The organism is Amycolatopsis echigonensis (assembly GCF_002846615.1).
In the GTDB taxonomy this organism is placed as follows: domain Bacteria; phylum Actinomycetota; class Actinomycetes; order Mycobacteriales; family Pseudonocardiaceae; genus Amycolatopsis; species Amycolatopsis echigonensis.
The window spans coordinates 3949846-4062278 of record NZ_PJMY01000003.1; the positions used below are offsets into that span (position 1 = coordinate 3949846).

At 67.3% G+C, this 112433-nt stretch carries 114 protein-coding genes, 1 tRNA gene and 2 pseudogenes; 65 read left to right on the plus strand and 52 right to left on the minus strand.

Translation table 11 applies throughout. The annotated features are described in order from the left end of the window. Positions 1–219: 219 nt before the first annotated feature. Genes ATK30_RS23780 through ATK30_RS23790 form a run of 3 tightly spaced genes read right to left on the minus strand, consistent with a single transcriptional unit; the run spans position 220 to position 3603 of the window. A complete protein-coding gene (locus tag ATK30_RS23780; RefSeq protein WP_158242491.1) occupies positions 220–687 on the minus strand; it encodes an anthrone oxygenase family protein in 468 nt (155 codons plus the stop codon). Between the two features lie 25 nt (positions 688–712). After that, positions 713–2557, minus strand: a complete 1845-nt coding sequence (gene asnB, locus ATK30_RS23785) for an asparagine synthase (glutamine-hydrolyzing) (RefSeq protein WP_101437500.1) — start codon at positions 2555–2557, stop codon at positions 713–715. Positions 2558–2574: 17 nt separating this feature from the next. Then, a complete protein-coding gene (locus ATK30_RS23790) occupies positions 2575–3603 on the minus strand; it encodes a methyltransferase (protein WP_101437501.1) in 1029 nt (342 codons plus the stop codon). A 240-nt stretch (positions 3604–3843) separates the two neighbouring features. Here ATK30_RS23790 and ATK30_RS23795 point away from each other — a divergent pair, with 240 nt between their 5' ends. From ATK30_RS23795 to ATK30_RS23840, 10 genes are read left to right on the plus strand one after another with little or no spacing between them, the layout of a single operon-like run. Then, complete coding sequence (locus ATK30_RS23795; protein ID WP_101437502.1) at positions 3844–4182, plus strand: TcmI family type II polyketide cyclase; 339 nt, start codon at positions 3844–3846, stop codon at positions 4180–4182. Then, positions 4175–4597, plus strand: a complete 423-nt coding sequence (locus ATK30_RS23800) for a cupin domain-containing protein (protein ID WP_341867356.1) — start codon at positions 4175–4177, stop codon at positions 4595–4597. Before ATK30_RS23795 ends, ATK30_RS23800 begins: the two co-directional genes overlap by 8 nt. 2 nt (positions 4598–4599) lie before the next feature. Next, positions 4600–5859, plus strand: coding sequence for a beta-ketoacyl-[acyl-carrier-protein] synthase family protein (locus ATK30_RS23805; RefSeq protein WP_101437503.1), 1260 nt, complete (start codon positions 4600–4602; stop codon positions 5857–5859). Further along, positions 5856–7133: a ketosynthase chain-length factor gene (locus tag ATK30_RS23810; RefSeq protein WP_208637408.1), complete on the plus strand. Its 1278-nt coding sequence runs from the start codon at positions 5856–5858 to the stop codon at positions 7131–7133. Before ATK30_RS23805 ends, ATK30_RS23810 begins: the two co-directional genes overlap by 4 nt. Next, positions 7114–7368 (plus strand): acyl carrier protein, encoded by a 255-nt coding sequence (locus ATK30_RS23815; protein WP_101437504.1) that lies wholly within the window; start codon positions 7114–7116, stop codon positions 7366–7368. The genes ATK30_RS23810 and ATK30_RS23815 overlap by 20 nt, the downstream gene beginning before the upstream one ends. Before the next feature lie 15 nt (positions 7369–7383). Next, complete coding sequence (locus ATK30_RS23820; RefSeq protein WP_101437505.1) at positions 7384–7851, plus strand: SRPBCC family protein; 468 nt, start codon at positions 7384–7386, stop codon at positions 7849–7851. A gap of 17 nt (positions 7852–7868) precedes the next feature. Continuing rightward, on the plus strand, positions 7869–8600 hold the full coding sequence (locus ATK30_RS23825; RefSeq protein ID WP_101437506.1) for an SDR family NAD(P)-dependent oxidoreductase: 732 nt from the start codon (positions 7869–7871) through the stop codon (positions 8598–8600). After that, on the plus strand, positions 8600–8929 hold the full coding sequence (locus ATK30_RS23830; RefSeq protein WP_101437507.1) for an antibiotic biosynthesis monooxygenase family protein: 330 nt from the start codon (positions 8600–8602) through the stop codon (positions 8927–8929). Before ATK30_RS23825 ends, ATK30_RS23830 begins: the two co-directional genes overlap by 1 nt. Then, positions 8926–9249, plus strand: coding sequence for an antibiotic biosynthesis monooxygenase family protein (locus ATK30_RS23835; protein ID WP_101437508.1), 324 nt, complete (start codon positions 8926–8928; stop codon positions 9247–9249). Before ATK30_RS23830 ends, ATK30_RS23835 begins: the two co-directional genes overlap by 4 nt. A gap of 8 nt (positions 9250–9257) precedes the next feature. Continuing rightward, positions 9258–9983 carry an SDR family NAD(P)-dependent oxidoreductase gene (locus ATK30_RS23840; protein ID WP_158242492.1) on the plus strand — a complete coding sequence of 242 codons (726 nt, stop codon included), beginning with the start codon at positions 9258–9260 and terminating at the stop codon, positions 9981–9983. Between the two features lie 67 nt (positions 9984–10050). Here the strand turns inward: ATK30_RS23840 and ATK30_RS23845 are convergent, their stop codons facing one another. Further along, on the minus strand, positions 10051–11097 hold the full coding sequence (locus tag ATK30_RS23845) for a methyltransferase (protein ID WP_101437510.1): 1047 nt from the start codon (positions 11095–11097) through the stop codon (positions 10051–10053). 179 nt (positions 11098–11276) lie between these two features. Here ATK30_RS23845 and ATK30_RS23850 point away from each other — a divergent pair, with 179 nt between their 5' ends. Continuing rightward, positions 11277–12683 (plus strand): NAD(P)/FAD-dependent oxidoreductase, encoded by a 1407-nt coding sequence (locus tag ATK30_RS23850; RefSeq protein WP_101437511.1) that lies wholly within the window; start codon positions 11277–11279, stop codon positions 12681–12683. A 41-nt stretch (positions 12684–12724) separates the two neighbouring features. Here the strand turns inward: ATK30_RS23850 and ATK30_RS23855 are convergent, their stop codons facing one another. Continuing rightward, the gene (locus ATK30_RS23855; RefSeq protein ID WP_101437512.1) at positions 12725–14596 is read right to left on the minus strand and encodes an AfsR/SARP family transcriptional regulator; all 1872 of its coding nucleotides are present in this window, start codon (positions 14594–14596) and stop codon (positions 12725–12727) included. Positions 14597–14869: 273 nt separating this feature from the next. Between ATK30_RS23855 and ATK30_RS23860 the strand changes: the two genes are divergently transcribed. Both ATK30_RS23860 and ATK30_RS23865 read left to right on the plus strand, forming a co-directional pair. After that, positions 14870–15718: a PEP/pyruvate-binding domain-containing protein gene (locus ATK30_RS23860; protein WP_158242493.1), complete on the plus strand. Its 849-nt coding sequence runs from the start codon at positions 14870–14872 to the stop codon at positions 15716–15718. A gap of 472 nt (positions 15719–16190) precedes the next feature. Beyond that, positions 16191–16862: a hypothetical protein gene (locus tag ATK30_RS23865; protein ID WP_101437514.1), complete on the plus strand. Its 672-nt coding sequence runs from the start codon at positions 16191–16193 to the stop codon at positions 16860–16862. 141 nt (positions 16863–17003) lie between these two features. Here ATK30_RS23865 and ATK30_RS23870 read toward each other — a convergent pair whose 3' ends face one another. The 3 genes from ATK30_RS23870 to ATK30_RS23880 form a co-directional block, all read right to left on the minus strand. Beyond that, positions 17004–17894, minus strand: coding sequence for a hypothetical protein (locus tag ATK30_RS23870; RefSeq protein WP_101437515.1), 891 nt, complete (start codon positions 17892–17894; stop codon positions 17004–17006). A gap of 48 nt (positions 17895–17942) precedes the next feature. After that, positions 17943–18539: a hypothetical protein gene (locus tag ATK30_RS23875; protein WP_101437516.1), complete on the minus strand. Its 597-nt coding sequence runs from the start codon at positions 18537–18539 to the stop codon at positions 17943–17945. Positions 18540–18960: 421 nt separating this feature from the next. Continuing rightward, positions 18961–20052 carry an MFS transporter gene (locus ATK30_RS23880; RefSeq protein ID WP_208637409.1) on the minus strand — a complete coding sequence of 364 codons (1092 nt, stop codon included), beginning with the start codon at positions 20050–20052 and terminating at the stop codon, positions 18961–18963. A gap of 635 nt (positions 20053–20687) precedes the next feature. Between ATK30_RS23880 and ATK30_RS23890 the strand changes: the two genes are divergently transcribed. The 7 genes from ATK30_RS23890 (at position 20688) to ATK30_RS23920 (ending at position 28297) form a co-directional block, all read left to right on the plus strand. Then, entirely contained in the window at positions 20688–21341 is a 654-nt protein-coding gene (locus ATK30_RS23890; protein ID WP_101437519.1) for a response regulator, read from the plus strand. A gap of 9 nt (positions 21342–21350) precedes the next feature. Then, the gene (locus tag ATK30_RS23895) at positions 21351–21971 is read left to right on the plus strand and encodes a trimeric intracellular cation channel family protein (protein ID WP_101437520.1); all 621 of its coding nucleotides are present in this window, start codon (positions 21351–21353) and stop codon (positions 21969–21971) included. A 514-nt stretch (positions 21972–22485) separates the two neighbouring features. Continuing rightward, positions 22486–23178, plus strand: a complete 693-nt coding sequence (locus ATK30_RS23900) for a response regulator transcription factor (RefSeq protein ID WP_009083592.1) — start codon at positions 22486–22488, stop codon at positions 23176–23178. Next, a complete protein-coding gene (locus ATK30_RS23905) occupies positions 23175–24614 on the plus strand; it encodes a sensor histidine kinase (protein ID WP_416332787.1) in 1440 nt (479 codons plus the stop codon). The genes ATK30_RS23900 and ATK30_RS23905 overlap by 4 nt, the downstream gene beginning before the upstream one ends. Before the next feature lie 119 nt (positions 24615–24733). Then, a complete protein-coding gene (locus ATK30_RS23910; protein ID WP_101441028.1) occupies positions 24734–25534 on the plus strand; it encodes a DeoR/GlpR family DNA-binding transcription regulator in 801 nt (266 codons plus the stop codon). Continuing rightward, on the plus strand, positions 25531–26601 hold the full coding sequence (gene galT, locus ATK30_RS23915; RefSeq protein ID WP_101437521.1) for a galactose-1-phosphate uridylyltransferase: 1071 nt from the start codon (positions 25531–25533) through the stop codon (positions 26599–26601). Before ATK30_RS23910 ends, galT begins: the two co-directional genes overlap by 4 nt. A gap of 79 nt (positions 26602–26680) precedes the next feature. After that, positions 26681–28297 (plus strand): trypsin-like peptidase domain-containing protein, encoded by a 1617-nt coding sequence (locus ATK30_RS23920; RefSeq protein WP_101437522.1) that lies wholly within the window; start codon positions 26681–26683, stop codon positions 28295–28297. Positions 28298–28589: 292 nt separating this feature from the next. Here the strand turns inward: ATK30_RS23920 and ATK30_RS23925 are convergent, their stop codons facing one another. From ATK30_RS23925 to ATK30_RS23945, 5 genes are read right to left on the minus strand one after another with little or no spacing between them, the layout of a single operon-like run. After that, a complete protein-coding gene (locus ATK30_RS23925; protein WP_101437523.1) occupies positions 28590–29042 on the minus strand; it encodes a hypothetical protein in 453 nt (150 codons plus the stop codon). Continuing rightward, positions 29039–30256: a molybdopterin-dependent oxidoreductase gene (locus ATK30_RS23930; RefSeq protein WP_244194707.1), complete on the minus strand. Its 1218-nt coding sequence runs from the start codon at positions 30254–30256 to the stop codon at positions 29039–29041. Before ATK30_RS23930 ends, ATK30_RS23925 begins: the two co-directional genes overlap by 4 nt. Further along, a complete protein-coding gene (locus ATK30_RS23935) occupies positions 30253–30882 on the minus strand; it encodes a methyltransferase domain-containing protein (protein ID WP_101437524.1) in 630 nt (209 codons plus the stop codon). The genes ATK30_RS23930 and ATK30_RS23935 overlap by 4 nt, the downstream gene beginning before the upstream one ends. After that, a complete protein-coding gene (locus ATK30_RS23940) occupies positions 30879–31550 on the minus strand; it encodes a TIGR04282 family arsenosugar biosynthesis glycosyltransferase (protein ID WP_101437525.1) in 672 nt (223 codons plus the stop codon). Before ATK30_RS23940 ends, ATK30_RS23935 begins: the two co-directional genes overlap by 4 nt. Beyond that, entirely contained in the window at positions 31547–32191 is a 645-nt protein-coding gene (locus tag ATK30_RS23945; RefSeq protein WP_101441030.1) for a glycosyltransferase family 2 protein, read from the minus strand. The genes ATK30_RS23940 and ATK30_RS23945 overlap by 4 nt, the downstream gene beginning before the upstream one ends. 159 nt (positions 32192–32350) lie before the next feature. Here ATK30_RS23945 and ATK30_RS23950 point away from each other — a divergent pair, with 159 nt between their 5' ends. From ATK30_RS23950 to ATK30_RS23960, 3 genes are read left to right on the plus strand one after another with little or no spacing between them, the layout of a single operon-like run. After that, on the plus strand, positions 32351–33754 hold the full coding sequence (locus tag ATK30_RS23950) for a hypothetical protein (RefSeq protein ID WP_101437526.1): 1404 nt from the start codon (positions 32351–32353) through the stop codon (positions 33752–33754). 8 nt (positions 33755–33762) lie between these two features. Then, entirely contained in the window at positions 33763–34464 is a 702-nt protein-coding gene (locus ATK30_RS23955; protein ID WP_101437527.1) for a response regulator transcription factor, read from the plus strand. Then, the gene (locus ATK30_RS23960) at positions 34461–35510 is read left to right on the plus strand and encodes a sensor histidine kinase (protein ID WP_101437528.1); all 1050 of its coding nucleotides are present in this window, start codon (positions 34461–34463) and stop codon (positions 35508–35510) included. The genes ATK30_RS23955 and ATK30_RS23960 overlap by 4 nt, the downstream gene beginning before the upstream one ends. Before the next feature lie 18 nt (positions 35511–35528). Here ATK30_RS23960 and ATK30_RS23965 read toward each other — a convergent pair whose 3' ends face one another. Both ATK30_RS23965 and ATK30_RS23970 read right to left on the minus strand, forming a co-directional pair. Continuing rightward, positions 35529–36410 carry an MBL fold metallo-hydrolase gene (locus ATK30_RS23965; protein ID WP_101437529.1) on the minus strand — a complete coding sequence of 294 codons (882 nt, stop codon included), beginning with the start codon at positions 36408–36410 and terminating at the stop codon, positions 35529–35531. 23 nt (positions 36411–36433) lie between these two features. Further along, complete coding sequence (locus ATK30_RS23970; protein WP_101437530.1) at positions 36434–37492, minus strand: NAD-dependent epimerase/dehydratase family protein; 1059 nt, start codon at positions 37490–37492, stop codon at positions 36434–36436. 123 nt (positions 37493–37615) lie between these two features. Between ATK30_RS23970 and ATK30_RS23975 the strand changes: the two genes are divergently transcribed. Beyond that, positions 37616–38116, plus strand: coding sequence for a MogA/MoaB family molybdenum cofactor biosynthesis protein (locus tag ATK30_RS23975; RefSeq protein ID WP_037369357.1), 501 nt, complete (start codon positions 37616–37618; stop codon positions 38114–38116). A 65-nt stretch (positions 38117–38181) separates the two neighbouring features. Next, the gene (locus tag ATK30_RS45385; protein ID WP_167441989.1) at positions 38182–38355 is read left to right on the plus strand and encodes a hypothetical protein; all 174 of its coding nucleotides are present in this window, start codon (positions 38182–38184) and stop codon (positions 38353–38355) included. A 6-nt stretch (positions 38356–38361) separates the two neighbouring features. Here the strand turns inward: ATK30_RS45385 and mscL are convergent, their stop codons facing one another. The 4 genes from mscL to ATK30_RS23995 form a co-directional block, all read right to left on the minus strand. Next, on the minus strand, positions 38362–38787 hold the full coding sequence (mscL, locus tag ATK30_RS23980; protein WP_101437531.1) for a large-conductance mechanosensitive channel protein MscL: 426 nt from the start codon (positions 38785–38787) through the stop codon (positions 38362–38364). Between the two features lie 74 nt (positions 38788–38861). Beyond that, a complete protein-coding gene (locus ATK30_RS23985; protein WP_244194708.1) occupies positions 38862–39521 on the minus strand; it encodes an SAF domain-containing protein in 660 nt (219 codons plus the stop codon). Positions 39522–39650: 129 nt separating this feature from the next. Then, positions 39651–39980 carry an FmdB family zinc ribbon protein gene (locus ATK30_RS23990; RefSeq protein ID WP_101437532.1) on the minus strand — a complete coding sequence of 110 codons (330 nt, stop codon included), beginning with the start codon at positions 39978–39980 and terminating at the stop codon, positions 39651–39653. Between the two features lie 736 nt (positions 39981–40716). Beyond that, positions 40717–41316: a 5-formyltetrahydrofolate cyclo-ligase gene (locus ATK30_RS23995; RefSeq protein WP_101437533.1), complete on the minus strand. Its 600-nt coding sequence runs from the start codon at positions 41314–41316 to the stop codon at positions 40717–40719. Positions 41317–41340: 24 nt separating this feature from the next. Here ATK30_RS23995 and ATK30_RS24000 point away from each other — a divergent pair, with 24 nt between their 5' ends. The 6 genes from ATK30_RS24000 (at position 41341) to ATK30_RS46320 (ending at position 45781) form a co-directional block, all read left to right on the plus strand. Continuing rightward, positions 41341–42246, plus strand: a complete 906-nt coding sequence (locus ATK30_RS24000; protein ID WP_101437534.1) for a UTP--glucose-1-phosphate uridylyltransferase — start codon at positions 41341–41343, stop codon at positions 42244–42246. 98 nt (positions 42247–42344) lie between these two features. Beyond that, positions 42345–43604, plus strand: coding sequence for a molybdotransferase-like divisome protein Glp (glp, locus tag ATK30_RS24005; RefSeq protein ID WP_101441032.1), 1260 nt, complete (start codon positions 42345–42347; stop codon positions 43602–43604). A gap of 3 nt (positions 43605–43607) precedes the next feature. Further along, positions 43608–44267 (plus strand): GNAT family N-acetyltransferase, encoded by a 660-nt coding sequence (locus ATK30_RS24010; protein WP_101437535.1) that lies wholly within the window; start codon positions 43608–43610, stop codon positions 44265–44267. A gap of 161 nt (positions 44268–44428) precedes the next feature. Then, positions 44429–45238, plus strand: a complete 810-nt coding sequence (gene sepX, locus ATK30_RS24015) for a divisome protein SepX/GlpR (RefSeq protein WP_101437536.1) — start codon at positions 44429–44431, stop codon at positions 45236–45238. Positions 45239–45311: 73 nt separating this feature from the next. Then, a tRNA-Ala gene (locus tag ATK30_RS24020) sits at positions 45312–45384 on the plus strand. 250 nt (positions 45385–45634) lie between these two features. Then, on the plus strand, positions 45635–45781 hold the full coding sequence (locus ATK30_RS46320; protein ID WP_244194709.1) for a hypothetical protein: 147 nt from the start codon (positions 45635–45637) through the stop codon (positions 45779–45781). Positions 45782–46267: 486 nt separating this feature from the next. Here the strand turns inward: ATK30_RS46320 and ATK30_RS46325 are convergent. From ATK30_RS46325 to ATK30_RS45650, 3 genes and pseudogenes are all read right to left on the minus strand, one after another. After that, positions 46268–47128, minus strand: a pseudogene (locus ATK30_RS46325) (recombinase family protein); the annotation flags it as partial. Between the two features lie 479 nt (positions 47129–47607). Continuing rightward, a complete protein-coding gene (locus ATK30_RS24035) occupies positions 47608–48000 on the minus strand; it encodes a recombinase family protein (protein WP_158242494.1) in 393 nt (130 codons plus the stop codon). A 192-nt stretch (positions 48001–48192) separates the two neighbouring features. Next, positions 48193–48591, minus strand: coding sequence for a hypothetical protein (locus ATK30_RS45650; RefSeq protein WP_208637410.1), 399 nt, complete (start codon positions 48589–48591; stop codon positions 48193–48195). A 562-nt stretch (positions 48592–49153) separates the two neighbouring features. On the opposite strand from ATK30_RS45650, the gene ATK30_RS24045 reads away from it, so the two are divergent. Then, positions 49154–49432, plus strand: coding sequence for a helix-turn-helix domain-containing protein (locus ATK30_RS24045; RefSeq protein WP_013673388.1), 279 nt, complete (start codon positions 49154–49156; stop codon positions 49430–49432). A 29-nt stretch (positions 49433–49461) separates the two neighbouring features. On the opposite strand, the gene ATK30_RS24050 is transcribed toward ATK30_RS24045, so the two are convergent. After that, a complete protein-coding gene (locus tag ATK30_RS24050) occupies positions 49462–50250 on the minus strand; it encodes a deazapurine DNA modification protein DpdA family protein (RefSeq protein ID WP_101437539.1) in 789 nt (262 codons plus the stop codon). Then, positions 50247–50768, minus strand: a complete 522-nt coding sequence (locus tag ATK30_RS24055; protein ID WP_101437540.1) for a VUT family protein — start codon at positions 50766–50768, stop codon at positions 50247–50249. Before ATK30_RS24055 ends, ATK30_RS24050 begins: the two co-directional genes overlap by 4 nt. A 352-nt stretch (positions 50769–51120) precedes the next feature. Here ATK30_RS24055 and ATK30_RS24060 point away from each other — a divergent pair, with 352 nt between their 5' ends. Together ATK30_RS24060 and ATK30_RS24065 are read left to right on the plus strand one after the other, a co-directional pair. Continuing rightward, positions 51121–52329, plus strand: a complete 1209-nt coding sequence (locus tag ATK30_RS24060) for an IS110 family RNA-guided transposase (protein ID WP_101433892.1) — start codon at positions 51121–51123, stop codon at positions 52327–52329. A 112-nt stretch (positions 52330–52441) separates the two neighbouring features. Further along, positions 52442–54145: a phosphotransferase gene (locus tag ATK30_RS24065; protein WP_101437541.1), complete on the plus strand. Its 1704-nt coding sequence runs from the start codon at positions 52442–52444 to the stop codon at positions 54143–54145. Here the strand turns inward: ATK30_RS24065 and ATK30_RS24070 are convergent, their stop codons facing one another. Continuing rightward, positions 54146–54679 carry an NUDIX hydrolase gene (locus ATK30_RS24070; protein ID WP_101437542.1) on the minus strand — a complete coding sequence of 178 codons (534 nt, stop codon included), beginning with the start codon at positions 54677–54679 and terminating at the stop codon, positions 54146–54148. It abuts the gene before it with no gap. A 183-nt stretch (positions 54680–54862) separates the two neighbouring features. Here ATK30_RS24070 and ATK30_RS44735 point away from each other — a divergent pair, with 183 nt between their 5' ends. Then, positions 54863–55696, plus strand: coding sequence for a hypothetical protein (locus ATK30_RS44735; protein WP_143271414.1), 834 nt, complete (start codon positions 54863–54865; stop codon positions 55694–55696). Then, complete coding sequence (locus tag ATK30_RS44740) at positions 55696–56235, plus strand: hypothetical protein (RefSeq protein WP_143271415.1); 540 nt, start codon at positions 55696–55698, stop codon at positions 56233–56235. Before ATK30_RS44735 ends, ATK30_RS44740 begins: the two co-directional genes overlap by 1 nt. Positions 56236–56377: 142 nt before the next feature. On the opposite strand, the gene ATK30_RS24080 is transcribed toward ATK30_RS44740, so the two are convergent. Together ATK30_RS24080 and ATK30_RS24085 are read right to left on the minus strand one after the other, a co-directional pair. Then, complete coding sequence (locus ATK30_RS24080) at positions 56378–57586, minus strand: Shedu anti-phage system protein SduA domain-containing protein (protein ID WP_101437544.1); 1209 nt, start codon at positions 57584–57586, stop codon at positions 56378–56380. A 104-nt stretch (positions 57587–57690) separates the two neighbouring features. Then, on the minus strand, positions 57691–58572 hold the full coding sequence (locus ATK30_RS24085; protein WP_143271416.1) for a hypothetical protein: 882 nt from the start codon (positions 58570–58572) through the stop codon (positions 57691–57693). 347 nt (positions 58573–58919) lie between these two features. On the opposite strand from ATK30_RS24085, the gene ATK30_RS24090 reads away from it, so the two are divergent. From ATK30_RS24090 to ATK30_RS24100, 3 genes are read left to right on the plus strand one after another with little or no spacing between them, the layout of a single operon-like run. Then, complete coding sequence (locus ATK30_RS24090; protein WP_244194710.1) at positions 58920–59627, plus strand: hypothetical protein; 708 nt, start codon at positions 58920–58922, stop codon at positions 59625–59627. After that, complete coding sequence (locus tag ATK30_RS24095; RefSeq protein ID WP_101437546.1) at positions 59624–61621, plus strand: hypothetical protein; 1998 nt, start codon at positions 59624–59626, stop codon at positions 61619–61621. Before ATK30_RS24090 ends, ATK30_RS24095 begins: the two co-directional genes overlap by 4 nt. 46 nt (positions 61622–61667) lie before the next feature. Beyond that, the gene (locus tag ATK30_RS24100; RefSeq protein WP_143271417.1) at positions 61668–63725 is read left to right on the plus strand and encodes a serine/threonine-protein kinase; all 2058 of its coding nucleotides are present in this window, start codon (positions 61668–61670) and stop codon (positions 63723–63725) included. A 186-nt stretch (positions 63726–63911) separates the two neighbouring features. On the opposite strand, the gene ATK30_RS44515 is transcribed toward ATK30_RS24100, so the two are convergent. From ATK30_RS44515 to ATK30_RS24110, 3 genes are all read right to left on the minus strand, one after another. Continuing rightward, positions 63912–66152, minus strand: coding sequence for a tetratricopeptide repeat protein (locus ATK30_RS44515; protein ID WP_107503640.1), 2241 nt, complete (start codon positions 66150–66152; stop codon positions 63912–63914). Positions 66153–66207: 55 nt separating this feature from the next. After that, positions 66208–67926, minus strand: coding sequence for a tetratricopeptide repeat protein (locus ATK30_RS44745; protein WP_143271418.1), 1719 nt, complete (start codon positions 67924–67926; stop codon positions 66208–66210). Positions 67927–70624: 2698 nt separating this feature from the next. After that, positions 70625–71833 (minus strand): IS110 family RNA-guided transposase, encoded by a 1209-nt coding sequence (locus ATK30_RS24110; protein WP_101433892.1) that lies wholly within the window; start codon positions 71831–71833, stop codon positions 70625–70627. Positions 71834–72679: 846 nt separating this feature from the next. On the opposite strand from ATK30_RS24110, the gene ATK30_RS24115 reads away from it, so the two are divergent. Beyond that, complete coding sequence (locus tag ATK30_RS24115; RefSeq protein WP_143271419.1) at positions 72680–73987, plus strand: CHAT domain-containing protein; 1308 nt, start codon at positions 72680–72682, stop codon at positions 73985–73987. A 413-nt stretch (positions 73988–74400) separates the two neighbouring features. Then, complete coding sequence (locus ATK30_RS44750) at positions 74401–75030, plus strand: hypothetical protein (RefSeq protein WP_143271420.1); 630 nt, start codon at positions 74401–74403, stop codon at positions 75028–75030. Between the two features lie 75 nt (positions 75031–75105). Here ATK30_RS44750 and ATK30_RS24120 read toward each other — a convergent pair whose 3' ends face one another. Next, positions 75106–75828: a hypothetical protein gene (locus ATK30_RS24120; RefSeq protein WP_208637662.1), complete on the minus strand. Its 723-nt coding sequence runs from the start codon at positions 75826–75828 to the stop codon at positions 75106–75108. Between the two features lie 59 nt (positions 75829–75887). On the opposite strand from ATK30_RS24120, the gene ATK30_RS47755 reads away from it, so the two are divergent. Further along, the gene (locus tag ATK30_RS47755) at positions 75888–76784 is read left to right on the plus strand and encodes a hypothetical protein (protein ID WP_244194711.1); all 897 of its coding nucleotides are present in this window, start codon (positions 75888–75890) and stop codon (positions 76782–76784) included. A gap of 360 nt (positions 76785–77144) precedes the next feature. Here ATK30_RS47755 and ATK30_RS24140 read toward each other — a convergent pair whose 3' ends face one another. Continuing rightward, positions 77145–77408 carry an anti-sigma factor family protein gene (locus tag ATK30_RS24140; RefSeq protein WP_013673445.1) on the minus strand — a complete coding sequence of 88 codons (264 nt, stop codon included), beginning with the start codon at positions 77406–77408 and terminating at the stop codon, positions 77145–77147. Then, the gene (locus tag ATK30_RS24145; RefSeq protein WP_013673446.1) at positions 77405–77953 is read right to left on the minus strand and encodes an RNA polymerase sigma factor; all 549 of its coding nucleotides are present in this window, start codon (positions 77951–77953) and stop codon (positions 77405–77407) included. Before ATK30_RS24145 ends, ATK30_RS24140 begins: the two co-directional genes overlap by 4 nt. A gap of 245 nt (positions 77954–78198) precedes the next feature. Between ATK30_RS24145 and ATK30_RS24150 the strand changes: the two genes are divergently transcribed. The 3 genes from ATK30_RS24150 (at position 78199) to ATK30_RS24160 (ending at position 81182) form a co-directional block, all read left to right on the plus strand. Beyond that, the gene (locus ATK30_RS24150) at positions 78199–79827 is read left to right on the plus strand and encodes a radical SAM protein (protein WP_208637411.1); all 1629 of its coding nucleotides are present in this window, start codon (positions 78199–78201) and stop codon (positions 79825–79827) included. Beyond that, on the plus strand, positions 79824–80636 hold the full coding sequence (locus ATK30_RS24155) for a class I SAM-dependent methyltransferase (protein WP_013673448.1): 813 nt from the start codon (positions 79824–79826) through the stop codon (positions 80634–80636). Before ATK30_RS24150 ends, ATK30_RS24155 begins: the two co-directional genes overlap by 4 nt. Positions 80637–80708: 72 nt before the next feature. After that, positions 80709–81182 (plus strand): hypothetical protein, encoded by a 474-nt coding sequence (locus ATK30_RS24160; RefSeq protein WP_013673449.1) that lies wholly within the window; start codon positions 80709–80711, stop codon positions 81180–81182. 24 nt (positions 81183–81206) lie between these two features. Here ATK30_RS24160 and ATK30_RS24165 read toward each other — a convergent pair whose 3' ends face one another. The 6 genes and pseudogenes from ATK30_RS24165 to ATK30_RS24185 form a co-directional block, all read right to left on the minus strand. After that, on the minus strand, positions 81207–81500 hold the full coding sequence (locus ATK30_RS24165; RefSeq protein WP_013673450.1) for a DUF427 domain-containing protein: 294 nt from the start codon (positions 81498–81500) through the stop codon (positions 81207–81209). Between the two features lie 65 nt (positions 81501–81565). Continuing rightward, on the minus strand, positions 81566–82111 hold the full coding sequence (locus tag ATK30_RS24170; protein ID WP_101437553.1) for a hypothetical protein: 546 nt from the start codon (positions 82109–82111) through the stop codon (positions 81566–81568). Between the two features lie 2 nt (positions 82112–82113). Next, entirely contained in the window at positions 82114–82545 is a 432-nt protein-coding gene (locus ATK30_RS47315; RefSeq protein WP_369333444.1) for a multicopper oxidase domain-containing protein, read from the minus strand. 122 nt (positions 82546–82667) lie between these two features. After that, positions 82668–83744: pseudogene (locus tag ATK30_RS24175) on the minus strand (multicopper oxidase domain-containing protein); the annotation flags it as partial. 126 nt (positions 83745–83870) lie between these two features. Further along, positions 83871–84530 (minus strand): glutaredoxin domain-containing protein, encoded by a 660-nt coding sequence (locus ATK30_RS24180; RefSeq protein ID WP_013673453.1) that lies wholly within the window; start codon positions 84528–84530, stop codon positions 83871–83873. Further along, positions 84527–84874 (minus strand): DUF427 domain-containing protein, encoded by a 348-nt coding sequence (locus tag ATK30_RS24185; protein WP_013673454.1) that lies wholly within the window; start codon positions 84872–84874, stop codon positions 84527–84529. Before ATK30_RS24185 ends, ATK30_RS24180 begins: the two co-directional genes overlap by 4 nt. Before the next feature lie 138 nt (positions 84875–85012). On the opposite strand from ATK30_RS24185, the gene ATK30_RS24190 reads away from it, so the two are divergent. The 5 genes from ATK30_RS24190 (at position 85013) to ATK30_RS24210 (ending at position 89509) form a co-directional block, all read left to right on the plus strand. After that, positions 85013–85750 (plus strand): Crp/Fnr family transcriptional regulator, encoded by a 738-nt coding sequence (locus ATK30_RS24190; protein WP_013673455.1) that lies wholly within the window; start codon positions 85013–85015, stop codon positions 85748–85750. A gap of 14 nt (positions 85751–85764) precedes the next feature. Continuing rightward, positions 85765–87120 carry a dihydrolipoyl dehydrogenase family protein gene (locus tag ATK30_RS24195; RefSeq protein WP_013673456.1) on the plus strand — a complete coding sequence of 452 codons (1356 nt, stop codon included), beginning with the start codon at positions 85765–85767 and terminating at the stop codon, positions 87118–87120. Positions 87121–87212: 92 nt separating this feature from the next. Next, positions 87213–88274: a nitrate/nitrite transporter NrtS gene (gene nrtS, locus ATK30_RS24200; protein ID WP_013673457.1), complete on the plus strand. Its 1062-nt coding sequence runs from the start codon at positions 87213–87215 to the stop codon at positions 88272–88274. 12 nt (positions 88275–88286) lie between these two features. After that, positions 88287–88838: a carboxymuconolactone decarboxylase family protein gene (locus ATK30_RS24205; RefSeq protein WP_013673458.1), complete on the plus strand. Its 552-nt coding sequence runs from the start codon at positions 88287–88289 to the stop codon at positions 88836–88838. Then, entirely contained in the window at positions 88835–89509 is a 675-nt protein-coding gene (locus tag ATK30_RS24210; protein ID WP_041759350.1) for a CDP-alcohol phosphatidyltransferase family protein, read from the plus strand. Before ATK30_RS24205 ends, ATK30_RS24210 begins: the two co-directional genes overlap by 4 nt. Here ATK30_RS24210 and ATK30_RS24215 read toward each other — a convergent pair. Both ATK30_RS24215 and ATK30_RS47320 read right to left on the minus strand, forming a co-directional pair. Beyond that, the gene (locus ATK30_RS24215) at positions 89491–90501 is read right to left on the minus strand and encodes an inorganic phosphate transporter (RefSeq protein ID WP_013673460.1); all 1011 of its coding nucleotides are present in this window, start codon (positions 90499–90501) and stop codon (positions 89491–89493) included. The genes ATK30_RS24210 and ATK30_RS24215 overlap by 19 nt on opposite strands. 99 nt (positions 90502–90600) lie before the next feature. Beyond that, entirely contained in the window at positions 90601–90801 is a 201-nt protein-coding gene (locus ATK30_RS47320; RefSeq protein ID WP_101437554.1) for an anti-sigma factor family protein, read from the minus strand. A 163-nt stretch (positions 90802–90964) separates the two neighbouring features. On the opposite strand from ATK30_RS47320, the gene ATK30_RS24225 reads away from it, so the two are divergent. From ATK30_RS24225 to ATK30_RS45655, 5 genes are all read left to right on the plus strand, one after another. Further along, positions 90965–91543 (plus strand): hypothetical protein, encoded by a 579-nt coding sequence (locus ATK30_RS24225; RefSeq protein WP_143271421.1) that lies wholly within the window; start codon positions 90965–90967, stop codon positions 91541–91543. Between the two features lie 92 nt (positions 91544–91635). Further along, positions 91636–92166, plus strand: a complete 531-nt coding sequence (locus ATK30_RS24230; RefSeq protein ID WP_013673462.1) for a hypothetical protein — start codon at positions 91636–91638, stop codon at positions 92164–92166. Position 92167: 1 nt separating this feature from the next. Further along, on the plus strand, positions 92168–92893 hold the full coding sequence (locus tag ATK30_RS24235; RefSeq protein ID WP_013673463.1) for a Crp/Fnr family transcriptional regulator: 726 nt from the start codon (positions 92168–92170) through the stop codon (positions 92891–92893). Positions 92894–93039: 146 nt separating this feature from the next. Further along, a complete protein-coding gene (locus ATK30_RS24240) occupies positions 93040–93999 on the plus strand; it encodes a DUF302 domain-containing protein (protein WP_101437555.1) in 960 nt (319 codons plus the stop codon). Between the two features lie 21 nt (positions 94000–94020). Beyond that, positions 94021–94782, plus strand: coding sequence for a hypothetical protein (locus ATK30_RS45655; protein WP_013673465.1), 762 nt, complete (start codon positions 94021–94023; stop codon positions 94780–94782). A gap of 59 nt (positions 94783–94841) precedes the next feature. Here ATK30_RS45655 and ATK30_RS24255 read toward each other — a convergent pair whose 3' ends face one another. After that, on the minus strand, positions 94842–97292 hold the full coding sequence (locus ATK30_RS24255) for a heavy metal translocating P-type ATPase (RefSeq protein WP_101437556.1): 2451 nt from the start codon (positions 97290–97292) through the stop codon (positions 94842–94844). A gap of 191 nt (positions 97293–97483) precedes the next feature. Here ATK30_RS24255 and ATK30_RS24260 point away from each other — a divergent pair, with 191 nt between their 5' ends. Beyond that, a complete protein-coding gene (locus ATK30_RS24260) occupies positions 97484–98758 on the plus strand; it encodes an IS110 family transposase (protein WP_037367968.1) in 1275 nt (424 codons plus the stop codon). Positions 98759–98775: 17 nt separating this feature from the next. Here ATK30_RS24260 and ATK30_RS24265 read toward each other — a convergent pair whose 3' ends face one another. Beyond that, complete coding sequence (locus ATK30_RS24265; protein WP_013673468.1) at positions 98776–99000, minus strand: heavy-metal-associated domain-containing protein; 225 nt, start codon at positions 98998–99000, stop codon at positions 98776–98778. Between the two features lie 116 nt (positions 99001–99116). Here ATK30_RS24265 and ATK30_RS24270 point away from each other — a divergent pair, with 116 nt between their 5' ends. Together ATK30_RS24270 and ATK30_RS24275 are read left to right on the plus strand one after the other, a co-directional pair. Next, positions 99117–99521, plus strand: coding sequence for a MerR family transcriptional regulator (locus ATK30_RS24270; protein ID WP_233899430.1), 405 nt, complete (start codon positions 99117–99119; stop codon positions 99519–99521). A gap of 108 nt (positions 99522–99629) precedes the next feature. Then, positions 99630–100178, plus strand: coding sequence for a peroxiredoxin-like family protein (locus ATK30_RS24275; RefSeq protein ID WP_013673470.1), 549 nt, complete (start codon positions 99630–99632; stop codon positions 100176–100178). Here the strand turns inward: ATK30_RS24275 and ATK30_RS24280 are convergent. Both ATK30_RS24280 and ATK30_RS24285 read right to left on the minus strand, forming a co-directional pair. Next, on the minus strand, positions 100146–101396 hold the full coding sequence (locus ATK30_RS24280) for an MFS transporter (RefSeq protein WP_143271422.1): 1251 nt from the start codon (positions 101394–101396) through the stop codon (positions 100146–100148). The genes ATK30_RS24275 and ATK30_RS24280 overlap by 33 nt on opposite strands. Positions 101397–101466: 70 nt before the next feature. Further along, complete coding sequence (locus ATK30_RS24285) at positions 101467–102912, minus strand: dihydrolipoyl dehydrogenase family protein (RefSeq protein ID WP_101437557.1); 1446 nt, start codon at positions 102910–102912, stop codon at positions 101467–101469. 155 nt (positions 102913–103067) lie between these two features. Between ATK30_RS24285 and ATK30_RS24290 the strand changes: the two genes are divergently transcribed. The 3 genes from ATK30_RS24290 to ATK30_RS24300 are packed head-to-tail and all read left to right on the plus strand — an operon-like array spanning position 103068 to position 104949. Then, complete coding sequence (locus ATK30_RS24290) at positions 103068–103685, plus strand: TetR/AcrR family transcriptional regulator (RefSeq protein WP_013673473.1); 618 nt, start codon at positions 103068–103070, stop codon at positions 103683–103685. Between the two features lie 38 nt (positions 103686–103723). Next, positions 103724–104272, plus strand: coding sequence for a carboxymuconolactone decarboxylase family protein (locus ATK30_RS24295; RefSeq protein ID WP_013673474.1), 549 nt, complete (start codon positions 103724–103726; stop codon positions 104270–104272). Next, a complete protein-coding gene (locus tag ATK30_RS24300) occupies positions 104272–104949 on the plus strand; it encodes a haloacid dehalogenase type II (protein WP_013673475.1) in 678 nt (225 codons plus the stop codon). The genes ATK30_RS24295 and ATK30_RS24300 overlap by 1 nt, the downstream gene beginning before the upstream one ends. Here ATK30_RS24300 and ATK30_RS24305 read toward each other — a convergent pair. Beyond that, positions 104946–105290: a glutaredoxin domain-containing protein gene (locus tag ATK30_RS24305; RefSeq protein WP_013673476.1), complete on the minus strand. Its 345-nt coding sequence runs from the start codon at positions 105288–105290 to the stop codon at positions 104946–104948. The two genes, ATK30_RS24300 and ATK30_RS24305, sit on opposite strands and share 4 nt — an antisense overlap. A gap of 200 nt (positions 105291–105490) precedes the next feature. Between ATK30_RS24305 and ATK30_RS24310 the strand changes: the two genes are divergently transcribed. Further along, on the plus strand, positions 105491–105727 hold the full coding sequence (locus tag ATK30_RS24310) for a hypothetical protein (RefSeq protein ID WP_013673477.1): 237 nt from the start codon (positions 105491–105493) through the stop codon (positions 105725–105727). A 1-nt stretch (position 105728) separates the two neighbouring features. Here the strand turns inward: ATK30_RS24310 and ATK30_RS24315 are convergent, their stop codons facing one another. Both ATK30_RS24315 and ATK30_RS24320 read right to left on the minus strand, forming a co-directional pair. Beyond that, complete coding sequence (locus ATK30_RS24315) at positions 105729–106595, minus strand: cytochrome c biogenesis CcdA family protein (RefSeq protein WP_013673478.1); 867 nt, start codon at positions 106593–106595, stop codon at positions 105729–105731. Between the two features lie 5 nt (positions 106596–106600). Further along, complete coding sequence (locus ATK30_RS24320; protein ID WP_013673479.1) at positions 106601–107131, minus strand: protein disulfide oxidoreductase; 531 nt, start codon at positions 107129–107131, stop codon at positions 106601–106603. Between the two features lie 233 nt (positions 107132–107364). On the opposite strand from ATK30_RS24320, the gene ATK30_RS24325 reads away from it, so the two are divergent. Genes ATK30_RS24325 through ATK30_RS24335 form a run of 3 tightly spaced genes read left to right on the plus strand, consistent with a single transcriptional unit; the run spans position 107365 to position 110163 of the window. Beyond that, entirely contained in the window at positions 107365–107715 is a 351-nt protein-coding gene (locus ATK30_RS24325; protein WP_013673480.1) for a metal-sensitive transcriptional regulator, read from the plus strand. After that, the gene (locus ATK30_RS24330; RefSeq protein ID WP_013673481.1) at positions 107712–107924 is read left to right on the plus strand and encodes a cation transporter; all 213 of its coding nucleotides are present in this window, start codon (positions 107712–107714) and stop codon (positions 107922–107924) included. The genes ATK30_RS24325 and ATK30_RS24330 overlap by 4 nt, the downstream gene beginning before the upstream one ends. Before the next feature lie 25 nt (positions 107925–107949). After that, positions 107950–110163 carry a heavy metal translocating P-type ATPase gene (locus ATK30_RS24335; protein ID WP_013673482.1) on the plus strand — a complete coding sequence of 738 codons (2214 nt, stop codon included), beginning with the start codon at positions 107950–107952 and terminating at the stop codon, positions 110161–110163. Here the strand turns inward: ATK30_RS24335 and ATK30_RS24340 are convergent, their stop codons facing one another. From ATK30_RS24340 to ATK30_RS24355, 4 genes are all read right to left on the minus strand, one after another. Next, positions 110164–110541: a hypothetical protein gene (locus ATK30_RS24340; RefSeq protein WP_101437558.1), complete on the minus strand. Its 378-nt coding sequence runs from the start codon at positions 110539–110541 to the stop codon at positions 110164–110166. It lies immediately after the preceding gene. An 86-nt stretch (positions 110542–110627) separates the two neighbouring features. Continuing rightward, positions 110628–111086, minus strand: coding sequence for a hypothetical protein (locus tag ATK30_RS24345; RefSeq protein ID WP_013673484.1), 459 nt, complete (start codon positions 111084–111086; stop codon positions 110628–110630). A gap of 69 nt (positions 111087–111155) precedes the next feature. Continuing rightward, on the minus strand, positions 111156–111836 hold the full coding sequence (locus ATK30_RS24350) for a zf-HC2 domain-containing protein (protein WP_013673485.1): 681 nt from the start codon (positions 111834–111836) through the stop codon (positions 111156–111158). Continuing rightward, positions 111823–112368 (minus strand): RNA polymerase sigma factor, encoded by a 546-nt coding sequence (locus ATK30_RS24355; RefSeq protein WP_013673486.1) that lies wholly within the window; start codon positions 112366–112368, stop codon positions 111823–111825. The genes ATK30_RS24350 and ATK30_RS24355 overlap by 14 nt, the downstream gene beginning before the upstream one ends. Positions 112369–112433: the final 65 nt, after the last annotated feature.

Below are 112433 nucleotides of genomic sequence, written 5' to 3' on the forward strand. Positions count from 1 at the left end.
TCCGCCTGGGCCACAAGGAATGGCCGCCGTCGCATCGATTTTCCGCGCCCGCGACTCCGAGCAGCTTGGACGAGCACAGGCCATGCTCGCAGCCTCCCGCTGCCGCGCGGGGCAACGAACGGCGCGAATACGAACGACTCCCTGATAGCCGGAACCGGATTACCAGTCCCACTGCCAGGGAGCAGTTCACCCGTCAGTTCCCGTTCCCGCGCTTGGTGATCAGGCCACCATCACCGCAGTCACGATGTTCAGGCCGGCTACCACGAACGCGAGCACAGAACGGAGCAGATGCCAGCCACGCCAGGCGGGCCGCGGATCCTGCCATCCTTCAGCAGGGACACCGTTGACGTCGGCCGCCTCGATAGCCTTGTTCAACGGCAGATTGCCGAACTGCGAGATGGCGGGTACGCCGGCGAACAGAACAGCGGCGATGGCGAAACAGACCTTCGGCGCGATGCCGTCCGCCAGTAGCGAGAGCAGCACGTCGCCGAGCAGCACCGCGCTCACCAAGATCGGCATGATCGGGTGGTATCCCTTGCCAAGCAGGCGCTGCGTGCGCACATACTGTTGGGGCGGCAATTGCTGCAGGGTAGGGAAGACGCTCACGGCGACGGCGAAGAAGGTGCCAGCGACGGTTGTGCTCAGCAAAAGCACGGCCACACTGATGATTTGGGCCAACAGGGACATCACTGCACTCCCGCGAATCGTTGGGTCAGTCCTCGAGCCGGACCTGATACTCGCGCAGCCACGAATCCAGTTGCAGCACCATCTCCATCCGTGCCCGATCGACCCAAGCGGCTGCCTGCTCATCAGGACTTTCGCCACGCAGCAGTTCCTTCGAAGCCACGAGATCGAGGAGGGGTGTCACCGGCGCAAGCGGATCCGCGACCAGATCGCGGAAATGCGCTCGCACGATCCGGCCGTAATCCGGATCCTGGGTGGTCGGATACGCGCTCTTCTTGCGGGTCAGCACCGACTCCGGCAGCAAGTCGGCGACCGCGCGGCGGAGCAGGTACTTCTCCTGCCCGTCTGGGCCGCGTTTCATCTCGGGCGGAGCGTCGAACAGGTACTGTGCGAGCCGGTGGTCGCAGTACGGCACCCGCAACTCGACACCATTCGCCATGCTCAGCCGGTCCTCTCGGTCCAGCAGCGTCGGGAGCCACCGGGTGAGCACCAGGTAGTTGACCTGACGTGCCCTCCTGGCCGCATCGCGTTCACCGTCCAGAACCGGCACCTCCTGGAGCGCGTCCCGGTAGTGCTGGTCGGCGTAGCCGTAGAGGTCCAATTCCTTGCGCACGCCCTCGTCGAGGAGTCCTAGGCCGAGACCGCCGGTTGCGGCCTTGCCGCGTTCGAAAGCCACCCAGGGGAACGTTCCCGCACGGGTGAGTTTTTCATCGTAAGACCAGAAGTAGCCGCCGAAGACCTCGTCGGCACCCTCTCCGGACAAGGTCACGAGTTTGCCTCGTTCGCGCAGCGAACGGAAACAGGTGTAGAGCGAGGTGTCCATGTCACCGTGGTGCGTGGGGATATCCTGGCTGAGCAGTACGGCGCGACGCAGCACAGGATCGGCCAGTTCCTGCGACGTCGCAACGAAGTCGGTGTGGTTGGTGCCGACGAATCGCACCACGTCGGCGACAAACGGCGGGTCCGGGGTCTCTCGCAGCTTCTGCGGCGTGAACTTCTCCTCGTAGTCGTGGAAGCTCATCGAATACGTGTGAATCGGCTCTCGGAGAGCCGCTGCGGCAAGTCCGGTCAAGGCGCTGGAGTCGATTCCGCCCGACAGCAACACGCTGGTCGGCACATCCGCGATCAACTGGCGACGCACGATGTCGTCGAGCAGTTCCCGGATCTCCGCAATGGTGGTGTCCAGCGGTGTGGAATGCTCTTGCGCGGTCAGCGACCAGTACTGCCGTTCGGCCAGCCCTTGCCGGGACACCACGACGGTGTGCCCTGGCTTGACCTCCGGCATGCCGCGGAAGATCGGCGCTCCCGGTTTGCGGCCGTGCGCCAGCAGCTCACGGAGCCCGTCCATGCCCACCACCGGTTCGACCATCCGGTGTGTCAGCAACGCCTTGGGCTCGGAGGCGAACAGGACACCGGTAGGAGTCGGAAAGTAGAACAGAGGCTTGACGCCGATCGGATCACGTGCCAGCACCAGCTCGTGCGTACGCCGGTCCCAGATGGCGAAGGCGAACATGCCATTGAACCTGGTGACGCAATCGGCTCCCCATTCGAGGTAGCTCCGCAGCAAGACTTCCGTATCGGTGCTGGTCTCGAATCGATGCCCTTTTCCGGCGAGTTCGGCACGGAGTTCGCGGTGGTTGTAGATCTCGCCGCCGAACGTGACGACCGCGTCCGTGCCCGCAATCATCGGTTGATTGCCGTGTTCCGGATCTAGCACGGACAGCCGCTTGTGTCCCAGCGCGACTTCCCGATCGACCCATTCCCCCGTTTCATCCGGGCCGCGGGCGTGCAGGGTTTCGTTCATCGCCCGCAGTACGCGTACCTCGGTGGAAAGATCCCGTTCGAAATCGACCCAGCCAGTGATTCCGCACATGGTGCAAGGCCCTTCGCTCAGCGCAGACCGATGGCCAGCGTGTGGTTGTCCAGTACCGGCTCGAACCGGACGTCGCGGAAACCCGCTTCGGACAACCATTCTCGGCAGTCGGCAACGTGGTATTCACCGCCGGCCGGCGAGGTCAGCATGAAGGTGAGGCTGAGCAACAGCACCTGCGCGTCGGGGACCTCGCCAACCATCCGGTCGTAGATCACCAGCACACCACCCGGGTTGAGCGCGTCGTAAGCGCGGCGGATGAGCATGGCCCTGGTCTCGTTGCTCCACTCGTGCAGCACATGCCCCAGCACCAGGACATCACTCCGCGGCAGCGGATCGCTGAAGAAGTCGCCGCCGACGAATTCGACCCGGCCCGCCACGTCGGTCTGGCTGACGAACTCGTCGAAGAAGATCTGGGCCGGCTTGCGGTCGAAACACGTCCCCCGCAGGTGCGGTACGAGCTCGGCCAGCCGTACCGCGAAAGCGCCGCGCGCACCGCCGAGATCGGTAAAGGTCTGGTACGAGGAGAAGTCGAGCCGCTCCGCTACCGCCGTCGCGGCCCGCACTGCGTGCGAGTCCATTGCGGACATGAACCGCCGCACGTATTCCGGATTCTCGTCGACATGCGTGCGGAACAGCTCACCGCCGTCGTCCACCGGTGAATCTTCCTGGTGCTCGCCCGTACGAAGTGCCCTGGTGAACCTGGTCCAGGCGGTCCATTGCCGACTGCCGGCGATCTCCACGAACGCTCCGAGGCAGCCCGGTTCGCCTTTCACCAGGAATCGCCGGGACAGCTCGGTGTTGTCGTACTTGCCGTCCTCGACTCTCAGGAGTCCGTATGCGACGAGTACATCCAGGAAATGCCGGGAGAAACGCGAATGCAGGTTCAGTGCTCGGCGCAACTGCTGTTCGGTGCTCGGTCCCTCGGCGTGCACCAGGCTGAACAAGTCGATCTCCACCGCGCTCATGAGCACCCGCGAGGCGGCGAAGCCCAGGTTCACCCGATGAAGAGGGGCCGGGCTGATGGTCTCGTCGGTCGTCGCACTCATCTCGCTCCTCGCCTGCCGTCGCTGCTTGCCGATCGAGTCTTCGATGAGTGCTTCGCACCGGACTGGTTTCCGGCTGGACCAGCTGCGGGCGCGGTGCGATCCGGACCCGTCGCTCGGACGAGAGCCGACCAGGCTGGCACGAGGGCGATACGAGATGTGCCCAGCAGCGTGAAACCACGCATCGGATCACCATCTCATCGCTCCGCGCCTGCACGCCGAGCTCATCGTATTGGGGACGTCATGCAACGCACACTCATCGTCGCCCGGATGGCACCCGGCCACCGGGACTCGGTCGCCGACATCTTCGCCGAATCGGACGGCACCGAGCTGCCGCATCTCGTCGGAGTGCGCCGCCGCACCCTGTTCACCTTTCACGACCTCTACTTCCATCTGGTGGAAGCGGACGACGACATCGCGCCCGCGCTCTACGACGCCCGCAAGCACGAGCTGTACCAACGGATCAGCCGCGAACTCGCCGCGCACGTGAGTCCTTACGACCCGGGCTGGCAGGAGCCCAAGGACGCGATGGCGAGTCCCTTCTACACCTGGTCTCCGGAAGAGGGGGTTCGCCGTGGCTGAGCCGGGGACGAAGATCAACCGTGCCGACGTGGCCGTGAATCGACGCCGTGGCGGGGAAATGCGGGTGCTGCTCAGTCCGAAGACCGTCGGCAGCACCTCAGGTTTCCTTGGTGTCCTGGACCTCGCCGAAGGAGAATTCGTCACCGAGCATTACCACCCGTACTCGGAGGAATTCCTCTACCTGGTCTCGGGCTCGGTGACCGTGCGGCTTGACCGCGGCGAGGAGGTCCGGGTCGACGCGGGCGAGGCAATCCTGGTGCCGACCGGAGTACGCCATCGCGTGCGCAACGTCGGCGGCGGGCCCGCCGCGCTGGTGTTCCACTTGAGCCCGTTGGCACCGCGACCCGAACTGGGCCATGTGGACACCGAGGAGCTGCTCGCCTCGACTGAACCGGCGCCCCAGGTCGGAGGGTGACGATGACAGCGGTGGCCATCACCGGCATGGGCGTGGTTGCGCCCGGCGGAATCGGCGCGAAGCAGTTTTGGGACCTGATCGCCTCCGGAAGGACCGCGACAAGAGCGATCTCGCTGTTCGACGCGTCCGGGTTCCGCTCACGAGTTGCCGCCGAATGCGACTTCGACCCCCAGTTCCACGGACTGGGTGCGCAGGAGGTGCGCCGGATGGACCGGGCCGCCCAGTTCGCCGTGGTCTGCGCCCGCGAGGCGATGGCGGACAGCGGGCTGGAGTTCGATCGCGTGGCTCCAGCGCGCATCGGCGTCAGCTTGGGCAGCGCGGTCGGCTGCACGACGAGTCTCGAACAAGAGTATGTGGTGCTCAGCGACAGCGGCGCGAACTGGCTGATGGACCCGGCCTATGCCGTACCGCAGTTGTACGGCTACATGGTGCCCAGCACACTGGCTGTCGAGGTCGCCTGGGAGTGCGGCGCCGAGGGACCGGTCGCCTTGATCTCCACCGGCTGTACCGCCGGTCTCGACTCGGTCGGACACGGCGCGCGGTTGATCACCGAGGGTTCGGCGGACGTCGTTCTCGCTGGTGCGACCGAGGCACCGATCTCTCCGATCACCTCGGCCTGTTTCGACGCCATCCGCGCGACATCGCCGGACAACGACGATCCAGGCGGTGCCTCCCGGCCGTTCGATCGCAACCGGCACGGGTTCGTGCTTGGCGAGGGATCGGCTGTGTTCGTTTTGGAGGACGCCGCGAAAGCACAGGCCCGGGGAGCTCGGGTCTACGCGGAGATTCTTGGTTTCGCCAGGCACAGCAACGGCTTCCACATGACGGGGTTGAGACCGGACGGGCGCGAGCTCGCCGAGGCGATCGCGGCAACGCTGCGGCTGGCCCGGGTGGCCCCGGCGGACATCGACTACATCAACGCACACGGGTCGGGTACCAAGCAGAACGACCGGCACGAGACCGCGGCGTTCAAGCTGAGTCTCGGCGAGCGTGCGTACGAGGTACCGGTCAGTTCCATCAAGTCGATGGTCGGACACTCCCTCGGTGCGATCGGGTCGATCGAGATCGCCGCATCCGCCCTGGCACTGACAAACCAGGTCGTCCCTCCGACGGCGAACCTGCACGAGCCAGACCCGGAATGCGACCTCGACTACGTTCCGCTGATCTCCCGTGAGCACCGCACCAACGCGGTGCTCACGGTAGGCAGCGGCTTCGGCGGCTTTCAATCGGCGATGGTGCTCGGCAAGGGGTACCGGCTGTGACGGCGGTGATCACCGGGATCGGGATTGCCGCCCCCAACGGGATCGGCACTGAGACCTATTGGGAAGCCGTGCTGTCGGGTACCAGCGGGCTCGGCCCGATCACCCGCTTCGACGCGAGCGACTACCCGGTCAAGGTCGCGGGCGAGGTGGCCGAGTTCTGCGCTTCCGGATACGTGCCGGGCAGACTGGCTGTGCAGACCGACCGATGGACCCATCTCGCGTTGCACGCGGCAGACCTCGCGCTGGCCGACGCCCAGCTGCGTCCGGCCGAGCTGCCCGAATTCGAGATGGCCGTGATGACGGCGAGCTCGTCCGGTGGAACCGAATTCGGCCAGGAGGAAATCCAGCGCCTGTGGTCGAGAGGGCCTGAACACGTAACCGCATACCAGTCGATCGCCTGGTTCTACGCGGCGACCACCGGCCAGTTGTCGATCCGGCACGGAATGCGGGGCGCCTGCGGGGTGATCTGCACCGAGCAGGCCGGCGGTCTCGACGCGATCGGCCGGTCGCGCAGCATGCTCGACGGGCGGACCAGGCTCGTGCTGACCGGCGGCACGGACGCGTCGCTGTGCCCGTACGGCGTGCTCGCGCAGGCGACGAACGGATTGCTCAGTTCGAGCCCCGATCCGACGCTCGCGTATCTGCCGTTCGACGTACGCGCGAACGGTTACGTGCCGGGCGAAGGCGGCGCGATTCTCGTCGTCGAGGACGCGGTCAAGGCAGCGGCTCGCGGTGCGCCTCAGGGATACGCCAGCGTCAGTGGCTACGGGGCGACCTTCGACGCACGCCGGACGTCACGGTCGGTTGCCGAGGCCCGAGCGGCTTCCCGGCTGCGTCTTGCCGCGGAGCTGGCCATGGAGGACGCGGGCACGCAGCCGGCTGAAGTGGACGTCGTGTTCGCGGACGCATCCGGTGATCCGGTCGCCGATCTCGTCGAAGCGGACGCGATCACCGCGCTGTTCGGGCCGTACGGAGTACCCGTAACCGCACCGAAAATCATGACCGGCCGGCTCAATGCCGGCGGCGCGGCGTTGGACATCGCCACAGCCGCGCTCGCGATGCGCGATTCGACCATCCCGGCGGTGACGGGAATCAAGGACCTGGCTCCGGGCTGCCAGATCGACCTGGTCACCGGGACCAGCAGGCCCGGGGCCATTCGCACCGCACTGGTGCTGGCGCGCGGGCACGGCGGCTTCAACGCCGCGATGGTGCTGCACGCCGGTGTCGAACCGTTGGAAAGGAGAACAGACCAGCATGTCCAAGTTCACCATTGAGGAATTGACCGGGCTGATGCGCTCGTGCGCGGGCGAGGCCGACTCGACCACGCTGACCGGCGACATTCTCGACGTTTCCTTCGCCGATCTCGGGTACGACTCGCTGGCGTTACTGGAGATCTCCGCATATGTCCGGCGCGAGTTCGGCGTGACGATCCCGGAGGACGTGATCACCGAACTGGACACCCCTCGCCAATACGTCGACTACGTCAGTGCCGAACTGGCCACCGCTTGAGCAGAGGAGACACCCGTGGCAGGACACACCGACAACGAGATCGTGATCGACGCTCCGATGGATCTGGTCTGGGACATGACAAACGACATCGCCGCGTGGCCCGATCTGTACAGCGAATACTCGGCCGCCGAAGTGCTCTCGCACACCGATGACGGCGTGATCACCTTTCGGCTCACCATGCATCCGGACGAGAACGGCACAGCCTGGAGCTGGGTGTCCGAGCGCGTGCCGGACAAGGCCACCCGGACGGTGCGGTCCAAGCGGGTCGAAACCGGCCCATTCGAGTACATGCACATCTTCTGGGAGTACCGGCAGGTCGACGGTGGCGTGCTGATGCGCTGGTTGCAGGACTTCCACCTGCGTGCTGAGGCGCCGCTCGACGACGAGGCCATGACCGAGCGCCTCAACCGCAACACTCCGATCCAGATGCAACTGATCAAGTCCAAGGTCGAGGCGCGAGCACACGCCTTGAGCCGCGGCTGACCCGGCAGGAGGCCAGGATGAACATCGACGTGCACAAGAAGAAGGTGCTGCTCACCGGCGGTACCAGGGGAATCGGCCGGAGCATCGCGCTGTGTCTGGCACAGGCTGGCGCTGATGTCGTTGTCTGCTACCGCACCCCGGGCGACCAGGTGCAGGAGCTGGAGAAGGCACTTAAAGAGACCGGCGGCGACCACCACCTCGTGCAGGCTGACGTGAGCGATCCGGCACAGGTCGCGATGCTGGCCGAGGAATGCGCAACCAGATTCGGCCGGCTGGACGGCGTGGTGAACAACGCGGGCGCGATCAGCCACATCCCGTTCAGCGAACTGGAGCTCAGGGAATGGCAGCGGATCGTGGACACGAACCTCACCGGCCCGTTCCTGGTCACGCAGAAGACGCTGCCGCTGCTCTCCGCCGGCTCTTCAGTGGTGTTCGTCGGTTCGAAAGTCGCGACCGTCGGCGTGCCACTGCGCGCGCACTACACCGCGTCGAAGGCTGGTCTGATCGGCTTGACCAGGACGCTGGCAAAAGAACTGGGTCCACTGGGGATCCGGGTGAATATCGTGGCACCGGGCCCGACGCAGACCGAGGCAGAGGTGCCCGAAGCAGTGCTGACCCGGTATCGGCAGATGATTCCGTTGCAGCGCCTTGGCGCCAGCGACGAGGTGGCCGCCGCGGTGCTGTTCCTGCTGAGCCCGCTTTCGTCGTTCGTGCACGGGCAGAGCATCGACGTGGACGGAGGTATCTGATGCCAGGCGCGACCACCGGCTCGTTTCGGGTGCTGCTGCGGATGCAGATCAAGCCCGGCATGGAGAGAGACTTCGAGGAGGTCTGGGCGCAAGTCGGTGACGCCATCACCGAGCAACCGGCCAACCTCGGCCAGTGGCTGTCGCGCAGCGACGATGAACCTGGCGTGTACTACATCGTCAGCGATTGGGTGGACGAACCAGCGTTCCGTACTTTCGAGAAAAGCGACCGCCATCTCGGCCACCGCACCAAGCTGCACCCGTACCGCGAAGGCGGCTCGATGTGGACCATGCACGTCGTGCACCGGATGATCGGCGCGGGTGAACGATGACCGGCGAGGTAAAGGTGCTCGTCTACGCGAGCGACGGGGGTGCCGAGACAGGCGCGGTTTCGACGGCGTATCACGAGGTGAGCCTGTCGCTCGCGGCGACGCCTGGCTTGCTGCGCAATCAGTTGCTGCGCTCTGTGCACGACCGTGACCGGTTCGTGGTGATGAGCGAATGGGCTGACCTGACGGCGTTCACGTCTTGGGAGGAAGGCGCCGCTCATCGCGACGTGACCGCGCCGCTGCGGCCGTTGCAGGACGGCGCCGACCGCGGCGTCTTCGGAATATATGAAGTAGTTGCCGAATATCGGGCGGGAACGTCATGAAACTTGCGTTGAGTGGCAAACGTGCCCTGGTCACCGGCGGCACTCGCGGGATCGGGCGGACGACTTCGCTCGCGCTCGCACGGGCCGGTGCTCAGGTGGTGGCCTGCTATCGAGGTGACCACGATGCGGCGGCGACGCTGCGGACCTGCACGGGGTGGGACCCCCGGCAGCACCACACCCTGCAGGCCGATCTGACCACCGACGCTGGGCGGTCCGCCGCGATCGAGGAATGCCGATCCCGGCTCAGCGGAATAGACGTGCTTGTCAACAACCTCGGCAGCTACGAAACGGGTTCCTTCGCGTCGCTGTCCGAGTCCGTAGTGCAGGAGACCGTGCACGTCAACCTGCTCACGCACTATCTGGTCACCAAAGCAGCCTTGCCGCTGTTCAGTGCCGGGACATCGGTAGTGAACGTGGGCGCGGGGATGGCGATGCGCGGCCGGACCGCGCACGCGCATTTCACTGCGGCAAAGGCTGGCCTCCTCGGCTTCACCCGGTCGTTGGCCAAAGAACTCGGGCCGAAGAACGTCCGGGTCAACAACGTCGCCCCCGGCGTCGTACAGACCGAGCGGCAGCTCGACTTGCCAGATGGGACACGATCCGCCCTGCTGCAGGCCATCCCTCTGCGCCGATTCTGCCAGGCTGAGGAGGTGACCGGCGTCATCATGTTCCTCGCCAGCGATCTCAGCTCGTTCATCACCGGCAGCACGATCAACGTGGACGGTGGGATCTGACGTGTTTCTCCGGCGAGCTAACGGCGGTGCGACCACCTGGTCGCACCGCCGTTTCCGGTGGCGCCGGTCAGCTGGTCACTTGGGCCTCCACCAGGTGCAGCGTCGGGAAGGTTTCAGTGATGGCCGCGGTGCGTACCAGCGAGAACCCGGCCCTCTCGAACAGTTCCCGGAAGTCGCGACGGGTGTGCCGCTGCCCGCCGACGTTCAGCAGCATGAACAAGTCGATCACCGAGGTCACCTGCATCTCAAGCGGATCGCTGTCCATGATGCTGTCGACGACGACGACGCGGGCACCCGGCTTGGCCGCCGCGGCGATGTTGCGCAGGGTCGACAACGAGTTGTCGTCCGGCCAGTCCAGGATATTCTTGAGGATGTACATCTCCGCGGCGACGGTCATCTCCTTGATGCAATCGCCAGCGACGATGCGGCAGCGGTCCGCCAATTCGCCGTCGACCAATGCGCGATCCGCCTCCGAGACCGTGCCCGCGAGGTCGAACAGGACACCGTGCAGGTCCGGGTACCGCTCCAGCAGCGTCCGCAGCAGGTGGCCCTGGCCGCCGGCGACGTCCACAACGGTTCCGATCCCGGTCACGTCGAATGCCTCGACCACCCTGCCTGACGACAGGCTGCTTACCGCGGTCATCGCCTTGTCGAAGACCGCGGACGACTCCGGCGCGTCCTCGTTGAGATATTGGTAGAACGGCTTGCCGTACAACCGAGGCACCACCGCTTCGCCGGTGCGCACTGCCTGATCCAGCTGGGGCCACGCCTCCCACGTCCAGGCCGCGCCGAGCCAGGTCACCAGGTGGCGCAGTCCGAACGGGGCATCTTCGGTGAGCATCTGCGACAACTCGTTGTGCGCGAACAGGCCTTCGTCGACCTGAGTGAAGACTCCCTGGCTGCTCAACGTTCGGAGCAATCGTCCTACGGCGACCGGATGGGCGCGCACGGTCTTGGCGATCACCTCGCGGGTCGTCGGCTGGGTACTGATCGCGTCCGGGATGCCCAGCTTGATCGCGGCCTGCAGACAGGCCGCGACTCCAGCCCCGACGGCCAAGTGCTCCAGCCTGCGCACGAGATCGACGGGAACGGGAGCGTGACTGGTTCTGGTCATCTGTAGCCCTCTTCTCCGGCATGGGAATCGTTGATGGCGCTCATCTGTCGACGGTCCCAACCATGCCTCGCACTGCGGTCGCACCGGCCTCACCTCACCGGCCTATCGCGAGGTGACCGGCCGACCAGCGGCACCGATCACTGTGGAGCCGTCCGGAAGACCCGAGAAAGTGGGAGACAATGCGGCAAACCACTCAGGTTCTCGTGATCGGCGGTGGGCCAGCCGGTTCGACGACCGCGGGCCTGCTGGCCCGCCAAGGTTTCGAAGTGACCGTGGTGGAGCGTGAACACTTTCCCCGCTACCATATCGGCGAGTCCATTCTGCCGTCGTGCATTCCCATCCTGACCCTCCTGGGCGCACGCGAAAAGATCGAGAAGCACGGATTCCAGGTCAAACGCGGCGTGTATTTCCGCTGGGGCCCGGACGAATGGGAGATGACGTTCAACGAACTCGGCGACGACACCCCGTACGCCTGGCAGGTGGTCCGCTCGGAGTTTGACCGGATACTGCTCGATCACGCCGCCGAACTCGGCGCAGCGGTCCACCAGGGAGTCACGGTCCGCGAGATCGAGTTCGACGGCGTTCGCCCGGTCGCCGCCACCTGGGTGAACACCAAAGACGCGAGCGAGAAGGGCCGGATCGCCTTCGACTACGTGGTCGACTGCTCCGGTCGTGGCGGTGTGTTCGCCACCCGGTACCTGAAGAACCGCCGGCACCACGAGATGTTTCGGAACGTTGGCGTATGGCAGTACTGGAAGGGGGCCAAGACCTTGCCGGGCGGCCCGGAGGGGTCGACCGGGGTGTGCTCGGTGCCCGGTGGTTGGTTCTGGATCATCCCGCTGCACAATGACACGGTCAGCGTTGGGCTGGTCACCGGCAAGGAGGCCTTCGCCGGGCGGCGTGCCGAGCTGGGCGGTATCGGGCAGGTCTACGACGAGGCCGTCAAGCAGTGTCCGGCGGTCGAGCAGTTGCTGAAAGGTGCCGAGCCAGCCTCCGAAGTCAAGCTTGAACAGGACTACTCGTACGTTGCGAAGTCCTTCACCGGCCCGGGCTACCTGCTCAGCGGTGACGCCGCCTGCTTCCTCGACCCGTTGCTGTCCACTGGGGTACACCTGGCCACCTACAGCGGGATGCTCGCGGCTGCCGCGATCGGAAGCGTGCTGCGTGATGAAATGCCTGAAGAGGAGGCCTTCGGCTTCTACCAGCGGGTCTATCGGCGGGCGTACGAACGGATGTTGGTACTGGTCTCAGTGTTCTACCAGAGCTATCGCGGCAAGGATTATCACTTTTACCAGGCGCAGCAACTGTCTGCCGGGGAGAAAAACGAGTTGAACCTGCACGAGGCTTTCTTGCGCATCATCTCCGGTATCGAGGACATGGACGACGCGAAGGGAGCCGCCTACGACTTCGCTGTGCGCGAGCTGACCGGCGGTGAGTCCGGTGACCGTAATCCGTTCAACCATCTGGACAAGATGCGGGACGAACCACTCAGCGCAGAGCAGGCGGTCGGCGGCATCTACTTGAGTTTCGCACCGAAGCTCGGTCTCGCCCGAGTGCCCAAGACCTCCGCGAACCGCGAAGAGTGAACCGCTGGGGGGCGTCTGGTCGCCCCCCAGCGGTGCCCCGTTCACGCGCGCATTTGCAGATCCACCAGCCCGGCTGGAAACGGAGTCCGCTGTTCCTGCCGCAGATCCAGTGAGAGGTCCTGCTGGAGCCGTTCGCGGGCGTAGGCCAGTGCCAGCTCGTTGAAGCTGTAGCGGACCTCGCCGCTGTGCCGAAGGACCGTGAGCAGATGCAGGTCGGCGAGCCGACCGAGGATCTTGTCGACCACCCGCCAGTCGTGCCGTAGGAGCTTGGTCACTTCGGAGGAGTCGAATTCCTTGTCCGGCAACAAAGTCAGTACGCGCAGCACGGTCAGCTCCGCGGTGTTCAGGCTCCGATAGGCACGATCGTACAGCTGGCGCGGATCGATGTCCTCGCAGCACAGCAGCTCCAGTCGCCTGCCGGGGTCACGAAGCCGCTGGGTGAACCAGGCCAGCGACCGACCGTGCGTGGCCATCAGCCGGTGTGCCGCGGACCTCAGTGCGAGCGGAACACCGCCGCACAGTTCCACGAGATGGCAGGCGGCCCGCCGTTCATCGGGGGCCTCGATCCGGCCCAGAATGCCTTCGAGCATCAGTACCCCCTGCTCGGTGTTGAGCGGGCCCAGTTCGATGGTGCGGCTCGCGGGCAGTCCGGCCAGGCGGTTTCGGCTGGTGACCAATGTGATCGTGCGCGGTCCGCTGAGCACAAGCGGGCGAATCTGCGCGAAGCTGTCCGCGTCGTCCAGCACGACGAGTACCTGCCGCGGCGCGCCCCACGAACGGAACAGCTTGGCACGTTCGTCGAGCCCACCGGGGATCGGTCCAGGCACGTTCGCCGCACGCAGGAATTGGTCGAGCACGTCGTTCGGATCAGCCGGACATCCACCCTCGTTGAGAGTGGCGATCAGCTGACCGTCCGGGAATTCGTCGCGTACCGCGAGTGCGAAGTTGACGGTGAGTGCGGTCTTTCCGGTACCCGGCGGCCCCGTTACCGCTGCCACCGCGGCAAGCGACCGGGTATCCAAATCGGTCATCGTGCACTCGCGCAACCGGGAGAACTGGCGCTGCCGATGGACGAGGTCGGGTGTACTCGGCGGTAACTGAGCGGGAGCCGGCCACCCGGTCTTCGTATGCTCCGATGCGTCGGACGGGGCGAGCGAGAGATCGAGCGATGGGTCGCAGGACAACATCGCCTGGTGCAGCTCCTGCACCCGCGATGTCGGCTCCGTGCCCAGCTGCTCCACCAGGATGGTCCGCAATTGCTGGTAGGTCTGGAGCGCCTCGGACGACCTGCCGGAACGGTAGAGCGCCAGCATCAACTGCGCGTAGATGTTCTCCTGCAAGGGGTACTCCTTGGTCAGCCCACGCAGTTCGCTAACCAGTACCTTGTGCTTGCCCAGCCGGAGGTCCGCATCCACCCGCAGGTCCAGCGCGGCCAGCCGAAGCTCCTCTAGCCGAGCCACGTACGGTGCGAGTATGCCGCCGACCGGGACATCTGCCAGCGCGGGTCCTCGCCACAGCGCGAGCGCGTCGGCCAGGACCCGTGCCGCACGCTCGGGTTCGCCGGGCAGGAGGGCTCTGCCCTCGTTCAACAGCCGCTCGAACCGGCGGAAATCCACCGCATCCTCTTCGAGGGACAGCAGATAGCCCGAGTAGCTGGTATCGAGGGATACCTCAGGCAATCCGATCTGCGCCAGCAGAATCTTGCGCAGCTTGTAGATGTAGGTCTGTAGTGTCGGCTGGGCACTGATCGGAGGCGTGTCGCCCCACAGCTCGTCGATCAGCTCGCTGATCTGCACTGGTTGGTTGTTGCGGGCCACCAGCAAAGCGAGGACCTGCCGGAGCTTCGGCGCGGTCAGCCTCAGCTCACCACCGGCATTCCTTACCTCGAACGGACCAAGTATGTTGAATAACAAGACGCGTCCCCCAGCGTTTTCAAATATTTTATTTAGGGTTCAACAATCGACGATCATCGCCACCTTGACCGATCGGTACCTCGCGGGCAGAACGCCCTCCCCAGATATCACGTCTACTGTTCTGGGACAGTACCTACGGGTCGGTCGAGTGTCAAAGTCGATCATGAGACACGGATTTGCTGACGTGAACATGCATTGACAGAGTCGTCAATATATGTTGACATGACGTTGCGTGATGAATGTGGACGGTATGCAGCGTGCGGTAGGGGTGCCATGGTGGAGCAAGGTGCCGCGGCAGCGGCGCGGGTATCGGATATCGCAGGCGACGGCATCGTCTGGCTTCAGGAAGGGGGGCTGTCCCGCTCCGGTCTGGCCTGTCCGGACGTGGCGTTGCTGATGAGCTTGTCGCGCCAGTTCCGGGTGCCGCGTTCGTTCTGTGCGATCGCACCGCCTCCGCGGGTGCGACGGCGCGGTCGCCTCTTCGACCGCGGCAGCCTGCTGCAGCAGGTCGACGATCTCATCGACGAGCAGGCCGGTGCATGCGGCGGGGCCGTTGACGTGCGCGCTGCCTGGTCGAGCCTTGGCGACCGGCCTCGACACCAGCTGCGGGATCCACTGGTGTTCCGCAACGTCGTCGGCGCCGACGCGATCGTCGCCGCGGTGACCGAGTGTTTCGCGTCGACGGAGGTTCCGGATGCGCCATCCGTGGTGGTCATTCAGCCATTCGTAGCGGCTGATGCCTATGCGCTGGTGTCGTCGATTCCCCGATCCTTGTCTGTGAACGGCGGATTTCTTATCGAAGCGGCTTGGGGGACGGGAGAGCCGCTGCCGCATCCGCGCGTGGCGATGGACCGGTTTGTGGTACAGTGCGCGGATCTGTCGATCATCGGGCAGCAGATCGGCATCAAGGAGCGGACATTCGTGCCGGGGGCCGGAGGCGTTGTCGAGGTGGCAACTCCCCCGGCTCTGCGGCGTGCCCCGTGCGTCAGCATGCTGCAGGTTCGAACCCTGGCGTTGATCGCTTCGGAGGCGGAGCACAAGGCGGGCCAGGCCGCCCAGGTGGAGGTCGCGTTCGCCGGCGGCCGATGCACTGTGTTGTGGGCTGGGGCGCTCCGGCCGTGATCAGGTCGAATTTATCTTCCCTTTGCATGGAAAGAGGTAATTGTCCGTATTTGGTAGCTCAGTCGGACGGGATTCGCGACCCCAATGCGGGCGGGTGTCGCGAGCTGCCGTCCGGACGAATCCGGTTTGTTCGCAGCAGCCCTCCCGCTCTCGAAAGCGTTGCGTGACGGGAACTTTGCTTCGGTTTCGACCGCGGCGCGCTGGAAAACGGTGCCGATCGATGTGTGCCAGACGGCCCGGGTCAGGTGTTTCACCACGATCTGGCAGGTGCCGGCAGGGCTCGCGGATGGCCGGAGCCAACCGGCACCCGGCCACCCGACGCACCTACGTCCTGCGTCACTATGTCCACCACGTCTCGTGTGACAAGCGCGCATGTTCGGCAAGACCCGCCGGGAGTTGGCCTACTACACCTGCCAACCGCAACTGGACCGCGTCGGGAACCCCACAGGACTACGCCGACCACCCCCGCTCCGTGTACGTGCGAGAAGACCGGCTGCTCGACTGCGTGCAGACCTTCTTTGCCCAGCGGGTCCTCGGCCAAGACCGCGCCGTGCTCCTGCGGCACCAAATGGCCAAGCAAGGCATCCATGAGCGTCAGGACCACAAGAAGCGGATCGCGGCGGTCGAGAAGGCCATCGCCCAGCTAGGTCGCCGCCAGGACAACCTCATGGATGAGCGGGAAGCCAAGACCATCGACGACAACGACGAGGCCGGGCGTGCGTGGGCCGAACGGCTCCGCGCCCGCTTCGCCGACCTGGAGAACCAGCGACGGGCGAAGCTGGCCGAATTGGACGAGCTGCGAATCGTGGCCGAACGGGAACAGCCTCAACAGCCCGAGCTGCTCGACATGCTGCCGCAACTGTCGCTCGACCTGGCCGATGCACCCGACCCGCCGCAGCGGGGTCTGTACGAAGCCTGCGGCATGAAGATCTACTACGACCACGTCACCCGCAACGTCACGATCCGCGCCACCCTGCGCGCTGAAACGGTGCCAGCCGTGGAGCAGGAGGCCACCGTGATCGCTCTGACCAGCGCAAATGCCAACCGCGACATGCAGGCTCCGCCGCAACCGGCGTCGGATGATGATGTTGCCCATGTTTTGCGTGTCCTGCCGGGGGCACATAACCGCTGGTCAGCGCTGTGAGCTTTGAACCTGCGACGCCCGAGCTCACACTTAACCGTCACTTTTAGGCATCCCGGCCCGTGGCTGATTTCCTAGCGCGGGGTGTGCTCATGGCGCACCCGGTCAAGCCACTGATTCACCTATGCCAAGCGGGCGACGAAGTTATCGCGCCGTATCAGCGACGACGACTGCTCGTGTGCGGACGCGTTGCACGGCAGCCTCGGTTCCGAGTTCGGTGCGGGCCTGAGGATTCCGCTGGTAGAAGCGCAGGGTCTGGTAGACCAGGGCGGGATCGGCGGAGAGCAGGCGCGCTTGGATGCCGATATGCGGGTTGAACGCCAGCTCCGGTTGGCGACGTAGCCGGGTGCGCCGGCGGTACCAGCGCTCGCCGCTGTCCGTGGTGGCGAGCTCGATGATCGGGCCGTTGGCGTCGGCCGCGCCGACGTACATGATCGTGTCCCAGTCGGCATACGTCGAGAACGACCAGGAGCAGTGGTAGACGCCGCGGGGAGTCAGCGCGAGCACGCCGCGCCGGAGCTTGCCCCGCAGCACCAGCACCCCGCTGACGATCAGCGAGATCACGCACACCAGGCACACGATCGCGATCACGGCGGCACCGGCGTTGCCATGCGCCCCCTGGCTGGCGACGACCGCGGCGGCGGCGATGCCGAGCACTGCGAACAAGGCGAAACACACCACTGCCGCGGCGACGTGGATGGTGGTGAGCGTGGCCGAGTACGGCACGAGCAGCCCGGGTTCCCCGACCTCGGGGACCTGACCCGTCCGCACACCGCGTGCACCGCGCGCGGACGTCAGCAGGCGAGTGAGCAGGACATCGAGGGCGACACCGAGGAACAGGGGTGTCGCGAGGATGATGACACCGCTGCGAGGGTCTGAGGGCCCGCTGCCGAACGTCGAGACGGCGACCGCGATACCACCGACGGTCAACAGCGCGAACACGAACGCGATCAGCACGTACCGCGTCTTCCTGGCTCCGGCCCACTCGCTGGGCTGGGGCACGCGGCCCGTCACCGTGCCCGGCGTGTCCGTCATCTTGCTCCGTTCTCCGTTCGCCTATCCCGAGTCTGGCTGACCAGGACGCTAGAAGATCGAATTCCAGATCTTCGTGGCCGTGTGGCCCACCGCGCTCGCAGCATTGCCGACCGCATGCCCCACGGCCTCCGCGCCTTCGTTGATCGCGTGTTTGGCTCCCTCGGGAACCCAGTGGTCCCAGCCGTAATCAACCAGAGCGCCGGCACCGATACCCACGCCGACAGCGGCGAGGGCACCCCAGCCGACCGGACCGGCAACCAGCGCGGCCGCACCAGCGCCCGCGAGGCCGGAAATGATCGCCTTAGCGGGCGGCTTGCCCTCGTGGATGTCCCACCCGATCCCGGCTGCCGTGATGCCCAGTCCGACCACGGGGATCTTGCTGCCAACCCGTCGAGCCACCGAGGCCGCGTCCGTCTCCAGGTCCTCGGCCGCGGCGCGTTTCGCCATTTCCGTTTCAGTCTGGAACTTGGCCTCGTCGCTGCCGGGCGGTGCTTTCAGGTAGCGCTCCTTGGCGAGGTCGGCCTCTTCCTTGAGCCGAGACGCTTCGCCCTTTACGGCGCTGACGTGCTTCTCGACCAGGCGGCCCGCGTTCTCATTGAGGAACTCGGCTGCGTGCACATACTTCTTGCCCGTCAGGTCCGACAAGCCGCCATTGAGAACCTCTTTCGCGCCTGCCGTGTCGATTCAGCGTCGCGTCCGATCGGCCGTGGGTGATCGCCGAAACGCGGTCGATAGCATCCGGGCGGCCGAGCGATGGGCTGCCGTCGTAACAGATCGCTGCGTGAATCCGCCGAGGTCCATCGCTGCTGGGCGCGCACCTCAAGCTGACTACGAAGCTGTTGCTCGGCGGGTATCGGAACCGGGAACAGGGAGACGAATAGCGGAGACCATCTCTCAAGCCTTGCCGCTTCGCGCAACCCGGCGTCCAAGACTGATTCGCTATCCGGTGATGATCTGACGGCATGGTTGCGACCCGTTGCCCGCCGCGGTCGATCAAGTCCTGCGCCCGGTCCGAAGGCGCGCGGGATCTCGTCGTGGCGAAGGAACGCGGCTCGCGACTGACCGTTCACCGCACTGCGTGACGGTGCCGGGGCACACTGACGAGCAGGACGAACGCCGCGGCTGCCGTACAGATCGCGAGTGCGGTGCCGGGTGCCGTGGTTTCTGTCGCCGCGCCCAAGAGGCCGGAGCCAGCGGCGGCGCCGAGGTTGACCGCGGTGTTGATCCAACTGCTCGCTTCCGTCCGCGCGCTGGGATCGGTGCGGGCGTCTGCCGCGAGGTAGCCGACGATGAGCAGGGGTGCGATGAAGCCGCCAGCTGCGCCGATGCCGATGACGAGCACCGGTGTCGACCCAATGAGCCCGGCGGTCGCGCTGATGCCGACCAACGCGGCGCCGAGAATGAGCAGCTGCCGTTCAGCCGACCACCGCGGATTAAGCCGGCCGTACAGCAGACCGCCAAGTGCGCTGGTACCCGCGAACAGGGCCAAGACGACGCCCGGGAGAACCGCGGAGCCCTCGGCTGCCCCCATGGCTGGTGCCACGATCTCGACCGCGCCGAGGATGATTCCCGGCGCGAGGATCGCGATCAGCACAGGGAGAAAGCCGGGCGACCGCAAAGGTTTCGAAGTTTTCGCAAGGGTCTTGGCGCGGTGTCCCCGCTGCTGCCTGGACAGGGGACTGAGCACGAAAAGGCCGCTGCCTGCGGCGACAGACCCAGCTGAGACATAAAGCGCCAGCGTCGGATCCGCGAGTGCGGTGAGGATCGCGGAGGTCAAGGGGCCGACGGCGAAAATCAACTCTTCGGCGACGGCGTCCAGGCTCAAACCGCGAGTACGCAGCGGCCCGCTGGCGAGCGCCGCCGACCAGACGACGCGCATCGTCGAGCCGAACGGCGGGATTGACAGCCCCGCAACGGTGCCAAGGCACAGCAAGAAAAGCAACGGTGCGTCCGGATTCGCGGCGAACACGATGAGCGCGATCGTGTGGAGCGCACCCAGCACGGACAAGATGGCTGTCTGCCCGAACCGGTCGACCGCGCGCGCTCGCCAGGGCGTCGCAACGACATTGGCAGTTCCCAGCACGGCCGTGACGGCTCCTGCCGCGGCGAACGACCCCCTGCCGGACTCCAGAAGCAACACGAGCGCGAGCCCGGACATCGCCAGCGACGACCGGCCCAGGATGCTTGGCAGGAAAGAGCGCACTACGTGGGGTTGGCGCAGCGCAGCCCAGTAGGAAAATTGTTCAGTTGACACGTCGTTCTCCAGTGCACAGCGCGGATTGAGGCGCGCGCGGCCAACGGGTTCCTGCGCCGAAAAACGGCGCGCTGAGACCCGCCCGGGTCGGTGCTGGATCTGCGAGGGGCGGGCCGCAGGACCGTCAGCTGAAGAGGACGATGAACTGGAACATCGGCGCGACGGTATCAGGGGCGGCGCGTTCGGCGGTCGCCTTTTCGATCAGTGCGCCGGTGGCTGCGGTCAAGGTCTGGTAGCTCACCGAGGTACCGCGGACCGGTCGCTGAGCCGTCTCCGGACGCGCCGCCGGGAACTCTCGCGACGAACCAGCGATGAACATCCGCCCGTTCTTGATCGGTTACGCAACTCGGCGGTTCCCCACCGAAGAACTGACTCATGTGGGTGACCTGCACGAGGGTCGACTGCTGGTATCAGCCGCTCCGGTGGACCAGCCGAGTCACCTGGTCGTGTCTGGTTTCGAAACCATGAACAACAGTAGGTAATCTTCCGTAACGGGTGCGGGGAGCCGCCTCCAACCCACGGTCTGCCGGAGGGCTTCGTTGATCAAGCTCATGTTCGCCGACGACGAGGAACTAGTTCGGTCGGGGCTGCGCGCCATGATGTCCGGGGCGTCGGACATCGAGATCGTGGGCGAGGCAAGCGACGGCAGATCGGCGGTCGAGGTCGCCCGCCGCTATCACCCTGACGTCGCGCTGCTCGACATCAAGATGCGCGCCCCTGACGACGGCATTCGCGCGCTTCGGGCCATTCTCGCGCTGCCCGATCCGCCGACCGTCGCCATGCTCACCACCTTCGACATCGACGAGTACGTCAGCCTCGCGCTGCGGCTCGGCGCCAACGGCTTCCTGCTTAAGGACATCGACCCGTCGGCGTTGCTGCGGGCCGTGCGCGACCTGGCCAAGGGCGGTGCCGTCCTTGATCCGGGCGTGGCCGTGCGCATGGTGCAGAGCCATCGCGACGAGCAGCGGGCCGCGCAGCCGGCGCGCAAGCTGCTGGCGTCGCTGTCCGAACGCGAACGTGAGGTCGTCGCGCTGATCGGGCAGGGGCTGTCGAACGCCGAGATCGGCGGACGGCTGCACCTGTCGGAGGCGACGGTGAAGGGATACGTCTCGGCGGTGCTGTCGAAGATCGGCGCGGCCAACCGGGTGCAGGCCGCGCTCCTGGCCTACCGCGGCGGGCTCCTCGACCAGTAGAACCAGCAGATGCTGCTGACCGCGCTCGAGTTCGCCGGGCTGGTGGCGTTCGCGGCGTCCGGGGCGCTGGCCGCGGTCCGGGCGCGGCTCGACGTGTTCGGTGTCGTCGTGGTCGGCCTGACCACGGCGCTCGGCGGCGGCATCATCCGCGACGTGCTTCTCGGCATTCATCCGCCGACCTCCCTGCGGAACTGGCCGTACCTGGCCGTCTGCGCGGTGACGGCGCTGGTCGTGTTCGCCTTCCACCCACAGGTCGCCCGGCTGCGGCACGCGGTGCTGCTCGCGGACGCGGTCGGGCTCGGCGTGTTCGCCACCGCCGGGACGACACTGGCACTCAACGCGGGCGCGACCGGGTACGCCGCCTGCCTGATCGGCATGACCAGCGGCATCGGCGGCGGTGCGCTCCGCGACCTGCTCCTGCGGGAGATCCCGCTCGTGCTGCGCAAGGAGATCTACGCGATGGCCGCGCTGACCGGCGCGGTCTGCGTCTGGGTGGGGCACGCGCTGAGTCTCCCGGCGGGTGCGGTCACGACCGTCTCCGCGGCGGTCGTCGTCGCGATCCGCGTGCTCACGCTCTGGCGACACTGGAACGCTCCGGTCGCACGGCCGCCGGAAGAACGGTCGTTGTGACGTCAGCTGCAGATATGGATGTGCTTCCCGCCGACGCAGGTGTGCCCGTGCGGGTGCGGAATGTGCGGTACGTGCACGCTGCCGCCTGTATCGTCGGGCAGGGGAGTGACAGTGCCGCCAGACCCGGTCCCGGTGTCGGCGGGGTCGTCAGAAGGCAGCGAGAACGTTGGCGTCGAGGTGGGTGTCTCGCTGGTGGTTGGCGGTTCGTACGTCGGGACCGGACTGTAAGCAGGCGTCGTGAGCGGGACTGTCACGGAGGCGGGCGCAGAAGGCCCGGCGTCCTTGCTGCCGCACGCGTTGCCGATCAACCCGATGACGCCAAGTACACAAATACCAGCCAGCCACCCGGGACCGAGCCGTTTCCGATTGGCCATCAGCGCTCCTCCCTCTCAGGCCCAGCTGATGGTCGCGTCCGCCGCCCCGCCTGTTACGCGCCGGACTCCGGGGAGATGCTCTTTGTGTGTTCTGTGTGTGTTCTTAGGCGGGTCTCAGCACTCTGCGTAAGACTGGCGGCATGCGCATCCTCGTAGTGGACGACGACCGTGCCGTCCGTGAATCGCTCAGGCGGTCTTTGGAGTTCAACGGCTACACCGTGGAGCTCGCGAGCGATGGTGCGCAGGCGTTGGAGACGATCCTCGCCAACCGTCCGGACGCGATGGTGCTCGACGTGATGATGCCGCGCCTCGACGGGCTCGAAGTGGCCCGCCGGCTCCGCAGCACCGGCGACGACCTGCCCATTCTCGTGCTGACCGCCCGCGACACCGTCTCCGACCGGGTCTCCGGCCTCGACGCCGGCGCCGACGACTACCTGCCCAAGCCGTTCGCTCTGGAGGAACTGCTCGCCCGCCTGCGCGCCCTGCTGCGCCGCGCCGCGCCGGACGCTCAGCAGGGCGAGACGTCGGAGGTGCTGTCGTTCGCCGACCTCACGCTGGACCCGGGCACTCGCGAGGTCCGCCGCGGCGGTCGCGAGATCAGTCTCACCCGCACCGAGTTCGCGCTGCTCGAGCTGTTCCTCTCGTACCCCAAGCACGTGCTGACCCGCGGAAGGATCCTGGAGGAAGTATGGGGTTACGACTTCCCGACGTCGGGCAACGCGCTGGAGGTCTACGTCGGTTATTTGCGCCGCAAGACGGAGGCGGAGGGCGAACCGAGGCTGATCCACACGGTGCGTGGAGTGGGGTACGTCCTGCGCGAGACCCCGCCGTGACCGATCCCCCGGCGGGCGAGCAGGCCGCGCCGGCGGGGGAGGTGCCCGATCCGCGCGGCACCCGGTGGAGCACCCGCCGGTTCTCGCTGCGCGGCCGCGTCACGCTGCTGGCAGCCGCGTGCGTAGCGGGTGCCGTGGCGCTCGTTTCCCTGTGCGCGTATCTGGTGGTGCGCAACAACCTCCTCACCCAGCTCGACGACAACCTGCTCGCCCGGGCACAAGCCGCGGCGAACTCGCCGCAGGTGCCGACCGACCAGCTGCGCGAGGTCCCTGGTGCCCTGCTGGCCAGCGCTGACCTGCAGATCGGCCAGCTCAACGGCTTCACCGGCGACCTCATCTATCCGCAGCCAGGTACTCGGCCGCCGGTGGGCCCGGCCGAGGTGCGCGTCGCGACCGGCGTGCTGCCGCAGTCACTGCGCACCGACGCGGCCACCGGCATGCGCGTGGTCGCGGTGCCGCTCGGGCACGGGCAGGCGATCGTGCTGGCGCAGTCGATGGCTCCGACGATGCGGGCGCTGAACCAGTTGTCCGTGGTGCTGTTCCTGGTCGGCGGCGCCGGGATCGTAGTGGCCGCGGGTGCGGGCACGGCAGTCGCGCGGGCTGGGTTGCGCCCGGTCGACCGGCTGACGTCGGCCGCGGAACGGGTGGCCGCGACCGGCGACCTGCGTCCGATCCCGGTGAGTGGCGACGACGAACTCGCGCGGCTCACGCACAGCTTCAACATCATGCTCGGCACGGTCGCGGACTCGCAGGAACGGCAGCGGCAGCTCGTCGCCGACGCTGGGCACGAGCTGCGCACCCCGCTGACTTCCATGCGCACCAACCTGGAACTGCTGCTGTCGGCCAGTCGTCCGGGCGCACCGTCGCTGCCGGACGAGGACCGAGCTGACATCGAGGCCGACATCCGGGGCCAGCTCGACGAGCTCACCCAGCTCATCGGCGACCTGGTGGAGCTGGCGCGGCAAGACGAACCGCGCGAGCAGGCCGAGCGCGTCGACCTGATGGACGTGGTCGAGCGCGCGCTCGACCGGGCGCGCCGCCGGGCGGGCGAGATCGAGTTCGAGGTCGCGCTGCAGCCGTGGGTGCTCACCGGCGACAACAGCTCGCTCGAACGGGCGGTGCTGAACCTGCTGGACAACGCGGTGAAGTTCTCGCCGCAGGGTTCGCGGGTGCGGGTCACGCTCCGTCCGCTCGGCGACGGCACCGCGGTGGTCGAGGTCGCGGACTCCGGGCCCGGCATCGCCGAGGAGGACCTGCCCAAGGTGTTCGACCGGTTCTACCGCTCGTCGGAGGCGCGCACCCTGCCCGGATCCGGCCTTGGGCTGGCGATCGTGAAGCACGCCGCCGAACGGCACGGAGGCACGGTCTACGCCAACCGGGCACCGGAAGGCGGGGCTCTGCTCACCATCCGGCTGCCGGGGGCGCCTGTCGCCTGAGCCGGTCGCCAGGCTGGGCTGTCGTCCGACCGGGGGACGCTTCAACCGCACGTCGCGCGCACCTGATGTTGAATCGTGTAGGATTTTGTGCAGTTGATGGGTGTGCTTGGGGAGTGGCGGTGCTCGCGCGGCAGCGACAGGCGGTGATCCTCGAGGAGGCACGCCGGACCGGTGCGGTCCGGGTCAGTGACCTCGTCGCGAGGCTCGGCGTGTCCGACATGACGGTCCGCCGCGACCTCGACGTGCTCGCGGGCCGGGGCCTGGTCGAGAAGGTCTACGGCGGCGCGACGTCGCTGGTCGGGAAGAGCACCGACGAGCCAGGGTTCGAGGCGAAATCAGTGCGCCAGCGCGCGCAGAAGGAAGCGATCGCCGAACTGGCCGCCACGCTCGTCAAACCGGGCACCGCGATCGGCCTGTCCGCGGGAACCACCACTTGGACGCTCGCGCACGCGCTCGACGGCGTCGAGGGCCTCACCATCGTCACCAACTCGATCCAGGTCGCCGACGTGCTGCGCAACGCGGGCCAGCCGGACCGCACGGTGGTCCTCACCGGTGGCGTGCGCACCCCGTCGGACGCGCTCGTCGGTCCGGTCGCCGTGCAAAGCCTGCGGACGCTGCATCTCGACCTGGTCTTCCTCGGCGTGCACGGGATGGCGGTGGGGCCCGGGTTCACCACCCCGAATCTCACCGAAAGCGAGACCGACCGCGCGCTGGTGGAGGCCGGGCGGCGGCTGGTGGTGCTCGCCGACCACACGAAGTGGGGCACCGTCGGCATTTCCACGATCGCGGATCTGGAAGAAGCGCAGGTCGTGGTGACTGACGACGGCCTGGACCACCGTGCGCGAGAAGAGCTCGCGGAGCGGGTCGGAGAACTCATGATCGCCGAAACGGCGGAGAACCTCGAGGCAGAAGAAGCGTGAAACGCACTGTGCGGCACCTGGCGGACGGCCGGGAGATCATCTATTTCGACCACACCGACGCCCATGACCGGCTCGCCGCCGACACCCGGGACCTCCCGCCGGTCGCGGCGGCCTCGGAGATCCGCCGTGACCCGCTGACCGGCGAGTGGGTCGCGATGGCGGCGCACCGCCAGACGCGCACGTACAAGCCCCCGGCCGACCTCTGCCCACTCTGCCCGACGCGGCCGGGCAAACCGAGCGAGATCCCCGAAGCCGACTACGACGTGGTCGTGTTCGAGAACCGGTTCCCGTCGTTCTCGCAGCAGGCGACCGGTGATCCGTCCACTGTGGACGGATTGGGTCTGGTGCCGACCGCGCCGGGTCTCGGCCGCTGCGAGGTCGTGTGCTTCACCAGCGACCACGACGGCGCGTTCTCCCGGCTGGCCCCGGAACAGGTGCGCCTCGTGGTGGACGCCTGGGCCGACCGCACCGCGGCGCTCGCCCAGACGCCTGGTGTCGAACAGGTCTTCCCGTTCGAGAACCGCGGCGAGGAAATCGGCGTCACGCTCTCGCATCCGCACGGCCAGATCTACGGCTATCCGTTCGTCACGCCGAAGACCGAAAGGATGCTGGCGGTCGCGCGCGAACACGGCGGGTCGGTGCTCGGCGACGTGCTGGCCGCGGAACAGAAATCGGGCGAGCGCGTGATCGCCGCCGGCGAGCACTGGACGGCTTTCGTGCCGCCGGCCGCGCGCTGGCCGGTGCACATCCAGATCGTGCCGCACCGGCAGGTGCCGGACCTCCCGTCGCTCACCGACGCCGAGCGCGACGACTTTTCCCGTGTGTACCTGGACGTGCTGCGCCGGTGCGACGCGCTGTACGACCGGCCGCTGCCCTACATCGCGGGCTGGCACCAGGCACCGGTGCGGCGGGACCGGGAGCTGTCGTGGCTGCACCTCGAGCTGTTCTCCGTGCTGCGGGCCAAGGACAAGCTGAAGTACCTGGCCGGATCCGAGTCGGGCATGGCGGTCTGGATCAACGATGCCACCCCGGAACAGATCGCGGAGCGGCTTCGCTCGGCAGGCTGACCGGAACTCACGGCATACTCATCTACGAAACACAGGTTCGACTCAGGAACCTCTCAGGCCCAGCCGCTTAGGTGAGGACATGACCGAGAACGACCCCCACGTGCCCGACTCCGCGGCGGGTCGCCAGGACCCGGGTGCCCAGCCGGGCACCGAAGGCCAGGCGGCCTGGCAGCAGACCCCGGCTCAGCCGGACCAACCCTCTTCCGCCGGCTCGGCCGGCGGCGACGCGGGACAGTCGGCTTCCAGCGCGACTGGTTCGACTGCCGCGTACGGATCGGCCGCTGAGGGCTCGGCAGGGACGTCGGGCCCTGGTGCGACGAGCGGAGACGCTTCCGGCGCGTACGGAGCGCCTGCGGGGCAGTACGGTGCCGCTCCTGTGTACGGGACTGCTCAGTCTGGCGGTGCTCCGACTGGAGGCACGCCGAATCCGTGGTCGGCCCAAGGCGCGGCCGCGCCGCAGCACGGCCCCGGCACCCAGCAGCAGCCGACGGCGGGTCAGCCGTACGGCAGCCAATACCCCGGCGGACCGCACACTCCGCCCGCCGGAGCCCAGGCCAATCCTTACGGTGCACCGGGAACCTCGGTTTACGGCGTCCCCGCGCAGCGCGAGAAGAAGGGTTCGGCGGGCAAGCTCCTCGCGGGCGTCGCCGCGATCTCGCTCGTGATCGGCGGCGTGGCGGGCGGGACCGTCGGGTACCTCACCGGCGGGTCCGGTTCGTCGGTGAGCGCGCTCGACGCGCCGAAACCCGCGCAGCAGACCGGCAACGTGCCAGCCGGCTCGGTCGAGTCGGTGGCGCAGAAGCTGTCGCCGAGCGTGGTCGAGCTGCAGGTGTCCGGCCGGACCGCGGCGGGCGAGGGCTCCGGTTTCGTGATCAGCAGCGACGGCTACATCCTCACCAACAACCACGTCGTCCAGGTCGCCGCGAACGGCGGCCAGATCCAGGCCGTGTTCCAGGACGGCAAGAAAGCCGCGGCGCAGGTCGTCGGCCGGGACCCGACCACGGACATCGCCGTGGTGAAGGTGTCCGGCGTCGGCAACCTCACGCCGGTCGAGCTGGGCCGGTCCGACGACCTGCGGGTCGGACAGCAGGTCGTGGCCATCGGCTCGCCGTACGAGCTGACCGGCACGGTCACCTCGGGCATCGTCAGCTCGCTGCACCGCCCGGTGCAGGCAGGCGGCGACGAGACCGACCAGACCACGGTGATGGACGCGATCCAGACCGACGCCGCGATCAACCCCGGCAACTCGGGCGGTCCGCTGGCGAACATGAGCGGCCAGGTCATCGGCATCAACTCGGCCATCTACAGCCCGAATTCGAGCCGCGGCCAGGGCAGCGGGTCCGAGGGCGGCAACGTCGGCATCGGCTTCGCCATCCCGATCGACCAGGCACGCCGCACCGCGCAGGACATCATCAAGACCGGGCACGCGACCCAGACGTTCATCGGCGCGAAGGTCACCGACGCGCCCCAGGGCGGCGCCCAGCTCGGCGACATCACGCCGGGCAGCCCGGCGGAGAAAGCGGGCCTGAAGTCCGGCGACGTGGTGACCAAGATCGACAACCGCGTCATCGACAGCGCCAACACGCTCGTCGCCGCGATCCGCACGCGCGCCCCGAACGACCAGGCGACCTTCACGCTCGCCGACGGGCGCACGGTGCAGGTCACCCTCGGCGGACAGCCGGTACCGGCCAACTAGATCGCTCGGCCGCCGTGGCGCGGCCGAGACCAGCCATGGCTCGACCCCCTGTCCGCGCTTGGGGCCGAACCTTTGCAGGCCACGCGCGACCGGAGCATCCGAGCCGGTCGCGCGTGGCCGTTTTAGCGGCCCGCGCCCGAAAACCGGCTTGCGCACGAAAACACGAAGAGGCTCTCCGTGCCGCCTCCGACTCGGCACGGAGAGCCTCTCCGCGTGCGGTGAGGTGCCCACGCGCACGCTGTCCCAAACGCCGAATCCGCGGGAAAATTCCGGTAGCGGAAGAAAACCCAGGTCAACTACGTGCGAGCGACCGAATTTTCCGTGCCGCACTACGCCGGAACTGGACAATCCGGACGACCGACACGACCAGGACCGCACTCCACACCACCGCGAGCGTCGCCATCAGCCCCAGCCACGCGTTCCCGTCATGCAGACCAGGCTTCGGCGGCACGCCATAAGTGCGCCACAACAGCGGGAACGCCACGAAACCCAACACCGCGGTCAGTACCGCGCCGATCTGCACTGGCCCCCGCCAAGGCCGCGGCAGGACCCGAGCGAGCAACAGGCCGATCGCCCCGGCGACCGGAGCGAACACCGCGTCGTTGACGATCGGACCGCCGCCGATCCACAGCAACGTCGTGAAGCTGTCCGGCCACGCCGGTGCCGCATAGTCGAGGAACAGCACGATCCCGTACGCCAACGCCGCCAATCCGGGCAGCGCCAGCACAATCCGCGCGGTCTTCACAGCACCTCCAGCTTGGCGACCCACTTCGTCTGCAGCACGCCCGGCCGGCTGGGCGCGATCACGCGGCACGGATAGCCGTGGTCGAGATTCAGCACCTCGTCGTTCAATTCCAGTGCCAGCAACGTGAGCGGGTCGGCTGTGTGCTCGCCGGGCAGCACGCTGACGCCGTACAGGCCGGTCTTCTCCAGCGACGACACGCGCACGTCCACCCCCGGCTCGCTGCCCGCAGCGTGCAACAGTTCCGGGAACGAGATGCCGCGCCACGTCGCGATCTGGCTCCACCCTTCGACGCACGCGATCGGCAAGTCCACAGTGGTCTGCGGCAATGCCCGCAACTCGGCCAGCGTGAACTGCCGCGTCCCTGCCGGCGTCGCCACCGAGAGTCGCCATCCGGGGTCCTGAGCGGCCCGCGTTACCTGTGCTGCCACGGCCGTGCGGTTCACCGGCAGCTTCTGCGTGCCCTTGTCCGATCGCCACGACAACCCGGAGACGCTCCGCAGCGCGGGAACGGTCGCTCCCGCGGTGGCCAGCACAGCGACCCCCGTCGCGATCCCCGTGGTGGCCAGGAATCCTCGGCGCGACAATCCAGGGCCAGGCCGCTGGGCAGGCGCACGTTCGCGCGTGAGCGCCCGCCGGATCACCGGCAGTTTCACCGCGACATGCACGAGGATCGACCCGATCGCGACCCACGCCACCGCGTAGTGGACCTGCGGAAAGTAGAAATTCCACGGGTAGTTCTGCGCGACGTTCAGCAATCCCGAACTCAGCTCGAAGAAGGCCGCCCCGGACAGGACGAGGATCGACAGCCTCTCCACCGCGTGCGGCGCCGAGCGCACCAGCGGCCGTTCGAACAACTTCGGGTAGACACTCCACAGTTTGGCCAGCAGCAACGGAATCGCCGCGATCCCGGACAGCACGTGCGCGCCCTGCGTCACCCGGTACAGCCACACCGGCCGGCTGGGCCAGAAGAACCACTCCGGCGGATGCTGGATCAAGTGGCTCAACAGTCCGGTGACAAAGCAGATCAGGAACGCGAGCCCGAGCAGGCTGCCGACCCGAGCCGTCACGCGCTCGCCGTGCGCGCCGCCCTTGAACTGCTCCGCCTTCGGGACCCGGCGATCGACAGCGCGGGCCTGCTCGCCGATCTTGGCTTGCGCCGCGGTGACCCGAGCGTCGAGCCCGCGCCATGCGGCCACCAGCCGTCCGCGCTTCATGCTCGTGCCAGCTTCGCGAACCAGCGGTGTCCGCGACTGGTCGTCCACACCACGCGAAAGCCAGTTCGCGCAGCGATCTCCGCAATGGCGTCGACTCCAACCCACGCCCAGGTGAACCACCGTCCGTCAGCGGGATCCGGCCGCAGACGGACGTGGTCTTGGCGCACCCCGTGGCCGGGTTCCTCGAGCTCCGCGAGCACGTCGCCGTCCGGCGTGAGCAACTCGTGCAGCCGCCGCAGCAGTGCATCGGGATCGCCGCCGATTCCGATGTTGCCGTCGGCCAGCAACACGTGATTCCACCGTCCCTCGCCGGGCAAGCGAGCGAAAACATTGCGCTGCAACGTACTTGCCCCGCGTCGCCGAGTCAGTCGTACCGCGACTGGCGAACTGTCCACGCCGAGAGCCACCACGCCTCGGCGCGTCAAAGCGGCAGTAAGCCGACCAGGCCCGCAGCCGACGTCGAGTGTCGGGCCCGCGCACGCGTCCAACAGCACGGCGTCGCCTGCGTCGCAACCGTCTGCCCAACGACCGACCGGAAGCTCGATCCGGTCCCCGTTCGCGAGCTCCAGCCAGCAGTGATGGCCAAGCAGTCCGCGGTCGAATTCCCGGCCAGTCGCGAGCTTCATGCCACCACTCCCACCGCGTCGACTGCGGTCGCGAACCTGCTGTCCGGCCGAATCGCGGCCACCCGCAGCGCGTCCTCCATGGTGTCCACATCGGACAAGATCGGCAGCTCGCCAACCCGGAGCCCTGTACCTTCCAGTGCCGCTCGGGTGCGGAATCCGGTGTCCGCACGTGACATCGGAACTCCAGCGAGCACTTGCGCCTGCCGCGGATCAGCGAGCCCAAGCCCCCACCAGCCACCGTCTGCCGCGCTGCCCAACACTGCATGGCTGGCTTTGGCGATGACCGGCTCGATCGCCGAAGTCAGCAGGGCGGGGGAGACCTGCGGCGTGTCCATTCCGATCTGCAGCACAGGCAAACCGGCGTGCACCGCGGCAGTGTCGGCGTGCGCGTTGGCCAGCCGGGTACCGAAATCCCAGCCTCGCTGCGCGATTACGGTCGCCTTCCGCAGCGCCCGACCGATTTCGCTGCCTCGCGCTGCCTCGGCGAGGTCGCCCGTCATCGCCACCACCGTGAGCGCGCCGTCAGTGGCGAACGCAGCGTCCAGCGTGTCCAGCAGCGCGGAAGCGGCGATCTCTGCTGCCTGTTCTGGTGTCGCCGGTGGGCACAACCGAGTCTTCGCGAACCCCGGTACCGGGGCTTTCGCAACCACAAGCACGCAGAACGTCATCGGGTCAGCACCCGCCCGAAGTCCCGCACCGCCCGCAATGTGCCGCGCACCGAGCCGGACACCTTCGATTTCGTGCCCTGTGCCCGTTCCCGGTAAGTGACGTCGAACTCCTGGACTGCCCAGCCCGCGCGCTGAGCCTTCACGAGCAGCTCAAGCGGATAGCCGAACGCCCGGTCCGCAACGCCTAGAGCCAGCAGCTCCCGGCGACGCACCGCCCGCAGCGGCGCGATGTCCCGCACTGACAGTCCACGGGACCGCAAGAGCAGTGAGAGGACGGCATTTCCTGCTCTGGCATGCCATGGCCAAGCCGCCCGAGAGACCGGCACGCGTCGCCCGACCGCGAGGTCAGCACCATCCAGGACCGCGGCGACCAGACGCGGCAACTCGGCCAGATCGAGCGACCCGTCGGCATCCGCGAAACAGACGAGGTCGGCGGTGGCGTTCTCCAGCCCGGTGTGGACTGCGGCTCCGTAACCGCGCCGCGGCTCGTCGACGACTTTCGCGCCGTGCGCGGCCGCGACACCAGGAGACCCGTCGTGCGACCCGTTGTCCACGACGATCGCGCGATACCCCGGCGGCAGACCGGCGAGCACGCCGGGCAGCGCGGCCGCCTCGTCGAGGCAGGGGAGGACGACGTCCACTCCGAATTCGTTCACGAGGCGTACGGTAAGTCTGGAAAGGACAGTGCAGAACCCTTGCTGTGCTTACCAAATCCTGACGCCCGCCAAGATCTTACCGACTTCTCACGGATCCGCGGGAAACCCGCCGGAACGCCGTCCGCGGGGTTATCGTGACCGGCGATGAGCGAGTCGACCAAGGCTGCCCGGCTCGCCGAGCCGCCACCCCCGGTTCCCGTCCGTCCCCGGTTCCGTGCTGATCTCGTGACGGTCGGCGTCACTCTCGTGGTGATCGCCGCCGCGACGGCCGTAGGCGTGTACTACAACCGGCCAGGGTCGGGCGTGGTGATCTACGCGTTCGCGCCACCGTTGTTCGCGCATTGGCTGCCGCACGCCGGCCCCGGCTCAGTGTTCGCCGTGGTGATCGCCGCCGGTGTCGTCCTCTACGGCCCGACCCTGGCCGCCCGGCTGCGCTGGCGGCGCGCCCTGCTCGCGGGCTACCTGGCTTCCCTCGCCTGGATCTTCTCGCTCGCCATGGTCGACGGCTGGACGCGCGGCTTCGCCGGCCGGCTCACCACTCCGCAGGAGTACCTGCACGAAGTCCCCGGCATCACGGACATCCCGCGGTTCCTCCGCGAATTCTCCTCGCGCATCCTCGATTTCCAGCCGAACTCGTGGACCACCCACGTGTCCGGCCATCCGCCCGGCGCGACCCTCGCCTTCGTCTGGCTCGACCGCCTCGGCCTCCACGGCGGCGCCTGGGCGTCGACCGCTGTGGTGCTGGTCGCCGCACTGGTCGCGGTCGCGGTACCAGCGACGATCGCCCTGCTCGGCAGTTCTGACGCCGCCCGCACCGCGCTGCCCTTCGCGGTGCTCAGTCCAGGTGCGGTGTGGCTGGGCGTGTCCGCGGACGGGCTCTTCGCCGGTGTGACCGCCACCGGTATCGCGCTGCTCGCCCTCGCGTCGGTGGGCTTCCGAGAGCGCCGTGCTTACGCCTGGCCCACGGCATTGGCAGCCGGGATTCTGCTCGGGTTCGGCATCTTCCTCTCCTACGGCCTCGTTCTGCTCGGCTTGGTCGCGCTGGCCGTCGCCGTGCTCGGCAGGCAATGGCGTGCTGCGGCGGCCGCCGTCCTCGGTGCGTCGGCAGTGGTCGCCGCGTTCGCCCTCGCCGGTTTTTGGTGGTTAGACGGGTACCACCTCGTGGTCGAGCGCTACTACCAAGGCGTCGCGGTGGTGCGTCCGTATTCCTACTGGGTGTGGGCAGACCTGGCCGCGGTGGCGGTCGCGTGCGGACCAGCAGTGGTCGCGGCCGCCCGCCGAGGGGTGGCTTCGGCGGTCTTCTTGCCTTCTCGCCGGACGCTCCTGCGCGATCCGGTGCTCCTGATCGTGGTCGCAGCCGTGCTCACGATTGTGTTCGCCGATTCGTCCGGCCTGTCGAAGGCTGAGGTAGAACGGATCTGGCTACCGTTCGGCGCGTGGCTGATCCCGGCCACGGCGCTGCTTCCGGCGGGCCACCGCCGCTGGTGGCTGGCCGGACAGGCGGTGGTCGCGCTCGCGGTCAACCACCTGCTGTTGACGAACTGGTGAGGTGAGGCATGGAAGACCAAGCGGGTCGCGTGCTCGTGGTCGACGACGACGAGACGGTGCGCGATGTCGTCCGCCGCTACCTCGAAACCGCGGGTTTCGCCGTCGACCTGGCTGGCGACGGCACGGCGGCGCTCGCCCAGTTCGCCGAGCGCGTGCCGGACCTGGTGGTGCTCGACGTGATGATGCCCGGTCTGAACGGCCTGGAGGTGTGCCGGAGGTTGCGGCAGACGAGCCAGGTGCCGATCGTCATGCTCACCGCGCTCGGCGAGGAGGAAAACCGCATCGCCGGACTGCAGCTGGGGGCGGACGATTACGTCACCAAACCGTTCAGCCCCAAGGAACTCACGCTGCGTGTGGCATCCGTGCTGCGCCGGGCTCGGATGCCGCGGCCCGAGCCGCCGACGGCTGAACTGACGGACGGCAACCTCCGGCTCCAGATGACCGCCCGCCAGGCCACGCTCGACGGCGCGGTGCTGCCGCTGACCACCCGCGAGTTCGACCTCCTCGCGTTCTTCCTCTCCCATCCCGGCGTCGCGTTCAGCCGGGCGGACCTGCTGGAGAAGGTGTGGGGCTGGGACTTCGGCGACCAGTCCACGGTGACTGTCCACGTGCGACGGTTGCGCGAGAAAATCGAACGTGACCCAGCCAAACCGGTCCGCGTCGCCACGGTGTGGGGCGTCGGCTACCGCTACGACCGGACGCAGCCATGATCGGCTCGGGCGAGTCGGCGTGGGACATGTTCGTCCACGTCCTGCACATCCTTCCGCTCGCCTTGCTGTTTGCCTTGCCGGTGGCGGCGCTGGGCGGGCTCGCGCTTTACCTGCTGCGGCACCGGTCGCTGGCCACCACGATGACCACGCTCGTGCTGACCCCGGTCGCCGCGATGCTGGTCGGGATCCTCGGCGTGAGCGGCTTCATGTTCACCGAGGCCCTGACCACCGAACTGCTCGTGTGCCTGCTCGTGGCACTAGTGGCGGTGCCCGCGGCGATGGTGCTGGGACGGGTCATCGCGCGGCGCAGTGTGTGGGAACGCGAGGCGCGGGAACGCGAACGCGCGGCGGAGAAATCGCGTCGCGAACTGGTCGCGTGGATCAGCCACGACCTTCGCAGTCCGCTCGCCGGGATCCAGGCGATGGCGGAGGCTCTGGCCGACGGCGTGGTTTCGGAACGCGCCGAGGTGGCCGACTACGCCCAGCGCATCAGCGGGGAAACGACCCGGCTGTCCGGCATGGTGGGCGACCTGTTCGAGCTGTCCCGGATCACGGCGGGAGCGCTCGAACTGAGCATGTCGGCGGTGCCGCTGCGCGACGTGGTGAGCGACGCGGTCGCCGCGCAAGCGCCCGTGGCTGACCGCAAACGCGTGCGGGTGCTGGAAAACGCGTCGGCGTGGCCGGTGGTGTCCGGCAGCGATCCGGAGCTGGCGCGGATAGTGCGGAACCTCGTGTCGAATGCCATCCGGCACACTCCGCCGGACGGCACGGTCGCCGTGCAGATCGGCATCGACGGCGACCAGGCGCTGCTGGCCGTGGACGACGGCTGCGGCGGGATTCCGGACGACGAGATCAGCCGGGTCTTCGACGTCGCGTTCCGCGGCACGCAAGCCCGCACCCCCGACCGCAGCGGCACCACCAGCGGCGGCGGCCTGGGCCTGGCGATCGCGAAGGGCTTGGTGGAGGCACACCGGGGACGGATCGGCGTGCAGAACCACGGCCCGGGATGCCGCTTCGAGGTGCGGCTGCCGTTGGCGGCGTCCTGATCTGTCTAGTGTGGACGGTCAGGACGCGGCGACTGCCGAGACCGGTTCCACGGTGTGATCGACCGCGATCCGGAAGAACGGCTCGTCCGGGAAATGCGCTGCCGCGACGATCGTGCCGGTGCCGACCACCTCGCCGAGCCAGCGGCGGCGGGTCAGCTCCGCCTGTCCGCGATCGACGTCGGACGCCGCGCCGATCGTCGGATCAGCCAACTGCTCCGGAATCTGGAAGACATCGCCGAGCAGGACGGCGCGACGGTCCTGGTCCGCGACTTCCAGCACGTAATGTCCCGGGGTGTGCCCGGGCGCATGCCGGACGGTGACGCCGGGCGCGACCGTTTCGCCGTCACTCAGCGGATGCAGTTTGCCCTGAGCGCGAAGGGCTTCCAGCGCTACGCGGCCGCGGTCATGCCGCCCCGCCGGTTCGACGAACGCCGCCCAGTCAGGCGCGCCGTACCGCACTTCGGCATTCGGGAAGTACGGCTCACCGTTCGGCGCGACCCAGCCGAGGTGGTCGGCGTGCAGATGAGTCAGCACCACGGTGTCGATGTCTTCGCGGGCGACCCCAGCTTCGGCAAGCGCTGCGGGCAACCCTCCGGTGTGCTCGGGCTCGACGGCGCTGACCACCGGGTGCAGCTGCTCTTTGGAGTGCTGCGGCAGATGCGGCTCACCGGACGGGCGCGGACCGAAACCGGCGTCGACCAGCACTGCGGAGCCGGCCGTTCGGATCAGGAACGCGCCGACGACCACGGGAACCGTGCTCGGTGCCGAGCGCTTGCCGTGGAGCCCCGGGAAGAACGACGACGGCAGCTGCAGCCGCCCGTCGCTCAGTGCGTGGATTTCGATGTCCCCCACCACGATGGAACGCATGCCCAGCATCAAGATCCGGTACGGCGGATTCATTCCGGAACGTGATCTTCACCTCATCAGGTGACAGGGGCGCGTAGTTCCGCGGTGCCGAACGCGGCGATGCCGTCCGAGAAGGACGTTTCCGCCTGGAAACCGAGCAGCTCCCGTGCTCGGGCCGGATCGGCGACCACGTGCCGGACATCGGCTGGCCGCGCACCGCCGACGATCCGGGGCTCCGGCCCGCCGCAGGCTCGGGCCAGTTCCCGGGCCAGGTCGCCGACGCTGTGCGGCTGTCCGGAACAGATGTTCAGCGGCGTGAGGTCAGCCTCCGGGCCTTCGCTCCGGAGTGCGAGGACGTTCGCTCGGGCCACGTCGTCCACGTGCACGAAATCGCGCTGCTGCCGCCCGTCCTCCAGCACGGTCGGCGCTTCGCCGCGCTCCAACGCGGAACGGAACAGCGACGCGACGCCCGCGTATGGCGTGTTTTGCGGCATCCTCGGGCCGTAGACGTTGTGGTAGCGCAACGCCCAGACCGTGCCGCCGGTCTGGCGCGCCCATGCGCCCGCGAGATGTTCTTGCGCCAGTTTTGTTGCCGCATAGGTGCTTCGAGGCAACAGTGGAGCGCTTTCCGGCACGAGTTGCCAACCCAACTCGGCACCGCAGTGCGGGCAAGCGGGTTCGAATCGCCCAGCGTCCACATCGGACTGCCGGCGGGGTGACGGCGGGACGACGCCGTGGTCCGCGCACGCGTAACGCCCCTCGCCGTAGACCACCATTGACGAGGCCAGCACGAGCTTGCGCACCTTCGCCGCGTGCATTGCGGCCAGCAGCACGGCGGTGCCGTAGTCGTTGTTCAGCGCGTACGAGGGCGCGTCGGACGGATCCACGCCATGGCCGACCACCGCGGCCTGGTGGCAGACCGCATCGACGCCGTCGAGCAGCTCTGTGACGATCTCGGTGTCGGTGACGTCACCGCGCAGGAAGCGGTGTCGCCGGGTGTATCCGGGTGGCGTGGTGGAGCCGTGCGCGGTGGACAGCAGGTTGTCCAGCACGACGACCTCGTCACCGTCGTCAGCCAGCTGATCGGCGATCCGGGATCCGATGAACCCGGCGCCGCCGGTGAGGAGCACTCGCACCTCGCCGACGTTAGGCCGGATCGCCCGGGATGCGCGCGGCCTGCGCGGACCACGTCACCGAATCGTCAGAAATCACCGGGCCCGTGGCGGCGGAGCGGGCCCGGAACCGGATACGGTGTCGGCATGGAACGGAGCGCACAGCGGCTGGGCCGGGCACTCGTGGTGATTGTGGACGACCGGGTCGCGCACGGGGAGCACGAGGACACCTCCGGGCCGCTCGTCACCGAGCTGCTCGAGGAAGCCGGGTTCATCGTCGACGGTGTCGTGGTGGTCGAGGCCGAGACCGCGGCGATCCGCAACGCGCTCAACACGGCGGTGATCGGCGGGGCGGACCTGGTGATCACGGTCGGCGGCACCGGAGTGTCGCCGCGCGACCGCACGCCGGACGCGACCGCCGGGGTGCTCGACCGCCCGATCCCGGGCATCGGCGAGGCCCTGCGCGCCTCGGGGCTGGCCGCGGGTGCGGTCGACGCCGGGATCTCCCGCGGCCTGGCCGGGGTGTCGGGCAGCACGCTCGTGGTCAACCTTGCCGGTTCGCGCGCGGCGGTGCGCGACGGCATGGCGACCCTCTCCTCGCTGGTCCCGCACGTGATCGACGAGCTCTCCGGCCTCGAAGAGGTCTGAGCCCGTCCGTTTTCGCGGCGGATGTCTCTCTGCACTTGTCAAACAGCAGGTGGGACGATGGACCCATGCCGCACGAGGAACGACGTCCCCGCGAGACCGAGGCCCAGCGCCGCCGCCGGGTCGACGAGGTCTTCGGCGACGTACTGCCGGAGACCACGTCCGATGAGCGGGGCCGGGGCCCGGAAACCACTCCGGATTCGTGGTATCTCGAGAACCGGCCCCCGCATCACGATCGGTGACCCCTCTCAGCTGCTGTGGCGCGAGGGGCCTTCGCCGTTGCCCTGCTGCGAGCGCAGCAGGTCGCGGATTTCGGTGAGCAGCTCGACGTCCGTCGGCTCGGCCGGGCCCTTCTCCTCGCCGCGCTTGCGCCGCTCCTGCAGGTGCTTGACCGGCAGGACGATCAGGAAGTAGACGATCGCGGCGACGATCACGAAGTTGATCGCTGCGTTGATCACGCTGCCGAAGTCCATGAAGGTCGAGTCGTTGCTGCGCAGGACGTTGAAGCCGAGGCCCTTCCCCGCGTTCGAACCGCCGAGGGCGTTGATCAGCGGCTTGATCAAGCCGTTGGTGAAGGCGGTGACGATCGCGGTGAACGCGGCTCCCACCACGACGGCGACCGCGAGGTCGACGACGTTGCCGCGCATCAGGAAGTCCTTGAAACCTTTCAGCACTGCTGCTCCCAGAGGATTAAGGACGGGCATCTGGCCGTCCTAAGACAGCCGTCGCCCGTCGGGACAGGGTCGGGTTAGCGGAGAGTAACCGTTACCGGTCGTTCGAGCGAGGAAGCAGCGACCTGCGTGGCAACCTGCGTGGGCACCGCCAGCAGGACCAGCGGACCCTTCTGCGGTGGGCCCAGCGTGCGGTTGCCGGAGTCGTCGGAGCGCCGGACGGTGACCACGGTGGCCCCTCTGGCCAGCACAGATGCGGAATTTGTGGTATCCGCGCCCGCGACAACATCGACGCGCTGGCCCGGCTGAAGCAACTCAGCGACGGCCGCGTCCGCGAGCCGGACAGCGACAGTAACCGCGCCGGGTTCACCCGTTACGGGGAGGCTGTTGCCCAGGATCCGGACGTCGGTGATGGGCTCGCCGGCCCGGGCCGCCCCGGACAGAAGGCGGCCCACCACCGCGTCCGACGCCGAGAGCGCGCCGGATGGGCGGAGATCATCGGGCAGGGCCACGGTCCGCACGTCAGCAGCGCGCAAGACAGAACCCGCGGGCAGGTCGCGTGCCGAGACCACTGTCGAGGTGGCGGGTGCGCCCCGCGCAGAGGGCGGAAGGAACAGGACGAGCAGGCCGACCAGAAACAACGCCGCCGCGAGACACCGGCGGAGCATCCGGGCTCGCCGACCGCGCGGCAGACGGATGTCAGGCAGCGCGGAAAGGCGGCTGAGCAAGGTGTTCACGGTTGTCCCCTCGTCGGTTCCGGTGCGGCGGGATACCGCACGAATCCGACGTTAGGGACGTCGCGAACCGGCCGGAAGGGCCGATTCGCGAACCTGTGGACAACTGGCCCCTTGTGGATAACTCGGGGGTCAGGAGGACGCGGAAGCCGTTTTCGTCGTGCTCGTCGTGGACGATGTGTTCGAGGACGAAGAAGACGTCGACGAAGAGGAGGTGGTGGACGACGAGTCGGACTTGGCGCTCTCGGTCTTCGCCGGGGTCGCGGAGGCGCTCGACTTGCTCGAATCACGCGAATCCGTGCGGTAGAACCCGCTGCCCTTGAAGACCACGCCGACCGAACTGAAGACCTTGCGCAGGGTGCCGGAGCACTGCGGGCAGACGGTCAGGCTGGGGTCGGAGAAGGACTGCACCGCCTCGAAGCGGTGGTCACATTCCTTGCAGGCGTACTGGTACGTGGGCACTGAAGCTCCTTCATGCACTGGCACTCGACCTACAAGAGTGCTAACCCAATTGTGCTGGACAGCATTCCCTCAGCGCAATTACCCCTTGCTCACAGTGCGGCGGTGGCAAGGGCGGCGAACGGGGTAGCGCTGGTCAGGCCACTGTGGGTGCGGGCGGCTGGGTGGCTGGACTGCGGCTGGTCCGGTCGGTCGGGCGGTTCCTGGGCTGGTTGGCGGGCCTGGCGGTGCCTGTGGATGGGCTCGAACGCGCCGGTTTGGGCGGCCGGGGCTGTGGGTGCTCACGTGGGTTGTGCGCAGATGCGTGGTTTGGGCGGTTCGTGGCTGCACGGTGGGGTGGGTGAGCTGGTGATGTGCCCTGATCCGTGCGCAACGGGCCCGTGAGCGCTCTGGCGTGAGCCGGCGGCTGGCGAGGTCGGGCGGCTGTGGGTGCCGGGCGCTGGGTGAGGCTGGCGGCGTGCTCGTCGCGGAGCGTCCGCAGCCGTGGCCTTCGGTTTGGGCCTTGGTCAGGCCGCCGGGGCCGTGGGTTCGGAGGGCGGGCATCGACTAGGACATCCGGCCGGAGGGCGCTCAGCAGGTTGGGCGTTCAGCCGGATGGCGCTCAGCAGCCTGGGCGTCGGCCGGGCGGCATTCAGCAGCTTGGAGTTCGGCCGGGCGGCGGGCCATGACGGCGATCATGGAGTCGGCGGCGGGCGGCGCGCCGAACCCGGCGAGCCGATCGAGTGGTCTTGACCACTCCTCACCGAGCGGTAGCGGTGGTCGGCAGCTGGATGAGGCCGGAGGGCGTCAGGACGGCGGTCATGGGCACGTCTTGGGGTTCGGCCGGGAGACGGTCGAGTACCTCCTGCTCGCGCACCACAGCCACGCGGGCGATGCCGGCCGCGGCGGTCAGGGTGCGGTCGTAGTAGCCCGCTCCGCGGCCGAGGCGGGTGCCGTGGCGGTCGACGGCCAGGGCTGGGATCAGCATCAGCTGTGCCGAGGCCGCCGCGGTGGTGCCCAGGCGTGGGCCGGAGGGCTCGAGGACGCCGCGGAGGCGTCCGGGGATCAGGGCGTCCGGGCCGGTGTACTCGGCCCAGTCGAGCGGGCCGGGAGCGTCCGGGATGACTGGCAGCAGGACGCGAGCGCCCGTCGCGGCCAGGGCGTTCACCAGGGAGATTTGGCCAGGCTCAGTGCCGAAAGGGAGGTACGCGCACACCGTTTCCGCCTGGATCGACGACGCGGCGGTCGCCAGGGCGGCTGCCTCGCGGGCGTGGGCTTCGGGGGGCAGTTCGGCGCGGGCGCGAAGGATTCGTGTCCGCCACTCCGCCTTGCTCGGGGTCTCATTGCCCGGCTCGTGCATGAGACCAGGTTAGGCTTTGCGCCCATGACGGGCGCCTCAACCACCCAGACCTTCAGAACCGCGATCGTGCCTGCCGCAGGCCTCGGCACGCGATTCCTGCCGACGACGAAAGCGGTGCCCAAAGAGCTGCTGCCGGTGGTCGACACGCCGGGGATCGAGATCGTCGCGAGCGAGGCGGCGAGTGCGGGCGCGAAGCGGCTGGTGATCGTCACCTCGCCGGACAAGGAAGCCGTCGTCCGGTATTTCGAGGCGAAGCCGGACCTGGAGAAGACGCTCGAAGACAAGGGCAAGACCGATCTGCTGGCGAAGGTCCGCCGCGGGCCGGAGCTGCTGGACGTCGAGATCGCGATCCAGGAACAGGCGCTCGGGCTCGGGCACGCCGTCGCGCAGGCCGAGCCGAACCTCACCGACGAGGACACCGCTGTCGCCGTCCTTCTGCCTGACGACCTCGTGTTGCCCGCCGGGGTCCTCGACCGGATGTCGGCCGTCCGCGCCCAGCACGGCGGAAGCGTGCTCTGTGCCTTCGACATCCCGAAGGAGCAGATCTCCCCGTACGGCGTCTTCGATGTCACCGACACCGACGACCCCGACGTCAAACAGGTCCACGGCATGGTCGAGAAGCCCAAGCCGGAGGACGCGCCGTCGACCTACGCCGCGGCCGGGCGGTACCTGCTCGACCGGGCGATTTTCGACGCGCTCCGCCGGATCGAGCCAGGCGCTGGCGGCGAGCTGCAGCTCACCGACGCCGTCGCGCTGCTGATCCAGGAGGGGCACCCCGTACACATCGTCGTCCACCGCGGCGGGCGGCACGACCTGGGCAACCCGGGCGGATTCCTGCGCGCCGCTGTCGATTTCGCGCTCGAGGACCCGGACTACGGGCCGTCGCTGCGCACCTGGCTGACCGAACGGATCGGAAACGATCGCCCATGACGGACTCCCTCGGTTCCATCCCAGTCACCCCGGCCGAAGACGCCACCGCGACCGAACCGGCGGTTCAGGCCGTCGCCGAGGCGGAATCAACGGACATCATGGTTCCGACGGAGGAATCCGCCCAGTCCGGAGATTTCCGCTCGGTCGACCAGCAGATCGCGCTGACCCTCGACGCCGCCGTGCGCCCGCGGCCGGTTCGCGTCGCGATCTCCGAAGCGCAGGGCCTGCTCTGCGCGGAGGAAGTGGTCGCCGAGCACGCGCTGCCCGGGTTCGACCAGGCGGCGGTGGACGGATACGCGGTCCGGAGCGTCGATGTGCAGACCGCCGGACAGGAACCGGTCCAGCTGCCGGTCGTCGGGGAAATCCCGGCCGGCTCGCGGCAGCCGCGACGGCTGCAGCCGGGCCAGGCGGTGCGGGTCGACACCGGCGCACCGCTGCCCACGCTCGCGGACGCCGTGGTCCCGACCGCTTACACCGACGGCCACCAGGCCAAGGTCACCATCAACCGGTCCGTGCCGTCAGCCGGCTACGTGCGCCGGGCCGGCGAGGACGTGCAGATCGGCGACGTCGCGGTGCGCAAGGGCGACACCATCGGCTCCGCGCAGGTCGGGCTGCTAGCCGCGGTCGGCCGCGCGAAGGTGCTGGTCTACCCCCGGCCGCGGGTGTCGATCGTGTCAGTCGGCGACGAGCTGGTGGACATCGACCGCACCCCGTCGGTCGGCCAGGTCTACGACGTCAACTCGTACGCGCTGGCCGCGGCCGCGCGCGACGCCGGCGCCGAGGTGAGCCGGGTCGGGATCGTGCCGGGCGACCCGAAGCGGCTGCGCGAGGTCGTCGAAGGACGGCTGCTGATGTCCGAGATCGTGGTCGTCGCTGGCGGCGCCGGCGGGTCCTCCGGTGACGAGGTGCACGCCGCGCTGTCCGATCTCGGGCACATCGACCTGACCCGGGTCGCGATGCATCCCGGATCGGTGCAGGGCTTCGGCCGGCTCGGTCCGGACTCGGTGCCGACGTTCCTCATCCCGGGCAACCCGATGAGCGCGCTCGTGGTGTTCGAGGTGCTGGTGCGGCCGCTGATCCGCACCGCGCGCGGCACCCGCAATCCGCACCGCCGGGTGGTCGGGGCGCGGCTGCTGTCGTCGATCACCTCGACGAAGGGGCGCCGCGGCTACCTGCGCGGCCAGCTGCTGCGCGACGAGGCGAACGGCGAGTACCTGGTGCAGCCGCTCGGCACGTCGGGCGCGCACTTGCTGGCGTCGCTTGCGGAGGCCAACTGCCTCATCATCGTCGAAGAGGATCTCACCGAGGTGGCCGCGGGCGACCAGGTCAAGGTCACCTTCCTCGCGCAGCGCGCCTGATCCGTGGCCGCACTCGCCGACTCGGTCGAAAACCGGCACCCCGGCTGGCCCGCCACGCTCGGCCCGCTGCGGATCCCGGCAGGCGTGCTCGCCGTGCGCCCGGTGCGGTTGCGCGACGCCGGCGAGTGGAGCCGCGTGCGGCTGCGCGACCGCGAGCACCTCGAGGAGTGGGAGCCGACCGGGATCGGGACGTGGGCCGACCGCAACGCGTTCTGGTCGTGGCCGTCGCAGTGGGCGGCGCTGCGCGGGCTGGCGCGACGGGGTCAGTGCCTGCCGTTCACGATCACGGTGGACGGAAAGTTCGCGGGGCAGATCACTGTCGGTAATGTGATCCGTGCCGCACTCCGGTCGGCCTGGATCGGGTACTGGGTGTCGTCCGAGATCGTCCGGGGAGGTGTGGCCACCGCTGCCGTCGCGCTCGTGACAGATCACGCTTTCGATGCCGCCGGGCTGCACCGGCTGGAAGCGACCGTGCGGCCGGAGAACAACGCCAGCATCCGCGTGCTCACCAAGGCCGGATATCGGCAAGAAGGGCTGTTCGAGCGGTACCTCGACGTCGCCGGAGCGTGGCGCGACCACCTGTGTTTCGCTGTGACGAAAGAGGAGACCGGCGACGGCCTGGTGTCCCGCCTGGTGGCGTCCGGACGCGCCGACCTGGTCTGACCGTGACTACGCGTTCCGCTTCGATCACGCGTTACCACATTCTGTGAGATTCACCTAATACGGTGATGCATTTTCGTGATCGAACCCGGCGAGTCTGCGCCTCCTGTGTGACTGTTGTGGCTAGCGTGACTACAGCAGAGGATCGGGGGAGGTGACGGGAGATGCCCAGCTCGGTGATCATCGTCGCGCTCGCCGCGGCATGGCTCGTCGTTCTCGTGCCCATGGTGGCTCGCAAACGCCAGCAAGTCGCGCGGACGCCAACCTCCGCGCTGGCCGCCCGGGTAGTGCGAAGGGGCAGTGCTCGCAACGAGGGACAGGAGGACGACGCCGTGTCCGACCATGCGAATCCTTCGGTGGAGGATGACCTCGCCGAACTCGAAGCGGAGCTCGACGCTGACCTGGACGAGCCCGAACCGGAGCCGCTTCCGCAGCCCTCGCGCGCGGAACGCGCCGCCGAACCGCGCCGCGCACGCCGCAGCTACCGGCCCGGCCGGGGCGGCTTCGACCCGGAGGCAGCGGAGATCGCGGCCCGGGCCAAGTACGCGTTCCGTCAGCGGGTGGTCGTGATCCTGCTGATCGCCGCCGTCGTCACGGCCGCGATCGCCGGATTCGCGTTGTCTCTCGCGTGGTGGGTGCACGCCGCGGTCGACCTCGCCCTCGTCGGCTACCTCGTGTACCTCCGCCGTCAGGTCCGCATCGAGGAAGAGATCCGGCAGCGCCGGATGGCCCGCTACGCGGCGACGGCTCCTGCTGCTCCTTCGCATGAGGCGTACGACTCCTTCGAGGAGGAAGAGGAGGACGTCGAGGTCGTCGCACCTGAGGTGCCGCGCGACATCGTGGAGCGCAAACCGTCCCCGATGTCCCGCATCCGCAGGCAGGCAGTCGTCGTCGACCTGGACGACGAGGACCCCGCGTTCGAGGAACTCGCCGAGCCCAGCACGAGCCCGTACCGCCGGGCAGTCGGAGAGTGACCCCCCGCTGTTCGGTGCCTGGAGGGCGCTGCTAAGCTTTCCAAGCACTGATCGACAGGGGCTCACGCTCCTAGGGGCTGTAGCGCAGTTGGTAGCGCGTCTCGTTCGCATCGAGAAGGTCAGGGGTTCGATTCCCCTCAGCTCCACCCTAGGGGTCTTACTAGAACAAGTGCCTGAATGAAGGCCGCGAAGTAGGACCGCGACGCCTGAAGGCGTACAAGGACCACCCGCATTGCGGGTGGTCCTTTCGTTTGTGCCCTCCGCGTTGGTTGCTCCGGCCCGCTGATCTTGGATGGCGTGGAGCTCGCCGAAGGGCTCACGGAGCTCACCGTCTGTGATCTTGTCGTCCTCGATGTAGAGGGCGTGGAAGATCGCTTGGTTGAGTAGGCGCCGCTGTTGGTCGTTGCAGCGTCGGTACAGCTGGTCGGGCTGTTCGAGGAGGGCAAGGCCGGCGTTGACGAGTTGGGCGCTGTCGGTGAGGTCGGCGTTGGCTGTGTCGAGGCGTTCCTCCAGCCGGCGGCGTTCGCGGGCGATGTCGCGTAGCTTCTCCTTGACCTTGGTCCGAGGCAGTGTGCTGTCGGCGGCGAGGTCGATCAAGTTCTCCTCCTTCGTGTCGAGTTCCTTGAGCTGTGCGGTGATCTGCTTGCGCAGCAGGCGTGCGGACTTTTCCTGCTCGCCGAGCACGGCGTCGATCTGGGCGCGCATGTCAGCGATGAACGGCTGGCTGAAGCGAATCGCGGAGTAGTGGCGCTCGACCGCGTCCTCGACGAGCGTGACGTTGACATGGGGTGCTTGGCACAGCCCCTTCTGCCGGCCGCGGCAGAAGAAGTACAGGTACTCGGCGCCCTTCGAGTTGATGGTGCGTTGGATGATCATCCGCCGCTTGATGCCGTCGCGTTGGCAGCGTCCACAGAAGAGCGAGCCCTTGAGGTAGTGGTGGTGGACGCGACGGCGTTCTTGTGCCGTCATGCGAGATTCGAGGATCTCCTGGACGGTGTCGAAGAGGTCCTCGTCGATGAGGGGCTCGTGCCGCCCCTGGATTTCTTCGCCGTCGTACTCGACGTATCCGAGGTAGTAGCGATCGCGCAGCATTTGCGAGATCTTGTTCTCGGAGATCTTCTTGGCGGGGTGTCGCCGGGTGGCCCTGGTGCGTAGGCCGCGGTCGTAGAGCTCGTCAGCCAGCTCTTCTTGCGTGTAGTCGCCGGTGGCGAAGAGCTCGAAACCCAGCTGTACAAAGGGCGCCCGTTCGGGGTCGACGATGATCGTGCGGATCACGCGGCCGTCGGAGTGGTCGATGTGGTTGAGGTAGCCGATCTTCGCGCGGCCGAGTGTGCCGCCGTTGCGGGCCTTCTGGCCCATCTTGTAGGCGATGTCGGCACCGGACTGGCGGGATTGGTACTCGTTGAACGTGGCCAGGATGCCGTGCATCAGCTGGCCGACCGGGGTGTCGTCGATGGCCTCGGTGGCCGAGACCAGCGTGACGCCGCGCTTGCGCAGGTCCGCCATGACGATCGCGTCGTCGTAGCGGTTCCGCGCCATGCGCGAGAGCTGGTAGATGATGATGACGTCGACGTCGCCCTGGCTGCGGACCCGCGCGAGCATCTGTTGGAATGCTTCGCGTTTGGTCATCTCCGTTCCCGAGCGTCCGGGTTCGACGTACTCGTCGATGACCGTGACGCCCAGGTCCCGCGCCTTGCGAAGGCACGCTTCCCGTTGGGCCGGAATGGAGATGCCTTCCGGGTTGTAGTCGGTCCGGACCTGCCCGGTCGAGGACACGCGCAGGTAGATCACTGCGCGGGTGCCGGGGGCAAGGTCGTCCATCGGCGGCTGGATGGGGATGGTGACGTCCTGCTGCAGTTCATCGATGAAGTCGGCATAAGCGCTGGTCATGACACCTCCTTCTGAGGGCGGTTTGGACGGAGGACCGGGCAACCGGCGAGTGGGTCCTGGCGGCTGGACCGCGCGCTCCCGACGAGCGGCGAAGTCGTGACGGGTTGCTACGTCTCACCGGCTGCGGAACCGCGCGAGCATGCGTCGGAACGGTTGGCACTTCGGCCAGCGCCAGAGTCGAGCGCGTGGAGCGACGTACTCGTCGATGACCGACAAGCCCAGTTCCCTGGCCCTGCGCAGACACGCCTCACGCTGGGCCGTGACGCTGTGCTCGCTCTCGGCCCGGTCGGAGGCCACGCGCATGTAGATCACGGCTCGGGCGTCGGTCGCGGGGGCATCCGAGGGTCGCTGCGTGGGGACAGGACAGCGCTGCTGACCTTCGTTGTCCGAGTTGGCGTAGGCGCTTGTCATGACACCTCGTTGTGGGTCGTTCGGATTGGATGGTGTTGTTCGGCTGAGTAGGCCCGGCGGGATTGCAGCTAGCCCGCGAGCGGCGACTCGTCGCCGGATAGCTGCTCGTGCCGACGACGGTCGCGTCGATCTGCGACTGCCCCTGTCTGCTCGATCTCCGCGACGGCAGTCACCACACGGACGAGAAAGAGGCCGTGCGCGGTCTCCGTGTCGAGGGCGGGATCAGCGGCCGAGACGACCCGCACACCTCGGGACGTCAGCTCGCTGAGAACGAAGGCGAGATGCTGCGTCCTGCGGGACAGGCTGTACAGGTGGTTGACGACGAGCACGTCGATGTCACCGGATCGGGCCGCTGCCAATATCCGTTGCAGCCCCGGACGTTTCAGCGTGCCGCCTGATGCGTAATCGCTGCTGCGGAGAGCGATGTGCCAACCAGGTTGGGACGCGACGTAGGTCTGCAAGTGGTCACTTTCGCGGAGAGTGGGCCACCGCTGGTAGAGGCCGACGCGTATCGAGCATCGAGTCCGCGGGTGTGTGTCGCGAGGACTGCGGGGGTCGCAAGTGACAGGCGGCATTGTGCTGGACCGTCCTTTCGAGTCAATGGCATGCGGCTTCGATCTGTTGCGTCGTTGCGTGAGCACGAATGCGCGGTGTCATGCCGCGTCGCGGCGGTGGTCGCGGTGGTCGGCGCCCGCAGTGCCTGGCTCGGCGGGCAGCGTTTGTTCGCCGGCTTCGGCCTGCACCAAGTCGGCTGCGAGGCTGGCGACCACACGCGCGAGCTTGTGCATGTCGGGTGGATCGCGGCGGACGCCGCGCACCACGACATTGCGCACGGCTCGGCCCGCACCAACGCGCCGTCGGGGTTGCCTGGTCGGCGCGCTGATGGGGCTTTCCTGCTCCTGGTTGGCCGGAGCAGGAATGTCGGCGCAGTTGTCGTTGGGCTGGTCAGGGGTGCGAGGTTGAGCGCACATGAGCGCCCCCTTCGTGCCCATGAAGCCCGCGGTTGGCGGGGGTTCATGGGACTGCTGGTCGGCGACAGGAACCGTCGACACAGCGGGCACTCCCAGCCGCCGACACCTGCGGTCGCCGGTCCGCGCGAGGCGGGTTTCGCGGCGACGCGGGCACGCACCATGACGTGCGTTGAATGAGCTGGGACCGCCGAAGCTGTCACGACCAACGGGCCTCTACTCCCCGAGTGCACGTGTGCGGGGCCGGCGCTCGTGGCCGTGCTGGACTCTTGCCGTTCGACAGGACCGTGAGCCTGGCCGAACGGGTACTGGGTCACCTCGGCAGCGCGAGATGAGCGGTCGACGCGAGTCCAGAAGATCTCTACCGGCGCTGGCCGCGGACGGCGGCGCGTCGGCATGGCGATGAACGTGACGTGCGCCGAAGCACCTCCTCTCTCCCGAATCGGGGATAGGTCTGTCATACAACTAAGGTAGCACCTGAGTAAATCCAGTACAGCCTGAATAGATCAGGCTTTGCCTGTTGGTCGTGCGTGGCCGCTGAACACGCCGGACGTGCGGCGGCCGGCCTTCGTCGCCATCGGGGACACTGAGCGTCGGTTGGCGACGGCGCGAAGCGCCTCGGAGCGACGAACACGGGCGGCAGCGGGTGGAGATCGAGTGGCGGCTGCGGAAGGTCATGGCCTCCCGCGACGTCTGGACCGCGACCCAGCTGCGCGAACTCCTCATCCAGCGCGCTGGGTTCGAACTGTCCCTCCAGTCGGTTGACGTGCTGATCAAGAAGCAGCCGATCCAGGTGAAGGTGGCTACCTTGCAGGCGCTGTGCACGACGCTGCGGTGCACGCCCAACGAGTTGTTCGGGATCGACACGCCACGCGATGTCTCGCTCGTCGAACCGGACACCACGGAGTCCCGCGGCGAGCAGTGAGCCCGCGGCTGCGGACGCGGCGACGGCCATCACGCGGCCCTTCTCGATACCTGCGGGGACACGTGGTCCGCGGATAGTCCTGCCGACCCCAGCGTGGTTCGGATCTGCCGATACCAGCTGAGCGCGAAGCGCAGACAGTTCGACTCGGTGCGATGGCTCGGACCGCATCCGGGTACGTATCGACCGCGCATGCTCCAGGACATCGAGTCCGAACTGGAGAGAACTTCGGCGTACCGGCTAAGGCCGGTGATCTTGATGCCGAAACCGTGCAGGTTCAACTCGCGCGTGGCGAAGGCGCGCATGATGCGCTCGACGTCGGCGCTGCTCTGCCGCCGGCACACCGTGCCGATCCCAACGAGCGGCTCGGCGCCCAGGTCGATCCCGGCCCGTTCGTAGAGGTCGGCGCAGCGTTCGTAGTCCGACAGAGTCCAACCTTGCAGCGTCGGCACCCACGGGAGTTCAGGCGCGAGTTCCCGCAGGCGGACGAGGTTGCGCACGGTCCGCCGTTGATGCTCGCGGACTGTCAAGCCGGTGCGTTTCAGGATGCGCTGTTCGCACATCCAGTCCTGCGGCGCCGCCCAGGCGAGGTTGCCGATCTCGTCGGCGTAGCGACGGACCGCCCGGACGTAGTCCTTCTCCTCGATCTGCCAGCGCCCGTGAAGCTGCAGCTCGGTGAAGCCGCCGGAGTCGAGCGCCCATTCCGTGATGGCGCGGGGCAGGGTGCGGCGGTGGCCGAGCCGCCGGTGCGACACCAGCAGGGGAATGTCCGGCACGCGGGTCAGCCAGATGGGTTGGTGGACGCCGAGGTAGAACTTCACGCCGGCACCGCCCTCCGGCGAGCGCGGACACCAGCAAGCACAGCGACCGCCAAGAGCGTGGTGGTGGTCTTCCCGACGAGTTGGCCGGTGAGGTAGGTCAGCGAGCCGAAGGCCAGCGGCAGGAACAGCAGGCTGTCGACGAGTAATCCCACCGCGTTCGACACACCCACGGCGGCGAGGCGACTCCGGTCGCGCAGCGGGGTGTAGATGGCGAGGTCGACCAGTTCCGAGACGGCGAAGGCCGCCGCGCTGGCAAGCGCGATGCGCGGCTCGGCGACCAGCCCGGACAACGCCGCGCCGAGGCAGATCGCGAGCAGCGTTGTCCGGGTGCCAACAGCGTCCTGCAGAAGGTCCCGGACGGTGAACGCGAGCCCGGCGAGGAGCGCGCCCGCGGGAACGTGCAGGCCCGCCACCGCCACCGCCGGCCAGAGCGTGGTGGCCCAGTTCGCACCGGCGATCGTCGCCGCGTACCCGGCGAACAAGACCACGGCGCCGACGCGCCACCGACGGGTGGTCATGCCGCCCTACCTTTCAGGGATGTCCGCGGTCCGCGAGGATCGGCGGATGCAGGTGGAGCGGGTATGGCTTTCATGCCTGCTGCCGGTGATGGTTCAGAGTGCTGTGCCGCCCGCTCCACCACCTGGTTCTGACCGCCCTACCTTTCAGGGATGTCCGCGGTCCGCGAGGATCGGCGGATGCAGGTGGAGCGGGTATGGCTTTCATGCCTGCTGCCGGTGATGGTTCAGAGTGCTGTGCCGCCCGCTCCACCACCTGGTTCTGACCGCTGATTAGGCACTGCGAACCATCGCTATGTAGGGCGTTGACGGCGGAATCGGGACGCACCACACCGTGTGATCGACCGGAGGTTCGATGGCAGTAAAAGCAGGCATCGATGTCGCCAAGGAGTTCCACTGGGTCGCGATCGTCGCCGCCGAGACCGGGAAAGTCCTGCTCTCCCGGCGCGTCGACAACGACCCGGACAGCATCGACGCCCTGATCGCCCAGCTGCGCCAGGCCGAAGCCGAGCACGGCGAGCTCACCGCCGCGATCGACCTGATGGGCGGAGTGGCCAGCTTGCTGACCGCCATGCTGCTGGAGGCAGGTGTCCGCCTGGTCCACGTCCCGGGCCTGGTGGTCAACCGAGCCCGCCGCGCCAGCAAGGGCGGCGAAGCCAAATCCGATCCCCGCGACGCGGCCACCATCGCCGACCAGCTGCGCCTGCGCGACGACTGGCGCATCGTCACCGCCGAGGACGACATCACCCTCGACCTGCGGATGCTGGTCTCCCGACGCCGTGAACTCGTCATCGATCAGACCCGCCGCCTCAACCGGCTGCGCGAAACCCTGGCCGGGTTCTTCCCCGGCCTGGAACGCGTCGTGGACGTGACCAACCTCAGCGACCTGCGGCTTCTGGTCCGCTTCGTCACACCGGAAGAGGTCCGCGAAGCCGGACGCGACGGCCTGATCGATCACATGCTGGCCGCGGGCGTCCGCCGCAGCTATGCCGAACCCTTGGCAGGCAAGGCGATTGCGGCCGCTCAGGCCCAGCATGTGATCGTTCCCGGGCAGAAGCGCATGGCCGAGTTCGCCCGCGAGTTCGCCACCGACGCGATCGCGGCCCGGCACCGCATCGGCGAACTGGAGAACCAGATCGCCGACGGGCTCGACCGCCACCCTGACGCGGCCCTCGTCCGAAGCCTGCCGGGGATGGGGGCCACCCTGACCGCGGAATTCCTCGCGGAGGCAGGAAACCTGGACCGCTTCGCCAGCGCCGATCAGCTCGCTTCGGCCGCCGGCCTCGCGCCGGTCCTGCAGCAGTCCGGGAAGATGAACTACCTGCGGCGAGCCACCGCCGGCAGCAAACACCTGAAGTTCATCTTCTACCAGTCCGCGTTCTGCGCGATCCGCACCGACCCACTCAGCAAAGCTTTCTACCAGCGCAAACGCGCCGAAGGGAAGCGCCATCACCAGGCACTGATCGCGCTGGCCCGACGACGCATCAACGTCCTCTACGCGCTCCTGCGCACCCGCCAGCCTTACCAGGCCGACTACCGACACACCACGGCTACCGCTGCTTGACATAAACATTAGGCAGCACCATCGCCGCCGCACCCGCCCTGATCGAGGAGATCCTCGACATCGTCCAGCGTGCGAGCGCGATCAACGGCTTCACCGGCAAGGAGGTCGTGGCGTGCTGATCACGTTCGAAGGGCTGCCCGGAGCCGGCAAGAGCACACAGAGCCGAATGCTCGCGAGGTGCCTGGAAGCAAACGGCCACCACGTCACCGTCCTCCCCGACCTGGCCACCCTGGACACCGAGCCCATCTCGGCTACCCTCGTTGACCTGCTGCGCACCGGCGACGATCCGTTCCTGCGCACCGGCGACGCCATCACCGACACCATGATCACCGCCGCGATCCGGGCTGACCTCGTCGCCACCGTCCTCGATCCGGCGCTGGCCGCGAACCCTGCCGGCGTCGTGATCGAAGACCGCGGCATCCACACGATGGCCTCCTACGCGATCGCCGCCCTACTCCGCCAGCACCGCGCGCCTGCCGAGATCGCCCTCGACTGGCTGAACGCCCTCACAGCACTGGCCGGGCCGCGCCCCACCCGAGCGCTGTGGCTGCGGATACCGCCGAACGTGGCCGCCCGTCGCGCCGACGAACGCGGCGGAGACCGCCGTCCCGCATCCACCGACGAGCAGCGCGCTCACCTCACCTGGGTCGACCACGCCTACGCACTGCTTGCCGAACGAGACCCCCAGCTCACCGTCCTCGACGTCATCGACCTCGACCCGGTCGACACTCACCTCGCCATTCACGCCGCCTTGCGTCAGATCAGCCAGACGGGCGACATCGACCTAAGCCCATGTGCGGGGCACCACGAAACCGCCGAGCCCGTCTCCTACGCTGGCCCCGCCAGACCCCGTCCATCCGTGCCGAGCCGAAACCGAGAGACGATGACCACGTTGGCCAGCCACCGCGAGAACACCGCTCCCATCGACCTGCTCAGCGCCCTGCGCACCGCGCGTGCGGCCGGAGCCGACGCACTGGCCGCCACGCTCGACGAACACGGGTTGCGCGCACTCGACGGTGGTCGCAACAACGACGTCTTCGTCTGGACCGCGGCCCCCACGCCGATCTGTATCAAGCTCTACAAGAAGACCGACCGGCAGCGCGTCGAGCGCGAGTGGCACGGCCTGGCGCACGCTGCCGGCCTGGGTATCGCGCCGGAACCGCTGTGGCTCGACCAGGACCCCGAACAGCCGGCCCTGGGTATGACGCTGCTGCCCGGCTCCCCGATCCTCGACGTTCTCGACCCGGCGACAGCCATCAAGTCGCTCGCCAACACCACCCGCGCTCTGCAGAACGTTCCGCTAAAAGAGCCGCTGGCCAGCCTGGAGCGCGTCGACTCCATCGGCCACTACATCGCCCGGCTCACCGATGTCTGGCCTGGCCAGCTCGCCGACGCCGCCGACGATCCCCAGACCCCGGAGATGCTCGCTCTCCTGCACCACTGGGAGAACAGCGGCGACGCCGAACTGCTCGCGCAGCCCGCCACCCTCGTCTACTCCCGCGGCGACGCGAATCTGCTCAACTGGCTCCACGAGGGCGAGTCGACCTACGTCACGGACTTCGAGTTCAGCGGCTACTCCGACATTGCCGTCGACGCCGCCGACCACATCGAGCACATCAGCGCCCGCGTCATTCCCGACGACGTCTGGGCCAGCGCCGAAGCCGACCTCGGCATCACACCGGATAACCGGGCTCGGTTCGAGGCCGCGCGGCGCACCATCGCGCTGCGGTGGCTTGCCGTGCTCTGGAAGCAGCGCACAAAGCGGGTCGAGGAGTTCACCGCTCTGCACGAGCGCGTCCGCGCCCTCCAAGGCTGATCACGACTGTCCACCACCCGCCAGCGACCTCATCACGGTCACCGCGTCGACGTCGCCGGCACCGAGCATTGGCACGATCGCAAACAAGCCAATGGCGAGCAGCCGCGTGTCGGCGAACATCGCGAGGCCGTCGAGCTCGTCCGGCCGAACCCAGCGGAACGGGTGCTCCGGCTCCTGGATCATCTCGTCAGGGTCGGCGACGAGGGCGACGTACTGGTGATCGACATGCACGTGACGATCCCCGCAGTGCGCATCCGGCGGCACCGGCTGCTCGGTGACCCACCACGGCATCGTCAGCACGGTGCGCGGAAAAGCGGGTGGGACTGCCGGGCCAGGGGGCCGCACCAATTGAACCCGTCGGCCAGTTTCCTCTTCGACCTCGCGAAGTGCGGCATCAACCTGGGACTCGCCCGGTTCGACGTGGCCACCGGCGATCATCCAGCGCCGCAGCCGAGGATGCTCGATCAGCCCCAGGCTCCACTCTCCACCGACCAACCCGAAGACGAACGCGCTCGATGTGAAGTGCTTGATCACTCCAGGAGCTTGTCAGATCCGACCGACGCGGCCAGTTTGCGTGGCCATGTGTCTAGGTGTCGCCGAGATGGTCCAGAAGGAGGGAAGCGATGGACACCGATACCGCCACCATGTCACCGGAGACGGCTGCGTGCGGAGATGGTCGTCACATGGCCGGCACGGCGACCAGCCTAGACTGACGCGATGCAGACGACGGGCGAGGCCGGTGATCGGGTGTTTCTCACCGCATCCTCTGGTGTCGAGATTGACACTGTCGAGGACCTGCTTCGGCAAGCCGGACTCAGCCCTGTTCGCTGGGCGGATCTGCCGCCAGGGCCGCTCGGCCGGTCGCTGAGCGAGGTACTCGGTCGGTGCGTTGCGCTCATCGCCGTGTTGGCCGACGATGCAAGTCCGTCTCCGGGTCTGTTGGTAGACGTAGGCGCGGCGATCGGCCGGGATTTGCCGGTCATATTGATCACTACAAGTCCGCGGACTCGGACGAAGCTGCCGGCAGTTCTTCAAGAGTTGCCGGCGGTTAACCTCGGTGGCGACGAAAGGGCCATCGGCGACCGGATTGTTCAGACAATCAAAGCATATTCTGACACTCATGATGAGCCGCACCCCCTGACTCAATCGCCAGTGCGAGAGTGGGACAGTGAAGTCGAGCGACGAGTTGCGGCCAGTCTCCAACAAATTGGCATTCGAGTGGTCGGGCAGTTTCCGGCAAATAACAGGACCAGGGTCGACCTGGCGGCCTGGTTTCCTGACATCGGCGCGCAACTAAATCCTCTCCTCGTCGAGGTCGCCGCTCGGCGCCCCAACCTGCAGCAACGGCGGGAGGCTCTGCGGCGCTACTTGCACGACGCTCAGACCTTTATTGGCGTGTTGGTGACAGTAGAACCCAATGAGCCAACCTGGGAATTCGCGGAGGGCACCGCTATTGTCACGCTAGGCGTCGATTTCCTCGAAGATATTGAGGTTGGCGCCTTGGCTCGCTTGTTAATGGACGGTCGCAACCAACTATTTCATCAGTCGTGATGTCAGCCTACGATCTTGCTCGCATCCAGCGCGAGATTGCCGACCTCCCCAAACCTAGTACGAATACAACAACCAAGGGCAAGAAGCTCCAGAATTTGGTGCACTATATGCTCGACGGCGTTGATGGGGCAACTGTTGTTCGAAGTAACGTGTACAATGCAGCACAGAGCGAAGAAAAGGACCTATGGTTCCGACACCGGCCGTACGTGTCCGGTCTCCCGTTTGCGGACTTTCTTGTTCCGGTAGAATGCAAGAACGAGGATGAGCCGGTTTCAGCAGACGAAATAACTAGATTTGAAGCCAAGATTCGCAATAGCGGAGGCTCGGACGGTCTTCTTGTCGCCCGTGGAGGACTCGCGGGGACATCGGAATTTAGGGCGGCTCACGAGGCTATCCACAGCGCACTCTCGCGACAAATTCGAATCGTGGTCATTACCGTCGATGATCTGACTCGCACACTCTCTCCGGACGCCTTCGTTGACCTACTCGTCGACCGTCACACCGAACTTCGGGTGCTTCAGACCTACAGAAGCATATAGTGGCGGATTCGGCAACTCGGCTGGGCGGTCAGGAGATCAATGTGCTCCATCGCGTGTGATCTGGTGCTCGCGTGTCCCGCGCAGCCCATATGGCGATGGGACCGCGAACGAAAAGCCGCTGACGCGGCCCCCGTTTGTCAATTCACCATCCCTCGTCTTCTGCAGCATCCGGAAGTTCCCTGTCGAGCATTCCGAATGGAAGGCCGCGACTCTGGCCTGACTGTCTCACAAGCCAGTCATATGTTCGAACGACAACGCGTTGCTCTCGTTCGATTCTTTGACGCAATGCGTCTGGCGCGTCAGACATCTGCCCTCTGCCGACAATGATGAGACCGCGTGCATCTGGCCGTATTCCAGCCAGTCCGAGTCCATTCTCGCGCACACTCCGACGAGCGTAGTCCAAGTTGTCCGTCAGCCAGTTGCGCCAGTCTGCGATCTGCTGTTGGGCTTTACGTACCTCCTTAGCTGCTTGCCCATCATTAATCGTCAGTTTCGCGTTCGGGCGCTCAAGTTCAACCAAAGTCCATTGAATTCCCGCCGAGGTGTATCCGGCGACTAGAAAGTCGGCAACGTACTTGTGGAATGAGACCTGTGGGACAACATAGGCGCCGCCGTGGCCGGTGACGAGGTACGCAAGTATCTCCGGGTGACGTTCGAGAACAAGCTGCATCGGGCGCTCGTCTTGCGCGGTCTCCAGGGCGTCTATTAAGGCTAACCGGGCGGCCTTGCTGGGATCGCCGGAAACTTGCCATTGTTCGAGGTCTGCCAGATGACCGGGTCCGATCATTTGAGGGTTGGTGATTCGCGCCGCGGCGTGCTGCCGTGCTTTGTAGTGAGCTTCCTTGTAGACGCTGGGCTGCGTCACCCGTGCGACCATTTGGACTCGATGCGGTCGTGCGCGATAACCATATCCACCGCGGAAGTTCAACTGCCCGTCTGCGCTGATCGATGCCACTTCTCCGAGGCGGTCACCGTCTTTGGTAGCCACCTGGACGATGTCGCCCGGAGTTGGCTGCAAGAGGTCAAGCGAGTCGGCGGCACGGCGCGCATGGAAAACTTCGACCCAGGCGTCTGCCTCTTCACTGTCCTCAATGTCGCTGGGCGCCCTCGAACCGGTTTGCTCAGCCAGGTCTTCGATATATTCGATTGCGCCATCGGTAGCCGCATCTGGCGTCGGCAGTTCTAGCGCCCCGCGGAGGTGCCGACGGAGGATGGCCGCGGCAACCGGCCTGGGCGTCTTTTCGTTGACGGGCAAGTCCAGCCTGCGTGCAAGTCGGAGCTGTTCGGCCGTGGGCTGCGTCGCAAGGTTGCGCAGATTCATGACCACTTTTCGCCAGTCGGTCTCCGGCATGCGTACTCCCTCGGCTGGACAGGACGAGGTCTTTGAACCTCGTGAAGGTAGGCGTCGGTTAGCGTCGAGCGAGCTCCTGACCCTTGCGACGATGGTCGCGAGGGTCAGGAATTGGCTTGCGCGGCCAGCCGGCCAAGCAGGCCAGCCGTGCTGCCGACCAGGGCAACGGCGTCAGCGCGAGTCCACATGAAGTGCTCCGTAGTGCCCTGATCGTCGTGGGCGGCCCCGCTGAGCAGAGAAAAGGTGTCTTCGACGAGAAAGGCCCAGCGTTCGGGCAGGTCGCGATCGCGCGGGCTCTTGCTCCTGGCCTGTTGCACGATCTGAAGAGTGCCTCCTGCTTTCCGGACGAACTCCAGGGCCTTCCGCGTCTCGGCGAGAGCCTCCTCCACCCGATCATCCTGGATCAGCGCTCGTGCGTTACGCAGACGGCGAGCGGCGTTCGCATGCTCGGCGCTGCTGCTCAGCGGAACCAGTATCTCGATGTACGTAGCAGCGTCTACCCGTTCAAGTCCCTGTAGCCACTCGCCCGCGGAAAGTGCGAACGAGAGCTCTCCGTTCCCGCCGACCAACGTGGTCGGCTCACCATCCGTGCCGACGACATTCACCTGTAGCACAACCCAGATCGAATCCGCACCCAAGCGCAGTTCTTCAACGACGCGGAGCTGTTCGACGCTGATGAAGCCGGTGAGCCTGAACTCGGTCGCCACCTGAGCTGGGTTGACCATGTGACCAACGGCGAGCTGTGTCAGAAGGTGACGGTCCCGGCTCGGGTTCTGCCCCACGAGCATGGCGGCGGAGATCTGATAGGGGGAAGCGTCCTTGCGCTCTGCTGTTCGCCTGACGGTGAGGCTCAGTTCGATCTGTGCGCCGCCGATCGCAGGGAAGAGACGCAATGCCTGACGTGCCGGCTCGAACACGAGCGACTCGGTCGAGGTGACGGCGAGGTTGAGCGTCATGGGCCAGCCGTTCGTGTCAGTGGAAGCCAACCAGACAGTATGCACCTGGCCAGGTCCACGCGCGCTCACAATATGCGGCGTGTCACGGTGAACGGCGTAGTGGGCTCGTCCGAGCAGGTCGAATCACATCGCGTCTGTGTCCGCCATCGATCGCCAGTGGACGGGTATTGACGACTGCCGCGGCTATCTCACTGTCCATGACGCAACGATTACAGTGCGTGGTCGCGAGGCGGGGGCACCCGGTCGATTCAGGCCCGGTTGACCGTTCAGAGAGGCGCTCTGGCTGCTGCCGGACCTTCTCTCACCTGGATAACGAAGTCCGCCACCAGGCGCTTTGATCTTCAAATGTCACGCAGGGTGGCCTAGGGTAGCTGTTCGTGGATGGCGAGGGCGAGAGCGATGGCGGGGCCAGTGCAGCTGTAACGAGCCGCGAGCAGGACGCGGTCCGGATCCTGCTGCTGATCGACGGCGCCGCCGAGCCGTTGCCCGGTCCCATCGCTAATGATGATGCCCTCACGGACGCCGTAGGAGTGGTCGAGGGACAGACGCGGCTGCAGAAGCTGGACTTCTGGCTCCGCAGCCCTGACTACCTCGCCGACGAACTGCTCAACGACTACGAACGAAGCGGCGAAGCCAGGCTGCTCGACTTGGCCACCCAGATCTTGGACTCCGAAGAGCCCGAAGTCCGCCGTTATCCCATGCTCCGCCATCACTTCGGCGCCTACGAGCCGCTGGATGACGCTCTGGCCGTCCTGCGCAGTGCCGGACTGGTTGTGCGACGCCGCCGAGGTCAGGTCGGTCGTACTTCGCGTCACGACTACTACCTGCTCAACCGGGGCAGGGAAGTCGCCCAAACGGTCGTCGCCGAGGCTCCGCCGTTCCGCTATTACGTGGACCGGGTGCAGTTGGTGCTGGATCTGGCCGACGGAAGAGGAGGGAACGAGTTGAAGAAGCGCCAGTACCTCCAGGACGAGTACGCGACCACCGAACGTGGGACACGGATCGGCAGCATCAGCGCCCGCGCTCGTAGCCGACTTGCCCAACTCCGGGCTGTGGCACCCGCAGCTGACGAGGTCGGCGCATGACCGCGGCGGAATCGTCAAGCGCAGGGCATGCCGGCTCGCTCGTCGCACGGATCGCCTCCGCAGCGCACACGGCCGAGAGTGATGTTGTCGAGGTGTTCGCGACCTACGGCATCCCGTTGGCCTACCCGCCGGCACGGCCGCGGCACGTGCGTGTTCACCGTCTACGTGTCCACGGGGTTCGCGCGGGAACCGGGCATGACGGGCCGTTCGACCGCTCGTTCACCTTCGACAACGACTTCACGGCCTTAGTCGCGTCCAACCTGCGCGGCAAGACCAGCGTGCTGGAGATCATCACGTGGTGCCTACGGGGATCACCTCGTGACCGGTTGCAGGCCGACGTTCGCCGCTGGCTCGCGGGCGTCGAACTCGATGCCACTGTGGCCGGACAGGCGCTCGGGTTCCGACTTTCGCTCGACGAGGGCGAGCTGACCCGAGGGATCGTGCTCGCGGCGACCGACCTGGACACACTCGCCGAAAGCGACGCTGCCAGTCGTAGCGGAGTCTCGACGCTGATCGACGCTGGAGACACCGACGACTTCGCCGCTCAAGTCGCGACGTTGATGCTCGACCGCCTCGATTTGCAGCCCGTCGTCAACGCTGTCACCAAGGGCGCGCAGGTCGGCACGCAGACGCATGGGTGGCCAGCCTACTTCTCCGCGATCAACCTGCCGGCCGGCCCCGACAAGCCGCTGGTCGGCGAGCAGTCCATGGGCGGCCTGGCCGGTCGATTGCTGCAGGTGTTCCTCGACCTGCCGGCCGCGGCAGTTCTCACACGGGTGAAGGCTGCTCGGGATGTCCTGCAGGCCGAGGTCGCCGAAGAGCGAGAGCGAGTTCGACAGGCTGCCGAACAGCGTGCCGCGGATCGGACGCGAGTGCAGGAAGCGCTGACCGACGCTGAGGGCGAGCTCGCTCGACTTCAGCAGCAGGCGCCGGGGCCATCCCTGACGGACCTCGCCGACGCCGCGAACCAGCGTGCACACGAGGTCGCCGATGCTCAGGACGACTGGGACGAGCTCAACCGCGTCTACCGGGAAGTCCGACGCCAGCGGCAAGCGGACGAAAAGGCGCTCAACAACGTCAAAGAGAGCGAGATCGCGCGGCTGCTTTTCCACGGCTTGGACCCGAGCGCGTGCCCGCGGTGCGAGACGCCGATCACCACGGAACGCCGACAGGAGGAGCTCAACGTCCATCGCTGCGCGGTGTGTACGGCCGAAGTGGTGGGAGAGCCGGGAAACGATGAGGAGGTGGTGGCGGAAGCACAGGCGCGACTGGATGCAAGTCGCACCGCTGAACGCACGGCACGCGAAGAACTCGAAGCAGCCGAGTCGGCCCTGTCGCGGCTGACCGCGCAACTAGAAACGGCACAGGAGCGGCTGCGGACCGACAGCACCGCAGATACGGTGCGCGAGCGCATGAACGCCGAGCTTGAGGTTGCCCGTTGGAAGGGTGCCCTGGAAATGCTGCCGCAAGACGACGATGCGGACGGCGGTCAGGAGAACACCGTCCTGGCGGTGTTGGCCGCCGCGGACAAAGTGCTCGATCAGGAGAGCAAAGCTGCAGCAGCCGACCTGCTCGCCGAGCTGAACGCCGAGATCGCCGATCTGGGCCATCGATTCGGCATGACGGCACTGGAAAGAGTGGAGATTGATCGCGCTGCCCGACTAAAGGTGATCAAGGGCGGGGGCGCACAGTCGTTCTTCGGCAAGCAGAGCCCTGGTGAACAAGTACGTCTGCGAATCGCTGTCGTGATCGCATTGCTGCGCATCGGTGCCCGTCGCGGGATCTCGACCCATCCCGGCCTGATCTTGCTCGACAGCCCGAAGGCGGAGGAGGTCCAGGACCTCGACGCAGCGGCCCTGTTCACCGAACTGGCCGAGTTGGCTGCAAGCGACCATGTCCAGGTGCTGATCACAACGGCAGACTTCGACGTCAGCCAGTCTGCGCTCCCTACGGGCTGCATGGTGACGGCCGAGGAAGGTGCACCGCTGTGGTGATCCCACGTCCTTGGGAGCGACCTCCTGTCGTCGGGCGGTCGTGGTCGTGACCCGGCTGGCTGAACACCTTGTTGACACTGCGACGGCGGGAGCGATGCCCGCGCTCACCCAACTCGGGGCGGAGGCAGTCGCGCACGAGGCTGCCGACATTGCCGCCGGCCCGCTGGCCCCAATGCTGGCCCATGCCCTCGCCGCGGTCGTGGACACTGCGCCGGCCGAATGGCGCGCGGCGACCGCCAGCTTCATCGAAGGGTTGACCGGCCAAGAAAGTCTGCTCGCTCTCGTGAGCAGCCTGGACGAACTCCTTGCCAGCGCGAGCACGATCAAAACTCAGGGAGCGCAGCTGTCCAACGCGCTCTTGCGCGACCTCACACCGCTGATCCACGCCAACCCATTGCTGGCTGCCGGAAGGCTGGAAGGTGCGGTACGCCTCGCCGTCGCCGGGGCCACGCCACCCTTCGGAGTACTCAGCCACCTCACGACGCCACCCTCCACCGCGCCGGAGGAATTCACCGAGCGTCTCCCACGTCTGCTCGGCGCTGCCATCGATCGCTGGGCAAATGAGGACACGATCGCCGCCGCGTTGCGCGCCGCCCTGGACCAACTGCGCCACGACAGCACAGCGGGCGTGGACGCGGCCTTCGAGCTCGCGTGCTGGCGTCTACGATCCGCGCTCACCGCCGACACGCTGCCCGCAGCAATGGACGCGCTCACCGCCGCACGCTCCGAATTCGCCACCGTCGACGCCGCCGAGGAGGGCCGCCACGACGCCCAGGCGTACGCCGCAGCGTGCGACGCCCTACTCGCGTTCGCCGCGCAGGATCACGCCAGACTGGTCGACGCCAACGGCAGGCTCACCGCTGCACTGAACCAGCGCGACGCCTGGCTGAGTGGAATGAACGCACCAACGTGGCTGCAACCTCGGCGTGCTGCTGAACTCGCGTGGCGGCGACTCGTGCTCATTCTCAGCGCGGCTGCGGACCGACTGGCGGAAACCGTGTGGATGGACGTCTGGGACGCACTTGCAACGGTCCTCGATGCCTACACACAGGCACGCACCGCACGTCCACTACCGGGCTTGGACGCGGTGCCCGGACTTGCCGCCGTTGTCGAACCGACCATCGAGAACGCGATACTGCGGCAGCAGAGCCTCCTTGCTGCTCTACGACGTTCCGTGACGGAACTGTCCAAACTCGACACACCGCCCCTCGACACGACCACTGCCGAACTGCTCCTCAGCAGGATCGAGACCGCATCGACCGAAGCACGCGCAAGCCGTACCTCGCCTCGGCCAGCGCCTGACGAGGACGACGACGAGGACCCTCACCCGGCTGACTCGGCTCGGGTACACCGCCTTGCTCCTTCCATGGTTCACCTCCTCGGTGAACGCCAGGCAACAGACCTGGCCAACGGAATCGACGACGACAAGCTCCAGATGCTCGAAGGAATCGTGCACAGCACCGAACTCGCGCGGTCACGAACCGCGCATCCCGTGCTCGACCGCCTTCTGGAAAATCTGCTCCAGCAACTGACCGAGTCTCCCGACTTCGTCGGCGACATACGAGACACTTTCGGCCTGCTGCTGGAGCAGACCCTGCTCTTTCTCCTCAGCAGAGCCGATCTCACGACCAAGACATGGGGCCTACACAAGAAGGACAACGACTACCGTCGAGTGCTCAAAGACGGCGACACCCGCCCCTTGGAAGCGAACCTCCAGCAGGACTTCCACCAATGGCTTCAAACTGGCCCGCTTAGTGGGCTGGTCACCGTGGAACGCATCGACATCGCCTTGGGCCGCGCGGACGTCATCGTGACCTTTGGAACGATCCGCTACACCACCGAAATCAAACGCGAACTCACCGACCCCACGCCGGAAAGCCTTGAGGAGAACTACCTCCACCAAGCAGCCGAGTACGGGAACACGAACGTACCGTTCGGCCAGCTCCTGGTACTCGACTTGACACCGCACCCCGACGGCACGCCGAGGCTCGACGAGTCGGTATGGCTCGCCCGGCATCGTCCGCCCGGCGCAACGAAAGACCGCATGGTCGTGGTCGGCGTGGTGGTCGGCAACCGCCTCACACCCAGCGATCTGTCCTCGTAGCGCGGGCATCCAAACGAGCAGCCGGGGTCAGGTCAGAATGGAGGCTGGCCGCGAAGAAAGCCGCCGGGGCGGTCCAATCCTCCGGTTCGGAGATGGATCCCGGACTATCTACCGTTAAATCGTAGAAGTGGGCAGCCGTGGAGCTCCTCCCAATCCCTAGAGTAGTTCGAGCTGATGAACGTCGAGCTACTCGTTCGGGTTAGCATTTGAATCTAGGACGTCTTTTGTATCTAATGAACTGGAATCAAGTTCGTTTCTAGTTGTAACCAGCCGCTTAGCTAGTTCTGGCGCTACACTGGCAAGCCCAGACAGGTCGGCACGCGACTGCAGCAGCTGAGACCACATCACGGCTCGTCCTCGCTCCAAAATTTCAAGCGCATCATTGGCGCAACCCCCAGACAGTAGCAGTCCTGCGGCGGAACTGGCCATTCCTCTGCTCACTTTGAGAGCCTGTTGACTGCTCGCGCGATCGAGGCCACGCCACGCGAACCGAGGAAGAAGCTCGACGGCAACTTGATACGCATTGACTCCGACCTCCCAGTTCGTGCTTATGGAACTCTTCCCGACGGAAGAGACCAGATCACCTAGTGCCCGTGCCGCCTGAAAAAGATCCTCACTCGGAGCGCTCTTCAGGGTCATAGCTTTCTGTAGCGTGTCGATCACATCTTGAGTGGTGATCGACAGCCGGTTCACCTTAACGCATTCGAACTTTATTGAAGCCATTCGCAACAACGCTTGAGTCATTTGTGGGTCGCCCGCCGGGATATGGTCAATCAACTGTTCGGCCAAGGCGTAAGACAGGTCGAGGTCATCCAAATCTGAGGTGCGTCCATAGCGCTCGATCAGCGCCCAGCAGAGGTTCGACAGGCAGGTTACACGTTGATAGTCACCTACGGTGGTAGCAGACAGCGCCTCGTGATATGCGTTAATAGACGTATTAAGGTATTCAAGATCTCCCGTAGCGGCGAACTGCGCCGTGAGAGCATTTCCATATCGGACCAAAACTGATGCCCGGACTGGATGATTCGCGGGAAACGATCGAGAGGCAGCACTTCCCAGCATCACTGCTTCGTCGAGATCGTCCTGCTTGGCCGTGGACAGATATCGCTCATGCAAGGCGCCCCCAAGCACGGACGTGCAGAACAGACGTCTCACGTACTCATTCTGCGCCGCCTTCACGGCGTCTCGGTACCACTGGACCGCTTCGTTGATATCTTCAAGGCTTTTCGTATAGTGAGACCTAACAAGGAGAGATGTCCCGAGATTCATGCGAAAGACAGAAGCATCTCTATGTCCTTTTGGTTCGACGCTCAAGGCCCGCCTGCCCAGCGCGATGGATTCGTCCAGAATATTCATGGCTCCGACATGGTCAAACTTCGTGCGAAGGGCACCCGCAAGATTGGAAAGAAGTCCAGCTAAGAATGGGTGCCCATCGGGAAGAGTTGCCAAGGCGTTCCGCGCGGCAGCTATCGAGTCGTCGATATCTTCCGGTCTACCCGTGCGCTCGAAGCGCATCCTAAGTGCGTTACCCAGCCGGGAAAAGGCATTAGAAAGAACATGTCGGCTGCAATCGCCAACCGCTGCGACGGTCTTGCGAAGCAGTTCTATCGCTATGTCTAGATCTCGCGGCCTGTGCTCGAAGTCGAGTGCTTTCAGTAGCATCAAAGCATGCTCATTCCACCATGCTGGGCCATAGCCTTTTGACGGGTCGCGGGTGATCAACGGTCGAAGTTGCACCGTCACCAACAAAGGATCGAGACGACTCAAGACCCTGAATCCATCGATAGCCATACGTAGATGGGCGAGTCGCAGTATTTCATCTTCCCCGATGACCTTGAATCGGCACCAATGGAACCATGTCACCACCTGCACGACAGTGGGCATCCCTGTGCTTGGAAGCTCGCCGGCTGCGGCAACTAGTGCATCAACCGCAGCCAAGGCGCCATCGGCGGCGATTCCCGATCTGGCCCTTTCGCTGACAAATCGATTGATTGGTTTACGTGCAGCTGCGAGAAGTTCAGCTAAACCTTGGTCGTCGTCCAGCCAACGTATTGCGCGTTCCGAGTCAGGAAGGTCGAAACTAATTACATCATGCATGCGGCCGTCCGGCTCAACGCCCTTCATCTTGATGAGAACCGTGTACCAGCGCAGTGCATCCCACAAGTGATCCATCGCCTGGCGCTCCGATGCCTCATCTAAAGGCAGCAATGTATACCGAAACCAGTAAACGTTAAAAAGTGTTCCAGCTACTTCAAATGGAACGTGATTCGGCCATGCTTGCTGGCCGAGATTTTCCAGCTCTTCAGCTTCCACCACGATGTGCGGGTCCAAGATCCCGGATGGGTCGTAGCGATCAGTGTAAGCCTGCACCCGCTCATGAACGGCATGCAGCAGACGCAGGGCCGCGCTTTCTACTTGTGCGGTCATACCGACCTCCCGAATGCCGAACGCGGTCGACCACCTGGTCCCACTCGTCCGCCAGTCACATCCGATCCCTTCCAGCGTTCGGCCCAAGGTCAGACATCGATGCTTCGTCAGCTTCGACCGAGTAGGCGGCTGCTGACGCTAGATCGAGAACCCTTCTGATCTCGTCTAGTCGCGCCGCTAAGGTCGGGGTAACCCTTGCCAAGTCAGACAGATCAGTGCGGATATGCAACAAGCTCAACCACAGAACTGAACGCCCTTGATCCAGCAATTCAACGGCTCGCCCCACCTCGCCCACATTGAGCGCGGACGCTGCCGCATCGGCGGCCAACCCTGCAGCGTTGGACAGGTGATACTCGCGCGTCACTCGGTCGAGTCCGTGCCAAGTAGCTGACGGCAAGATCGAAACAGCTGCACTGAGAGCTTCTGCAGCCGACGTGTCGTCTCCTTTTTCAGCGGCGAGTGCACCCCACGCGCGGGCAGCGGTGATCCTGACTACCGGAACTCCTGCAGCAACGCTTGCAGCGTGCCGCAATGACTCAATCGCATCGGTATGGTCAGCGTGGTCGCCGCCCAGCTCAAACCGTTCCCGAAGAGCAGCTCCGAGGTTGAATAGGCGAGCGCTGAGACTGGGATGCTCTGGCGACGTGGTGCTAACTGCCAGCTTGCACGCCTCGACAGCCTCGTTCAATTCCGCTGGGCTCTGTGTCCGGCGGGCACGCTGGCGCAGCATATTACCGAGGTTTGACTTGTATGAGGCAAAGTTGGGATGTTCTGGGCCAACAGCTGTAGCCACTTTTCGAATGATATCGACTGCCTCATCCAGGTCTGCTTCCATGCCTGTCTGTTCGTATCGACGAAACAGAACGAGACTGAGGTTGCACTGATAGTCCAGATGATCACGAGCCTTCGAAGTTGACGCGATCTCGACTGCGTGCCGTGCCGCGCGTATTGCGTCGTTTAGATCTTCTAGTTGACCAGCTCGTTCAAACCTGAGCCGCAATGCGTTGACTAGATTTGACAGGTGCAAGGCGCGGGAGTTAGTGCTGCCAGTATTCGCTTTAACTGCTTTAACTGCAGCCTCAATCGCGTCGTCGAGATCGCTCCGTTGTCCAGCTTGGAGGAACCTGAGCTGCAAGACGCTACCGAGGTTAGATAGACACGTAGCGTAACTCGGATGATCGGCAGGCAAGGTATCTACGGCGACGCGACCGAAGTGGATGGCATCCTCCAAGTCACTCAGGTTGCCGGTCCGCCTGAATCGGACCTGGAAGGCGTTGCCAAGGTTGGAGAGGATTGGTGCACGGGAGGGGGCGCCGGCCGGGAGGGCATCGAGGGCTAACTGATACTGCTCGATGGCATCCGCCAGCTCGCTGACGTCACCAGTCAGCTTGTAGGTGCCTAGCGCGTCGTTGCCGGTCTTGACGAGGGCCGCTGCTGTGTCCATAACGTTATCGTCCATGGCGTGCTGGAGCGCGATCCTGACCTCCGGGGCTACGAGTTCGGATCGGTTGGATACGTCCAATAGGGTGACAAGTTCGAGCGACTTCTGAAGATCATATTGGTTGGCTGGATGAGGCAGCAGCTGGTAGCGCGTCAGATGCACGAGCAGAAGCAGCGGGATGACTTCGATGTCTGCAAGGTTGCCTTCAAGGACGATTGCCGCGAGATCCGCGGATTGAACAGTGACAGCGTCGTCGAGAAGGCCGGCGGCGTCACCGGTCTCGAAGTATCGTTGGACACGGGCGAAGATGTCGGCGATGAGCTGACTGTTCATAGGTCGCTCCGATGGCTGCGCCAGCGTGTCGAGCCACAGTTGTAGCTCGTTCGAGAAGACAGTAGCTGCCGCTCCGCGCCACGCTGAACCAGCAGCTTGGGGTGACGTCGCCATTCCCCCTCCGGGCTGCCCTACCCCCGCGCTCCGCCGGTGCCAACATCCGCTGACCAACACCATGAGTAGGTTCGAGCACCTCGCGGGGCACATGGTCAAACGTGTGTTCGACCGTATGCTCCAGGGGCGCTAACGGCGCTCGTTGCGAGCACCATGGGAGACACTGGCAGTTGAGCACATGGTCTGCGTTGCACAGGAGGTACTGGTGTCTGAGGTCGTGCCGCTGGATCCCTACGCTGCTGTCAGGGCACGTGTCGACCGATTCGCCAGCCTCCAGGACGACGCCATCGTTCTAGATCCGTCGGCGGTGGCCGAGGCCGACCGTCTAGAAAATCTAGCTATATCAATTGAGGGAGCCGAAGTTCGTGTCGATCTGGGTGCCCTTCACGTTGCTGCATGGCTTCACTGGTACCGCTATACATGCCTTCCTTTCGGCGAAGACGCCGAAGATTTAGAACGCGCTCGTTCTCTCTTTTCGTTTGTTCGTCGTCAACGTTCTCATCGCATCCCGCAGCAGGTCATCGAACTTCTTGATCGCGAACCTCCACTAAGTAACGAGGAAAAATCTGAGATATGGTACGCTTCTGCAAAAGGTTTCCACTCGCAATACGTCGCTACCGGTAACCGGGAGGCGTTTGAACGGGCGATTAACCTTTTCAGGCGCGCATCGCGAGCCATCAACTCGAAAGAACAGCTTAAACTGATCGCCATTTCCGACCTTGCCGGAGCGTTACGAGATGGATTTCATAGAACTGGTAACATGTCGTTTCTTAACCAAGCAATCGATGCCTATCGGGTCACTGTTGACTTGACATCCCGCAGCGATCCCGATCGAGTTCTCGCACTCTCCAATCTGAGTACAGCGTTGCAGATCAGATTTGACCAATCTCAGGACTTGAGCGACATCAATGAAGCCGTTAAGGTCAGCCAGGATGAAGCTGTGCGCGAATTCGCCACAAATGATGGTCGCGCTAAGCATCTGGCGGGCCTCATGACGGCATTGCATCGACGCTCCAAGCGCACGATGTCGAACAGTGACCTGGATGAGGCCATCGAGGCTGGGCGTCAAGCAGTCAGATTTACATCTTCCACTGACACCGCGTTGCCTGGACGCCAGTCTAACCTTGGAGGCTGCCTCAAGCTTCGCTTCGAACGGACAAAGAGCAGCCAAGATCTCGATGAGGCGATAGACCTCGGTCGCGCTGCCGTATTGGCTACACGGGACGGACGTGCAGGCCGGGATGTGTTCCTTGGAAACTTGGCAGCCCTCCTCTTCGCGCGGTTCAAGAATTCGGATTCCTTGGAGGATCTAGACGAGGCTATCGATTTGTTCTCTGATCGTGTCGCCAATGGATCAACTCGTGGTTCCTCATCGCTAGCTGCCATCGAGGAATTGGTGAGAGCGCTTCGAACTCGATTCTCCCACGGGGGCAATCGGAGTGATATCGACCACGCAATTGAGCTGTTGCAGAAGTCTGTCGCAGAAGCAGGAGAAAAACATCCCCAATTTGCGCTTGGGGTCAGCCTCCTCGGGGATGCTCTATATGAACGATTCGAACGCTACGGCGCCGAATCTGATCTCAACAAATCGATACAGGCCAGCCAGCAAGCTGTGACACACACGGCAGTTGAGGATCTTGCAAGAGGCGACCGACTAACTTCCTTAGCTGTCGCCCTACGGGAATGTGGCGACCGAGCTAGAGATCGAGCAGATCTTGACCGCGCAATCGAGGTTGCGCAGGAGGCCATCGCCGCCACAAGCAACGTTGACCAACGCGTAATGCAGTTATCTATTCAGGCTTCAGTCTTTGCTTCGCGATTCCAACTCGACGGGGAGGTGGCAGACTTAGATACGGCGGTAAAACTCAATCGCGAGGCTGCCCTAATTTGCTCACCTAGTCATAGCGCACGCTCGGGTATCTTGTCCAACCTTGGAGTCGCCTTAAAGGCGCGGTTCGATCGGCTAGGTGACCTGGCCGATCTCGATCAGGCTGTCGAGTACTGTCGTCAGGCTGTCATTGCTGATAAGGCGGAGCCTGTGAATCTGGCGAACCTGGGCGCAGTTCTTCACCTACGTTTCAGCCATCTCGGTGAACGTTTGGATCTAAATGATTCGATAGAGGCAAGTCGCGAGGCCGCTCTTGCCACACCGTCGGACCATCCGACATATGGAAGGTTCCTTCTCAATCTCGCCAGTGGGCTAAATCGACGATTCGATGAGCTAAACGATATCGAGGACTTAAATGCTGCGATCGAGGCGTGTCGTAGTGCCCTATCTGCGCCAATCGGGACGGTCGAGCGAGTCGGAGCTCTTTCCACTCTTGCAAGCACCCTGGCGGAGCGGTTTGAAATTGGTGATAACGTAGCGGATCTCGACGAAGCGATTAAGATTGGAAGAGATTCGGTTGCCATACCCTGCGGTCCCGATCTGCACTCCCTCGCCCTGTCGCGACTTAGTCACATAATGCGGTTGCGATGGGAACAAAGCGAAGAATCGAGTTTGCTTGATGACGCAGTTGAATTAGCTCGACAGGCGGTCTCCGCCATACCAGACGGTCACCCTGAGCGCTGCCTAATGTTTATGTCAAGCAGCGGTAGCCGTGGTGTGTCGGTAGTCGGCCTGGTAAGGCTGGCGGGTGCGCAGGAGCGCGTAGAGGACGTTGATGCGTCGTCGGGCCAGCGCGATCAGTGCCTGGTGATGGCGCTTCCCTTCGGCGCGTTTGCGCTGGTAGAAAGCTTTGCTGAGTGGGTCGGTGCGGATCGCGCAGAACGCGGACTGGTAGAAGATGAACTTCAGGTGTTTGCTGCCGGCGGTGGCTCGCCGCAGGTAGTTCATCTTCCCGGACTGCTGCAGGACCGGCGCGAGGCCGGCGGCCGAAGCGAGCTGATCGGCGCTGGCGAAGCGGTCCAGGTTTCCTGCCTCCGCGAGGAATTCCGCGGTCAGGGTGGCCCCCATCCCCGGCAGGCTTCGGACGAGGGCCGCGTCAGGGTGGCGGTCGAGCCCGTCGGCGATCTGGTTCTCCAGTTCGCCGATGCGGTGCCGGGCCGCGATCGCGTCGGTGGCGAACTCGCGGGCGAACTCGGCCATGCGCTTCTGCCCGGGAACGATCACATGCTGGGCCTGAGCGGCCGCAATCGCCTTGCCTGCCAAGGGTTCGGCATAGCTGCGGCGGACGCCCGCGGCCAGCATGTGATCGATCAGGCCGTCGCGTCCGGCTTCGCGGACCTCTTCCGGTGTGACGAAGCGGACCAGAAGCCGCAGGTCGCTGAGGTTGGTCACGTCCACGACGCGTTCCAGGCCGGGGAAGAACCCGGCCAGGGTTTCGCGCAGCCGGTTGAGGCGGCGGGTCTGATCGATGACGAGTTCACGGCGTCGGGAGACCAGCATCCGCAGGTCGAGGGTGATGTCGTCCTCGGCGGTGACGATGCGCCAGTCGTCGCGCAGGCGCAGCTGGTCGGCGATGGTGGCCGCGTCGCGGGGATCGGATTTGGCTTCGCCGCCCTTGCTGGCGCGGCGGGCTCGGTTGACCACCAGGCCCGGGACGTGGACCAGGCGGACACCTGCCTCCAGCAGCATGGCGGTCAGCAAGCTGGCCACTCCGCCCATCAGGTCGATCGCGGCGGTGAGCTCGCCGTGCTCGGCTTCGGCCTGGCGCAGCTGGGCGATCAGGGCGTCGATGCTGTCCGGGTCGTTGTCGACGCGCCGGGAGAGCAGGACTTTCCCGGTCTCGGCGGCGACGATCGCGACCCAGTGGAACTCCTTGGCGACATCGATGCCTGCTTTTACTGCCATCGAACCTCCGGTCGATCACACGGTGTGGTGCGTCCCGATTCCGCCGTCAACGCCCTACATAGCGATGGTTCGCAGTGCCTAATCAGCGGTCAGAACCAGGTGGTGGAGCGGGCGGCACAGCACTCTGAACCATCACCGGCAGCAGGCATGAAAGCCATACCCGCTCCACCTGCATCCGCCGATCCTCGCGGACCGCGGACATCCCTGAAAGGTAGGGCGGCATGTATCTCTTCAACCTTGGTAACACGCTGCGAGCACGTTTCATAGCCAATCAGTCAAACGCTGACGTCGATGAAATCGAATCATGTTGGAAAGCGGCCATTGAATCTGCGGAGAGTCGCGTAGATATAAGAATTCGTGCCGCCAGCGAGTATGGGGCGCTAGTTAGCTGGATCGGACGGACGGGTGAAGCGGCTCGCGCTTTCGAAACGGCCGTTGGACTGCTTCCGTTGCTGACCTGGCGGGGCCTGCATCGAACGGTCCGCGAGGAGCGACTCGCCGAGTGGTCGAGTTTAACTCGGGACAGCGCGGCAGCTGCGCTAAAGGTTGAACGACTGCAGACATCGGTTCAACTTCTTGAGCAAGGTCGATCGGTGTTATGGGGTCAGCTCCTGCAGTTACGAGGCGACCTTTCGGCACTCCGTGATGGCGTTCCCGAGCTGTACGCTCGCTTGGTCGCTGTCCGTGAGGAGCTCGATTCATATGAGTTCGAAGTCTCGACGCTGACTTCGACGCCTACAGAACCACGTCGGATATGACCCCTTTCGCTCGTTGGGGGCGGGCAGCCAGACCCGGCTCAGCAGCTAGACTGGAGGCGCTTCCGACCAGTCAGGATGGTGAGTTCACGTGTCGTCTGACCTGTCAGCTGACTCCTCACAACTAGTTGATCGCCGGATGGCCCTGGCGCGGGAGTGGGACGAGCTGGTGGATCAAGTTCGGCAGATCCCCGGGTTCGAGGATTTTCTCAGGGCTCCACGCCTGGAGGCATTGCTCCCCGCAGCGCGATGCGGACCCGTAGTCGTGGTGAACGTCAGCCGGTACCGCTGCGACGCGATCATCGTCACGACTGAGGGCGTCGAAGTCGAGGAATTAGCGGACCTGACGGCTGCAGACGTCGAGCAACGTACCGGTGACTACTTGCGGGTGCTTCAAGTCGCTGAGCAGGCCGTGTGGGAATTGTTCGACGCTCGACGTCAGTTCGATGACGGTGATCGCTCCCCGGCATCGATCAGGCGCTACACTGCAGCGAAACATGCCTACATCAAGACCCAAGGAGAAATGGAAGCCGAGCTCGGGGCGGTCGCAGAATGGTTGTGGGACTGCATCGCCGATCCAGTCTTAACTAAGCTAGGCTTCGCGGATACGCCGCAGCCTGGACGGCCATTCCCCAGACTCTGGTGGTGTCCGACCGGACTCCTGAACCTGCTTCCATTGCACGCCGCTGGCTACCACGGTTCATCTGAACACCCACCTCGCACCGTCCTTGACCGAGTGGTGTCCTCTTACACGCCGACATTGCGCGCGTTACTAGACGCCTCACGAGCGACTGACGTCCCTCCGGACGATCAACGCATGTTGATCGTCGCAGTACATGACGTCGCAGACCAGGTTCCCCTTCAGGCGGTGGCCGGGGAGCGAGACCTTCTGACTAGGCTCTTCACTGACCGCTACACCCTGCTTGAGAGTGATGCGGCGACATGGGAAAAGGTGCGGTCGGAACTACCGCGCCACTGTTGGGTACATTTCAGTTGCCATGGCGGCCAGGATTTGACTGATCCCTCGCGTGGGGGCCTCCTGCTTCACGATCGAACTCTCACTGTCGGAGATGTCAGTTCGGCTCAATACCACGGTGAGTTCGCATTTCTGTCAGCCTGCAAAACGGCCACTGGTGGCGTGACGCTAGCCGATGAGGTGATCACATTGGCTGCAGCGCTACACTACACCGGTTATCGGCATGTCATCGGCACGCTCTGGTCTGTCTATGACAACTCTGCTGGCGAGATCGCGGAAACCGTCTATTCCGAGCTCACCTCCAGCGGCGAGTTTTCACCCTCTCGCTCCGCATACGCGCTCCATACAGCCATCAAACGGCTCCGCGATGCCGACCACAGTCGCTTGAGCGCCTGGATGCCGTTCGCACACACCGGACCGTAGGCGACCTGCGCCCCGCCGACCCTTCAGCAGTCTTTCACTATTAGGAGTCCGATGGACAGCAGTGATACACCAAGTCCGATCGCAGAACCTCTGCCGTACGCGGAGGTGACTGACCCGACTTACGCAGAGGTCGCTGCACAGAACTTCACCGTGGAGGAAGTCGCACCTGACACTCACGTCCTCCGTGGCACCTGCCCGAGGTGCAACGCGGTCCTCGAAGTTCCACTGGTGGGCAACGTTTTCCACGGTATGCGCTCAATCCGCGATGTCCTGCGCAAGCGTCACACCAAGCCTAGTGCCGGTGATCGAGTTGAACCGGTGATCTGCACTTGTGAGGACGCGCACCCTAATCGACCCGAAGGTCGATCGGGATGCGGCGCCTACTGGACGCTCCTGTTGACTACGGAGGCCAAGTGAGCAGCGGACAAATCGCTCCAGGCCCACCGGCTACTCGCGACCACCTGCTTGCCGCCCAGGAACGCGACCGACTGCTACGCACCGAGCTTCCCCGCGTTCGAGCTGCCGCCACTGCTTGGCGCAATGCGCTCGCGGGGCTGCTCACCGCGCTCATCGGCTTCAGCCTCATTAAGGGCCGGGCGGACGTCACCATGCTTGCCGGGCCCTGGGCCGTGACGGTCGGTGTCCTCCTGCTCGCTGCACTCATCTGCGGCGCCATCGGTGCCTTGTCGTTGATTCGAGCCTCCAATGGCAGGCCGGCGGTGGCTGCGGTGAGCGGGTTGCTGGTACGCAGTGCCTCTGATCATGTCGAAGCACTCGCGTCTGCGAACGCGCTGCGTCGAGGTATTGCGCTGACCCTGGCTTGCTCCGTGCTGCTGGTCGCTGCAGTAGCTTCCACGTGGTACGGCCCTAGCGCCAAACCTGCTGCATTACAGGTCACGACATCCACCGTGGGATCGGTTTGCGGCACAGTCCTACGGGTGGATCGGGGAACCCTTCTGCTGAAGACTGACAGCGGAGAGGTCGTCGTGAACCTGACTGAGGCGTCGACGCTGCAGGCAGTTACGGCATGCCCGCCCAAATAGAGATCGCGTGGCCGTGGTCAGCGTGGCGGCTGGTAACCGCCTTCGCGCCCGGCGGTCTTTCCTCGTAATCCGAAGTCATACTCCTACCTGTGCTGTTAGTTCGCCTTGGAGAGATCGTCCTCGCGAGTCGGCTCGAATGATCTTGACCAGCAGCCTGGAGCGGGCCGCTCCAATGCGGAGCTTCCTTCGAAGGGTGTCCGCGGAGATCGGTCGGCGATGTGCATCCCAATGGCGTGCGTCCGCCTCCCTTGCCTGCTCAAGCAGATTTTCATCTACCATTCCGGAAGCTGGTTGAGTGCTTTTCTTGTCTACCGATGAGCCGACTGGCTTTGGGTCCTCCCCGGATGGCTCTGGCGCTGCCAGTCCGATGCGAGTTGGTGCGTCGGCGGACGGTGCCCGCGCCGTCCTTGTCTCGGCGAGCATCGCTTCAGCTGGCCGGCTCGCGGTTGCTAGCTCCCTTAACAGATCCGGGCCGACTTCAGCCCACCCGATCAACAGCAACGGACCCACCGCGTCAAACGCAGCCTTGCCGTATTCACCAGCGACCAGCGGTTCAGCTACGTTCAATGCCAGCGTCACTACGCTGGCGAAGATCAGCAGTCGCCGGGCGGGCCGCAGTTCTGCTGGCGTCACGCCTGCCAGGGCTAAGTGCCGACTACCGAGGAGTAGCCCGAGGATCGAAAGGTCGACCGCAGGTGCAACGAGCGGCGCGACCCAGGCAGGCACGCCGAGCCTGAGCGCGAGGTTGAGGACGTTGCCGAAGCCGAAGAGGAAGGTGAGGCCGACGACGACGCCCATGATCACGGTGACGGCCTGAACGACAGTGGTTCCGTCCGAACCCGATCGAGGCGACTTAGATGTACGACAGCTCATCGGGCACCACCTGCTTCGACGCGGGGGCGTCCGTGGGTGTCTCGCGTGGGGATGCCGCGTTCGCGCAGTTTGTTCAGCACGGTTGTGTGGTTGACGCCGAGATGGTCGCCGACTCGCGCGAGGGACCAGCCGAGGTTGTAGAGGTGGATGGCGTCGTCGACCTGCTCGGGCGAGAGGCCGCGGCGGCGCATCGCGACACCGTGCCGGTGGAGGATGTTGCTGACCGTTCGCCGCTCGATGCCGAACCTGTCGCCGAGCTCATACACCGTCGCGCCGGACCGGTAGTCGGAGATCAGCTGCCCGACCTGATCGGTGCCGAGTTGCCGGGCGCGGCCGGGGCGGTCGCGCTTGATCGACGGTGGCTCGGGTGTATCGAGGCTGGGGAGCTTCTCGCGGAGCTCTTCCAGGGCTCTGACCTGGTCTTTTGTGTTCGAGTAAGGTCCCCTAACCTCCACAGGGACCGGAGCATCGGTAGCCCCTTAACCGGGTCTGACCTGCGGTTTCGCAAGGTCGAGGGGTTACCGATCGGGTTTTGTCGATTTTGCCCCCAACTAGAACCCGCTTTCGACGAGCGGATGGTTTCGAAGCTGCAGTCGCCTTGGTGGCGGCAGATTTCGACGCCACGCATGTCGAACGGGGTCGCGTCGGCCGGGTCGGCGAGGAAGACGAACTCGGCGCCGGGGTCGATGTGGCGGCGGATGAGTCAGGCGCAGGCGGCGCGGTCGATGTGGATGTTGGCGCGGGTGGCTCATTTCACGAGAGCTGCTCTTGGGGTCGATGATGGGCTGGGCGAGGGTGTCGACGGCGGCGCTGGCCTGGTCGCGTTCGGTGGGTGGGAAGTAGTCGCGGCGGTGGTGGATGCGGCGCAGTTTGGCGCGTAGCCGCCGGGCCAGCGACAGTCGGGCGTTCTCGTCCCGGCTTGCTGCGGTGGTGGTCTCGGCGGTGACCTTGCCGGATTCGGCAGCACGGGCGGCGGCCAGGTCGCGTTCGGTGACCGTGGTGCCGGGGTGGGCGATCCGGATGGCGGCGTTGCCGCCGGCGTCGAGGATTCCGTCGGCGATCCAGTCGAGTGTTCGCGGGTGCGGGCGTCGGCCGGGAGGGCGATGAGGCCGTCGGAGATCTGCGCGACGCCGAGCCGCTTGAGCCCACCGGCCGTCCCGGCAATGGTGGCAGCTCACGCGGTAAACGGAGGTTGCGGTGGCCGTGCCATTGGCGCTCCTTCCGTTGAGGCGCCTGAACTTTCAGCCGAAGCGCCGCTCGGGCGGCGTGTCGCGTAGGGCCTCGCCGAAGGCGCGTAACCGGCCGACGACCTCGTCGGTGGGCAGGTCGTGGCGGGTAAGGGCGTTGGTGATCGCGCGGTAGGTGTCGGCTTCCAGGCCGCAGCGTCGGCACTCGTCCAAATGCTCCTGTATGCGGCGAGACGTCACGTCGTCGGTCTGTCCATCCAAATAGGACTGGAGAACTCGTGATACTTGCCAGCACTGGACAAGCGACAGGATCTTCACGACACACCTCCGGGAGTCGTAACCGCAGCCGTGGTCAGGTGTCGCCGGATTCGCGTGCGGGCGCGGTGCAGCCGGCTCATGACGGTTCCGACCGGGATGTTGAGGGCTTCGGCGGCGTCGGCATAGCCGAGGCCTTCGACGTCCACGATAGCGATGACCTGCCGGTACTTGTCGGGCAACGCGTTGAACGCGTCTTCGACTTCGGCGGCGAAGCACTGGTCGACGACGAGGTGTTCGGGGTTGCCGTCGTCGGCGTGGTGGTCGCAGAGGGTGTCCAGGGCCTGATCGGGGTCGTCGAGCAGGTGCGGTCGCCGGCGGCGGTGCCGGTTGTGTTCGGCATTGCGCAGGATCGTCAGCAGCCAGGCTCTGGGGTGTTCGCCGTCGAACCGGTCCATCGAGCGGTAGGCCCGCAGGAGGGTTTCCTGCACGAGGTCCTCGGCGTCGGCAGGCTGGCCGGTGAGCGTGCGGGCTACCCGGTAGAGGACGTCGGTCTCCGGCAGGACATAGCGCGCGAACGTGTCACCCCGGGTGCCAACCTCCGCCACAGCGATCCCCCTTCTCCCCGTCGACACTGGATGTCTGCCGTCGCGCCGAGGGCAACGTAGAAGGTCACGGCGGGCCCGAAGGGGTGATGTGTCAGGTGGCCGACACACTTGCCCGGCTTGGTTCTGGTGAACTTCTTCCGCCGTCGCACAGTGTCGGCGTGCTGACATTCGTGCTGCGGGGATTGGCCCTGGCTGGTGGGGTTGTGCCTGCACCCTGATCACGAACCTTGACCGAGGAGCGGCTGGTGGCGGAGCGGAAGCGGGATCGGGACGAGGTGTTCGTCGAGTACACCAAGAGCATCTGCCCGGTGTGCAAAGTGGTTCTCGACGCACAGGTCAACATCCGCGAGGACAAGGTCTACCTGCGGAAACGCTGTAAGGACCACGGCGAGTTTGAGGCACTGGTCTACGGCGACGCCCAGGCCTATCTGTCTTCGGCGCGGTTCAACAAGCCGGGCACGATCCCGCTGACCTTCCAGACCGAGGTCAAGGACGGCTGCCCGTCGGACTGCGGCCTGTGCCCGGAGCACAAGCAGCATGCCTGCCTCGGGATCATCGAGGTCAACACGAACTGCAACCTGGACTGCCCGATCTGCTTCGCCGACTCCGGCCACCAGCCCGACGGCTACTCGATCACCCTGGAGCAGTGCGAGCGCATGCTCGACGTGTTCGTCGAATCCGAGGGCGAGGCGGAGGTGGTGATGTTCTCCGGCGGGGAGCCCACCATCCACAAGCACATCCTCGACTTCATCGACCTCGCCCAGGCCAAGCCGATCCGCAACGTCACCCTCAACACCAACGGCATCCGCCTCGCGACCGACAAACTGTTCGCCGCGGCACTGGGCGAGCGCAACGGCCGCGCCGGCAAATCGATCAACATCTACTTGCAGTTCGACGGCTTCGACCAGCGCACCCACCTGGAGATCCGCGGCAAGGACCTGCGCGAGCGCAAGCGGCAGGCACTGGACAACTGCGCCGACGCTGGGCTCACCGTCACCCTCGTCGCGGCGGTCGAGCGCGGGCTCAACGAGCACGAGCTCGGTGACATCATCGAGTTCGGGCTCGCGCATCCGGCGGTGCGGTCGGTGTCGTTCCAGCCGGTCACGCACTCCGGGCGGCACGTCGAGTTCGATCCGCTGACCCGGCTGACCAACTCCGACGTCATCGAGCTGATCGCCGCGCAACGCCCGCACTGGTTCGGCAAGGACGACTTCTTCCCCGTGCCCTGCTGCTTCCCGACCTGCCGGTCGATCACCTACCTGCTCACCGAAGGAACGCCAGGGCAGCCGGACTTCGGGGTGGTGCCGATCCCGCGGCTGCTCAAGGTCGAGGACTACCTGGACTACGTGTCCAACCGGGTCGTGCCGGACTACGCGATCCGAGAAGCCCTGGAGAAGTTGTGGAGCGCCTCGGCGTTCATGGGCACTGACACCACCGAAGAGCGGCTCCGCCAGACCGCCGAAGCGCTCGACTGCGCCGACGCGTGCGGGGTGAACCTGCCCGAGGCCTTGGCCGACCTGACCGACCGGGCGTTCATGATCGTGGTGCAGGACTTCCAGGATCCCTACACGCTCAACGTCAAACAGCTGATGAAGTGCTGCGTCGAGGAGATCACCCCTGACGGCCGGCTGATTCCGTTCTGCGCCTACAACTCCGTCGGCTACCGCGAGCAGGTGCGCGCACAGATGTCCGGGGTGAAGATCGCCGACGTCGTCCCGAACTCGGTCGAACTGCGGCCGCTGCTGGTCGACTCGCCCTACGGCTCCAAAATCGCCGGAACCCCCGATGCCGCAGGCAACGGCAACGGCAACGGGCACCGGCCCGCGATCGCGCCGGACACCACCAACGTCGGCCGGCGGGCGGTGCCGGAATGAGCACGCCGGCCGAGATCAAGGCCTGCTGCGCCGCCTCCTACGGCAACGACGCCGTGGCCCTCGTGCTCGGCGAGTCCTACCATCCCGGCGGGCCGGCGCTGACCAGAAAACTCGCCGAGCGACTGCGGTTGCACAGCGGTCAGCGGGTCGCCGACATCGCCACCGGGCCCGGCGCGACCGCGCGGCTGCTCGCCGCCGAGTACGACGTCACCGTTGACGGCGTCGACCTCGGACAGTCCACAGTAGAACGCGCGACGGCAGCGACCGGCGAGGCCGGGCTGGCTGCCAAGGTGCGGTTCCACCTCGGCGACGCCGAACGGATCCCGCTGCCGGACAATGCTTTCGACGCCGTGGTGTGTGAGTGCGCGTTCTGCACGTTTCCGGACAAGGCCACCGCCGCAGCCGAGTTCGCTCGGATCCTGCGGCCGGGCGGCCGCGTCGGCATCACCGACGTCACGATCGCCGAGGGCGGGCTACCCGAGGAATTGGGGACGCTGGCGGCGTGGGTCGCCTGTATCGCCGACGCCCGCCCGCTCGCGGAGTACGCGGCGATTCTGGAACGGGCTGGGCTGCGTGTGGTGCACACCGAGACCCACGACGCGGCGATCGCGCGGATGATCGACGAGATCGACGCCCGGCTGCGGGTGCTGCGGATGACCGCGTCCGCCCGGCTGGCCGAAGCCGGGGTGGATGTCGAGGCCGTGCTGCGGTATGTGGCGCTGGCCAGGGAGGCCGTGGCGGACGGGCTCATCGGGTACGCCCTGCTCGTCGCCGAGAGGCGCGCTTCGGAAAGAGTGTTCGCCGGCTGACAGTCCTGCTCGGCACACCGTCCTCGCGTGGTTGCGGGAGAGCACGGTTGTGCTCGGCGAGGAGGCGACGTCATGCGGGACCGCGAACTGCACGCGCAGGCCGGCGTCTGGTGTCATCGCGAACCCTGTGTCGCGGTGCTGGTGATGGAGGGTGAGGCAGCGGACCGGTCGAACGGGGGTGCGATCGCGGCGGACGCGCTCTATCGGGTGGCCCTGGCCCACGGGCTGAGGTTGACGACCGATCTGGATCATCTCGCGCTGCAGCCCCTTGTTGGGTGGCGAATGCTGATCGACGGCAACCGGCGGGTGACTTTGCGGTGGCCGCGGTTCCAGCCACTGCTCGACCAGGCGCCACTCGGCCTCCCCACAGGTTGGGTGCGTCTGGCGCTCGCACGTCAGGTGGTCCTGGTGTTCGCTGGCTACGGCCTTGGCTTACATGAGCAGGCACGCACGGCAGCCCCCGGACTTGACCGGAGGCTGCGGTGCGCGGCCGAGGTGGGTGCTTTGGCCGCGGGCGCCGTCACCGTGTCCGTCCTCGAATCCTGACGCGGTGATGCGGCACCTCGGCCGTCACCGAGTCTGGCGGACCTGGACGCCGTGCCAGAACGCGACCCGGTTGCGGATCTTCTCCGCGGCCGGGTACGGCTGCGGGTAGGTCCAGGCCGCGTCGGGATTGCTCTGTCCGTCGACGGTGACGGTGAGGTAGCGCGCGGTGCCTTTCCACGGGCAGACCGTGGTCGTGTCGCTGGCCCGGAAGTGCTCCTGCCGCACCGATTCCGTGGGGAAGTAGGCATTGCCTTCGACTTCGACGATGTCATCGCTTTCGGCGAGCACGGTGTCCTGCCACACGGCTTGGTAGATCATGGGAATCCTCTCCTGAGCTGTCGGGGAGGAAACCCGGTAGGAGCGCCTGAACTTCCCAGTGATACCTACGGCACGGTGAGCTGGGGCACGCCGACGATCACGGTGACGACGTAGAAGGGCGGCGTGCCCGCGGGGAATCCCAGTAGTTCCGGGTCGGTGGCCGGTGGGTCGGGGCGCAGGCAGATCGTGGTGATGCCGAGCCCAGTGACGTGGTAGTCGAATACCGAGATCGTCGAGGTGCCGGTGATGCGGCCTTCGTTGGGCAGGGTGCTGCGGTCGTAGAGGTCGACGCGGCCGCGCAGCGGGAGCAGCCAGGTGGGCACGAGATCGGCGATCGGGCTTGGCTGGCAGGTGGGTCCGTTGTCGGGGATCCAGTGGATCGGGTCGCTGGGCAGCTGGACCTGAATATGCGCGCCGTTCGGCACGGTTTGCGGCATCCAGGTGCCGTTCCACCAGAACAGGTTGTCGCGTTGCTGCTGGGTGAACACATAGGCGTGGCCGTTGGTCAGCGGCTGGCCGCCGCCGTCGTCGGAGCCGGGCGCGGCGACAGCGCTAGAGGTGCACAGCAGCAAAACGGTCAGGGCGGCGATGGCCAGGTATCGGCGGCGCATGCTCACCGCCTCCGGTCGATGAGGATGTTGCCCATCATGCCGTTGTCCTCGTGGGGAAGGATGTGGCAGTGGTAGACGGTCTTGCCGATCGTGTCCGGCCGGAAGTAGGTGCGCATCGTGAACCGGCCGCGCGGAGGTAGCCGGAATACGTCCCACCACACCTCGGGGTCCGGGTACCAGGAGGTGTCGCCGGGCGGGATCCCTTGCACGTCAACGACTTGGAAGGGGTTGACGTGGATGTGGAAGGGGTGCTGGAAGACGTCCTCGTTGACGATCGTCCATTCCTCGACCGTGCCGGCTTCGACTTCTTGGTCGATGCGGTCCATGTCGTATTCCTTGCCGTCGATGAGGAATCGAACCCCGATGCCGTGCCGCCCGGAGATGTCGCCGGAGAAAGTGAGTGTGCGGCGGCGGGCCACCGGCAGGTCCGGCATCCGCGGCGGCTCGACCAGCTTGTCCGGGATTCGACCAGTAGCTGGCGGGCCGGTGACGATGAGGGTGGCGAGCTGGACGTAGGGACGGGCCCGCCAGGGTGGCCCTGGTCGTAGCGCTGCGCGTAGACCCGATACCGGCCCGGCTGTCCACCATGGACGATGAACTCAGCGCGGTTGCCCGAGGTGAGCATGAGGTTCGGACGGCGGCGCGGAGTGGCGAAGGGGATGCCGTCCTGGCCGATCTGGTGCAGGTCGTGCTCGTCGATGTGCAGCCAGAGCGCACGGTGCGGGCTGGCGTTGAGGAAGCGCCAGCGCTGGGTTTCGCCGGGCCGGATGGTGATCTCGGGCAGCAGTTGGCCGTTGATGGTGAAGTACATGCTGGACGGGATCGCGGGAATGCCGTTGAACGGGACTGGGCCGCCGGTGGGGATCACCAGTGTGGTGGGGACCTCGCCGTTGTCGTCGCCGATCCACAGTTCGTTGGCGACCAGGACCCGCTCGCGCATCTCGGCGATCTCGGGTACCTGGTCGATGTCGCCTTCGACGATGATCGGGCCGGACAGCCCGGCCCACCCTTGGTGGCTGGTGGAGCCGTGGAAGTGCGGGTGGTACCAGTGCATCCCGGCGGGGTGGTCGGCGGGGATGTCGTAGGAGTACTGGTGGGAGCCGAGCGGGTCGACCCGGACGAACACGTTGTCCGCCACGCCTTCCGGGGAGACCTGCAGGCCGTGGGTGTGGATGTTGGTGGCGATCATGGTCTGCGGCAGGGTGTGACCGCGCAGCATGTTCCCGGCGGCGGAGGGGACGCAGTCGAGCGTGCCGTGCGGGTGGCCGGTGGTGCCGGCGGTGTCGCCGGGGTGTGCCGCGCACAGCGGGGGCAGCTTGTTGAGCGGGATGCCCATCGGCCGCATCCGGTTGCGCAGCAGCAGCCGCATCCGGTCACCGGGGCGGACGCGCAGGATCGGGCCGGGCAGTCCGCCGTTGTAGGTGTCCAGCGTCAGCACCCGGTCCCGGACGTGCACCTGGGTCGCGGCCATGTCCAGCCGATAGTCCAGCAACCCGCCCGCGCTGCGGACCTCCGGCAGGTCGCGCAACCGGTCGCCATCGGCATCCGCCGCGGGCGCCATCGCGGAGCGGGGCAGCAGGACGCCGCCCAGTGCCGCCGCGGTCAGTCGGGTCAGAAACGCCCTGCGGTCCATCGAGTTCCTCCGACATCCACCCTCGTCTGGCGATGTCGACGAAACCCGCTCACCGGGGCGTCAGCACTCCACCGGGACCACAAAACCCCCGTACTGGGTGATCACCTCCCCCGGATCGGGTGAGAGTCAACCGGCCTTCTTTCGGCGACCGACTAGCGAGAGGACCGTACCCACGACGAAGCCGAGCGCGACGCTGAGCAACGCCTCGGTCAGCGGCGGGACGCCGAACAGAATGGGACCGGCCAGTGCGTCCCGCGCGGACAGCAGCAGCGTGACCGCGACAGCGATCAGTGCACCGCCGAAGGCGGTGAGGGCTGCTGCGCCGATCGGCAGCGGCCGTCCGGCTCGCAGTCGCCGGGCGATCGGCCAGGCCGCCGCGACCACGGCCGGCGCCAGGTGATAGCTGGTCGTCGGATTGGCGGTGGCGAGGGCGAACCAGCCGGCGGCTGCCAGCAGGGTCACGGCCAGGCCCGCCTGCCACGGACCTGCGGCGCGCGCCGTCATGCCGTCGACGTCGAGATCGGCGAGAACATCCGGCGCATGGGCTCGGACGGCGTCGAGGACCGCTCCGGCGCGCGGATTGACCATCGCGGTGTCGCCGACCACCACGGTGGGCACGGTCTCGTTGCCGCCCGCGACCGCCCGCACCCGCGCCGCCGCGGCCCGGTCCGCCCAGATGTTGACCTTGGTGACGGGCAGGCCGATCCGGTCCAGGTCGCCGAGCAGCCGCGAGCAGTACGGGCAGCCGGGCCGCCAGTACACCGTGGCCGCGGGGTCCGCGCTCATGACGCCGTGGAACGCCCGAACAGGCGGCTCCAGAAGCTGCCGTCGGGCCGCGGTTCGGGTTCGCCCTCGATCCGCACCGCGGGATAGAACGCGACGTGGTTCTTGATCCGCCGGGCCAGCGGACTGGGATGCGGGTAGTACCACGCCACGTCCAGCTCGCTACCGCGGTCGGAGGTGAGATTGTAGTAGCTCGCGAGGCCTTTCCACGGGCAGAGCGTCTTGGTCCGGCTCTCGGCGAAGTACTCGGTGTGCACCGAGTCCGGCGGGAAGTAGTGGTTTCCTTCGACGCGGACCGTGCGTGGCGCTTCGGCCAGCACGATCCCGTTCCACACGGCACGCAACATGACTCCATACCACCACTGCCGCCGGGAAGCGGGCAGCTGGACTGTCAGCACGCTGACACGTATCGAAGTGTGTCACCTCGCTGACACTCGACGGTGATCGGACGAGCATTCCCGGCGAGACGCTGCCACGCTGCATGTATGGCGTTGTCGAAGCTGCCGGCCGCGGCGATGGAGCAGACGATGCGGCTGCTGGGCACCGGTCCCGCGGCCGACCTGGCGATCCGGCAGGCCGCGTGGGTGGCCCGCTGCGTCGGCCGGGGCGAGGCGGCGCCGCTGGGCCGCGCCGACGTGGACGCGCTCGCCGCGACCCTGCGCACCCGGACCTACGAGCGTGGCGCGGTCCTCTTTCGCGGCGGCGACGCCGCGGACGGGGTGTGGATCGTGCAGCGTGGCCGGGTCGAGCTGTCGGTGGGTGCCGGGCGGCGCCGGTCCGTCGTGTACGTGCTGCAGCCCGGTGACGTCGACGGCGACATCCAGCACCTGCTCGACATGCCGCTGACCTACACCGCACGGGCGCTGGACGAGGTGACCGTCCTGTCGCTGGACGCGGCCGCGTTCGAGAAGCTGCTGGCCGAGCACCCGCAGATCGCCCGGCGATGGCTCTCCAGCGTCGCGCAGCGGCTGGCGACCAGCCAGAGCCGCATCGTCGGGTTGCTGGGGCGGTCGCTGACCGAGCAGGTCGCTCGGTTGCTGCTGGACGAAGCGGTCGACGGCGAGGTTCCGCTGCCGCAGCGCACGCTGGCCGCCATGCTCGGTGTGCAGCGCCCGTCCCTGAACAAGATCCTCAAGGAATTCGAACGAGCCGGCTTGATCGAGGTGCGCTACGCCGCCATCGGCCTGCGCGACCCGGCCAAACTGCTCACCACAGCCGGATAGGAGACGAAACCGCGATGTCCAACACCGTCGACGTGGTCGTAATCGGCATGGGCCCAGGTGGCGAAGCGCTGGCCGGCCAGCTCGCCGAGGCCGGCCTGGCCGTGGTGGGCGCCGACGCCCGCCTCGTCGGCGGCGAATGCCCTTACTACGGCTGCATTCCGAGCAAGATGATGATCCGCGCCGCCAACAGCCTCGCCGAGGCCCGGCGGGTGCCGGCCCTGGCCGGGCAGGCCGATATCCGACCCGACTTCGCGCCGGTGGCGGCGCGGACCAGGGACGAGGCCACCGACAACTGGAACGACCAGGTCGCCGTGGACCGCTTCACCGGCAAAGGCGGCCGGTTCATCCGGGGCCACGGCCGGATCACCGGCCCGCAGACGGTGCGAATCGGGGACGAGGAGTTCACCGCGACCCGCGCGATCGTGCTCAACACCGGCACCGACCCGGCCGTCCCACCGATTCCCGGGCTGGCCGCGACGCCGTTCTGGACCAACCGCGACGCCGTCGCGGCCGAGACCGCACCGGAGTCGCTGATCGTGCTCGGCGGCGGCGCGATCGGCCTCGAACTCGCCCAGGCCTTCGCCCGGTTCGGCACGCAGGTGAGCGTGGTCGAGGTGGCCGAGAAGATCCTGCCCCTCGAAGAACCCGAAGCCAGCCAGGTCCTCACCGACGTCCTCACCGCCGAAGAACTCGCGCTGCACACCGGCGCCCCCGCCCAGGCGGTATCCCACGACGGCACCGGCTTCACCGTCCGCATCCCCGACGGCGAACTGAAGGCCGAACGACTGCTGGTGGCCACCGGCCGCGCCACCGACCTCGCCGGGCTCGGCCTCGCGTCGATCGGGCTGGACACCGACCGCCAGTTCGTCGAACCCGACGAGTACCTGCGCATCGCCGACGGCGTTTACGCGATCGGGGACATCACCGGCAAGGGCGCGTTCACCCACGTCTCGATGTATCAGGCCGCGGTCGCCGCCCGCCACATCCTCGGCGAGGACGGCCCCGGCGCCGAGTACCACGCCGTGCCGCGGGTGACCTTCACCGATCCCGAGGTCGGAGCGGTCGGGCTCACCGAGGCCCAGGCTCGCGAGCGGGGCATCGACGTCCTCACCGCCACCACCGAGGTGCCCAGCTCCGCCCGCGGCTGGATCCACCAGGCTGGCAACGACGGCGTGATCAAACTCGTCCAAGACGCGAACCGCGGCGTCCTGATCGGCGCAACCTCGGTCGGCCCGCACGGCGGCGAAGTGCTCTCCGCGCTCGCCGTGGCCGTGCACGCCGAAGTGCCGGTCGACCGGCTCAAGCAGATGATCTACGCCTACCCGACCTTCCACCGCGCCATCGAAGACGCCCTGTCCCGGCTGTTCTGATCGTCACGGTGGTGTCCGCTCGCTGACACTCTCCCTGCCGCCGGGCGAGGGCCGCGGTTAGCTTCCTGGGTCCACGGTTGTGAGGTGACGAGGTGGCGGTCGACGTGGCTGGCGAGGTCTGCCGGCACACCGGCAGGCAGATGTGCCCGCGGTGTTCGTGGACGCGGCCGCGCGAGGCGGCGCTGCTGGTGGTGCGCGGCCGGACGGCACGCACGGCGTTTCCGGTGGCGCTCGTGGTCGGCACCGTGCTGTCGCTGGTCAACCAGGGCACGACGATCGTCGCCGACACGGGAACCACGAGCACGTGGGTTCGGGTGGCGGTGAACTACGCGGTGCCGTTCATCGTCGCCAGCGTGGGCTACCTCGCTGGACGCCGGACCTCAGCGGACGCCACGCCCTGGCCCCGTTACCTGGCCCGCTACCACGACGCCCGGCCCGGCATCACCGAACTGCTCCTGGAGCAGGCCACGGATCGGCGAGCGGAGCAGCCCTACGAGTGGCTGCTCGAACCGCTGCCCGGCCGGCATGCGGTGATCCTCGACCTCGCCTGCGGCTCAGCGCCCACCCGTGAGCTGCTTCCGGACGCGCGGTGGCTCGGCGTCGACTTCTCCGCCGGGGAGCTGGCGCTCGCGATGGCCGCCGGTCGCGGCCCGGTGGTTCGCGGCCGCGTCGAGCGGCTGCCGATTGGAGAGAACGCCGTCGGTGCGGTGTGCGCGGCCATGTGCTTGCAGGTGCTGACCCCGCTCGATGCGGTGCTGGCCGAGGTGAAGCGGGTGCTGCGGCCGGGCGGGACGCTGGTGGCGCTGGTCCCGTCCCGGATGTGGTTCGGGCGCGGACTCCTCGGCTGGTGGCGGGTGATGCGGGCCCTGGGCATCCGCTCCCAGCCCTGGCCCAACCCCGACGCCCGCGACGCGCTGCCGAAGATCCTGCGCGCGCACGGGTTCATCGTCGACACCAGCGAACGCCGCGTGTTCCGGCGCGAGATCGGCGATCCGCACGCGGCGGCTCTGCTCCTCGACGGGCTGTACCTTCCCGACATCGCGCCCGACCGGGTCGAGGCCGCGCGCGCCGCGCTGGCGTCCTGGGCGCTGCCGGGCCGGTGGCTGCCGTTTCCGCTGCGCCGCGTCGTCGCCCACCTGCCCGTCGCGGGGTGAGAGGAGAACCGGTTGTCGTACTTGCCGTCGCTGCCTACCGACGCGGTCCTGCTCGACGTGTTCCGGGCGTATCCGGACACCGCGGGACCGCTGCTCGACTATCACGAGGCGCTGCTGCGGGGGCCATCCCCGGTGAGCGTGGCCGAACGCGAGCTCATCGCCGCCTACGTCTCCGGCCTCAATTCCTGCGGCTATTGCCACGGCGTCCACACGGCCACCGCGGCCGCGTTCGGCATCCCCGAAAACACGCTCAGCGCACTGCTCACCGATGTCGACACCGCGCCGGTCGACGAGCGGCTCAAACCGCTCCTGTCTTACGTCGGGAGGCTCACCCGCACCCCGAACCGGATGGCCGAGGCCGACGCCGACGCGGTATTCGCCGCAGGCTGGGACGAGCGTGCCCTGCACGACGCGGTCTCGGTATGCGCGCTGTTCAACCTCATGAACCGCTTGGTCGACGGGCTCGGCATCACGGCGGGCCCGGACTACTTCACACGCTCGGCGCGGCGGCTGGCCGACGGCGGATACGCGGGCCTCAAGACAATGCTCGGCGACGACCGGTGACGACCGAACCGGACAGCCGCGCAGCCACCAACGCGCTCCTGGACGGGTTGCGGCACGGACGATGGCGGCCGCGAGCCTGGACCAGATTCCTCCTCGACACCGTTCGGCGCTCGATCCACCAGGCCCGGATGCGGCCACGTGCGCTGGGCGAGATCACCCTGCTGCACCTCGTCTTCGCCGCGGCCGGCCGCGGGAAGCGTCCTGTGTGGACGATGGCGAGCTGGGTGCTGGCGGCCACCCACCTGGGCATGCTGGAAGACCGCCGCTCCCTCGGTGCGGCCGACATCGTCACCTTGACCCGCGCCAACCTGCCCGCGATCACCGACGGGTGGGCCGTCCCCGTTGTCGCCCTCGCCAGTGATGTCGCCGACGGCCACCTCGCCCGCAGGCTCGGTACCACGTCCCGGTTCGGGGCTGCCGCGGACTCGCTGGCCGACGCGGCCTTCTGGGCCTGGTTCGCCCTGCGCCACGAACCCAGCTGCCGGGTCCGCATCGCCGCGCTGGCGGCCTGGGTCGCTCCGGTCGTCGCGGTCACCACAGCGAGCTTCGGACGCGGCCGGATGGTGGACGCGCCACGGCCCGTCGTCGTCCGGCCGGCCGCGGCGATGCAGGCCGTGCTCGCCGCCCGCGCCCTCCTTCGCCGGACACGTGGCTACCGCAGCAGCAGGTAGACCCCGGCAGCGACCAGTGCGGCGACGAACGGGGTCACGGTCCACGCGACGGCGAAGTCACGGAGTGTGCGCGTGTTGAGCCGAGTCAGCTCGGTGCCCGAGGTCCCGGCGATCGCGCCGGTGGATACGTGCGTGGTGGACATCGGCAGTCCCGCGGCGCCGCCCATGCCGACCAGAAGGGCGGTGACGAGGTTCGCGCGAAGCCCCTCTGTGTGACGCAGCGAGACGACGCCTTCGCCGAGCCGGCGGGCTACAGGAATCCCAACGATCACGGCGCCGGCGCACATCGCCGCCGCCACAAGGTAAGTGACCCCAGCGATCGACATCCCCGCCGGCACGAGAGCGAACGCACCGACCGCGACCAGCTTCGGCGTGTCGTTGAGACCCCGCGCCGCGCTGACCGCCCCGGCCGACAACCAGTGCAGGCTCGTCAGGATGGCCGGCGGAACTCTGGTTACCGGGACGAACGGGACTCCGCCGTAGAGGCGCGCCGCGGCCGCAGGCCGGGTCCGGGCACCGGCGTCGATCCGGCGTGCGACTACGGCAACGCCTGCCGAGATCGCGAACGCCGCAGCCGCGCTGGCCAGGAGCGGAATCGCCACCTTGGTCAGCAGGGCCGACCACCGCACCTGTTTCGAGTCCAGCAGCAGGCCGGCGCCGATCAGCGCGCCGACGATCGCGTGCGTGGTGGAGACCGGCAACCGCAACAGGGTCGCCGCAGCCACCCAGACACTCACTCCGGCCAGGACCGCGAGAGCGAACTCCGGAGTCGGTGCCGCGGCGACGATGCCCGACGAGAACAACGTGAGCATGCTGGTCCCGAGCCATACTGCGGCGAGGGAACCGAGCAGCGTGGTCAGAGCTCCCCAGGCAACCGCCGTCCGGTAGCGCGTCACACCGGAACCAGCTAGCGTGGCCACGCCCTTGGACACGTCGTTGGCGCCGTTGGTGCCGGCCAGCAGCAGTACGCCCACCAGGATCGCCACCGTCACTGGTCCTCCTCATTCCCGGAACCGATCCGGGCATTCCAGCGGCATACCCGCGATCGGGGAAGGAGTTGTGTCGGCGCGCTGACAATCTCCAGACGTCACTCACGCGTCGCTGACGGATCGCCTCGACGTGCCCGGGATGCCACGCAGAGCTTCCTTGATCCCGCGCAAGGCTGCGGCGAGTTCACGACAGCCGGGGCACGCCCGCAGATGCGCCACCACCCATAGCCGATCACGGACGGCAAGCTCATCATCCACATAGGCCCCTACCGCTCTGCGCAACTGCCGATGCCGCCAACCCATGTCGGGGAACCCGGTGACAGCCGGGCCGAATTCCCGCCTGCTCGGTCTGTCACGGTTGTGACAGTTGCAGCCGGTTCGCGGAAAAAAGCCGATCCGGATCGGAAGGTCCGCGAGATCTTACCGAGTTTCCGTCGTGCCAGTTCGCGCCTCGCAGCTTCACAGCGTGCTGGCCGATCATCTCGCGCCCGGCGTGGACACATGGATGCCGCCGCTCGCGGGAACAGTCCGAGAACAGGAGAAAGATATGCGACGTATGGGTTTGCTTGCCGCGGCAGCGGCCGGGGTGCTCGCCCCACTGGCCGTGGCGCTGCCGGCATCAGCGGCTCCGGCGCACAACCAGCTCAACATCCCCATCATCGGCGATCTGCTCGGTGGTTCGACGCACAACGGGGCAATCGATCGGAATCCCCGGCACTACCGCCACCACGGCAGTGACTACGACGGTTCGAGCTCGGTAACGGTGTACGCCACCGGGGCCGACCGCAACGGCAACGTGTCGTTCGTCATCGAAGGGCGTGACCTGCCGCCGCTGATGCATGTCACGCTCAGCAGCGCCGGACTGAATGCGGCCTGCGTCGGCGGCAACAGCCTCAACGGCGCGACGGCACGCACCGACCTGTCGGGCGACTTCAACTTCGGTGCGACCGGCACGACGTGTATCGACGGCACCTACCGGATCGATGCCACCGAGCAGTCCACCCCGTACCGCACGTTCTCCGCGGACGTGACCGTCGAATCCTGACCCTGCTGTCCGATTTGTGGTCCGGGCATGCCGGATGCCCCCTCCGGCTGCCCGGACCGCACCCCGGTTCCCGAAGTCGAAAGAGAGGCATGATGACCACCTCGCCCGCGGCGTCACCCGATAGCGATCTGGCGCGCCGCCCAGCTCGTGCCGACCGGCGGCTCCTCGTCGCGACACTCGCGCGCGGCGCGGTCGCGGGTATGGCGGCCGGCATGCTGTTCGCGGCGATGACCATGTGGCTGGTCGTCAGCCAGGGCATGCCGGTGAAGATCCCGTTGCTGGCCATCGCGAGCATCGTGCAAGGCCAGCACGCCATCGGTGCCGGCACGGCCAGCCCGCTCCTGGGCGCGGTCGTCCACCTCATGCTGTCCGCCGCGTTCGGGATGGTCCTGGCGTGGCTGCTGCGCCGGGCGCGGACCGACGCCACCGCGGTTCTCATCGGCGCCGGCTACGGCCTGGCGCTGTACGTGGTGAACTTCGTGGCGCTGGGCAGCGCGGTCTTCGCCGTGTTCACCCGGCTCAACCAGCCCTTCCAGGTCCTCAACCACCTCGTCTACGGCGTGCTCGTCGCACTCTTCCTGCTACTGTGGCGACCACGCCAGGCCCGCTCAGCGCGGTCGTAACGTGTTCCGCGACCCGGCCGGTCCCGGACCCAAGACCTGCCGGACGGCACGGAACATCCCGATCACCCCACGGGCCGCCCGGTGGCTGATCCAGTGCCTGACCGGGGATACGGCCGTCGACGTACCCGACGGCGACGTGGCCGAGCTGGCCGCGCACCTCGCGGTCCGCATCCTCCCGGCGGGTGCGGACGCGTTCGCATCCGGCGACCGGCCCGACGGGGTGTCGGTGATCCGCAGCGGGGCGATCGAGCTGATGATCGGCGAGGGCCCGCACCGGCGGGTCGCACAGGTGCTGCGCCAGGGCGACGTGTTCGGCGACATCCCGCTGCTGCTCGACCGAGATCCGCCGTATCGCCCGCGCGCGGCGACCACGACCACCTGCCTGTGGATCGCGGCCGAGGACTTCCGGCGCCTGGTTTCGGATCGGCCGGTGTTGGCCCGGGTGTGGCTGATCAGCTGCGCGCGCCGCTTCTTCGACAGCCAGGCCCGCTTGCTGCGATTGGTCGACGGCGCGCTGCCGCAACGGGTCGCCCGGCACCTGCTCAGCGAGGCACGCGACGGTGTCGTCGCCCTGCCGCAGGCAACCCTCGCCGCCATGCTGGGCATCCCGCGCCCGTCGCTGAACCGGGTACTGCGCGACTTCGAACGCAGGCGGCTGATCAGCCTCCACTACCGGCAGGTGCGGTTGCTCGACATCGACGGCCTGCGTCGCGCAGCACACGATTGAGCCAGAAACCTGCGGGAAAAGGGAATGTCCGGCACCAGCCAGCGGGTTCCGAACTCGGCGTGCGCCCGTGCACCCCGCTCGACCGCGCCCCGCAGGCACCGTCGAGACAAACCACATCTTGGCATGAGGAGCTCACTATCTTGCGTATGACGACTATGGGACGTCGTTCCCGGCTGCTCGGCATAACCGCCGCGGCGGTCGCCCTGTCCGTGGGCGCCACCGCCTGCGGCGGCGGCAACACCGGCAGCGGATCGCAGCCGACCTCGGCCCCGGCAGCCTCGTCCGCCCCGGTGCAGAACCCGCAAGCCGCGCAGACCAGCCTGATCACGGTGGCCTCGGGCAAGGACTTTCAGTCCACTGTGGATGGTCTGAAACAGGCGGTGTCGGCCAACGGCATGATGATCCTCGGCGACATGGACCAGGCCGGCGCGCTGAAGACGACCGGTCTGCAGCTCAAGGGCGCACACAGCTTCTTCGTCGGCAACCCGGCCGCCGGCAAGATGTTCTTCCAGCAGACGCCCGCCATCGGCGCGGTGATCCCGCTGCAGATGCACGTGTGGGCTGACGACACGGGCAAGACGAACATCAGCTACTTCGACCCGAAGCCGCTGTTCCAGGCGGTCGACCCGAAGCTGGCCGACGGCGGGCAGAAGATGTCCGACGCCGCGGCGATGATCGCCAAGGCCGCAACGGGCGGCACCGGCCAGCCCGGCACCGCACAGGACGCCAAGTTCGTCACCGTCGACGCCAAGGGCAGTTTCGACGACACGGTGAACGCGCTCAAGCAGGCGGTGTCGGCCAACGGCATGATGATCCTCGGCGATCTGGACCAGGCCGGGGCGCTGAAGGCGACCGGGCTGCAACTGAAGGGCGCGCACACGTTCTTCGCGGGCAACCCCAGCGTGGGCAAGATGTTCTTCCAGCAAGCTCCCGCCATCGGCGCGGTGATCCCGCTGCGCATTCTCGTCTGGGCCGACAACGACGGCAAGGCCCACGTCAGCTACTTCGACCCCAACGCCCTGTTCCAGGCAGTGAACCCGAAGCTCGCCGACGGCGGGCAGAAGATGTCCCAGGCCATGACGATGCTCGCCAACGCGGTCAAGTAACCGGCCGAAGTGGGGAACCTGATGGACCGCGCATCACCGTGGAACCAGTTCGGCGAGCTGGCCGCGACCGCCCTGGCATTGCTGGCCGCGGCGGCCGCGGGAGCGGAGCTGTTCGCGCTGTCGGCCACCGAACGCTGGCAGTTCCAGGATCTGCTGCTCTACGTCGGGGCACCTGCGGCAGGGCTGCTCATCCTGGTGGTCGTTGTCGCGGCGGCACTGCGATGGCAGCGCTTGGTCCGCGGGATCGGTCTCGGCGCGGCGGCGGGTGTGGTCGCGACGGTCGGCTTGGAGGCGGTGCGGATCACCGGGTTCCGGGTGTTCGATTCGATGCCCGGTGACCTGCCGACCCTGATGGGTGTCAAGGCCACCGGACGGATCATGCTCGGCCCCGACACCGCCGCCACGATCATCGGCTACGCCGATCACTTCTGGAACGGCGCCATGTTCGGAGTGATCTTCGCCTTGGTCGTCGGCGGATTCCCGGCTAGGCGCGGCGCTTGGGTGGCGGCGGTGATCGGTGCCGTCTACGGCTTGGCGCTGGGTTTCGGATTCGTGACCGGCCCGGTGCCGCGCTCGTTGGGGATCGGCGGGATCTTCTCGACCGTCGGTGTCGGCGAGTTCCAGACCACCGTGTACCTGGCACACCTGGTGTTCGGTGCCCTCCTGGGCCTGCTGGTGCACCGGTTCGGCTCCGGCGTCACTCCACTGTGGACAGCGGTGCTGCGTCTCGGGCGCACGGTCATGGGACGGGAGGGCACTGCGGCCACCCGGCACCGGAAGTAAAGCGACGCCGGGTGGCCTGGCCGCAGCTGTGGTGCGGCCAGCCACCCGGGTTGGACCGTTCACCTGCTGCGGCCGACGCTGCCGATGGCGTGGACGAGCAGGCTCGGGCGGCCGCCGAGGGAGTTGACGAACAGACTGGTGACCGAGGCGGCCATGGCCACCATCGCCCACACCGGGTGCACCAGCCCCGTCGCGGCCAGCGGAATGCCGACGCCGTTGAAGGTGAACGCCAGTGCGACGTTCTGTTTGACGCGGCGGTAGGAGCGGCGGCTGATCTCGCGTGCGGTGAGCATGAGCGTGAGGTCGTCGCGGACGAGGATGATGTCGGCGGACTCGGTGGCGATGTCGGTGCCACTGCCGACGGCCACACCCACGTCGGCGCGCATCAGCGCGGGTGCATCGTTGATGCCGTCCCCGACCATCGCGACGGTGTGCCCGGCCGCCTGCAACCGGCCGACCAGATCGGCCTTGTCTTCGGGCAGCACCTGCGCGTGCACCTCGTCGATACCCGCCTGCCGGGCGATGTGCCCGGCGGCGCGCGGGTTGTCACCGGTGACCAGTACGGGGATCACGCCCGCATCGCGGAGCGCGGCCACGACCTGAGCGGCTTCAGGCCGGAGGGCGTCGGCCAAGGCGAACACACCGAGGGGATGGTGGTCCCGGACGACCACGACGACGGTGTGCCCGTCGTCTTCCAGGCGCGCGATGGTGTCCCCCACTGGGGAAAGGTCGAGGCCGTTGGCGGTGAGGAACGCGGGCCGCCCCACCAGCACGCGGTGATCGTCCACCGTGGCGGTGACCCCGAATCCCGTGGTGGCCTGGAAATCCGTCACGGCCGGAAGCTCCAGCCGCTGGTGCCTGGACGCGTCGCGGATGGCGCGGGCGAGGGGATGCTCGGAGTGGGTTTCGGCCGCGGCGGCCACCGCGAGCAACTCTTCGGCGGCCACGCCGTGCGCCGGGCACAGTTCGCTGACCACCGGGCGGCCCGTGGTCAGGGTGCCGGTCTTGTCCAGCAGCACGCGGGTGACGGTGCGGAAGGTCTGGAACGCCTCGCCGGTGCGCATGATGATGCCGGCGTCGGCGGCCGCGCCGGCGCCGCGGACGATGGCCAGCGGGGCGGCGATCCCGACCGCGCAGGGGTAGCCCATCACGAGCACGGTCAGCGCGGCGAACACCGCCCGCTGCACGTTCACCTCGCCGGTGATCGCGGCGGACCCGAGCAGCCAGCCGAACAGCGACAGTGCCGAGATGCCCAGGACGGTGGGGGTGTAGACGCGCAGGATCCGGTCCACCAGGTGCAGGATTCCGGGTTTGAGAGCGCGGGCGTCCTCGACGTGGCGGACCACCTGCGCCAGGAAGCTCTCCGAGGCGGCGGCCGTGGTTCGCACGAGCAGGCTGCCGTTCCCGTTGAGCGACCCGGACACCACCGCGTCGCCGGGTCCCTTCTCTTGCGGCACGGGTTCGCCGGTGACCACCGACATGTCCACTGTGGATGATCCCTCGTTGACCCGCCCGTCGACCGGAATCCGTTCCCCAGGCCGGATCCGGACGACGTCGCCCACGACGACCTGCTCGACCGGAATCTCGGCCTCGGTCCCGTCGCGCACGACGCGGGCCAGGTCGGGTTGCAGGTCCAGCAGTTTCTTGACCGCCTGGCTGGAGCGGGTCTTCACCAGCAGCGACAGCCATTCGGAGAAGATGTGGTAAGTGGCCACGAGCACGGACACGGCGAAGAACGCCGCCGTCGGGTAGCCGGGAAACGCCCCGGTCAACCCGATGATCCCGCCGGCCAGCCCGGCAAACGCCCCGATCTCCAGCAGCACGTGCTGGTTGAGAATCCCGCGCCGCAGCGCCTGGTAGGCCATCCGCACGATATGGTGCGCCACCCCGGCCACCACGATCACCGCCAGCACTCCGGCCAGCCAGCCGATCAGCGACTCACGCACCACCCCGGCCCCGCGGAGCACGAGTGCCACCACGCCAGGGGCCACGATTCCCGCCGCGCCCGCCACCGCCGTGCCGAGCCCGGCGGGGCGCAGGATCGCGACGGCGACCGGCACCATCACCACGGCCACCGACATCGGGACCAGCACCGACCACACACCGACCACGGTGGCGATCAACCCGATCGCCGCGAGCGCGGCAGTGATCGCGCCCAGCAGCCGGAGCCCTTCGCGGACCAGGGCCGCTTCTTCCTCCTCGAACGGGCGCAGCTTGCGCGGGTCGTACAGCTCGTAACCGATGTCACGCAGCGTGGACAGGATCCGCTCCGGCGCGATCACGGTGGGCTGGTAGTCGACCAGGACCTGTTCGTGGGTCAGGCTCACCGCGACCTGGCCGACCCCGTCGAGCCGGCCAAGGGCCTTGTCGATCGTGCCGGTACACAGCGAGCAGTGCAGCCCCGCGATCCGCGCCCGGATGCGGGCGTGCCCCGGCTCGGTCGACGGCTCGCTTGCCCACGCCTCGGCGGGCGCGTGCGTGCCGGTGCTGATAGCGGTACCTTCTTTCATGGCTGGGACCTCCGGGGAACGCTTCTGGTGCTTGTCCTGCGAGGACTGAAATGAGACAGCGTCCTCGGGGGTTGTAGCCGGAGGCTTGTCGTCTTGGAGGGTGTCGTCCCGATGAGGACTGGTTTATCAGCACGACGCGCGGCCTCCGGTTCCAGTTTTTTCGTTGCTGGACGCGAAGGGAGTCGGAGCATTTGCTTGGAGCAGGCATCGACTGGGCGGAATCGTTTCACGACGTGGCCTTGGGTCGCCCCGGAGAAGGGGTGATCGAACAATTCCGTATCGACCACACCGCAGCGGGAGTCAACCGGCTTGTGGCCCGTTGCCTGGAGCTGGAAACCGACCCGGCCGACGTGCGGGTCGTGCTGGAAACCCGACACGGCCTGTTGGTGGAAACGCTGGCCGACGCCGGTTTCACTGTTCTTCCGGTCAATCCGGACGTGGTGGCCCGCCGCCGCGGGCCGGCTAAAAAGAAAGACGACGCCGAAGACGCCAGGATCTGCTGCCTGCTGGCATTGGACCAGTTTCTGGAATTGCGGAAACTGATCCCGCACGGCGAGCTGGCGGGAGAATTGCGCACGATCGCCCGGGACGACGAACGCGCCGCCCGCGACGAGCGCCGGCTGCTCAACCGGCTGCGCGCGGACCTGCTGGCAACCTTCCCTGCCGCGCTGGCCATCGCCGGCGGCAACCTCGGTTCGCCGGTCATGCTCAAGCTGCTGAGCCGCTGGCCCGGCCACGACGAGCTCGCTGCGGCCGACCCGCACGACATCGCCGCGTTCGCCCGCGCCGCCAGCCACGGCTGGCCCGACCGGTTCGCCGCCCGCGTCGCCGACGCCCTCGCCGCCGACCGGCTGCCGGTGAAAGACTACCTGGCGCGCGCGAAAACCGGCACGATCGCGCTGACCGCGACCCAGCTGCTGGCCATCCGCGACCAACGACGGGCCTGGGAACGCCGCATGGCCGAACTGCTGCTCGGAACGGCCCGCCGCGGCCACGCAACACAGGCGAAGGAACCCGATCCGGGAAAAGCGGTCCCGGGCGGTGACATCTACCTGAGTTTCCCCGGACTCGGGGACCGGCTCGCCGCCCGGATAGCCGGAGAAATCGGAGACGACATCACCCAGTTCGCCACACCGAACGGGCTGCAATGCTACGGCGGAACCGCCCCGGTCACCCGCCGCTCCGGCCGGAGCGAGTTCGTCGTCGCCCGTCGTCTGGCGCACAACCACTACCTGGGCGCAGCCGTGCATCAGTGGGCCTTTTGCAGCCTCTCCCGCAGCGCATGGGCGCGGGAGTTCTACGACGGGAAAATCGCCGCCGGGAAGAGCCATCACTCGGCCCTGCGCGCTTTGGCGAACCGATGGCTGGAAATCTTGTGGCACTGCCTGGTCAAACGCATCCGCTACGACGAGACCATTCACATTCGCAACCGGCAGCAAGCCCACCAGCCTCCCTCGGCGGCCTGAGGTTGACAGAGGGTGTCTCATTCGGTCGTCTCTTGCTCGATGACGCGGAAGCCGGCGGCCTCGATCCGCTCGACCAGCACGGCGCGATCGGCGGTGCCCGGGTCGACGCGGACCTCGACGCGCCCGCGGGTGTGGTCGGCAACTACGCCGGATACGCCCTCGACCCGGTGCAGCACGGTGCCGATCCGCTGCGCACAGCCGGTGCACGACATCCCTTCCACCCGCAATACCCATGACTCCATCACGAGCCTCCTCCACGGTCCTGAGCTGCTCTTTCTCTCGTCGCAACCACGCTAAAACCTTGCCCGAGGGGTAAGGTCAAGGCTGGCCGTGTCAGGGAAAGGAGGCAGTCGTGGAGATGACTGTCGGTGCCGCCGCCGAGGCGGCCGGAGTCAGCGCGAAAGCAGTCCGGCTGTGGGAGTCCACAGGCCTGCTGCCGCCCGCCCAGCGCACCGACGCCGGCTACCGGACCTTCACCCAGGACGACGTGGCCGTGCTGCGGTTCATCCGCCAGGCCAAGGCGCTGGACCTGACCCTGGCGGAGATCAAGGACATCCTGGACCTGCAGCGCTGCGGCGCCACCCCGTGCGAGCGGGTCACCACCCTCCTCGACGCCCACATCGCTGAGCTCGACCGCAAGGTTCAGGATCTGCGCGCGATGCGCCGCACGCTCGTCGAGGCCCGCCGCGCCGCGCGTGACAGCCAACGCCGCGGCGAGGAGGCCCTCGTCTGCCGCATCATCGAAACCGCCGACGCCGGCTGACCCGCCGAGGCCGCACGTCACGCCGGATGTCATCTGGCTGACAGAGTCGTTGACGTGTCCTCGCCGCGGTCGAAAACTGCCGGGATACGTCGGGACCGGAGGATTCGGATGCACCGTCTTGCAGGAGTGGGCGATCAGATCGGCCCGATCACTCTCTACGACGTCGATGGCACGCCCGTGGAGCTGGCCAGCCTGTCCGACCGGCCAGTGCTGCTGCCGCTGGTCCGCTACTACGGATGCATGCCCTGCCGTGCGTTTCTCTCCGAGCTCAACGAGATCCGCGACGAACTGCACGACGCCGGAGTGCGGCTGGTCGGCGTCGGCGGTGCGGCCGACTACCAGGCACGGCACCTGATGGAGCACGGCATCGGGTTTCCGTTGCTGCTGGATCCGCGGCACGACCTGTACCGGGCACTGGATGTTCGCCGTATTCGCTGGTGGATGCTGCTGCAACCGGTGACTTGGCGGAACTACCTGCTCGCTGCGCGGAGGGCTCGGCAGGGCCGCATCACCGGGCACCCGCTCCAAGCACCCGGTCTGGCCATTGTGGACACCGACGGCACGATTCGGTTCCTGCATCGAGGAAAGACGCTCGGTGACTACCCCACGATCGAGGCCATCCGCTCAGCCGTCGGTCGAATCTCTGCGACATCGTAACGACTTTCCCCGAGCTTCTCGGCTGGCCACGGCGTACCAGACCGCGATCAGGGCGTAGCCGCCCGCGATGACGGCCAGTACTGGGTAGGACTTGCCGCTGTCCGGCAGCACGAGCGCGGCGACCGCGGCAGCGGCGACGAACGTGGCGTTAAACACCGCGTCGTAGAAGGAGAACACCCGGCCGCGGAAGCGGTCGGCGATGCGTGCCTGCTGGATGCTCTCCACACAGATCCTGCTGCCCTGCGCGACCACGCCCAGGACGACGGCGGCCACCAGCAGCGGCGCCATGCGGTAGGGCAGCCCGAAGGCCACTTGGACGACCGCGGCGACCGCGAACAACGCCGTGATCCACCCGCGCGACGACCAGCGCCGGGTGATCACCGGGGTGACGGCCGCGGCGAGAAGCGTGCCCAGGGCGGCCGCGGCGACGACTTGCGCCGCACCGGCGAGACCAGCACGCAACAGGCCGGAGTCGGTGAAGTAGTTGCGGTAGAGCAGCAAGGTGGCGATCGTGGACACCCCGTAGAACAACCGGTGCGCGCCGATCGCCACGAGCGCGGCGGCCACAGGACGATGAGCGGCCACCTCCCGGCCGCCGTCAGCGAGGTCGCGCAGAGTGCGCGTCAGCGTCCACGCTGCCGAGCGCGCCGCGTCTGTCGGACCGAGCGCCGTAGCGGGAAACGTGGCGGCCAGCAGCGCCGCCGCCGCGTACACACCCGCCGCGATCAAGGTGGACACGGCGGCTGCGGAGTCGGTGGCATGACCGAGATAGCGGATCCCGAGTCCTACTCCGGTGCCCACGGCGCCGCCGGTCAGCCCGGCGACGGTCCACACCGAGTTGGCCAGCACCAGCCGCTCACCGGCCACCACGTGCGGCAGGGCCGCCAGCGCGGCCGCGCTGTGCAACCGGCCGAGACTCACCGCCGTCAACGCGGCGAGGAAGAACACCGGCCCGACCGGCCCCGTCGCCGACAGCGCGATCGCCGCGGCCACCACGATCACGGTCCGGGCCGCGTTGCCGAGCACGAGCACGCGGGTGCGTCGCCAGCGGTCGAGCAGCGGCCCGGTGAACGGGCCGATCACGCTGTAGGGCAGCAGCAGCGTCGCGAAACCGGCCGCGGCCTGCCCCGCGGTGGTGGCACGCTCGGGGCTGAAGAAGATCGAGCCCGCCAGACTGGTCTGAAACAGCCCGTCGGCAGCCAGGGAGACCACCCGCACACGCAGCAGCCGACCGAATCCCGGAGTCCGCCAGAGAATCCACGGGGCCGAGTTGCCGGTGTCGGGGGTGTCACCGGGCCCGGCGCAGGCGCAGCAGGGCACCGGTGAGGCGGCGCTTGGCCGGTGTCTGGAGTGCGTCGCTCGACTCGGCGATGGCGGCGTTCCAGACGCCGTCGGACCAGGCCGGGTAGGGATGGATCATCGAGGCGAGATCCCGCAATCGACCGCGACGGGCGACAAGGCCGGTGAGCTCGGCGATCATCTCGCCGGCCCGTGGTGCGACGATCGTCGCGCCGAGCACCCGGCCCTTGGCGTCGAGGACGACCTGGGTGAAGCCGTCAGTGTCGTCTTCGACGATCGCGCGGTCGACATGCTCGTGGCGCAGCAGCCGGACCCGGACCGCGTCGCCGTGACGCTGGCGGGCTTGGTCTTCGGTGAGGCCGACGTGGGCGATCTCGGGGTCGGTGAAGGTCACCCAGGGAATCGTGTCGTGGTCGATGCGGCGCACCGGGGCGAGCAGCGCGTTGGTGGCGGCGATGCTGCCGTGCATCCCGGCGACATGGGTGAACGCCGGTGCCCCGGTGACGTCGCCGGCCGCGTAGATGCGGCGGTTGCTGGTGCGCAGCTTGGCGTCCACGGCCACGTACCCGTGCTCGTTCACGTGCACCCCGGCCGTCTCCAGTCCGAGCCCGTCGGTGCGCGGGCGGCGGCCGGTCGCGACGAGAAGCCTGTCGACATCGAGCACGCTCGTGCCGGCGCGGCCCGTGAGGTCCAGACGCACCTCTTCCGCCTGCTCAGCGGCTTTCGTGACGGTGGTCGAGGTCAGCACGCGGACGCCGTCCGCCGATAGCGCCGCCGACAATACGATCGCGGCCCGGGGTTCTTCCCGCGGCACGAGACGGTCAGTGGCCTCGATAATGGTCACCTCGGCACCCAGTCGGGCAAAGGCCTGCCCCAGCTCGCAGCCGATCGGGCCACCACCCAGCACGGCCAGCCGCGCCGGTAGCTCGACCAGGTCCCACACCGTGTCACTGGTTAGCGGCTCCGCCTCGGCCAGGCCGGGCACCGGCGGGAGCGCCGGGGCGGAGCCGGTGGCGATCAGCGCGTGCCGGAACCGCAGCGACCGGCCGTCGACCTGGAGTTCGTCGGGGCCGGTGAACACCGCGGTACCGGCGATGACTTCGGCGCCGGCGTCGGTGAGCGCCGCGGGCGAGTCGACCGGCTCGATCCGCTCGATCGCCCCCCGGACGTGGGCCATCACGGCCGCGAAGTCGACCTGCGGCTCGACCGGAGTGATCCCGAACCGTCCCGCCGTGCGCATGCTCTGGGCGGCACGGGCCGCTGCGATCAGCGACTTGCTTGGCACGCACCCGGTCCACAGGCAGTCACCACCGGTACGGTCGCGCTCCACCAGCACCACCCGCGCGCCGAGCCCGCCGGCGGTCTTGGCGGCGATGATGCCGGCGGTTCCCCCACCGACGATGACCAGGTCGGCCCTGTCACTGCCTCGCGTCACGCTGCGCCCTCCTTGCCGAGCCCCGGACTCATCCTCAAGCACACCAGACCCGGCCCGCCCAGCGAGCGGAGTTTGTCAGCGACCAGACACTGCGATTGGCGCCATCGATACCAGCGGGGCGTCCTGGAATGAGCGGTCCAGGTTGGAGGTGCCCGGTGCCAGACGTCAAGCATTTCGATCCCTCGGCGGTCATCGGCGCGGTGACGCAGCTGCTGTGGCAACGGGGCTGGGCCGACACCGGGATCGCCGACATCGTGGACACCACCGGCATCAGCCGGTCCAGCCTGTATGCCACGTTCGGCAGCAAGCAGGACCTGTGCCTGGCCGCACTGCACCGGTATCTGGCCGAGCACGCGGCACCGGCCTTCGCCGCCTTGGAAAACGGCGGGCGAGGCTTGCCGACGATTGCCGAATTCTTCGGCGGGCTGATCACCGCGCGCTGCACGGGGCCGCGGGCTCGCTGGGGCTGTCTGGCCACCAATCTCCAGACGAACGGCACACCCCGCGACGAGGCGTTCCGGGACGTGCTCACCGAGCATCACCGGCGGGTGCGGGACGCGCTACGGACCGCGCTCGGCTCGGCTAACGGGCTGGGCCAGCTCCGCCCGGACCTCGACCTGGACACCGCCGCCGAACACCTCGTTCTGGTGGCGCAGGGCGTCAACCTGCGCTCGCGGGCCGGCGCGGACGCCTCGACCCTGCGCAGCGCGGTCGCCGCGGCCCTGAACGCGCTACGCCGTCCCGGCGACACCACCGACACGTGGCCGCGCTGAATCCGGCAACGCTCAACCCGACAACACGGAGGAAATCGATGACGGAGTTCACGATCCACGACGAGCACACCGCCCCGGCCGAGGTGGCCCCGGCGCTGGAAAAGATCCACCAGAGTCTCGGGTTCATCCCGAACCTGTACGGCATCATGGCCGAGTCGCCGCAGGCGTTCAACGCGTACCAGGGACTGTCGGAGCAGTTCCGGAAGACGTCGCTGCCCAAGGGCGGCCAGGACGTCGTGTGGCTCACCGTCAGCCGCTACAACGCCTGCCACTACTGCATGGCCGTGCACTCCACCAACGCCCTGCGGTCCGGTGTGGACAGTGAAACGGTCACCGCGCTGCGCAAAGGCAAGCCACTCGGCGATCCCCAGCTGGAAGCCATCCGCCGGTTCGCCCACGCCGTGGTCGCCGAGCAGGGCAACGTGCCCGAGGACGAGGTGCAGCAGTTCCTGGCCGCGGGGTTCGCGCAGCGGCAGATCCTGGACATCATCGTCGGCGTCGCGATGAAGACCCTGTCCAACTACATCAACCACCTCGCCCACACCCCGCTCGACGACGCGTTCACCGCACAGGCTTGGGAAGCCTGATGCCGAACCGCCCGCGCGTCGTGGCCTTCGACGTAGTGGAAACCCTGATGTCGCTGGAGCCGTTGCGACACCGCTTCCGCGAAGTCGGCGCACCACCGGAATTGCTGGAGCGCTGGTTCGACCGGCTGCTGCGCGACGGCATGGCGCTGACGCTGGCCGGGTACTACGAACCGTTTCCCACGGTCGCCGCGGCCGCGCTGCGCACCCTGACGCGCGGCGCGGTCGGCGACGACGCCGTCGAGCACGTCCTGGCCGGATTCGCCGAGCTGCCAGCGCACCCCGACGTCGAGCCGGCGCTGCGGCTGCTGGCCGAGCACGGCATCCGCGTGGTGTGCCTGAGCAATGGAGCGGCGCGGACCGCTCAGGATTTCTTACAGCGCACCGGGTTGGCGACGTATGTCGAGCAGGTGCTGTCTGTCGCTGACGTGCGCAGCTGGAAGCCACCCGCGCGGGTCTACCACTACGCACTGGAGAAGACGGGCTGCGTGGCCGAGCAGGCCGCCCTGGTCGCAGTGCACGCGTTCGATTGCCACGGCGCACACCGGGTAGGCCTGACCACGGGATGGGCCAGCCGGCTCGAAGGCCACTACGCCGCGATCTTCGCACCCGCGGACGTCGTCGGCGCGGACCTTGTCGAGGTCGCCCAAGGCCTCGTGGTGCTGCCTGCTGGTTCCTAGCGCCCGAAGTTGCGCACCTTGTCCAGCAGCGACCCCAGCAGACCTGACGACGGGCGGCGAGCGGGGCCGGGCACTGCCGCAGTCGGCCGGTCCGTGCCCGGCACCTCCACGAGCATCGCCGCCTGCACCTCGCGCAAGCTCGGGTTCACCAGCCCCTGCCCGCCGATGACGACCGTCGGCACGGTCTCGTTGCCCCGCGCAATCGACCGCACCGTCGCCGCCGCGGCCGGGTCTTCCCAGATGTTGATCGGTTGATACGGAATTCCGGCGCGGTCGAGCTGGCTCCGCAAATGCGCGCAGAACCCACAACCCGGCCGCCAATACACCACGACGTCAGGCATTCTCCGCGACCTCCCGAGCCGTCGAGCGCTGTCCCTGTACTGAACACGCCACATCAGCCGATGCGCGTGCCGAGTGTCTGCGTCACGACAGTCTTTCCCGGCCATGCAGTGTCCGGCCGCTGACACTGCCGCACGACCAGCCGACCGCGAGCCGTTAACCCAGGCACACCGGACACACGAGTCGGCGAGGAGGTCGCGGCATGGACACAGTGCTCAGCGAGATGGGAGCGCTGCTCCGGGCGATTCCCGCCCCGGCGGCATCAGCCGAGGACACTGCGGCCTGGTACGAGCGGAAAGCCCGCTTGTTCGACCACATCGCTGAGGCGAGCACGACGGCCGCCGACGCCGATCGCGCTGCCGCGGTGGCCGCTGCCGCGCGACGCCACGCTCATCGGCTCCGGCACGCCCCCAGTGCCGGCGCATCCTCGGCGGCGTAGCTCATTCCGGGGTGCGGGTTTTCGCTGCCCGACGACGGCGGCGCACGCCGACGGCCGCGACCACGATGACGGCAAGGGCGGCCAGGAACGGGACGACACCGATCGCGTCGATCCACCCGGCCACCGCCTGCTGAACGCTGGCCGCGGCGTCGATCACCGGGTCACGGGCGTCACCGCCACCGAAGTACAGGCGGGTTTCGTAGATTCCGTAGTAGCCGACGTACAGACCGACCAGAACGAGCAGACCACCGCTGATGCGGTTGACATAGGGCAACAGCCGACGCGCGCGGGTGGCGATTCCAGCCCCGGCCAGCGCGATCCCGGCCGCCAGCACACCCACCACCAGCGCCATGCCCGCGGCATAGCTGAGATAGGCCAGCACACCTCCGACAACGGAGCCGGCGCGGAAGGTGGCGGCGGTGACGGCCAGGAACGGGCCGATGGTGCACGACAGCGACGCGATCGCGTAGGCGAGTCCGTAGCCGAACATCGAGCGCAGCCCTGCTGTCGGCGCGCCTTTGCGGGGTTTGGGCAGCATCAGGGTGATCTCCCGGCCGGCCAGCAGCCAGCCGCCCAGCCCGAGCAGGGCCGCGCCGATCACGATGGTGACGATGGGCAGGTACCGCTGCACCTGGCTGGCCAGCGGCGCCACGATCAACCCGAACACGGCGAACACCACGAGGAAACCGGCGGCCATGGCTGCTGTCGCGGCCAGCGCCCTGCCCACCACGACCGATCGGCTCTGGCGGTCACCGGCGCCGAGCACGACCAGGGTCAAATAGCTGGGCAGCATCGCGAAACCACACGGATTCAACGCCGCCACCAGGCCTGCGGCCAACGCGAACCCCAGGGTCGAGGTATCCACCATCCGCCCTACGTCCCAGCGAGCTGGTGTACGCGGGCGGCGAGTTCGTCCTCGGACAGGCCGCTCTTGACCGTCTCGACCGTCCCGTTTGGACGGACGAAGGCGTAGGCGGGCTGAGAGGTCACGCCGAACCGCTGCCACACGGACGCGTCGGTGTCGGCGAGGTTGGTGAACGAGCCGATGCCGTACCGGGTGACGAACTCCCGCATTGCCGGCGCATCGCTGAGCGCGGCAACTCCGACGAACGTGACGGTGCTATTGGCCTGCGCGACCTTCTCGACCCCGGCCGATTCACCCTGGCAGACCGGACACCACGACGCCCAGAACCACAGCACCGCCGGTTTACCGGCCAAGCTCTCCCCGGAGAACCGCTGGCCGTCGACCGTCGTCGCGGTGAACTTCAGCGCGTCGGGCGCTGCGTTGCTTTGCTCGGCTGGCGCGGCCTGGCGTTGCTCGCCGCTGTCGGCCGGTCGCCCGCATCCTGCCGCCACGGCAATCGTGATCAGCGCCAGGCTCAGTATCCGCACGCCAGCCTTCACCGATACCTCCCGCTGCGATGACCGGCTCAGTCGAGCAGGCCGGCGGGAGCGAGTCAGCTGAAGTGTCAGCGAGCCGACCCTGTTCGTGTTCATGCGCGGCCCAGCGGCGTCATCACCCCGGAGTTCGTCGCGGCCGGTCCGGGTCGTCCTACCGGACACCCCACCCCGGGTGGGGTGGGAACACTCGATGGCGTCACGGCGTTGTACGGGTGATGACCGAAGGTGAGGACGCGATGAGCCAGGAACTGACGGCGAAGAAGCGGGCGGCGCTGAACCGCCTGAAGACGGTGCGCGGGCATCTGGACGGGATCATCCGGATGCTCGAATCCGACGCTTACTGCGTCGATGTGATGAAGCAGATTTCCGCGGTGCAGTCCTCGCTGGAGAGAGCGAACCGGGTCATGTTGCACAACCACCTGGAGACCTGCTTCTCCGACGCGGTGCTCGGTGGGCGTGGGCAGGCGGCGATCGACGAGTTGATCGACGCGGTGAAGTTCAGCCCGGCCCTGACCGGCCCAGACGGTCGCTTGACCGGTGCCGCCGTGGGTGAGCCCGAACGTGTCGAGGAAGGGAGCACTGCATGACGACTACGACATGTTCGGTTCCCGAGGTGTCTTGCGAGACCTGCAAGAACGCGATCGAAGGCGCGGTCGGCCAGGTGGCCGGGGTGGCCGCGGTGGAGGTGGACGTGCCTGCCAAGACGGTGACCGTCCGCCACGACGACCGGGTGGGACCGGACCAGCTGGTCGAGGTCATCGAGGACCAGGGCTACGACGTCGCTGGCCACCGGTGAACGGAATCGGCCGAGGAGGACGACCATGACACGAGGTGCGACCGAGGCGGTGCGCGCGACCGAGACCGCAGGCGCGGTCCAGGCACAGCGGGTCGATTTCACCGTCGAGGGCATGACGTGCGCCTCCTGCGCGGTGCGCGTGCAGAAGACGCTGGCCAAGCAACCAGGGGTGGACCAGGCACAGGTCAACTTCGCGACCGGTGCCGCGCACGTGGACTACCGGCCCGGCGAGGCCACCGTGGACACGCTGCAGGCGGCCGCTGATCGGATCGGCTATCAGCTGGAGCCGGTCACGCCCAGCCACCCCGCCCGCGGGGACGAGGAGAACGAGCGGGAGCGCCGGACGTGGCTGTGGCGGGTGTGGCTGGCCTGGCCACTGGGGCTGGCGGTGTTCGCACTGACCATGATCTTCGGCGACCAAGGCTGGGCACGGTGGGCCGCGTTCGCTGCCACGGTCCCGGTGCAGTTCGTCGCCGGCTGGCCCTTCCTGACGGTTGCCGCGCAGCGGGCGCGCACGTTTTCCGCGAACATGGACACGCTGATCGCGATGGGCACGCTCACCGCGTTCACCTACTCGACCTACGAATTGTTCGCCGGCGGGCACCTGTTCTTCGACACCGCAGCGTTGATCATCGCGTTCCTGCTGCTGGGCCGCTATTTCGAAGCCCGCGCCCGTGGCCGCGCCTCGGCTGCGATCAGCAGCCTGCTGCAACTGGGCGCCAAAAAAGCACGGCTGCTCGTCGACGGCGAAGAAACCTCCGTTCCGGTCGAGCAGGTCCGCGCCGGGGACCTCGTGCGGGTGCGGCCCGGCGAGAAGATCCCGGTCGACGGCGCGGTGACCGAGGGCCGCGCCGCGGTCGACGAGTCGATGCTGACCGGCGAATCGGTTCCCAGTGAGAAGAATCCGGGCGATCACGTGGCTGGGGCGACGGTCAACACCGACGGGGTACTGACCGTGCGCGCCACGGCGGTCGGCGCGGACACCGCGCTCGCGCAGATCGTGCGCCTGGTCGAGCAGGCCCAGGGCGGCAAGGCGCCCGTGCAGCGGCTGGCCGACCGGGTCTCTGCGGTGTTCGTGCCGGTGGTGATCGGCGTCGCCCTGCTGACGTTCGCCGGATGGGCGCTGTTCGCCGGCGACCCGGTCGGTGGGATGACCGCGGCGGTGGCGGTGTTGATCGTCGCCTGCCCGTGCGCGCTGGGTCTGGCCACTCCCACGGCGATCATGGTCGGCACCGGCCGCGGCGCCGACCTGGGCATCCTGGTCAAGGGCGCCGACGTGCTGGAAGGCTCTAAGAAGATCGACACCGTGGTGTTCGACAAGACCGGCACCCTGACCCGGGGCCGGATGCGGCTCACCGACCTCGTCCCGGCCACAGGCCAGGATCCGGACGAGGTACTGCGTTACGCGGCCGCGGTCGAAGCGGGTTCCGAACATCCCATCGGCGCCGCCGTTGTCGCCGGTGCGGCAGAGCGGAGTCTCCGCCTGCCGTGTGCGGAGGAATTCGCGAATGTGGCCGGGCACGGTGTGCGTGCCCAGGTCGATGGGCACACCGCCCTGGTCGGCCGCCGCAAGCTCGTCGACGAACAAGACCTGCGGCTGCCGGACGAGCTTGCCCGGCGCGCCGACGAACTCGAACAGCAGGGTCGCACCGTCGTGTATGCCGGATGGGACGGCGACGTTCGCGGCGTCCTCGGGGTCGCCGACACCGTCAAGGACGACGCCGTCGACGTGGTCCGCCGGTTGCACGGCATGGGCCTGCACGTCGCGATGATCACCGGCGACAACGCGCGCACCGCGGCGGCGATCGCCGAGCAGGTGGGCATTGACCGGGTGCTGGCCGAGGTTCTGCCGGAAGACAAGGTCAGCGAAGTGCGGCGGCTGCAAGATGAAGGCCGGGTGGTGGCGATGGTCGGTGACGGCGTCAACGACGCACCCGCCCTGGTGCAGGCCGACCTCGGGATCGCCATCGGCACCGGGACCGACGTGGCCATCGAGTCCTCCGACATCACGCTGATGTCGGGCCGGCTCGACGGTGTCGTGGAGGCGATCCACCTGTCTCGCCGCACGCTGCGCACCATCTACCAGAACCTCGGCTGGGCGTTCGGCTACAACACCGCCGCCATCCCGCTGGCCGCGCTCGGGCTGCTCAACCCGGTCATCGCGGGCGCGGCCATGGGCTTCTCCTCGGTCAGCGTGGTCACCAACTCGCTGCGGCTGCGTCGCTTCGGCCGTCGCTGATCAGGCGAAGGTGCCCAGCCAGGTCGTCAGCGCGTACAACGCGGCGTACGTGCCGACAGCGATCCCGAGGACGGCGAGCAGCCGCCACCGCCAGCGCCGCATCCCGGCGACGCTGCACTGGTTGCGGCGCCGCAAGGACAGCCACACCAGACCCGCCAGCACGGCCAACCCGCCGAGCCGGAACCACCACGCGTAGCCGTTGTAGAGATTCGTCGCCCACGCGAACGCGGTTCCGGCGGTCACCAGGCCGAGCAGCGCCAGCACGGTCGGGCCGACGCAGCAGAGGATGCCCACCAACCCGCCGGCCAGGCCGATCCGCCACACCGGCAGCCGATCGGCCTTGGCTTTTTTGGACGTCTCACGGTCGGACGTGGTCACGATGCTCCATTCGGGATACTGCCGACCATCTCAGCCCGGCCGCCCCGCGGTTCGCCACGGGAATGTCAGCGAGACGACACACACGGTCACGAGGTGGCGCGGCGGCGGAGCCCGTACAGCACTCCGGCGGTGACCAGGCCGTAGAGGACGTGGCCCATGAGGCTGAGCCACTGGTCGTTGCCGACGTGGAAGACCATGCCCTTCATCATCGGGTCGGCGGTCACACTCAACCACAGCGGCATGATCAGCAGCGCGCCGAGCACCCACCACACCACCCCGTACACCACACCGGCGCCGAGCAGCGGGCCGATCTTGCCGGCCAGCGGCCAGGCCAGCACCGCGAAGATGGCGCCGATCACCGCGGAGTTGACCAGGTGCACCACGAATCCGACGACGGCGTTGTCGACGCCGATGAGCATCCCGACCATCGGCAGCATGCCCATCATCGCCATCAGCACGCCGAAGACGACGCCGCCGGCTACCCCGGCGATGGCTCCGTTGGCGATGCGGGTACCGGTCCCGCTCAGGTGCGCGGTGGTGGACATGATCGGCTCCTCACTGCCAGGAAAGTGCTGTCAGGTATGGAGACGCCGTGGCGAAGCCGGTGATTGCGCTCAATTCGCGGGCAGGCGCTGGGCCAGGGCGACCAGCCGGTCGGCCGGGAGCGCGGCGGCGACCAGCACGTCATCGTGCGGGCAATACACGGTGATCCCGTCGCGGTCGACGGTCCACGGCATGTCACCGGGTGGTGCGTGCTGGGCGTCCTCGGGTGTTCCGACCGGCCGGTCGGCGTGCGCGAGGAGCACGTCGACGCCGTCGAGGCGGTAGTACTGCAGCCGCAGCTCGCCCACGCCGGCCCGCACGGTCCAGCCTTGCCCGTGGGCGACCGGCCCCGTGCCGGGCGGGATGGGCTGGCCGGTCGGCACGGGGATGCGTTGCGTGGCCGCCACCACCGCGGTGATCGCCGGCGGATCGGCACTGCGTCCGGGCAGCGCGAGTACGACCAGCCCGATCACCGCGGCCGCCACCGCGAGCGCGCCCGCCGCGAGCCATCGTCCCCGTCGGCGCGCCGGGCGGGGCCGGGCGGCCAGTCCGACCGCCATGCTGACCCGGTCGGCCAGGTCGTAGGGCGCCGCGTCCCGCAACCGGGCCGCGGCCGCGCGTCCGGCCCGGTCTTCCCGCACCGCGCGCCAGCAGTCAGCGCAGTCGAGCAGGTGCGCGTCGAACTCGGCGGCGGACCGCTCGTCCAGTTCTCCGGCGAGGAACGCGGCCAGCGACCGCTCATGCCTGTCCATGATCGCCTCCCGCCGGGTTCCGGGTGCCGGCCAGCAGCACGGCCAGCTTGCGCCGCCCGCGGTGCACCCTGGCCAGCACCGTGCCGCGCGGGCACTGCAGGATCTCGGCCGTCTCCCGCACGGTGTAGCCGGCCACGTCCATCAGCAGCACGCACCACCGCTGTGGCTCCGGCAGCCGTGCCAGCGCTGTCTCGATCTCGGCTCGGTCCAGCGTGGCGATCGCCTGCTCGTCCACTGCGTCCGGGGCGACGACCTCGCCGGCCTCGGATTCCGGCACCTCGACCGGCCGACGCGACGCTGATCGGGCCTGCGAACGGGCCAGGTTCAGGCAGATCGCCGCCAGCCACGCCCGCGTGTTGTCGCCGTGGTGCTGATCGAAGTGGGTGAACGCCCGCAGGTAGGTTTCCTGCACCAGGTCGTCGGCCTGCGCCGGGTCGGCCGCCGCGTGCCGCGCGATCCGGTACAGGGCCTCCAGATGCGGCAGGGTCGCGTCCAGGAACGCCCGGTGTGCCTCACCGCCGTTGCCACGCATCCGCCCGGTCCCATCTACCCGCACATCACCATAGACGCCAGGAGCTGTCCGATGATTGCGTCGGC

Excerpts from the sequence above, each read along its gene's own strand:
- ATK30_RS23780 (WP_158242491.1), bottom strand. The coding sequence starts at position 687 with ATGTCCCTGTTGGCCCAAATCATCAGTGTGGCCGTGCTTTTGCTGAGC.
- asnB (WP_101437500.1), bottom strand. The coding sequence starts at position 2,557 with ATGTGCGGAATCACTGGCTGGGTCGATTTCGAACGGGATCTTTCCACC.
- ATK30_RS23790 (WP_101437501.1), bottom strand. The coding sequence starts at position 3,603 with ATGAGTGCGACGACCGACGAGACCATCAGCCCGGCCCCTCTTCATCGG.
- ATK30_RS23795 (WP_101437502.1), top strand. The coding sequence starts at position 3,844 with ATGCAACGCACACTCATCGTCGCCCGGATGGCACCCGGCCACCGGGAC.
- ATK30_RS23805 (WP_101437503.1), top strand. The coding sequence starts at position 4,600 with ATGACAGCGGTGGCCATCACCGGCATGGGCGTGGTTGCGCCCGGCGGA.
- ATK30_RS23815 (WP_101437504.1), top strand. The coding sequence starts at position 7,114 with ATGTCCAAGTTCACCATTGAGGAATTGACCGGGCTGATGCGCTCGTGC.
- ATK30_RS23825 (WP_101437506.1), top strand. The coding sequence starts at position 7,869 with ATGAACATCGACGTGCACAAGAAGAAGGTGCTGCTCACCGGCGGTACC.
- ATK30_RS23830 (WP_101437507.1), top strand. The coding sequence starts at position 8,600 with ATGCCAGGCGCGACCACCGGCTCGTTTCGGGTGCTGCTGCGGATGCAG.
- ATK30_RS23835 (WP_101437508.1), top strand. The coding sequence starts at position 8,926 with ATGACCGGCGAGGTAAAGGTGCTCGTCTACGCGAGCGACGGGGGTGCC.
- ATK30_RS23845 (WP_101437510.1), bottom strand. The coding sequence starts at position 11,097 with ATGACCAGAACCAGTCACGCTCCCGTTCCCGTCGATCTCGTGCGCAGG.
- ATK30_RS23850 (WP_101437511.1), top strand. The coding sequence starts at position 11,277 with ATGCGGCAAACCACTCAGGTTCTCGTGATCGGCGGTGGGCCAGCCGGT.
- ATK30_RS23860 (WP_158242493.1), top strand. The coding sequence starts at position 14,870 with ATGGTGGAGCAAGGTGCCGCGGCAGCGGCGCGGGTATCGGATATCGCA.
- ATK30_RS23870 (WP_101437515.1), bottom strand. The coding sequence starts at position 17,894 with ATGACGGACACGCCGGGCACGGTGACGGGCCGCGTGCCCCAGCCCAGC.
- ATK30_RS23880 (WP_208637409.1), bottom strand. The coding sequence starts at position 20,052 with ATGTCCGGGCTCGCGCTCGTGTTGCTTCTGGAGTCCGGCAGGGGGTCG.
- ATK30_RS23895 (WP_101437520.1), top strand. The coding sequence starts at position 21,351 with ATGCTGCTGACCGCGCTCGAGTTCGCCGGGCTGGTGGCGTTCGCGGCG.
- ATK30_RS23900 (WP_009083592.1), top strand. The coding sequence starts at position 22,486 with ATGCGCATCCTCGTAGTGGACGACGACCGTGCCGTCCGTGAATCGCTC.
- ATK30_RS23920 (WP_101437522.1), top strand. The coding sequence starts at position 26,681 with ATGACCGAGAACGACCCCCACGTGCCCGACTCCGCGGCGGGTCGCCAG.
- ATK30_RS23930 (WP_244194707.1), bottom strand. The coding sequence starts at position 30,256 with ATGAAGCGCGGACGGCTGGTGGCCGCATGGCGCGGGCTCGACGCTCGG.
- ATK30_RS23935 (WP_101437524.1), bottom strand. The coding sequence starts at position 30,882 with ATGAAGCTCGCGACTGGCCGGGAATTCGACCGCGGACTGCTTGGCCAT.
- ATK30_RS23940 (WP_101437525.1), bottom strand. The coding sequence starts at position 31,550 with ATGACGTTCTGCGTGCTTGTGGTTGCGAAAGCCCCGGTACCGGGGTTC.
- ATK30_RS23950 (WP_101437526.1), top strand. The coding sequence starts at position 32,351 with ATGAGCGAGTCGACCAAGGCTGCCCGGCTCGCCGAGCCGCCACCCCCG.
- ATK30_RS23955 (WP_101437527.1), top strand. The coding sequence starts at position 33,763 with ATGGAAGACCAAGCGGGTCGCGTGCTCGTGGTCGACGACGACGAGACG.
- ATK30_RS23960 (WP_101437528.1), top strand. The coding sequence starts at position 34,461 with ATGATCGGCTCGGGCGAGTCGGCGTGGGACATGTTCGTCCACGTCCTG.
- ATK30_RS23965 (WP_101437529.1), bottom strand. The coding sequence starts at position 36,410 with ATGAATCCGCCGTACCGGATCTTGATGCTGGGCATGCGTTCCATCGTG.
- ATK30_RS23975 (WP_037369357.1), top strand. The coding sequence starts at position 37,616 with ATGGAACGGAGCGCACAGCGGCTGGGCCGGGCACTCGTGGTGATTGTG.
- ATK30_RS45385 (WP_167441989.1), top strand. The coding sequence starts at position 38,182 with ATGCCGCACGAGGAACGACGTCCCCGCGAGACCGAGGCCCAGCGCCGC.
- ATK30_RS23995 (WP_101437533.1), bottom strand. The coding sequence starts at position 41,316 with ATGCACGAGCCGGGCAATGAGACCCCGAGCAAGGCGGAGTGGCGGACA.
- ATK30_RS24000 (WP_101437534.1), top strand. The coding sequence starts at position 41,341 with ATGACGGGCGCCTCAACCACCCAGACCTTCAGAACCGCGATCGTGCCT.
- glp (WP_101441032.1), top strand. The coding sequence starts at position 42,345 with ATGGTTCCGACGGAGGAATCCGCCCAGTCCGGAGATTTCCGCTCGGTC.
- sepX (WP_101437536.1), top strand. The coding sequence starts at position 44,429 with ATGCCCAGCTCGGTGATCATCGTCGCGCTCGCCGCGGCATGGCTCGTC.
- ATK30_RS24055 (WP_101437540.1), bottom strand. The coding sequence starts at position 50,768 with ATGACCACCCGTCGGTGGCGCGTCGGCGCCGTGGTCTTGTTCGCCGGG.
- ATK30_RS24060 (WP_101433892.1), top strand. The coding sequence starts at position 51,121 with ATGGCAGTAAAAGCAGGCATCGATGTCGCCAAGGAGTTCCACTGGGTC.
- ATK30_RS44735 (WP_143271414.1), top strand. The coding sequence starts at position 54,863 with ATGCAGACGACGGGCGAGGCCGGTGATCGGGTGTTTCTCACCGCATCC.
- ATK30_RS44740 (WP_143271415.1), top strand. The coding sequence starts at position 55,696 with ATGTCAGCCTACGATCTTGCTCGCATCCAGCGCGAGATTGCCGACCTC.
- ATK30_RS24080 (WP_101437544.1), bottom strand. The coding sequence starts at position 57,586 with ATGCCGGAGACCGACTGGCGAAAAGTGGTCATGAATCTGCGCAACCTT.
- ATK30_RS24095 (WP_101437546.1), top strand. The coding sequence starts at position 59,624 with ATGACCGCGGCGGAATCGTCAAGCGCAGGGCATGCCGGCTCGCTCGTC.
- ATK30_RS44515 (WP_107503640.1), bottom strand. The coding sequence starts at position 66,152 with ATGACCGCACAAGTAGAAAGCGCGGCCCTGCGTCTGCTGCATGCCGTT.
- ATK30_RS44745 (WP_143271418.1), bottom strand. The coding sequence starts at position 67,926 with ATGAACAGTCAGCTCATCGCCGACATCTTCGCCCGTGTCCAACGATAC.
- ATK30_RS24110 (WP_101433892.1), bottom strand. The coding sequence starts at position 71,833 with ATGGCAGTAAAAGCAGGCATCGATGTCGCCAAGGAGTTCCACTGGGTC.
- ATK30_RS24120 (WP_208637662.1), bottom strand. The coding sequence starts at position 75,828 with ATGGGCGTCGTCGTCGGCCTCACCTTCCTCTTCGGCTTCGGCAACGTC.
- ATK30_RS47755 (WP_244194711.1), top strand. The coding sequence starts at position 75,888 with ATGTACGACAGCTCATCGGGCACCACCTGCTTCGACGCGGGGGCGTCC.
- ATK30_RS24155 (WP_013673448.1), top strand. The coding sequence starts at position 79,824 with ATGAGCACGCCGGCCGAGATCAAGGCCTGCTGCGCCGCCTCCTACGGC.
- ATK30_RS24160 (WP_013673449.1), top strand. The coding sequence starts at position 80,709 with ATGCGGGACCGCGAACTGCACGCGCAGGCCGGCGTCTGGTGTCATCGC.
- ATK30_RS24165 (WP_013673450.1), bottom strand. The coding sequence starts at position 81,500 with ATGATCTACCAAGCCGTGTGGCAGGACACCGTGCTCGCCGAAAGCGAT.
- ATK30_RS24170 (WP_101437553.1), bottom strand. The coding sequence starts at position 82,111 with ATGCGCCGCCGATACCTGGCCATCGCCGCCCTGACCGTTTTGCTGCTG.
- ATK30_RS47315 (WP_369333444.1), bottom strand. The coding sequence starts at position 82,545 with ATGCCGGACCTGCCGGTGGCCCGCCGCCGCACACTCACTTTCTCCGGC.
- ATK30_RS24180 (WP_013673453.1), bottom strand. The coding sequence starts at position 84,530 with ATGAGCGCGGACCCCGCGGCCACGGTGTACTGGCGGCCCGGCTGCCCG.
- ATK30_RS24185 (WP_013673454.1), bottom strand. The coding sequence starts at position 84,874 with ATGTTGCGTGCCGTGTGGAACGGGATCGTGCTGGCCGAAGCGCCACGC.
- ATK30_RS24190 (WP_013673455.1), top strand. The coding sequence starts at position 85,013 with ATGGCGTTGTCGAAGCTGCCGGCCGCGGCGATGGAGCAGACGATGCGG.
- ATK30_RS24195 (WP_013673456.1), top strand. The coding sequence starts at position 85,765 with ATGTCCAACACCGTCGACGTGGTCGTAATCGGCATGGGCCCAGGTGGC.
- ATK30_RS47320 (WP_101437554.1), bottom strand. The coding sequence starts at position 90,801 with ATGGGTTGGCGGCATCGGCAGTTGCGCAGAGCGGTAGGGGCCTATGTG.
- ATK30_RS24230 (WP_013673462.1), top strand. The coding sequence starts at position 91,636 with ATGACCACCTCGCCCGCGGCGTCACCCGATAGCGATCTGGCGCGCCGC.
- ATK30_RS24240 (WP_101437555.1), top strand. The coding sequence starts at position 93,040 with ATGACGACTATGGGACGTCGTTCCCGGCTGCTCGGCATAACCGCCGCG.
- ATK30_RS45655 (WP_013673465.1), top strand. The coding sequence starts at position 94,021 with ATGGACCGCGCATCACCGTGGAACCAGTTCGGCGAGCTGGCCGCGACC.
- ATK30_RS24255 (WP_101437556.1), bottom strand. The coding sequence starts at position 97,292 with ATGAAAGAAGGTACCGCTATCAGCACCGGCACGCACGCGCCCGCCGAG.
- ATK30_RS24265 (WP_013673468.1), bottom strand. The coding sequence starts at position 99,000 with ATGGAGTCATGGGTATTGCGGGTGGAAGGGATGTCGTGCACCGGCTGT.
- ATK30_RS24270 (WP_233899430.1), top strand. The coding sequence starts at position 99,117 with ATGACTGTCGGTGCCGCCGCCGAGGCGGCCGGAGTCAGCGCGAAAGCA.
- ATK30_RS24275 (WP_013673470.1), top strand. The coding sequence starts at position 99,630 with ATGCACCGTCTTGCAGGAGTGGGCGATCAGATCGGCCCGATCACTCTC.
- ATK30_RS24295 (WP_013673474.1), top strand. The coding sequence starts at position 103,724 with ATGACGGAGTTCACGATCCACGACGAGCACACCGCCCCGGCCGAGGTG.
- ATK30_RS24300 (WP_013673475.1), top strand. The coding sequence starts at position 104,272 with ATGCCGAACCGCCCGCGCGTCGTGGCCTTCGACGTAGTGGAAACCCTG.
- ATK30_RS24305 (WP_013673476.1), bottom strand. The coding sequence starts at position 105,290 with ATGCCTGACGTCGTGGTGTATTGGCGGCCGGGTTGTGGGTTCTGCGCG.
- ATK30_RS24310 (WP_013673477.1), top strand. The coding sequence starts at position 105,491 with ATGGACACAGTGCTCAGCGAGATGGGAGCGCTGCTCCGGGCGATTCCC.
- ATK30_RS24315 (WP_013673478.1), bottom strand. The coding sequence starts at position 106,595 with ATGGTGGATACCTCGACCCTGGGGTTCGCGTTGGCCGCAGGCCTGGTG.
- ATK30_RS24325 (WP_013673480.1), top strand. The coding sequence starts at position 107,365 with ATGAGCCAGGAACTGACGGCGAAGAAGCGGGCGGCGCTGAACCGCCTG.
- ATK30_RS24330 (WP_013673481.1), top strand. The coding sequence starts at position 107,712 with ATGACGACTACGACATGTTCGGTTCCCGAGGTGTCTTGCGAGACCTGC.
- ATK30_RS24335 (WP_013673482.1), top strand. The coding sequence starts at position 107,950 with ATGACACGAGGTGCGACCGAGGCGGTGCGCGCGACCGAGACCGCAGGC.
- ATK30_RS24345 (WP_013673484.1), bottom strand. The coding sequence starts at position 111,086 with ATGTCCACCACCGCGCACCTGAGCGGGACCGGTACCCGCATCGCCAAC.
- ATK30_RS24350 (WP_013673485.1), bottom strand. The coding sequence starts at position 111,836 with ATGGACAGGCATGAGCGGTCGCTGGCCGCGTTCCTCGCCGGAGAACTG.
- ATK30_RS24355 (WP_013673486.1), bottom strand. The coding sequence starts at position 112,368 with ATGCGTGGCAACGGCGGTGAGGCACACCGGGCGTTCCTGGACGCGACC.